At 73.7% G+C, this 114754-nt stretch carries 102 protein-coding genes and 1 pseudogene (2 of these 103 only partly in view); 44 read left to right on the plus strand and 59 right to left on the minus strand.

Annotation, left to right across the window (positions count from 1 at the left end; translation table 11 throughout):
- Window positions 1-440 carry the 3' end of an ATP-dependent Clp protease ATP-binding subunit gene (locus tag KYT88_RS01355; RefSeq protein WP_119374080.1) on the plus strand. It extends 1753 nt beyond the left edge of the window, so the window shows 440 of its 2193 coding nt (coding positions 1754-2193); its start codon lies beyond the left edge, outside the window; it ends in the stop codon at window positions 438-440.
- A gap of 69 nt (window positions 441-509) precedes the next feature.
- On the opposite strand, the gene KYT88_RS01360 is transcribed toward KYT88_RS01355, so the two are convergent.
- Window positions 510-2693 (minus strand): alpha-galactosidase, encoded by a 2184-nt coding sequence (locus tag KYT88_RS01360; protein WP_119374079.1) that lies wholly within the window; start codon window positions 2691-2693, stop codon window positions 510-512.
- Window positions 2694-2778: 85 nt separating this feature from the next.
- Entirely contained in the window at window positions 2779-3129 is a 351-nt protein-coding gene (locus KYT88_RS01365; RefSeq protein WP_043585937.1) for a hypothetical protein, read from the minus strand.
- Between the two features lie 116 nt (window positions 3130-3245).
- On the opposite strand from KYT88_RS01365, the gene KYT88_RS01370 reads away from it, so the two are divergent.
- From KYT88_RS01370 to KYT88_RS01380, 3 genes are read left to right on the plus strand one after another with little or no spacing between them, the layout of a single operon-like run.
- On the plus strand, window positions 3246-4250 hold the full coding sequence (locus KYT88_RS01370) for an aldo/keto reductase (RefSeq protein WP_043585936.1): 1005 nt from the start codon (window positions 3246-3248) through the stop codon (window positions 4248-4250).
- A gap of 7 nt (window positions 4251-4257) precedes the next feature.
- Window positions 4258-5466, plus strand: coding sequence for a dipeptidase (locus KYT88_RS01375; RefSeq protein WP_237583732.1), 1209 nt, complete (start codon window positions 4258-4260; stop codon window positions 5464-5466).
- The gene (locus tag KYT88_RS01380; RefSeq protein WP_237583733.1) at window positions 5463-6320 is read left to right on the plus strand and encodes a GNAT family N-acetyltransferase; all 858 of its coding nucleotides are present in this window, start codon (window positions 5463-5465) and stop codon (window positions 6318-6320) included. Before KYT88_RS01375 ends, KYT88_RS01380 begins: the two co-directional genes overlap by 4 nt.
- On the opposite strand, the gene KYT88_RS01385 is transcribed toward KYT88_RS01380, so the two are convergent.
- Genes KYT88_RS01385 through KYT88_RS01400 form a run of 4 tightly spaced genes read right to left on the minus strand, consistent with a single transcriptional unit; the run spans window position 6254 to window position 11401 of the window.
- The gene (locus KYT88_RS01385; RefSeq protein WP_043586184.1) at window positions 6254-7996 is read right to left on the minus strand and encodes an ABC transporter ATP-binding protein; all 1743 of its coding nucleotides are present in this window, start codon (window positions 7994-7996) and stop codon (window positions 6254-6256) included. The genes KYT88_RS01380 and KYT88_RS01385 overlap by 67 nt on opposite strands.
- Window positions 7996-9792: an ABC transporter ATP-binding protein gene (locus tag KYT88_RS01390; RefSeq protein ID WP_156032210.1), complete on the minus strand. Its 1797-nt coding sequence runs from the start codon at window positions 9790-9792 to the stop codon at window positions 7996-7998. The genes KYT88_RS01385 and KYT88_RS01390 overlap by 1 nt, the downstream gene beginning before the upstream one ends.
- Window positions 9793-9797: 5 nt before the next feature.
- Window positions 9798-10586, minus strand: coding sequence for a class I SAM-dependent methyltransferase (locus KYT88_RS01395; RefSeq protein WP_043586188.1), 789 nt, complete (start codon window positions 10584-10586; stop codon window positions 9798-9800).
- Entirely contained in the window at window positions 10583-11401 is an 819-nt protein-coding gene (locus tag KYT88_RS01400) for a thioesterase II family protein (protein ID WP_237583734.1), read from the minus strand. Before KYT88_RS01400 ends, KYT88_RS01395 begins: the two co-directional genes overlap by 4 nt.
- 139 nt (window positions 11402-11540) lie before the next feature.
- On the opposite strand from KYT88_RS01400, the gene KYT88_RS01405 reads away from it, so the two are divergent.
- Window positions 11541-12737: a cytochrome P450 gene (locus KYT88_RS01405; protein WP_043584897.1), complete on the plus strand. Its 1197-nt coding sequence runs from the start codon at window positions 11541-11543 to the stop codon at window positions 12735-12737.
- Here the strand turns inward: KYT88_RS01405 and KYT88_RS01410 are convergent.
- From KYT88_RS01410 to KYT88_RS01425, 4 genes are read right to left on the minus strand one after another with little or no spacing between them, the layout of a single operon-like run.
- The gene (locus tag KYT88_RS01410; protein WP_043584899.1) at window positions 12727-14646 is read right to left on the minus strand and encodes a Gfo/Idh/MocA family oxidoreductase; all 1920 of its coding nucleotides are present in this window, start codon (window positions 14644-14646) and stop codon (window positions 12727-12729) included. The two genes, KYT88_RS01405 and KYT88_RS01410, sit on opposite strands and share 11 nt — an antisense overlap.
- Complete coding sequence (locus tag KYT88_RS01415) at window positions 14643-15788, minus strand: saccharopine dehydrogenase NADP-binding domain-containing protein (RefSeq protein ID WP_237583735.1); 1146 nt, start codon at window positions 15786-15788, stop codon at window positions 14643-14645. The genes KYT88_RS01410 and KYT88_RS01415 overlap by 4 nt, the downstream gene beginning before the upstream one ends.
- Window positions 15785-21361, minus strand: coding sequence for a non-ribosomal peptide synthetase (locus KYT88_RS01420; protein ID WP_237583736.1), 5577 nt, complete (start codon window positions 21359-21361; stop codon window positions 15785-15787). Before KYT88_RS01420 ends, KYT88_RS01415 begins: the two co-directional genes overlap by 4 nt.
- Window positions 21358-28173: a non-ribosomal peptide synthetase gene (locus tag KYT88_RS01425; protein WP_043585736.1), complete on the minus strand. Its 6816-nt coding sequence runs from the start codon at window positions 28171-28173 to the stop codon at window positions 21358-21360. The genes KYT88_RS01420 and KYT88_RS01425 overlap by 4 nt, the downstream gene beginning before the upstream one ends.
- A gap of 100 nt (window positions 28174-28273) precedes the next feature.
- Between KYT88_RS01425 and KYT88_RS01430 the strand changes: the two genes are divergently transcribed.
- From KYT88_RS01430 to KYT88_RS01440, 3 genes are read left to right on the plus strand one after another with little or no spacing between them, the layout of a single operon-like run.
- Window positions 28274-29974, plus strand: a complete 1701-nt coding sequence (locus KYT88_RS01430; protein WP_043585734.1) for a (2,3-dihydroxybenzoyl)adenylate synthase — start codon at window positions 28274-28276, stop codon at window positions 29972-29974.
- On the plus strand, window positions 29967-30701 hold the full coding sequence (locus tag KYT88_RS01435; protein ID WP_043585731.1) for a 4'-phosphopantetheinyl transferase family protein: 735 nt from the start codon (window positions 29967-29969) through the stop codon (window positions 30699-30701). The genes KYT88_RS01430 and KYT88_RS01435 overlap by 8 nt, the downstream gene beginning before the upstream one ends.
- A gap of 10 nt (window positions 30702-30711) precedes the next feature.
- Window positions 30712-32199, plus strand: a complete 1488-nt coding sequence (locus tag KYT88_RS01440) for a salicylate synthase (protein WP_237583737.1) — start codon at window positions 30712-30714, stop codon at window positions 32197-32199.
- Between the two features lie 12 nt (window positions 32200-32211).
- Here KYT88_RS01440 and KYT88_RS01445 read toward each other — a convergent pair whose 3' ends face one another.
- The 16 genes from KYT88_RS01445 to KYT88_RS01520 all read right to left on the minus strand — a co-directional run bounded on the left by KYT88_RS01445 (window position 32212) and on the right by KYT88_RS01520 (window position 49026).
- Window positions 32212-34026, minus strand: coding sequence for a DUF2207 domain-containing protein (locus KYT88_RS01445; protein ID WP_043585727.1), 1815 nt, complete (start codon window positions 34024-34026; stop codon window positions 32212-32214).
- Window positions 34019-34429 (minus strand): hypothetical protein, encoded by a 411-nt coding sequence (locus tag KYT88_RS01450; RefSeq protein WP_043585726.1) that lies wholly within the window; start codon window positions 34427-34429, stop codon window positions 34019-34021. Before KYT88_RS01450 ends, KYT88_RS01445 begins: the two co-directional genes overlap by 8 nt.
- A gap of 36 nt (window positions 34430-34465) precedes the next feature.
- Window positions 34466-35893 (minus strand): serine hydrolase, encoded by a 1428-nt coding sequence (locus KYT88_RS01455; RefSeq protein ID WP_043585725.1) that lies wholly within the window; start codon window positions 35891-35893, stop codon window positions 34466-34468.
- A 93-nt stretch (window positions 35894-35986) separates the two neighbouring features.
- Window positions 35987-37231 (minus strand): glycoside hydrolase domain-containing protein, encoded by a 1245-nt coding sequence (locus KYT88_RS01460; RefSeq protein ID WP_043585723.1) that lies wholly within the window; start codon window positions 37229-37231, stop codon window positions 35987-35989.
- Window positions 37232-37478: 247 nt separating this feature from the next.
- A complete protein-coding gene (locus KYT88_RS01465) occupies window positions 37479-37940 on the minus strand; it encodes a phage holin family protein (protein ID WP_237583738.1) in 462 nt (153 codons plus the stop codon).
- 88 nt (window positions 37941-38028) lie between these two features.
- A complete protein-coding gene (locus KYT88_RS01470) occupies window positions 38029-38634 on the minus strand; it encodes a hypothetical protein (protein WP_119374249.1) in 606 nt (201 codons plus the stop codon).
- Window positions 38631-39209, minus strand: coding sequence for a hypothetical protein (locus KYT88_RS01475; protein WP_119374248.1), 579 nt, complete (start codon window positions 39207-39209; stop codon window positions 38631-38633). The genes KYT88_RS01470 and KYT88_RS01475 overlap by 4 nt, the downstream gene beginning before the upstream one ends.
- Entirely contained in the window at window positions 39206-39580 is a 375-nt protein-coding gene (locus KYT88_RS01480; RefSeq protein ID WP_011931562.1) for a hypothetical protein, read from the minus strand. Before KYT88_RS01480 ends, KYT88_RS01475 begins: the two co-directional genes overlap by 4 nt.
- Complete coding sequence (locus KYT88_RS01485; protein ID WP_015489105.1) at window positions 39577-39765, minus strand: DUF2273 domain-containing protein; 189 nt, start codon at window positions 39763-39765, stop codon at window positions 39577-39579. Before KYT88_RS01485 ends, KYT88_RS01480 begins: the two co-directional genes overlap by 4 nt.
- Window positions 39762-40199: an Asp23/Gls24 family envelope stress response protein gene (locus tag KYT88_RS01490; protein ID WP_119374153.1), complete on the minus strand. Its 438-nt coding sequence runs from the start codon at window positions 40197-40199 to the stop codon at window positions 39762-39764. The genes KYT88_RS01485 and KYT88_RS01490 overlap by 4 nt, the downstream gene beginning before the upstream one ends.
- A gap of 206 nt (window positions 40200-40405) precedes the next feature.
- Window positions 40406-41599 (minus strand): helix-turn-helix transcriptional regulator, encoded by a 1194-nt coding sequence (locus KYT88_RS01495; protein WP_043585927.1) that lies wholly within the window; start codon window positions 41597-41599, stop codon window positions 40406-40408.
- A 161-nt stretch (window positions 41600-41760) separates the two neighbouring features.
- Window positions 41761-42702, minus strand: coding sequence for a ferritin-like domain-containing protein (locus tag KYT88_RS01500; RefSeq protein ID WP_043585721.1), 942 nt, complete (start codon window positions 42700-42702; stop codon window positions 41761-41763).
- 227 nt (window positions 42703-42929) lie between these two features.
- Window positions 42930-43472: a hypothetical protein gene (locus tag KYT88_RS01505; protein WP_011931566.1), complete on the minus strand. Its 543-nt coding sequence runs from the start codon at window positions 43470-43472 to the stop codon at window positions 42930-42932.
- 220 nt (window positions 43473-43692) lie between these two features.
- Complete coding sequence (locus KYT88_RS01510; RefSeq protein WP_043585719.1) at window positions 43693-46872, minus strand: alpha-mannosidase; 3180 nt, start codon at window positions 46870-46872, stop codon at window positions 43693-43695.
- 67 nt (window positions 46873-46939) lie between these two features.
- Entirely contained in the window at window positions 46940-48283 is a 1344-nt protein-coding gene (locus KYT88_RS01515; RefSeq protein ID WP_043585717.1) for a 6-phospho-beta-glucosidase, read from the minus strand.
- Window positions 48280-49026 (minus strand): DeoR/GlpR family DNA-binding transcription regulator, encoded by a 747-nt coding sequence (locus tag KYT88_RS01520; RefSeq protein ID WP_043585715.1) that lies wholly within the window; start codon window positions 49024-49026, stop codon window positions 48280-48282. Before KYT88_RS01520 ends, KYT88_RS01515 begins: the two co-directional genes overlap by 4 nt.
- Window positions 49027-49232: 206 nt before the next feature.
- Here KYT88_RS01520 and KYT88_RS01525 point away from each other — a divergent pair, with 206 nt between their 5' ends.
- The 20 genes from KYT88_RS01525 to KYT88_RS01620 all read left to right on the plus strand — a co-directional run bounded on the left by KYT88_RS01525 (window position 49233) and on the right by KYT88_RS01620 (window position 73474).
- Window positions 49233-50255 carry a carbohydrate kinase family protein gene (locus tag KYT88_RS01525; RefSeq protein ID WP_051629319.1) on the plus strand — a complete coding sequence of 341 codons (1023 nt, stop codon included), beginning with the start codon at window positions 49233-49235 and terminating at the stop codon, window positions 50253-50255.
- A gap of 76 nt (window positions 50256-50331) precedes the next feature.
- Entirely contained in the window at window positions 50332-51618 is a 1287-nt protein-coding gene (locus tag KYT88_RS01530; RefSeq protein WP_043585713.1) for an ABC transporter substrate-binding protein, read from the plus strand.
- Window positions 51615-52613: a carbohydrate ABC transporter permease gene (locus tag KYT88_RS01535; protein WP_043585711.1), complete on the plus strand. Its 999-nt coding sequence runs from the start codon at window positions 51615-51617 to the stop codon at window positions 52611-52613. Before KYT88_RS01530 ends, KYT88_RS01535 begins: the two co-directional genes overlap by 4 nt.
- Window positions 52610-53533 (plus strand): carbohydrate ABC transporter permease, encoded by a 924-nt coding sequence (locus tag KYT88_RS01540; RefSeq protein ID WP_043585709.1) that lies wholly within the window; start codon window positions 52610-52612, stop codon window positions 53531-53533. Before KYT88_RS01535 ends, KYT88_RS01540 begins: the two co-directional genes overlap by 4 nt.
- A complete protein-coding gene (locus KYT88_RS01545) occupies window positions 53530-54294 on the plus strand; it encodes a glucosamine-6-phosphate deaminase (RefSeq protein ID WP_043585707.1) in 765 nt (254 codons plus the stop codon). The genes KYT88_RS01540 and KYT88_RS01545 overlap by 4 nt, the downstream gene beginning before the upstream one ends.
- Before the next feature lie 87 nt (window positions 54295-54381).
- Window positions 54382-57372 (plus strand): glycoside hydrolase family 2 TIM barrel-domain containing protein, encoded by a 2991-nt coding sequence (locus KYT88_RS01550; protein ID WP_237583740.1) that lies wholly within the window; start codon window positions 54382-54384, stop codon window positions 57370-57372.
- A gap of 112 nt (window positions 57373-57484) precedes the next feature.
- Window positions 57485-58057, plus strand: coding sequence for an NADPH-dependent FMN reductase (locus KYT88_RS01555; protein ID WP_043585703.1), 573 nt, complete (start codon window positions 57485-57487; stop codon window positions 58055-58057).
- A gap of 164 nt (window positions 58058-58221) precedes the next feature.
- On the plus strand, window positions 58222-59271 hold the full coding sequence (locus tag KYT88_RS01560) for a LacI family DNA-binding transcriptional regulator (RefSeq protein ID WP_043585701.1): 1050 nt from the start codon (window positions 58222-58224) through the stop codon (window positions 59269-59271).
- Window positions 59272-59480: 209 nt separating this feature from the next.
- Entirely contained in the window at window positions 59481-60695 is a 1215-nt protein-coding gene (locus KYT88_RS01565; RefSeq protein WP_043585699.1) for a sugar ABC transporter substrate-binding protein, read from the plus strand.
- Window positions 60692-61651, plus strand: a complete 960-nt coding sequence (locus KYT88_RS01570; protein ID WP_181036734.1) for a carbohydrate ABC transporter permease — start codon at window positions 60692-60694, stop codon at window positions 61649-61651. The genes KYT88_RS01565 and KYT88_RS01570 overlap by 4 nt, the downstream gene beginning before the upstream one ends.
- Window positions 61648-62478 carry a carbohydrate ABC transporter permease gene (locus KYT88_RS01575; RefSeq protein WP_043585697.1) on the plus strand — a complete coding sequence of 277 codons (831 nt, stop codon included), beginning with the start codon at window positions 61648-61650 and terminating at the stop codon, window positions 62476-62478. The genes KYT88_RS01570 and KYT88_RS01575 overlap by 4 nt, the downstream gene beginning before the upstream one ends.
- Before the next feature lie 74 nt (window positions 62479-62552).
- Complete coding sequence (locus KYT88_RS01580) at window positions 62553-64601, plus strand: glycoside hydrolase family 31 protein (protein WP_043585695.1); 2049 nt, start codon at window positions 62553-62555, stop codon at window positions 64599-64601.
- A gap of 422 nt (window positions 64602-65023) precedes the next feature.
- Entirely contained in the window at window positions 65024-66073 is a 1050-nt protein-coding gene (locus tag KYT88_RS01585; protein WP_051629318.1) for an ABC transporter substrate-binding protein, read from the plus strand.
- Entirely contained in the window at window positions 66046-67149 is a 1104-nt protein-coding gene (locus KYT88_RS01590) for a FecCD family ABC transporter permease (protein WP_370644797.1), read from the plus strand. Before KYT88_RS01585 ends, KYT88_RS01590 begins: the two co-directional genes overlap by 28 nt.
- The gene (locus KYT88_RS01595) at window positions 67146-67916 is read left to right on the plus strand and encodes an ABC transporter ATP-binding protein (RefSeq protein ID WP_043585690.1); all 771 of its coding nucleotides are present in this window, start codon (window positions 67146-67148) and stop codon (window positions 67914-67916) included. Before KYT88_RS01590 ends, KYT88_RS01595 begins: the two co-directional genes overlap by 4 nt.
- A 74-nt stretch (window positions 67917-67990) precedes the next feature.
- Window positions 67991-68791: an NAD-dependent epimerase/dehydratase family protein gene (locus tag KYT88_RS01600; protein ID WP_043585688.1), complete on the plus strand. Its 801-nt coding sequence runs from the start codon at window positions 67991-67993 to the stop codon at window positions 68789-68791.
- 155 nt (window positions 68792-68946) lie between these two features.
- Window positions 68947-69918, plus strand: coding sequence for a phosphate/phosphite/phosphonate ABC transporter substrate-binding protein (locus KYT88_RS01605; protein ID WP_051629317.1), 972 nt, complete (start codon window positions 68947-68949; stop codon window positions 69916-69918).
- A gap of 21 nt (window positions 69919-69939) precedes the next feature.
- On the plus strand, window positions 69940-70839 hold the full coding sequence (gene phnC / locus KYT88_RS01610) for a phosphonate ABC transporter ATP-binding protein (protein ID WP_043585686.1): 900 nt from the start codon (window positions 69940-69942) through the stop codon (window positions 70837-70839).
- The gene (locus KYT88_RS01615) at window positions 70836-72584 is read left to right on the plus strand and encodes a PhnE/PtxC family ABC transporter permease (RefSeq protein WP_043585684.1); all 1749 of its coding nucleotides are present in this window, start codon (window positions 70836-70838) and stop codon (window positions 72582-72584) included. The genes phnC and KYT88_RS01615 overlap by 4 nt, the downstream gene beginning before the upstream one ends.
- Window positions 72581-73474, plus strand: a complete 894-nt coding sequence (locus KYT88_RS01620) for an oxidoreductase (protein ID WP_043585683.1) — start codon at window positions 72581-72583, stop codon at window positions 73472-73474. The genes KYT88_RS01615 and KYT88_RS01620 overlap by 4 nt, the downstream gene beginning before the upstream one ends.
- Window positions 73475-73495: 21 nt before the next feature.
- Here KYT88_RS01620 and KYT88_RS01625 read toward each other — a convergent pair whose 3' ends face one another.
- The 10 genes from KYT88_RS01625 to phnG are packed head-to-tail and all read right to left on the minus strand — an operon-like array spanning window position 73496 to window position 81517.
- Entirely contained in the window at window positions 73496-74113 is a 618-nt protein-coding gene (locus tag KYT88_RS01625) for a DapH/DapD/GlmU-related protein (protein ID WP_043585681.1), read from the minus strand.
- Window positions 74110-74841, minus strand: coding sequence for a phosphonate metabolism protein/1,5-bisphosphokinase (PRPP-forming) PhnN (gene phnN, locus KYT88_RS01630; protein ID WP_043585679.1), 732 nt, complete (start codon window positions 74839-74841; stop codon window positions 74110-74112). The genes KYT88_RS01625 and phnN overlap by 4 nt, the downstream gene beginning before the upstream one ends.
- Window positions 74838-76019: an alpha-D-ribose 1-methylphosphonate 5-triphosphate diphosphatase gene (locus KYT88_RS01635; RefSeq protein WP_043585677.1), complete on the minus strand. Its 1182-nt coding sequence runs from the start codon at window positions 76017-76019 to the stop codon at window positions 74838-74840. The genes phnN and KYT88_RS01635 overlap by 4 nt, the downstream gene beginning before the upstream one ends.
- Window positions 76016-76831, minus strand: coding sequence for a DUF1045 domain-containing protein (locus tag KYT88_RS01640; RefSeq protein ID WP_081840931.1), 816 nt, complete (start codon window positions 76829-76831; stop codon window positions 76016-76018). The genes KYT88_RS01635 and KYT88_RS01640 overlap by 4 nt, the downstream gene beginning before the upstream one ends.
- On the minus strand, window positions 76828-77574 hold the full coding sequence (gene phnL, locus KYT88_RS01645) for a phosphonate C-P lyase system protein PhnL (RefSeq protein WP_051629316.1): 747 nt from the start codon (window positions 77572-77574) through the stop codon (window positions 76828-76830). The genes KYT88_RS01640 and phnL overlap by 4 nt, the downstream gene beginning before the upstream one ends.
- A gap of 8 nt (window positions 77575-77582) precedes the next feature.
- Window positions 77583-78365, minus strand: coding sequence for a phosphonate C-P lyase system protein PhnK (gene phnK, locus KYT88_RS01650; RefSeq protein ID WP_043585675.1), 783 nt, complete (start codon window positions 78363-78365; stop codon window positions 77583-77585).
- Window positions 78362-79231 carry an alpha-D-ribose 1-methylphosphonate 5-phosphate C-P-lyase PhnJ gene (locus tag KYT88_RS01655; protein ID WP_043585911.1) on the minus strand — a complete coding sequence of 290 codons (870 nt, stop codon included), beginning with the start codon at window positions 79229-79231 and terminating at the stop codon, window positions 78362-78364. Before KYT88_RS01655 ends, phnK begins: the two co-directional genes overlap by 4 nt.
- Entirely contained in the window at window positions 79228-80382 is a 1155-nt protein-coding gene (locus KYT88_RS01660; RefSeq protein WP_043585673.1) for a carbon-phosphorus lyase complex subunit, read from the minus strand. Before KYT88_RS01660 ends, KYT88_RS01655 begins: the two co-directional genes overlap by 4 nt.
- On the minus strand, window positions 80382-81029 hold the full coding sequence (gene phnH, locus KYT88_RS01665) for a phosphonate C-P lyase system protein PhnH (protein WP_043585671.1): 648 nt from the start codon (window positions 81027-81029) through the stop codon (window positions 80382-80384). Before phnH ends, KYT88_RS01660 begins: the two co-directional genes overlap by 1 nt.
- Window positions 81026-81517 (minus strand): phosphonate C-P lyase system protein PhnG, encoded by a 492-nt coding sequence (gene phnG / locus KYT88_RS01670; protein ID WP_043585669.1) that lies wholly within the window; start codon window positions 81515-81517, stop codon window positions 81026-81028. The genes phnH and phnG overlap by 4 nt, the downstream gene beginning before the upstream one ends.
- Window positions 81518-81724: 207 nt before the next feature.
- On the opposite strand from phnG, the gene phnF reads away from it, so the two are divergent.
- From phnF to KYT88_RS01685, 3 genes are all read left to right on the plus strand, one after another.
- The gene (phnF, locus tag KYT88_RS01675; RefSeq protein WP_043585667.1) at window positions 81725-82462 is read left to right on the plus strand and encodes a phosphonate metabolism transcriptional regulator PhnF; all 738 of its coding nucleotides are present in this window, start codon (window positions 81725-81727) and stop codon (window positions 82460-82462) included.
- Between the two features lie 39 nt (window positions 82463-82501).
- Window positions 82502-83776, plus strand: a complete 1275-nt coding sequence (locus KYT88_RS01680; RefSeq protein WP_237583741.1) for an MFS transporter — start codon at window positions 82502-82504, stop codon at window positions 83774-83776.
- 104 nt (window positions 83777-83880) lie between these two features.
- Window positions 83881-86613: a phosphoenolpyruvate carboxylase gene (locus KYT88_RS01685; RefSeq protein WP_043585663.1), complete on the plus strand. Its 2733-nt coding sequence runs from the start codon at window positions 83881-83883 to the stop codon at window positions 86611-86613.
- A 201-nt stretch (window positions 86614-86814) separates the two neighbouring features.
- Here the strand turns inward: KYT88_RS01685 and KYT88_RS01690 are convergent, their stop codons facing one another.
- Window positions 86815-87384, minus strand: coding sequence for a TetR/AcrR family transcriptional regulator (locus tag KYT88_RS01690; protein ID WP_043585661.1), 570 nt, complete (start codon window positions 87382-87384; stop codon window positions 86815-86817).
- Window positions 87385-87502: 118 nt separating this feature from the next.
- Between KYT88_RS01690 and KYT88_RS01695 the strand changes: the two genes are divergently transcribed.
- Window positions 87503-88168: an SDR family NAD(P)-dependent oxidoreductase gene (locus KYT88_RS01695; protein ID WP_043585659.1), complete on the plus strand. Its 666-nt coding sequence runs from the start codon at window positions 87503-87505 to the stop codon at window positions 88166-88168.
- 72 nt (window positions 88169-88240) lie between these two features.
- Here the strand turns inward: KYT88_RS01695 and KYT88_RS01700 are convergent, their stop codons facing one another.
- Window positions 88241-88873 carry a TetR/AcrR family transcriptional regulator gene (locus KYT88_RS01700; protein ID WP_051629315.1) on the minus strand — a complete coding sequence of 211 codons (633 nt, stop codon included), beginning with the start codon at window positions 88871-88873 and terminating at the stop codon, window positions 88241-88243.
- Window positions 88874-88951: 78 nt separating this feature from the next.
- Between KYT88_RS01700 and KYT88_RS01705 the strand changes: the two genes are divergently transcribed.
- On the plus strand, window positions 88952-90142 hold the full coding sequence (locus KYT88_RS01705) for a hypothetical protein (RefSeq protein ID WP_147362313.1): 1191 nt from the start codon (window positions 88952-88954) through the stop codon (window positions 90140-90142).
- Between the two features lie 105 nt (window positions 90143-90247).
- Window positions 90248-91297, plus strand: a complete 1050-nt coding sequence (locus KYT88_RS01710; protein ID WP_081840929.1) for an amidohydrolase family protein — start codon at window positions 90248-90250, stop codon at window positions 91295-91297.
- 235 nt (window positions 91298-91532) lie between these two features.
- Here KYT88_RS01710 and KYT88_RS01715 read toward each other — a convergent pair whose 3' ends face one another.
- Window positions 91533-91757, minus strand: a complete 225-nt coding sequence (locus tag KYT88_RS01715; RefSeq protein WP_043585657.1) for a hypothetical protein — start codon at window positions 91755-91757, stop codon at window positions 91533-91535.
- A gap of 481 nt (window positions 91758-92238) precedes the next feature.
- Between KYT88_RS01715 and KYT88_RS01720 the strand changes: the two genes are divergently transcribed.
- Window positions 92239-92919 (plus strand): TetR/AcrR family transcriptional regulator, encoded by a 681-nt coding sequence (locus tag KYT88_RS01720; RefSeq protein ID WP_162178072.1) that lies wholly within the window; start codon window positions 92239-92241, stop codon window positions 92917-92919.
- Window positions 92920-92979: 60 nt separating this feature from the next.
- Here the strand turns inward: KYT88_RS01720 and KYT88_RS01725 are convergent, their stop codons facing one another.
- Window positions 92980-94215 carry an amidohydrolase family protein gene (locus KYT88_RS01725; protein WP_043585653.1) on the minus strand — a complete coding sequence of 412 codons (1236 nt, stop codon included), beginning with the start codon at window positions 94213-94215 and terminating at the stop codon, window positions 92980-92982.
- A 92-nt stretch (window positions 94216-94307) separates the two neighbouring features.
- Window positions 94308-94910, minus strand: a complete 603-nt coding sequence (locus KYT88_RS01730; RefSeq protein WP_237583742.1) for a helix-turn-helix domain-containing protein — start codon at window positions 94908-94910, stop codon at window positions 94308-94310.
- Between the two features lie 812 nt (window positions 94911-95722).
- On the opposite strand from KYT88_RS01730, the gene KYT88_RS01735 reads away from it, so the two are divergent.
- Window positions 95723-96094, plus strand: coding sequence for a hypothetical protein (locus KYT88_RS01735; RefSeq protein WP_147362311.1), 372 nt, complete (start codon window positions 95723-95725; stop codon window positions 96092-96094).
- A 55-nt stretch (window positions 96095-96149) separates the two neighbouring features.
- Here the strand turns inward: KYT88_RS01735 and KYT88_RS01740 are convergent.
- Window positions 96150-96278 (minus strand): annotated as a pseudogene (locus KYT88_RS01740) (helix-turn-helix domain-containing protein); the annotation flags it as partial.
- A gap of 126 nt (window positions 96279-96404) precedes the next feature.
- Between KYT88_RS01740 and KYT88_RS01745 the strand changes: the two are divergent.
- Window positions 96405-96629, plus strand: a complete 225-nt coding sequence (locus tag KYT88_RS01745) for a hypothetical protein (RefSeq protein WP_147362310.1) — start codon at window positions 96405-96407, stop codon at window positions 96627-96629.
- A 142-nt stretch (window positions 96630-96771) separates the two neighbouring features.
- Here KYT88_RS01745 and KYT88_RS01750 read toward each other — a convergent pair whose 3' ends face one another.
- Window positions 96772-97137 carry a hypothetical protein gene (locus KYT88_RS01750; protein ID WP_147362309.1) on the minus strand — a complete coding sequence of 122 codons (366 nt, stop codon included), beginning with the start codon at window positions 97135-97137 and terminating at the stop codon, window positions 96772-96774.
- 7 nt (window positions 97138-97144) lie between these two features.
- On the opposite strand from KYT88_RS01750, the gene KYT88_RS01755 reads away from it, so the two are divergent.
- On the plus strand, window positions 97145-97306 hold the full coding sequence (locus tag KYT88_RS01755; protein ID WP_156032198.1) for a hypothetical protein: 162 nt from the start codon (window positions 97145-97147) through the stop codon (window positions 97304-97306).
- A gap of 127 nt (window positions 97307-97433) precedes the next feature.
- Here the strand turns inward: KYT88_RS01755 and KYT88_RS01760 are convergent, their stop codons facing one another.
- Window positions 97434-97613, minus strand: a complete 180-nt coding sequence (locus KYT88_RS01760) for a hypothetical protein (protein WP_043585642.1) — start codon at window positions 97611-97613, stop codon at window positions 97434-97436.
- Window positions 97614-97780: 167 nt separating this feature from the next.
- Entirely contained in the window at window positions 97781-98338 is a 558-nt protein-coding gene (locus tag KYT88_RS01765) for a DUF6518 family protein (RefSeq protein WP_043585640.1), read from the minus strand.
- Window positions 98339-98510: 172 nt separating this feature from the next.
- On the opposite strand from KYT88_RS01765, the gene KYT88_RS01770 reads away from it, so the two are divergent.
- Together KYT88_RS01770 and KYT88_RS01775 are read left to right on the plus strand one after the other, a co-directional pair.
- Window positions 98511-98744, plus strand: a complete 234-nt coding sequence (locus tag KYT88_RS01770; protein ID WP_043585638.1) for a hypothetical protein — start codon at window positions 98511-98513, stop codon at window positions 98742-98744.
- Window positions 98745-98933: 189 nt separating this feature from the next.
- Entirely contained in the window at window positions 98934-99161 is a 228-nt protein-coding gene (locus KYT88_RS01775; protein ID WP_043585636.1) for a hypothetical protein, read from the plus strand.
- Window positions 99162-99324: 163 nt separating this feature from the next.
- Here the strand turns inward: KYT88_RS01775 and KYT88_RS01780 are convergent, their stop codons facing one another.
- The 3 genes from KYT88_RS01780 to KYT88_RS01790 form a co-directional block, all read right to left on the minus strand.
- Complete coding sequence (locus tag KYT88_RS01780) at window positions 99325-100434, minus strand: threonine aldolase family protein (protein ID WP_051629313.1); 1110 nt, start codon at window positions 100432-100434, stop codon at window positions 99325-99327.
- A 36-nt stretch (window positions 100435-100470) separates the two neighbouring features.
- A complete protein-coding gene (locus KYT88_RS01785) occupies window positions 100471-101127 on the minus strand; it encodes an NUDIX domain-containing protein (RefSeq protein ID WP_043585631.1) in 657 nt (218 codons plus the stop codon).
- A gap of 100 nt (window positions 101128-101227) precedes the next feature.
- A complete protein-coding gene (locus KYT88_RS01790) occupies window positions 101228-102496 on the minus strand; it encodes an NAD(P)/FAD-dependent oxidoreductase (protein ID WP_043585629.1) in 1269 nt (422 codons plus the stop codon).
- A 315-nt stretch (window positions 102497-102811) separates the two neighbouring features.
- Here KYT88_RS01790 and KYT88_RS01795 point away from each other — a divergent pair, with 315 nt between their 5' ends.
- A complete protein-coding gene (locus tag KYT88_RS01795; RefSeq protein WP_043585625.1) occupies window positions 102812-103258 on the plus strand; it encodes an Asp23/Gls24 family envelope stress response protein in 447 nt (148 codons plus the stop codon).
- 129 nt (window positions 103259-103387) lie between these two features.
- Window positions 103388-104374 (plus strand): Asp23/Gls24 family envelope stress response protein, encoded by a 987-nt coding sequence (locus tag KYT88_RS01800; RefSeq protein ID WP_043585624.1) that lies wholly within the window; start codon window positions 103388-103390, stop codon window positions 104372-104374.
- 24 nt (window positions 104375-104398) lie between these two features.
- On the opposite strand, the gene KYT88_RS01805 is transcribed toward KYT88_RS01800, so the two are convergent.
- The 5 genes from KYT88_RS01805 to KYT88_RS01825 all read right to left on the minus strand — a co-directional run bounded on the left by KYT88_RS01805 (window position 104399) and on the right by KYT88_RS01825 (window position 108084).
- Window positions 104399-104971, minus strand: coding sequence for a septum formation family protein (locus KYT88_RS01805; RefSeq protein ID WP_043585623.1), 573 nt, complete (start codon window positions 104969-104971; stop codon window positions 104399-104401).
- Between the two features lie 102 nt (window positions 104972-105073).
- Window positions 105074-105526, minus strand: a complete 453-nt coding sequence (locus tag KYT88_RS01810) for a DUF805 domain-containing protein (RefSeq protein WP_119374032.1) — start codon at window positions 105524-105526, stop codon at window positions 105074-105076.
- Window positions 105527-105608: 82 nt separating this feature from the next.
- A complete protein-coding gene (locus KYT88_RS01815; protein WP_043585621.1) occupies window positions 105609-106076 on the minus strand; it encodes a hypothetical protein in 468 nt (155 codons plus the stop codon).
- Window positions 106073-107206, minus strand: coding sequence for an ABC transporter permease (locus tag KYT88_RS01820; RefSeq protein WP_043585619.1), 1134 nt, complete (start codon window positions 107204-107206; stop codon window positions 106073-106075). The genes KYT88_RS01815 and KYT88_RS01820 overlap by 4 nt, the downstream gene beginning before the upstream one ends.
- Window positions 107203-108084 carry an ABC transporter ATP-binding protein gene (locus KYT88_RS01825; RefSeq protein ID WP_043585617.1) on the minus strand — a complete coding sequence of 294 codons (882 nt, stop codon included), beginning with the start codon at window positions 108082-108084 and terminating at the stop codon, window positions 107203-107205. Before KYT88_RS01825 ends, KYT88_RS01820 begins: the two co-directional genes overlap by 4 nt.
- A gap of 201 nt (window positions 108085-108285) precedes the next feature.
- Here KYT88_RS01825 and KYT88_RS01830 point away from each other — a divergent pair, with 201 nt between their 5' ends.
- Window positions 108286-108726 carry a hypothetical protein gene (locus KYT88_RS01830; protein WP_043585615.1) on the plus strand — a complete coding sequence of 147 codons (441 nt, stop codon included), beginning with the start codon at window positions 108286-108288 and terminating at the stop codon, window positions 108724-108726.
- Here KYT88_RS01830 and KYT88_RS01835 read toward each other — a convergent pair.
- Window positions 108717-109622, minus strand: a complete 906-nt coding sequence (locus KYT88_RS01835; RefSeq protein ID WP_043585614.1) for an SMP-30/gluconolactonase/LRE family protein — start codon at window positions 109620-109622, stop codon at window positions 108717-108719. The genes KYT88_RS01830 and KYT88_RS01835 overlap by 10 nt on opposite strands.
- Entirely contained in the window at window positions 109619-110413 is a 795-nt protein-coding gene (locus KYT88_RS01840; protein WP_043585612.1) for an SDR family NAD(P)-dependent oxidoreductase, read from the minus strand. The genes KYT88_RS01835 and KYT88_RS01840 overlap by 4 nt, the downstream gene beginning before the upstream one ends.
- Window positions 110414-110465: 52 nt before the next feature.
- Between KYT88_RS01840 and KYT88_RS01845 the strand changes: the two genes are divergently transcribed.
- The gene (locus tag KYT88_RS01845; RefSeq protein WP_043585610.1) at window positions 110466-111248 is read left to right on the plus strand and encodes an SDR family oxidoreductase; all 783 of its coding nucleotides are present in this window, start codon (window positions 110466-110468) and stop codon (window positions 111246-111248) included.
- An 86-nt stretch (window positions 111249-111334) separates the two neighbouring features.
- Here KYT88_RS01845 and KYT88_RS01850 read toward each other — a convergent pair whose 3' ends face one another.
- The 4 genes from KYT88_RS01850 to KYT88_RS01865 form a co-directional block, all read right to left on the minus strand.
- Window positions 111335-112363 carry an RES family NAD+ phosphorylase gene (locus KYT88_RS01850; RefSeq protein WP_081840927.1) on the minus strand — a complete coding sequence of 343 codons (1029 nt, stop codon included), beginning with the start codon at window positions 112361-112363 and terminating at the stop codon, window positions 111335-111337.
- Window positions 112356-113303: a sce7725 family protein gene (locus tag KYT88_RS01855; protein ID WP_081840926.1), complete on the minus strand. Its 948-nt coding sequence runs from the start codon at window positions 113301-113303 to the stop codon at window positions 112356-112358. Before KYT88_RS01855 ends, KYT88_RS01850 begins: the two co-directional genes overlap by 8 nt.
- 4 nt (window positions 113304-113307) lie before the next feature.
- The gene (locus KYT88_RS01860; RefSeq protein ID WP_147362326.1) at window positions 113308-114195 is read right to left on the minus strand and encodes a sce7726 family protein; all 888 of its coding nucleotides are present in this window, start codon (window positions 114193-114195) and stop codon (window positions 113308-113310) included.
- A gap of 415 nt (window positions 114196-114610) precedes the next feature.
- Window positions 114611-114754 carry the 3' end of a response regulator gene (locus tag KYT88_RS01865; protein ID WP_043585608.1) on the minus strand. 588 nt of this gene lie beyond the right edge of the window, so the window shows 144 of its 732 coding nt (coding positions 589-732); its start codon lies beyond the right edge, outside the window — the gene reads right to left on this strand; it ends in the stop codon at window positions 114611-114613.

A 114754-nucleotide genomic window follows, 5' to 3' on the forward strand; every position in this document is an offset into this window, starting at 1 on the left:
TCAGCGACGCCGCGCTGCCGCTCGACCAGCGCGAGCAGGCCGTGCAGCAGCTCGTGCGCCAGACGTTCAAGCCGGAGTTCGTGAACCGGCTCGACGACATCGTCGTGTTCCAGACGCTGTCGATGGACGACCTCGCGCAGATCGTGGAGCTCTACATCGACCGGCTCGGCGTGCGGCTCTCGGACCGCCGGCTCTCGCTCGGCGTCACGCCGGACGCCCGCCGCTGGCTCGCCGAGCGCGGCCACGACCCGCTGTACGGCGCCCGGCCGCTGCGCCGCCTCATGCAGCGTGAGATCGACGACCGGCTCGCGCGCGAGCTGCTCGCGGGCGACATCCGCGACGGCGACGCGGTGCGGGTCGACCTGGCGCCCGACGGCGACAGCCTCACGGTCAGCCGCGCGTGGAGCGACGAGCCGGAGGATGCGGCGCCAGGAGCCTGATCCCCGTGCGGCCCGCCGCGCGCTCCCTGGCGGGTGCTCGCGGCGGGCCGTCGTCGTGTCCGGCCGGGATCAGACCGCCGTCACCCGCAGGATCGCGATCGACTCGGGCAGCATCAACGGCGCGTGCAGGCCCGACGCCGCGAGCGCGCGGCCGGTGAGCTCGACGCCGTCCCACCAGGCCGGCGCCGCGAAGCCGGGCTCGGGGGTGCCGACGCGCACGGGCTCCACGCGGTAGCGGCGCTCGGGATCCAGGCCAGGCAGCAGGAAGCGGCCGCGCGGGGAGACCTCGGAGCGGCCGATCGACGCGAGGAAGAACAGCGCGGAGTCGGCGTCCGACGCCACAGTGCCGTAGACGAGGAGCGTCGGGTCGCTCTCGTCCGCGCGGACGACCGTGCCCGTGTGCATCAGCGCGCGCTCCTCCTTGTAGAGGGCGATCCACGCCGCGAGGTCCGCGTTCTCCTCGTCCGTGGCCTGCGCGAGGTCCCACTCGATGCCGAGGTGGCCGTAGAGCGCCGAGCCCGCGCGGAACGCCAGCCGGTGCGCGCGGCCGGTGGTGTGGCTCACGCCCGACGCGATGTGCGAGCCCATCAGCTCCGGCGGGAGGAGCTGCATGGTCCAGCGCATCATCGTCTGGCGGTCGAGCGGGTCGATGCAGTCGGAGACCCAGACGCGGTCGGTGCGCTCGAGCACGCCGAGGTCGACGCGGGATCCGCCCGACGAGCACGACTCGATCTCGAGCCCGGGGAAGCGCGCCTTCAGCTCGTCCATGAGGCGGTACGCGGCGAGCGTCTGCAGGTGCACGCCCGCCTCGCCGCGCGGGGCGATGCCGGCGTCGACGAGGTCGCGGTTGTGGTCCCACTTGATGTAGGCGATGTCGTTCTCGGTCAGGATCGCGGTCATCCGCTCGAGCACGTGGTCGTACGCCTCGGGGATCGCGAGGTCGAGCACCTGCTGGTCGCGGGCCCGGCGGGGGAGGCGGCCACCGGTGGCCATGATCCACTCGGGGTGGGCGCGCGCCAGATCGGAGTCCTCGTTGACCATCTCGGGCTCGAACCAGAGGCCGAACTCCATGCCGAGGCCCGTGACGTGGTCGATGATCGGGCCGAGGCCGTCCGGCCACACATCCTCGTCGACGTACCAGTCGCCGAGGCCCGCGTGGTCGTCGCGGCGGTGGCGGAACCAGCCGTCGTCGAGCACGTAGCGCTCGACGCCGAGCGCGGCGGCGCGATCGGCGAGGTCCGTCAGGCGCGCGAGGTCGTGGTCGAAGTAGACGGCCTCCCACACGTTGATCGTCATGGGCCGGTCCCGGCGCGGGTGCGTGTCCCGCGCGCGCAGGTGGCGGTGGAAGCGGGCGGCCTGGTCGTCGAGGCCGTCGCCGTACGCGGCGTAGACCCACGGGCTCGCGTAGGCCTCGCCCTGGGCCAGGCGCACCTCGCCGGGCAGCAGCAGCTCGCCGCCGCCGATCACCTGCCGGCCCGTGGAGAGGCGCTCGGCGTAGTGGCGGTGGTTGCCGCTGAAGGCGACGTGCACGCCGCGGACCTCGCCCTGCCGGAAGCCGAAGCCGGGGGTGCCGACCGAGAGGAGCGTCGCGGCGTCGGGTCCGGTGCGGCCCTTGCGGCCCTCCCGCTCGTGGATCCCGACGACGAGCTCCCGGCGCTGGGGAGTGCGCTCGAGGCCCCAGCGTCCGGCGAAGTCGAGGATCTCGCGGGCCTCGGCCGGCAGGGGCAGCGCGAGCGTGACGCCGCCGACGGAGTAGGTCCCCTCGCCCAGGTTCGTGACCTCGGCGCGCGTGCGGACGAGGCCGGACGCCAGCAGCTCGACGTCGAGCGCGAGGCCGAGACCCGCGACCTCGTCTACGGCGTCGACGTGCACGAGGGCGGGGCCGGCGGACGCGGATCCGGGCCGGCCGTCGGTGCCCGCGGGGAGCGGGTCGCCGTCGACGGCGGCGGACGTGACGCGGAACAGCGGCGACCAGTCCGCGCCGTCGCGGTGGCCCTCGAGGCCGGGCTTGCCTGTCCACGACGTGTGCGCCTCGGGGAGGATCGCGAGGCGGATGGGATCGTCGGCCACGCTGCCGGCGATCGGCTCGACGGCCGCGAGCGCCAGGGTCGCGAGGTCGGCCTCGCTGGTGTCGCCGAGATCCGCGCCCCAGTGCACGACGGCCGGCAGGCGGCCCTCCGTGAGGTCGAGCACCAGCGAGACGCCGGACGCCCGGAGGTGGAGGAGGGCGGAGGGGACGGCGGTGTCGGGCATGGTGCTCCTCGCGTCGATGCGGGTGGGGACGGATCCATCCTCCCGTGCCGACGCGGGTGCGCGCGCCGAGGAGGCGCGCGTGCCGTCAGTCCAGGTCCTCGAGCCCCGGGACGGCCGTGCCGTCCTGCCGGTCGGCGGTCACGCTCGTGCTCGACTGCGACTGGCGGGCGCGGACGGTGAGCGCGCGGATCCGGTCGACGGCCTCCGGGTCGCGCAGCTCGTCCTCCGAGGGGCCGGCCGGCTCGACCACGATCTGGCTGGCCGGGCCGATGAGGATCTCGACCTCGCCCACGCCGCCCTCGGGCAGCCAGACGGGCACCGTCACGGTAGCCGCGGCCATGCCCTCGCGCGCGAGCGCCTGCGCGCACTCGACGACGGCCCGGGCGATGTCGTCGCCCGTCAGATAGCGCCCGTCGGCGTAGTGGATGGTGTGCACGCTCTCAGTGAAGGCCCTCCGCCGCCGCCCGCCAAGGGGGTTGCCGCGGGCGGCTAGGGGGTGGAGGGTCCGCCGCGCGCGCCGGGCAGGCGAGCCGCCCTCGGTACGCTCGGCGGATGACCTACGTCGCTCATCCCGATCGCTACTCGTCCATGCCGTACCGCCGTTCCGGCCGCAGCGGCCTCAAGCTCCCCGAGCTGTCGCTCGGCCTCTGGCACAACTTCGGCACCGCCCGCCCGATCGACACCCAGCGCGCCATCGTGCGCCGCGCGTTCGACCTCGGCATCACGCACTTCGACCTCGCGAACAACTACGGCCCGCCTCCCGGCAGCGCCGAGACGGCGTTCGGCCGGATCCTCGCGGAGGACCTCCGCCCGTACCGCGATGAGATCGTCATCTCCTCCAAGGCCGGCTACCTCATGTGGGACGGCCCCTACGGCGAGTGGGGATCCCGCAAGTCGATGCTCGCGTCGCTCGACCAGAGCCTCGGGCGCATGGGCCTCGAGTACGTGGACGTCTTCTACTCGCACCGTCCGGATCCCGAGACGCCCATCGAGGAGACCATGGGCGCGCTCGCGACCGCGGTGCACCAGGGCAAGGCGCTCTACGCCGGGATCAGCAACTACTCGCCCGAGCAGACGGAGCGCGCGGTGGCGGCGCTCGCCGAGCACAAGGTGCCGCTGACCATCCACCAGCCGAGCTACTCGATGTTCAACCGGCACGTCGAGGGCGGGCTGCTGCCCGTGCTCGAGGAGGTGGGATCCGGCTGCATCGTGTTCTCGCCGCTCGCGCAGGGGCTGCTCACCGACCGGTACCTGTCGGGATCCGTCCCCGCGGACTCGCGCGCCGCGACCAGCGGGTTCCTCGACGAGTCGGCGGTCTCTTCCGTCTACCTCGAGCGGGCGCGCGGCCTGCAGGCCGTGGCCGAGGGGCGCGGGCAGACGCTCGCGCAGCTCGCGCTGTCGTGGGTGCTGCGGCACCCGGGGATCACGAGCGCGCTCATCGGCGCGTCGAGCGTGGAGCAGCTGGAGCAGAACGTGGCCGCGGCGGGCGCTCCCGCGCTGACCGACGACGAGCTTGCGGCCATCGAGCCGCTCGCGGTCGACGGCTCCGGGCGCTGATCCGCGGATGACGGACGCACCCGCCCCCTCGCCCGCGCTCGCCGACCGCGTCGCGCGCCTGCTCGACACGCAGGGCATCGTCGACGGCCATGACGACCTCGCCTGGGCGCTGCGCGAGCGCGCGGTGCGGGAGGGCGGGCCCAGCGCGTCCGTCGGCGACGACGTGATCGCGCGCCTGGCCGTGGACGATGCCGTGCCCGGTCTGCACACCGACCTGCCGCGCCTCGCGCGCGGTCGGGTGGCGGCGCAGTTCTGGTCGGTGTGGGTGCCCGACCTGCCCGGGATCGACCCCGTGCGCTCGACCATCGAGCAGATCGACGTGGTCCACCGCCTCGTCGCCGCGCACCCGGACCGGCTCGCGCTCGCCGTGACCGCGGACGACGTCGAGCGCGTCGTCGCGTCCGGACGCATCGCGTCGCTGCTCGGAATGGAGGGCGGCCACTCGATCGGCGGATCCCTCGGCACGCTGCGGACGATGCGGGCGCTCGGCGTGCGGTACATGACCCTCACGCACAACGCGAACGTGGCCTGGGCCGACTCGGCGACCGACGCGCCCGTGCACCACGGGCTGAGCCCGGCGGGCGAGCGCGTGGTGGCCGAGATGGAGCGGATCGGCATGCTCGTCGACCTGTCGCACGTGTCGGCCGACGTCATGCGGCACGCGCTGCGGATCGCCCGGCGGCCCGTGCTGTTCAGCCATTCGGGCGCGCGCGCCGAGTGCGACGTGCCGCGGAACGTGCCCGACGACGTGCTGGCCGCGCTGCCCGCGAACGGCGGCGTCTGCATGGCGACGTTCGTGCCGCAGTTCGTGTCGCCCGCGGTCGCGGCGTGGCACGACGAGACGCTGGCGCTCGCCGTGGCGGAGGGCGTGGACCCGCGCGACCACGAGGGCGTGCAGGCCGTCGCCGCCCGCCGGCCCGGGGAGCGGCCGCGTGCGACGCTCGCCGACGTCGTGCGGCACGTGGAGCGGATCCGCGAGGTCGCCGGCCCCCGGCACGTGGGCCTCGGCGGCGACTACGACGGCGTCGACCGCACGCCGGACGGGCTCGAGGACGTCTCGTGCTACCCGGCCCTGATCGCGGCGCTCGCCGATCGCGGCTGGTCGGACGACGACCTCCGGGCGCTCGCGGGCGGCAACGCGCTGCGCGTGCTGCGGGCGGCGGACGCGGACGACGACGTGTCGCGCGGGGCGGCGGACGCGGGGGCGCTGGCGTGAGCGGAGGATCCGACGCCGGGTCCGGAGCCGCCGCCGTGCGCGCCATGGACCCGCGCGCCGCGGCCGCCCTGCTCGACGACCTCGCCGATCACGGCTGGCCGGCGGAGCACCGCGAGCGGCACGGGGGCTGGATCCTGCGTGCCGCCGGGGGAGTGACCAAGCGCGCGAACTCGGCGCTCCCGGCCGGCCCCGTCGCCGATCCGGACGCCGCGCTCGACGCGGTCGAGGCCTTCGCGCGCGACCACGGCATCGACGCCTGCGTGCAGGTGTCGCCCGCGTCCGAGCCCGCCGACCTCGCGTCCCGCCTGGCCGCCCGCGGCTACGTCGCCGAGGCGCGCACGCTCGTGCAGGTCGCCGACGCCGCCGCGGTGGCGGAGCGGCTGGTGGGTGCGCGGCCCGCGGATCCCGCGCTCGCCGTCACGGTCGCCGACGCGCCCGACGACGCCTGGCTCGACGCGTGGTGGAGCGTCGACGGGCGCGGCGGATCCGCGGAGCTCGCCGTCGCGCGCGGGATCCTCGAGCGCGGCCCCGCCGTGTACGCGTCCGTGCGCGACGGCGACCGCGTGCTCGCCACCGCGCGGCTCGCGCTCGTGGGCGCCTGGGGCGGACTCTTCGCCGTCGCGACGCGCCCCGAGGCCCGCCGCCGCGGGCTGTCGCGGGCGGCCATGGCAGCGGCGGTCCGGGCCGGCGTCGAGCGGGGGATCACGGACCTCTGGCTGCAGGTCGTCGCCGAGAACGACGGGGCCCTGGCCCTGTACGAGGGGCTCGGCTTCGTGCCCGCCTCGCGCTACGAGTACTGGGCGCGCACCCGCCAGCCGTCCGCCGCGACCACGTCGGCGAGGAACCCCGCGTAGACGCCCGGCTGCCCGGCCAGAGCGTCGTGCGTCCCGCGCTGCACGAGGCGCCCGCCGTCGAGCACGAGGATCTCGTCGGCGCTCCGCACGGTGTCGAGCCGGTGGGCGATCACGAGCAGGGTGCGGCGCCCGCGCAGGAGCCGGATCGCCTCGGCCACGGCCGCCTCGCTCTCCGCGTCGAGCGCTGCCGTGGCCTCGTCGAGCACGACCACGGGCGCGTCCTTCAGGAGCACCCTGGCGATCGACACGCGCTGGCGCTGGCCGCCCGACAGCTGTCGGCCGCCCTCGCCCACCGGTGTGTCGAGGTCGAGGCCGTCGCCGAGCGGCAGGCCCGCGCGGCGGAGCGCGTCCGCCACGGCCGCGTCGTCCGCGTCCGGATCCGCGATGCGCACGTTGTCGCCGAGCGTGCCCGCGAGCAGGTGGACGTCCTGGAAGACGGTGGACACGTGCGCGGCCACGTCGGCGAGCGCCATGTCGCGGACGTCGACGCCGCCGATGCGCACGGCCCCGCCCGTCACGTCGGCGGCGCGGGCGATGAGCCGGGCGACCGTCGTCTTCCCGGATCCGGACGGCCCCACGAGCGCGGTCATGCCGCCGGCGGGTAGCGCGGCGTCGAGGCCCGAGACGGCCTCGGCCGCGGATCCCGGGTAGGAGAAGGACACGCCGTCGAGCTCCACGTCGGCGCCGGCCGGCACGCGCGCCGCGCCGGGCTGCGGCTCGGGGAGGGGGGCGGCATCGAGGATCCGGGCCACAACCCCGAGGTCGCGCCGCGCCGCGCGCACGCCGACCGCCAGCTCCGCCGCCTGGCCCACGAGGTCGGCCGCGTGGAAGACGAGCACGAGCGTCGCGACCGTGCGACCCGGGTCGACGGGGCCGCCGAGCACGCGGGTCACCACGATGGCGAGCGCCACCACGAGCACGACGCGCACGGCGGCGCCGAACGCGACCAGCCCCGCGACCGTGCGGCCGATGAGCGCGCGCGACGCGGCGCGGTGCCGCAGGAGGATCGCGTCGACGAGGCCCGCGTCGCGCCCGGTGCGCCCGTGGGCGCGCAGCACGTGCTGCGCCTGGGCGAACTCGACGACGCGCTCGCCGATCCCCGTGTCGGCGGCGGCGCGCTCGGCGTCGGCGCGCGCCACGATCCGGCCGCCGACGCGGAGGGCCAGCACCAGGAGGGGCGCGAGCACGAGGAGGGCGACGCCGAGCGGGGGATCCAGCACCAGGAGGCTCGCCGCGATCACCGCGGGCACGACGGTCGCGGTGATGAGCGGACGCAGCAGGTACGCGGGCACGCCCATCGACGCGAGCACGCTGCCGCCCGCGGCGGCCGTGAGCTCCGCGCGATGGGTGGCGTCGAACCAGGCGAGCGGCAGGCGCACCACGTGGTCGCCGAGGCGGTGGTGCAGCGCGTTCGCCGCCCGGACCCCCGCCCCGAACGCGGCCGACTGTGCCCGGGCCTGCACGGCGAGGTGGGCGGCGGCGAAGAGCAGGAACAGGGCGATCCACGGCCACGCGGACGACGGATCCCGGCCGAAGAGGCGCTCCAGCACCGGCACGAGGGCCACCACCGCCGCGCCGTGCAGGACGGAGGCCGCCGCCATCCGCGCCACGACCGGGCGCAGCTCCCGCACGCCCTCGGGCCCCAGGGTGCGCCGGGCATCGTCGATCGCGCGCATCAGCGCACCTCCTCATGGGTCTCGGTGGGCGCGGGCGTGGTCCCGCCGGCGGCGAGGAGCCGCGCGTACAGGCCGTGCCGTACCAGGAGCTCCGCGTGCGTGCCCTGCTCCACGATGCGTCCGGCCTCCATCACGACGATGCGGTCGGCGTGCTCCACCGTCTCCAGCCGGTGCGCGACGACCAGCACGGTCCGGCCCTGGGTCGCGGAGGCGAGGGCGCGCTGCATGCGCGCGGCCGTGCTCGGGTCGGCGTGCGCCATCGGCTCGTCGAGCACCAGCACCGGGCAGTCGGCGACGAGAGCGCGGGCGAGGGCGATGCGCTGGGCCTCGCCGCCGGAGAGGCCGCCGCGCGGATCCAGCACGGTGCCGTACCCGTCGGGCAGGTCGTCGATGACGTCGTCGACCTGCGCGACCCGCGCGGCGGCGCGCACCTCGTCGAGCGGCGCATCGGGGCGTCCCAGGCGGAGGTTCTCGAGCGCCGTGTCGCGCAGCAGCACCGTGTCCTGAAGCACGCAGCCGACCTGGGCGTGCCAGGCCGACGGGGTCGCGTCGCGCACGTCGACGCCGCCGAGCTCCAGGGTGCCGCGGGTGGGCAGGCGCAGGCGGGCGACGAGGGCCGCGAGCGTGGACTTGCCCGAGCCGGACGGGCCGACGATCGCGGTCACGGATCCCGGGGGCAGGTCGAGGTCGACGTCCCGGAGCGCATCGAGCTGGCCGTCGTAGGAGAAGCAGACGCCGCGCAGCGCGAGGCCGGCGCCCCGGCTGACGTCGGGCAGGCGCGGGTCGGAGACCTCGGGCTCGACGGGCGCGCGGAGCACCTCGTCGACGGAGGCCGCCGCGTCGACGGCGCCGCGGATCGCCTGCACGCGCGGGCCGATGGCGCCCACGGGCGCCGCCATCGCGGGCGCGAGCAGGAGGAAGGGGGCGAGGTCCGCGGCGGGCAGCGCGCCGGATGCGACCATCGCGCCGCCGACGGGCACGACGAGGGCGAGCACGCCGATGGGCGAGACGGTCAGCCAGGACGCGGTCGTGGCCGCCGTGGTGCGCGCGACCCATGCGCCGAAGAACGCGGCGAACGCGTCGACGGCGCGCAGGTAGCGCGCGTGCGCGCGGCCGGGCAGGCCGAAGGAGCGCACCACCTGGATCCCGTCGGCGAACTCCACCACGCTTCCCGCGATCTCGGCCGACGCGCGCCCGTACTCCGCCATGGACGACATCGCGCCCGCCATCGCCCGCGCGAAGAGCACGACGCCGGCGACGAGCGGCAGGAGGCACACGAGCGCGAGCGGCACGTCGAGCGCGAGCAGGTAGACGAGCGACGCGACGGTGACGATGACGAGCCGCGTGACGTCGAGGAGCGTGTGGGCGACGAGCGCGTGCAGCGCGGCCACGTCCTGCTGCACGGACTGGCGCACCTTGCCTGCGTCGTGGTCGTCGAACCAGGCGAGCGGGACCAGGCCGAGCCGCGCGACCACGAGGCGCCGGAGGTCGAGCTGGAGGTCGGCGTCGGCGAGGTGCGTGAGGGTGTCGGCGGCCGCGGCGAGCAGGAGGCCCGCGAGGCCGGCGACGGCGGCGAGGATCACCGCGCCCCACGCCGGGGGACCGCCGGGGTCGGCGACCGCGGTCCGGCCGATCTCGGCGACCGCGACGACGGCGGCGAGCCCGCTCGCGGAGGCGGCGGCCTGCAGCAGCACGGCCGCGACCAGACGGCCGCGGACCGCGCGGACGGCCGCGGCCACCGTCGCGGGCGGGTCCGTCGCGTCGGCTGCGTCCGTCACGTCGGTCGCGCTGGGCACGTCCGTCACCGGCCCAGCACCGCGATCTCGGTCGCCGCGTCCTCGGTCCCGCCGCGGAGCAGGCTCCACGACCGGCCCGCCTCCCGTGCGAGCGTCTCCGCGTCCAGGCTGTGCCATTCGTATCCTCCTCGGACCTCGCGTACCGTCTTCGCGCCGTCGAGCACGAGCCAGCGGGTGGTGAAGCGGGTGGCGCCGTCGCGGCCGGGCTCGGCCGTGGTCCACCACTCGTATGCCTGGGTGCCGATGCGCTCGCGCAGGAGGCGCGTCGGCGGGAGGGAGCGCGCGCTCGTCCCCATCAGGTCGACGACGACCACGCCGCCGCGGACGAGGCGCTCGAGGCAGCGGCGCCAGAGGTCGGCCCGATCGTCGCTCCCGATGTGGCCGGCGACGCCGATGAGGACGACCGCGCGGATCCGCTCGGGCAGCACGAGCTCCTGCGCCGTCTCGGGGCGGATGGTGACCCGGCTGCGGAGGTCGGGATCCTCGTGCACGCGGCTGCGCAGCACGGCGCGCATGACGGGGGAGGGCTCCGCGGCGAGGATCGGCGCGCCGGGCACGAGGTCGGCGAGGAGGCGCGTGACGCGGCCGGTGCCGGCGCCGAGCTCCACGACGGTGCCGGGGTCTGCGGCGTCGTCCGCGTCGGGATCGTCGTCCGCGTAGTTCCTGGAGGCCGCGCCCGCCGGGGCGCCCGCCAGCGCCTCGGCGAGCACGCCCGCGAGCGCCTCCGTGTGGCGCCGGGCGACGAGGTCGTAGAACTCCGCGCCCGGCGAGTAGTCCTGGAGGTCGAGGGTCACGGGAACATCGCCTCCGCCTGGGTGGGGAACGCCAGCGCGGGATCCAGCAGGGACGCGATCGCCTCGACCACCTCGGCCGGCCGCTCGGCCAGGTAGAAGTGGCCGCCGCGGAACACCCGGAGGCCGGTGCCGGAGTCGGCGCCGGAGTCAGGGCCGCCGCCGGCCACGAGCAGGTGCCACGCCTCGGCCTCCGCGGGCCGCAGCTCGGGATCCGCGTCGCCGCTGAACACGCTCACCGGGCAACCGGGCCCGGGCCCGGGTGCGGTGCGGTGCGTCTCCACGAGCCGGTAGTCGTCGCGCAGGCAGGCGAGCACGGTGCGGCGCATGTCGTCGTCGGCGAGGATCTCGGGCGCGGTCCCGCCCTGCCGCTCGAGGTCGGCGACCAGCGCGGCGTCGTCCTGCCGGTGCAGGGTGCCGCCCCACCGCACGGTCGGCGCGCGGCGTCCCGACACGACGAGCCGGGCGGCGGGGCGGCCGCGCGCGGCGAGGACGCGCGCGGTCTCGTAGGCGACCAGGGCGCCCATGCTGTGGCCGAAGAGCACGACGGGCAGGCGCTCGGGCAGCGCGTCGACGGCCTCCGCGACCTCGGCGGCGAGCGTGTCGAGGTCGGGGCTGACCGGGTCGCCGTAGCGGTCGCCGCGGCCCGAGTACTGCACCGCGAGGACCTCGACGCCCCGCGGCGCGAACGGCGCCCAGCCGCGGTAGGCGGTCGCCGCGCCGCCGGCGTGCGGCAGGCAGAGGAGGCGGACGCGGGCATCCGGTGCCGGGGCGATGCGCCGCAGACAGCCGCCCTCGGCGCGCGGGGTCTCGATCATGGCGCGGCTCCTCGCTGCGGTCGTCGGTCGTCGGTCGGCGGTGGGCGGTCGGGGAGGAGCGTAGTCCTTATTGAGAACCATGTGCAATAGTGGCCGCTGCCGTGCGACCGAGCCGGCCCGATCCCCGCAAGGAGAAGCCGTGTCCGCCGTCACTCCCCCCGCATTCCCGTTCCGCCGCGCGTGCCCGTACCACCCGCCGACCGAGTACGACGCGATCCGGGAGCACGGCCCCCTCACCCGCGTGAGCCTGCCCACGGGCGGCGACGCGTGGATCGTCACGCGCTACGACGACGTGCGGCGCCTCCTCGCCTCGCCCGACCTCAGCTCCGACGCGCGCGACGAGCGCTTCCCCGCGATGGGCGTGGGCGAGCGCGAGGCGGCGGCGAAGGCACGGCCGTTCATCCGGATGGACGCCCCCGACCACACGAGGTACCGCACCGCGTTCCTCTCCGAGTTCAGCGCCCGCCGCGTGCGCGAGCTGGAGCCCGCGGTCACCCGCGTCATCGACGACGCGCTCGACCGGCTGCCGGCCGTCGGACCGCCCGTGGACTTCGTGCGCCACGTGGCGAACGCCGTCTCGACGGGCGTGATCTGCGAGCTCGTCGGCGTCGAGGACGCCGACACCGAGTTCTTCCGCGACGTCGTCCGGGTCTCCGGATCCCGGCACAGCACCGCCGAGGAGGTGGGGCGTGCCATCGGATCGCTCTTCCAGCTGCTCGACGCGCTCGTCGAGCGCCGTCTCGCCGAGCCGAGCACCGACCTCCTCGGCCGCTTCGTGCAGAAGCACCTCGTCGGCGGCGGGTTCGCGCGGCAAGAGGTGCTCTCCGCCATCGCGATGGTGGTCATCGCGGCGCGCGAGACAACCACGGCGAGCATCGCGCTCGCGACGCTGCAGCTGCTGGAGCGGCCGGAGCTCGTGGCGGCGGCCCTGGTCGACCCGGAGACTCTGCCCGGGCTGGTCGACGAGCTCCTGCGCCGCACCGCGGTGAGCGACGCGCTGCCGCTGCGGGTCGCGACGGCCGACATCGCGGTCGGCGAGGCGCTCATCCGCGCGGGCGACGGCGTCATCCTCCTGCTCGGCGCGGCGAACCACGATCCGGAGCGGTTCCCCGACCCCTACGCCATCGACCCGTCGCGCCCACCGCGTCACCTCACCTTCGGGCACGGCGCGCACGCGTGCTTCGGGGCGAGCCTCGCGCGGATGGAGATCCGCCTGCTGCTCCAGGCCCTCTTCACGCGCTACCCGGACCTGCGCCTCGCCACCCCGCTCGACCAGGTCGAGCTGAAGCACGAGTCGGCGTCCTTCGGCGTGGAGGAGATGCTCGTCACGTGGTGACGCCGCCCGCCCGCCGCGGTACGAGCGCCCCGAGCGGGAGCGACGCGCCGGCGGCGGCGGGCAGGCGCACGAGGTCCATGCCGGCCTCGCGGGCGAGCTCCTCGAGGCCCACCGGATCCCACGAGTACGCGTCGTGCACCTCGCGCTCCCGGCCGCCGGGCTCGCGGCTGCGCCAGCGGGTGCGCAGGTCGAGCAGGCCGCCGGGTGCGGGATCCGCCCGGAACCACCACTCGACCTCGTCGTCGCCCACGCGCGTGCGGGCCAGCCGCGACTCGGGCACGCGCGCCCCGGGCTCGAGCCCCATGGTCTCGACGACGACGACCCCGCCCGGCAGGAGCCGCTCGGCGATGCGCTCCCAGAGCCGGGCGCGCTGCCCGGCATCGAGGTGGCCGAGGACCCCGCAGAGCAGCACCGCGGAGATGCGATCGGGCAGGTCGAGGTCGGGTGCGGATCCTGCGGTCACGGTGACGCGGTCCTGGAGTCCCGGGGCGTCGAGGATCCGCGCGGTCAGCACCGCCCGCAGCGGCTCGGACGGCTCGGCGGCCACGACGCGCGCCTCGGGATGCGCGCGCGCGACGGCCCGCGCGATGACGCCCGTGCCAGCCCCGATGTCGAGCACGGGCGCCGCGGACAGGTCCCGGCCGTCGAGGAGGCGGCAGACGGCGGCGGCCGTGAGCTCCGCGTGCGCGGCGGCGGCGAGGTCGAAGAGCTCGGCCGCGGGGCCGTAGGGGTCGGCCGGCGCGGGATCCGAGGATCCGCCGGACGCGCGCTCGTCCTCCGCGCTCGCTGGTCCCGGCTCCGCGGCCGGCAGGATCGCCGCCGCCGTCACGCGCGGCGGCTCGCCCGGCCGGATGCTGCGCGGCGGACCGAGCCGCCGCGTGAGGTCGACCCACGCGCGCGCCATCGTGATGTCCGCCTGCGCCGCGCGGAGCGCGTCGCCGTCGCCCGCGCGGATCTCCGCCACGAGCTGCGCGAGCGCGTGCGCCACCGCGTCCGGCCACACCTCGTCGAAGAGGTCGCCCGCGGTAGGGGCGGGCGCGTCCGGCCACGAGGAGAGGCGCGGCAGGGCGCGCCGGGCGGGATCCCCGTCGAGGTCGAGCCGGCCGGCCGCGTCGCGCCGGGTGAACAGGGCGGGGCTCCAGGTGACGGGCCAGTGCACGTCGGCGAGCGTCAGCACGCCGGCCGCCGAGGCGAGGGAGATCCGCGGCCAGAGCAGCGCGTGGTTGTCGCGGTCCGCGGGGTGCAGCTCGTGGTGCACGCGCAGGGAGAGCGGGATCCCGCCGACCACGCCCTCGATCGCCGTGAGCGGGGACGCGCGCGTCTCCAGCGCGGTCAGCTCGCGCGGGCGCTCGACGGGATCCGCGAACGCCCACGGCCGGAGCCCGCCGACCGCCAGGCCGAGGACGTCGACCAGCGGCTGCAGCAGGTGCACCGGCCCCGCGGCATCCACGTGCACGATCGGGCTCCGGGCGCGCAGCCGGGCGGCCGAGTCGAGGAAGCCGCGGGTCGTGCGCACGTGCCGGTAGTGGGTCGAGAGGCGGTAGCGCACGCCGGTCTTCCGGGCCGCGCGGGCGGCGGCGGTGATCTCGTCGGGGTGCGCCGGGTGCTCCTGCAGCACGTGGATCCCGCGGGCGAGGAGCGCGAGCACGAGGTCGGTCCCCGGTCCGCCCTGCACCGCGGAGCCGACGGCGACCGACGCCACGTCGACGTCGGCGGGCAGCTCGGCGACGTCGGTCCAGAGCGGCACGCCGTGCGCGGCGGCGAGGGCGCGGGAGGCGTCGCCGCCGCGGGCGAGGATGCCGGCGAGCCGGAGCCCGGGGACGAGCCCGATCGCGCGGAGGTGGATGCGGCCGAAGCCGGTGCCGCAGACGACGACCCGCAGCGGGCGGGCGGCGGCGTCGTGCGTCACAGGTCCTCCTCCACCATCTCGCCCGCGTCGCCGGCGTCGTCGATGCGCGTGACGGTGCTCGCGCCCGACGCGGCGACGAGGTCGAGGACGCGCTGCGGATCCAGCACGTCGTGCGCGAAGCCGACCCCGGGCTGCACGGCACCCGCCCGGATCTCCTGCACGGTGATGGCCGCGAGCTGACCGGCGAGCAGGTAGCTGTCGTCGCTGTGCAGCACGATGGCGCGCTCGACCGGAGCGCCATCGTCGTCCGTGCCGTCGACGGACACGGCGAGCACGTGGAACGGCCGGTTCCCGAGCAGGTCGAGGTCGCCCGCGCGGATGAGCGCGTCGGCGGCCGCTGCCGCGCCGTCGTCGCCCGCGAGCAGCGCGGGCAGGCGGTTGAGGGCGTCGCGCACGGCGGGCCCCGGGTGCACGTTCCACCACCGGGCATCCGCGAAGCCCGCGCCGCGCGCGATCCGCTCGGTCTCCGCCGAGAGGTACGGCTGCAGCGCGACCCGGCCCGGGAAGAAGGGCGCCGTCGCGTCCTCCTCCGCGCGGAGCGCGCGCTCGACGCGTCGACCGCCCGACCAGGCGGCGAGCGGGGTGCCGTACGCGGTGGATCCGGGACCGCCGGCCGCGAGCGACAGCGGCACGTCGAGCGCGACCCCGGGGGAGCACGCCTCGACCCCGCCCACCCAGCCGCGCAGGCGCAGCGGACCGTGCAGCCCCTCGGCGGCGAGCCGCGGCAGGAGGCCCGAGAGGCCCGGGACCACGCCCGTCGACACGACCGCGCGGCGGCCGTCGCGCACGGCGGCGTCGGCGAGGCCGCGCGCGACGAGGCCCGCGCGCACGGGCTCCTCGCCGCAGACGTCCACGTAGTCGGCGCCCGCCTCCAGCGCCGCGGCCGCGATCCGGTCGCCGAACGCGAAGGCCGGTGCGGCGCAGTGCACGACCACGTCGGCGCCGCGGCAGAAGCGGGCGAGGGCGTCGTCGTCCATCAGGTCGACGGTCACGGTCTCGACCTCGCCGCCCGCCTCCTCGGCGAGCGCGCGGAGCGGCGCCTCGCGCCGCCCGCCGAGCCGCAGCGGCTCGTCGGAGGCGGCGCGGAGGGCGAGCACCGCGGGACGACCGACGGCGCCGGACGCGCCGATGACCGCGATCACGCGATCACCGCCCCGCCCGTGACCCGCGTGAGGATCGACAGCACGCGCGGCGCGTGCTCGACCGACAGGCAGTCGTAGTGGTCGCCCGGGATGTCGACGATGTCGAGCTCGCCGAGCGCGAGCTCCTCCCAGTAGTCGGTCACCGCCTCCCTGCTGCCCGGGAACGGGTACGCGCCGCTGTGCCGGAGGAACGTGATGTCGCCCGCGTACGGATCCGGCCGGTAGCGCGTGATCGCGAACACGCTCTGCCGGAAGGTGCGGAAGAAGCGCGTCATCTGCTCCGGGGTGTAGCTGCCGGACGCCGGCGGCACCACCTCGCACATGCGGGCGATGCGGGCCCGGCGCGGGATGCGCGACAGGTCGAGGAACGCCCGGCCGATGTCGGCGAACTCGCCGTCGAGCGACGCGTAGCCGTCCACCGGCATGACCCCGGGGGTCCTCTCGAGGATGCGCGCGCCCGCCGCGGCGATGCGCCACGGGTCCGCCGGGAAGCCGAGGTCGACGGGGTCGATCCCGATCATCATCGCGAACGAGTACTCGGACACCATCTCGTCGTCGAGCCGGAACGCGGGGCTGTGGCTGCTGATGGCGGTGAACGACGCGACGTCGGCACCCGCCTCCGTGAGCGCGCGCGCCACCTCGGTGGCGACCAGGCCGCCGAGGCAGTAGCCGACGACGTGGAAGGTGCGGATCCCGGTCGCGAGGAGCTCGCGGGCGTACTCGGCGGCGATCCGGTCGATGAGCCCGTGCGGGTCGGCGTCGAGGAAGGCGTCGAGGTCGGGGACCTCCACGCCGTACAGCGAGCCGGTGCCGCGGGACCGGCGGCGGATCTCGGTCATGAGCGCGCGGTACGGCATGATCGTGCCGATCCCGGCGTGGACGAGCACGGTGGCCGGGCCCCGGCCGGATCCGGAGAGCAGGCTCACGGCCGGCGTCGCGGGCGCGTCGCGCTCGCCCGCGGCACCTTGGCCGGCCTGGCGCACGTAGCCCGCGAGTCCCGCGATGGTGGGGCGGCGCAGCATGTGGCGGAGCACCACGTCCCACTCGAGGTCGACGACCTCGGGGAGCTGCTCCCGCATCCGGCCGACGAGGCGCGCCACGAGGAGCGAGTCGCCGCCGAGCGCGAAGAAGTCGTCGTCGCGGCCGATGCCGGGGCGGCCGAGCAGCTCCGCCCACAGCTCCTGGAGGCGGCGCTCGACGTCGTCGCGCGGCGCGTCGGATCCGGCGGCGACCGTCGCCGCGGGCGCCCGGTCCTCCGCGAGACGGGCGAGGGCCGCCCGGTCGACCTTGCCGTTCGCGGTGACCGGCAGCGCGTCGAGCACCTGCCAGCGGCGCGGCACCATGTACTCCGGTAGGCGGTCGGCGGTGTGGCGGCGGAGCGATGCGGCCCGGAGCGGCGCGCGGTCGGCCTTCACCTGCGCGAGCAGCAGGTGCTGGCCGAGGCCGGAGAGCGGATCCTCGTCTGCGGGCACCTGCTGGATCCCCCGGGCGCCGAGGTCGCCGAGCAGCGACCGCCACTCGGCGGCCGCGAAGAGCAGGGCGTCGCCGGCGAGCCGCGCGTCGGCGGGACCGCCCGCGCGCACCTCCATGAAGTCGGTGGCGATCATGAGCGGCGGGTTGTCCTCGCGCGTGCTCTCGATCACGGCGAGGTGGCCGTGCGGGGCGAGGAGGCCCTGCAGACGCTCGAGCGCCGCGGGCACGTCGGGCACGCCGTGCAGGCCGTTGGAGCAGATCACGACGTCGTAGGAGTTCGGGCGCTGGCCCTGCGGCAGCGGGTCGATGGCCGGATCGAAGGCCTGGAACCGCACGCCAGGGCGGTCGGGGTGGCGCTCGCGCGCCTCGCCGACGTGGAACATCGAGGGGTCGGTGAAGACGTACTCGACGGCGCGGCCCGCGAGCGCGGGGATCAGCTGGTCGGCCGCGCCGCCCACGCCGCCGCGCACCTCGAGGATCCGCAGCGGCTCGTCGGGCCCGTGCCCCCGGGCGTCGTGCCGGTCGGCGAGCGCGACGACCGCGGCCGTGAGCGCGGCGGTGAGCAGGCGCACGCCGAGGTTGTCGCGGTAGGCGGCGCCGATCGCGTCGCTCGGGGCGCCCGGGTAGAGCAGCTCCGCGATGTCGAGGTCGCCGCTCACGAGGTCCGCGAGCGCGAGGCTCGACGCCTGCACGTGGCGGAGCAGCTCGGCGCTCCAGCCGATCTCCCGCTCGGCCTCCTCCACGCGGGCCCAGGCGCGGGCGACCCGCTCCGGATCCGCGGACAGCGCGCCCCGGTACGACCCGTCGGCGTCGTGGGCGATGCGCTCGCGGCGGGCGAGCGCGCGCAGCCACCGGCGCACGACGACGCGGTGGGCGTCGCTCGCGCCGAGGAGCCGCGCGACCTCGTCGTCCGTGAGGGGGACGGCCGGGTCGACGAGCGCGCCTGCGGCGGCGAGGGTCCGCTCGATCACCCGGAGCGCGTGCTCGTCGAACTGGGCGAGGAAGGCGCCGAGGGCGTCGGTGTCCACGTCGGCCGCGGCGACCGCGAGCGCGGCGCCTGCGGCTTCGCCGGCTGCCCGGTCCTCCGGCGTCGCGACGGGCGCGATCCGCTCGGGCTGCACGATCCCCACGAGGTGCCGGCCCGCGGCCCCCTCCGCCACCTGCACGGCGCAGTCGGCGACGCCCGGGTGGGCGAGCACCGCGGCCTGGATCTCCGCCAGCTCGATGCGGTAGCCGCGGATCTTCACCTGCGCGTCCTCGCGGCCGAGCAGCTCGATGCTGCCGTCGGGGAGGTAGCGGCCGATGTCGCCCGTGCGGTACTCGCGGTCGCCCGTGGCGGGATCCACGCCGAAGCGCTCGCGCGTGCGCTCGGCATCTCCGAGGTACCCGAGCGCCACGCCCGCGCCGCGGATGAGGATCTCGCCGGGCACGCCCTCGGGCCGGTCGCGACCCAGGTGGTCGACGACCGCCAGGCGCTGGCCGCGCAGGGGGGTGCCGTACGGGATGCTCGGCAGCAGCCGGTCGACCTCGCCGATCACGTGGTGCACCGACCAGATGGCGGCCTCGGTCGCGCCGCCGAGGCTCACGACCGTGAGCTCGGGGTGGCCGGCGCGCATGGCGTCGGGGAGGGTCACGGGGATCCAGTCGCCCGAGAGCAGCGCGAGCCGCAGCGTGCTCGGGGCGTCCCCGTCCGCCGGGCCGCCGGTGGCGACGACCGCGTCGCGGTAGTCCTGCAGCATGCGCGCCTGCGCGGGCACGGAGTTCCAGAGGGTGACGCGGTGGCGGGCGATGAGCGCGGCCCAGTGCGAGGGGTCGTCGCGTCGTCGCGGGTCCGGCAGCACCATGGCGCCGCCCGCCCCGAGCACGCCGAGCACGTCGAAGACCGACAGATCGAAGCCGAGCCCGGCGAGGGCGAGCACGCGGTCGTCGGGGCCCACGCCGAAGCGCTCCCGGATGTCGACGAGCGTGTTGTGCGCGGCGTGGTGGGAGAGGATCGCGCCCTTGGGCGTGCCCGTGGAGCCGGACGTGTAGATGACGTAGGCGGGGTCGGCCGGATCCACGCCGTCCCGCCCGGCGTCGGCGGCCGGCCGGGCGGCGGCGGGCTCGAGCGCATCGACGGCGATCCGCTCGACGCCCGCGGGCCAGTCCGCGGGCGCGCCGACGAGGGCCTGCTGGGTGAGCACCTGCCGAATGCCGGCGTCCGCCAGCACGGTGTCGCGGCGGATCCTCGGCTGGGCCACGTCCACGGGCACGTAGGCGCCGCCCGCGAGGAGAACGCCGACGACGGCGACGACCTGCTCCCAGCCGCGCGCGGCGACGATGGCCACGCGGTCGCCCGGGCGGTGCCCGGTGGAGCGGAGGCGCGCGGCGACGGCGGCGGCGCGGCGCACGAGCTCGTCGTGGGTCAGCGTGCGGTCGGGGGCGATGACCGCGGGCGCGTCGGGCGCGGCCTCGGCCGCCGCGAGGAGCGGCTCGTGCACGAGCGCGGGGGCGACCGGGTCCCCGGTGTCGCCCACCCGGATCCGCCGCGCGTGCTGGTCGGCGGGCAGGTCGACCGCGACCGGCCGGTGCCACGCGGCCGGGTCGTCGGCGAGGGCGCGCACGGCGCCGAGGAAGGCGCCGAACGCGGCGTCGGCCACGCCGTCGGCGAGCACGCCCTCCCGCACGTCCCAGCTGAGCTGGAGGCCGTCGGGCACGCGGAGGGCCTGGCAGTCGATCCACACCTGCGGCGTGCGCGTGACGGCCGCGGTGATCCGCCCGCCGTCGCCCGTGGGCGCGCTCGCGGCGTCGCCGGCGAGCGCGCTCGTGAAGACCACGGGGGCGAGCGCCACGTCGCGCGCGTCGCCGCCGCGTCGCCGGGTGAGCTCGGCGAGGAGCTCGGTGCCGCCGCAGAGCGGGTGGGCGAGGTCCTCGAGCAGGCGGGCGGAGAGCGCCCGCATCCGCTCCACGGCGGGCACGTCCTCGGTGAGGTCGACCTCGAGCAGCTCCACGGACGTGAAGTCGCCCACCACGTGCGCGGCGCCGTCGGGCAGGCCGCCGCGATCCGAGACGGGCACGTTGAGCAGGAAGCGCGGGCTGCGGCTCCAGCGGCCCACGGTCTCGGCGTAGGCGGCGAGCAGGGCGCTCGTGGGGGTCACGCCGGCGTCGGAGGCGGCGCGGTCGAGGCGCGCGGCGGCGGCGGGATCGAGCACGGCCGACAGTCGGCGGAACCGCGCGGGCGCGGCCATCGGATCGTGGTCCGCGAGCGGCAGCTCCGGCGCGGGCGGCAGGTCGTCCAGGCGCCGCCACCAGTAGGAGCGGTCGCGCTCGTACGCGGCCGACGCCGTGAGCGCGCGGCGGGCCAGCACGCAGTCGCGGAAGCCGGGCCCGTCGGACGTGCCGGGCAGCGCGGCGGCCGGATCCTCGACGAGCGCGCGCAGCTGGTCGAGCACGAGCTGCAGGCTGGCGTGGTCGAGCACGAGCAGATCGACCGCCAGGTGCATGCGGACGGCGTCGTCGGCGCGGGTCACGACGGCGCGCACGCGCGGCCAGCCGGGGTCGCGGCCGGTGCCCTGCGCGAGGTCCGCGCGCACGGCGTCGAGCCGGTGCCCGATCGAGGCCGGGCCGAGGCCGCGGAGGTCGTCGACCGGCACCTCGACGGGGCCGGGGTCGGCGAGCACGCGCTGCGAGCCGTCGGGGTGGATCTCGGCGCGCAGCATCCCGTGGTGCCCGACCAGGCGGATCCACGCGTCGACGATGCGCGCGGGGTCGGTGTCCGCCGGCCACGACAGGTCGAGGTCGGCACTGCAGGCGACGCCGCCGTAGGGGTACGCGTCGGTGCGCCCGAGGAGGTACGCGGTCTGCACGGGCGTGAGCGGGAACGGGTCGTGCGCGGCGGCCGGGTCGGCGCGGTGGGCCGTGGCGTCCGGGCCCGCGGCGTCGGCGCCGGTCGTGGCCCGTCCGTCGAGGATCGCGAGCACGTCGTCGCGGTGCCGGCGGATGAGTTCGCGCCGGTCGTCGTCGATCACGCCGCGCGGCCCGCGGAACCGGATCCGCCCGTCCTCCGCCCAGAGCCGGACGCCGCGGGCGTTGAGGTCGTCGATGAGCTGTTCAGCGTTCACAGGTCTCCGCTTTCGAAGAGGTCGGCGCCGGTCGTGGCCGGCGGTCGGGCGGGTGCGTCCGCGGGGGATGCGGGCGCGGGGGTGGTGGTCGCGGGGGCGGCGAGGAGCCGGTCGATGCAGGCGGCGTACGCCCGCACGGTCGGCTCCTCGAGGAAGCGGCGCACGCCCGCGTCGACGCCGAACCGGCGCTGGGCGGCGGTCACGAGCCGGAGCATGGCGAGGCTGTCGCCGCCGGCAGCGAAGAAGCCGGCGTCGGGGGCGGGCGCGGTGCCGAGGATCCCGGCCCACAGCTCGGCGAGGGCGGCCTCGGTCGCGGTGCCGGGCGCGGTCGCGGTGCCGGATGCGGATCCGGACGCGAGATCGGCGGCGGTTGCGGCGGCATCGGGCTCCGCGTCCACGAGCGCGCGGCCGAGCGCCGCCACGTCCACCTTGCCGTTGGCGGTCAGCGGCCACGCGTCGACGAGGTGGGCGCGGTGCGGCACGGCGTACGCGGGGAGCCGGTCGGCGGCGGTCGCGGTGGCCGCGGCCAGCACGGCGGCCCCGTCGTGCCCGTCGTCCGGCTGGATCGCCACGTGCAGGTGCTTTCGTCCGGCCGTCCCATCGACCACGAGCGCGATCGCGCGCCGCACCCCGGGGGAAGCCGCGTGGGCGGCCTCGATCTCACCGAGCTCCATCCGGTGCCCGCCGAGCTTCACCTGCCGGTCGGTCCGGCCGAGGAACTCGAGGATCCCGCCCGGCCGGTACCTGCCCGTGTCGCCCGTGCGGTACCAGCGGCCGCCGTCGAGCTCGACGAACGCGGCGGATGTGCGCGCGGGGTCGCCGCGGTAGCCGCGGGCGAGCCCGCGACCGCCGATGACGAGCTCGCCGGGCACCCAGTCGGGGCAGTCCCTGCCGCTCGCGTCGAGCACGCGGAACGCCTGGTCGGGCAGCGGTCGGCCGTAGGGCGCGGACGCCCAGCCGTCGAGCGGGCCGTCCACCTCCCACGCGTTCGACCAGATGGCCGCCTCGGTCGCGCCGCCCAGCGCGACGAGCCGCGTGCCCGGCTCGGCCGCGCGGATCAGGCGCCCGTGCAGATCCGTGCCCACGCGGTCGCCGGAGACGAGCGCCGCGCGCAGCGTGCCGAGCCTCCCCGGCCGGTCGTCGGTCGCGACGAGGAGCATGTCGAGCAGCATCGGCACCGTGTCCCACAGCGTGACCCCGTGCTCGTGCACCAGGTCGAGCCAGCGCGGGGCGTCGCGCTCCTCGCCCTCCTCGGGGATGACGAGCGCGCCGCCCGCACCGAGGACGCCGAGCACGTCGAACACGGAGAGGTCGAAGTCGAGCGCCGAGAGGGCGAGGATCCGGTCGCCCGGGCCGATCTCGAGCATCCGACCCACCGCGTCGACCGTGGACCACGCGGCGTCGTGAGCGATCTCGACGCCCTTGGGCTCGCCCGTGGAGCCGGAGGTGTGGATGACGTAGGCGAGCGCCTCGACGGGCGGGCGCACCGGCTCGGCGAGCGGCTCCTCCGCGGCCGCGTCAGCCGGGCGGAGGAGGGCGGGTGCGTCGGGCTCGTCGCCGCCGGCCGCGGCCGGGTCGTCGGCGATGACCAGGCGGATCCCGGCCGCCCGGTGGATGGCCCGCCGCCGCACGGGAGGCTGCCCGATCCCGACGGGCGCGTACGCGGCGCCCGCGGAGAGGACGCCGATGACGGCCGCCGCCTGGTCCGCACCGCGCGGCAGCGTGATGCCGACCAGGTCGCCGGGTCCGATCCCGCGCCGACGGAGCGCGCCCGCGATCCGCATGGCCCGGTCGGCGAGCTGGCCGTGCGTCACGACGCGCGTCGACGCGCCCGTGCCGGTGATGAGCGCGGGCGCGTCGGGCGCCCGGAGCGCGGCCTCGTGCACGGCGTGGTGCAGGAGCCGGCCCGGTCGCCGGGTCGCGGTGGCCGCGGGCTCCGCGGCCCGGGCACTCGCCTGGTCGGCGGGGGGACCCACGGGGAGCGGCGCGTCCCAGCCGGCCGTGGCGAGGTGCTCGAGCGTGGCCACGTACGCCGCGAAGAGCGCGTCGACGAGGCCCGGCGGGAACGCGTCCTCGCGGGCGTCGGCGTCGACCCGCAGCCCGCCGTGGTCCTCCAGCACCTGCACGTCGAGGAGGACCTGGGGGGACTGGGACACGCCGTGGATCCGCTCGCCGAAGGAGCCAGACACGTCGGCCGAGACCCCGTGGCCATCGCTGCCGCCGTCGCCGACGCCGATCGCGCTCGTGAACACCACGGGCACCGGCGCCACGGCCGTGCCCTGGAGGCGCGCGCGCTCCCGGAGGATCCACGACGCGGGCGCCTCGCGGTGGTCGAGGTCGCCGGCGAGGCGCTCCTGCAGCCCGCGCGCCGCCTCCACGGCGGAGTCCGCGGCACGGTGGTCGAGCAGGGTCAGCCCGGTGAAGTCGCCGACGAGGCGCGGCATGTCGGGATGCACGTCGCGCCGGTCGAAGAGCGTCAGCGTCATGGTGACGTCGCGCTGCCCGGTCCAGCGGGAGAGCACGTGGCCGTACGCGGTGGCCAGCATGCTCGTGGGCGTGAGCCCGGCCGCCCGGCAGCGGTCGCGGAAGGCGGTCCACCACGCGGCGTCGAAGCGGTGCGCACGGCGGGTGAAGCGCGGCGCCGGGTCGGCGGTCGCGAGCGGCAGCCGCGGGGCGTCGGGCATGTCGGCGAGCCGTGCGCGCCAGTGCTCCTCGTCGGCGCGCTGCCGCCCCGGGTCCGGCCGGGTCTGCAGCACGCAGTCCCGGAACGTCAGCTCGGCGGGCGCGGGCGGGAGCGGCAGGCCGCGCACGAGGAGGTCGAGCTCGGTGTACAGGATCATGATCGAGAGCGCGTCGACGACGGCGTAGTCGATGCCGATCGCGATGCGCGTGCGGATCCCGCCCCGGCCGTCGGGGTAGCGCAGCGCGTCGACGTCGAACAGCGGCCAGACGGCGAGGTCGTGCCGACGGTGCGAGGTGCGCTCGCGGAACGCGGCGAGCTCCCGGGCCACGGCATCCGGATCCGCGTCGGCCGGCACCTCGCGCACGTCGACGCGCACGGGCGGCACGTCCGCGAGCACCCGCTGGGTGCCGTCGGGGTCGATGACCGTCCGCAGCGTCGGGTGCCGCCGCACGAGCTCGTCGAACGCGGCGGCGAGCCGGTCGAGGTCCTGGTCGCGCCCGTCGAACTCCGTGTGGTGGTACGTGCCCACGCCGCCGAGCGGGATGCGGGGATCGCGGCCGACCGCGTACGCGCGCTGCACGTCGGTCAGCGGGAACGGGTCGTGGGCGTGCGCGGGATCCGGCACGATGCGGGGGCGCGCGTCCGCGGGTTCCGGGGCCGTGAGGCGCAAGGTCGCCGCGAAGTCCGCCAGCACCGGGTGCCGGAAGAGCGCGGCGACGCTCGCGTCGGCCGCGCCCGCGGCGCGCAGGGCGGCGACGCTGCGGGTGGCCTGGAGGGAGTCGCCGCCCGCGGCGAAGAAGGAGCGTCCGCGACCGCACGGGGTGCCGAGCAGCTCGCTCCACACGCGCTCGACGAGCCGCTCCGCGGGCGTGCGCGGGGCGTCGTCGTCCGGTCGCAGGGCGGGGGCGGGTGGCTCGGCGAGCTCCGCGCGGATCCTGGCCCGGTCGACCTTGCCGTTGGCCGTGAGCGGCAGCCCGGCCCGCACGACCACGCGCGCGCAGTGCATGGAGGGCGGCAGCAGTGCCCGTGCGTGAGCCGCGACGTCGTCGGGCGCGACGATGCGGCCGGCCTGGGGCACCACCATCGCGGCGAGAGCGCCCGCGACGGCGACGACGACGGCGCGCTGCACGCCCGGGAAGGACGCCAGCGCGGCCTCCACCTCGCCGGGTTCCACGCGGTGCCCGCGGATCTTCAGCTGGTGATCCGCGCGCCCGAGGAACTCCAGCACCGGCCGCCCGGCGTCGTCGCGCCGGTAGCGGGCTCTGTCGCCCGAGCGGTACCAGCGCTCGCCGTCGACCACCGGGAAGCGCTGGGCGGTCAGCTCGGGCTCGCCGCGGTAGCCGCGGGCCAGCGCGTGCCCGCCCACCAGCAGCTCGCCTGGCACGCCGTCGGGGCGGTCGCGGCCGCGCTCGTCGACGACCCGGAGGCGCACGCCGGGCAGCGGGGCGCCCCAGGGGAGGCCGCGCGCGGGAGATGCCGGATCCGCGGGGGCGCCCGCGCCCGCCTCGTGCACGGTCGAGTGGATGGCCGCCTCCGTCATCCCGCCGAGCGCGAGCAGCCGGGCGGCGGGCGCGCACGCGGCCAGGCGCGCCGACAGATCCGGCCCGACGACGTCGCCGCCGAGCAGCACGAGCCGGAGCGGCAGGGATCCGTCGCCGGTCGCGGCGAGCAGCATGTCGAGGAGCGCGGGCACGGTGTTCCAGACCGTCACGCCGTGCGCGCGCACGAGATCCCGCCAGCGGTCGGCGTCGCGGCGCTCGTGCTCGGCGGGCACGACGACCGCGCCGCCCACCGAGAGCACGGCGAACAGGTCGTAGACGGAGAGGTCGAAGTCGAGCGCGGAGAGCGCGATGGCACGGTCGTCCGCGCCGACGGGTGCCACGCTCGCGAGCGACCGGATGGTGGCGACGGCGGCACGGTGGGCGACCTCCACGCCCTTCGGCCGGCCGGTGGATCCCGACGTGAACAGCAGGTAGGCGGGGTCACCGGGGGCGACGGCGACGGGATCCGCCAGCGGCGCGGCATCCCGGACGGTGCCGAGCGCGACCACGGGCGGGCCGCCGGGACCGAGGCCCGCCGCGATCCCGTCGACCAGGCCGTCGTCGGCGAGGACGCAGTCGATCCCCCGCGCGAGGACCATCGCGCGGCGCGCGGGCGGCTGGTCCGGGCCGACGGGGGCGTAGCAGGCGCCGGCGAGCAGCACGCCGAGCACGGCGGCCACGCGGTCCGGCCCGGCCGGCGCGGTGATCGCCACGGTCGCGCCCGGGCCGACGCCGCGAGCACGCAGCAGCCCGGCGACCCGGCGCGCGTGCTCGGCCAGCTCGCCGTACGCGACCACGTGGCCGTCGGATCCGATGACCGCAGGCCGGTCCGGATCCGCGGCCGCCCGCGCGAGGAACGCGGAGTGGAGGAGCCCGTCGCCCGCGCCCGACGCAGCCGTGCCGGGTGCCGGCCGCTCGAGCTCGTGGCGCGCCCGCGCGTCATCCGGGGCGGGGACCGCGAGCGCCTGCAGGTCCCAGGCTCCGGCCCGCTCGTGCACCAGGTCGTCGACGAGCGTGCGGTACGCGGCGAACGCGTCCTCCATCGCCCGTTCCTCGAGGATGTCGACCCGCACGTCCCAGTTGAGCAGCAGTCCGCCCTCGAGCTCGGTGACCTGGGCGTCGAGCCAGACCTGCGGGCCCTGGGAGATGATCCACACCGGTTCCCCGAGCGCGCGCCGGATGGACGCGTCGTACAGCTCGCCCAGGCCGATGGCGCTCGTGTACACGACGGGCGCCAGCACGGGGCTCCCGCCGTCGCGGCGCGCGAGGTCGCGGAGCACATCGACGCCCCCGTAGCCCGCGTGGGCGACCGCCTCGCGCACCCCCTGCTGGATCCGCGCCGCGTCGTCCCGGAACGACCGTTCCTCCCGCAGGTCCACGTCGAGGAGGATCGAGGTGCTGAACTCGCCGACGAGCAGCTCCAGCCCCTCCTCGTCGCCGCGGTCGAGCACGGGGAGGTTGAGGAGGAAGCGGGCGTCGGCCGACCAGGCGGCCACGACCTCGGCGAACGCCGTCGCGAGCACGGCGGCCACCGTCAGCCCGCGGGCGCGCGCGGCGGCCTCGAGCATGCGCAGCCCGTCCTGCCCGATCCGGTGGTGCAGCCGGCGGGAGCGCGGCTCGGCGTCAGCGCGTTCGGCGTCGTCGCGGACGGGCAGCGCCGGGCCCGCGGGGAGGTCGGGCACGCGCTCGCGCCACCAGCGCGCATCCTCCGATGCCCGGGACGCGTCGGCGCGGGCGGCCCGGGCGGCCAGCTCCGCGCGCACGTCGCGGTGGATCGCGGGCAGCGGTCGCCCGGGCCCAGCCACGAGGTCGCGGAGGTCGGCGAGGATCACGCGGAGGCTGATGGCGTCGCCCGCGAGCATGTCGAGGTCGACGTGCAGGCGGCTGCGGCCGAACGGCAGGAGCGTGAGGTCGACGCGGAGCACCTCGCCGCGCTCGACGGCCATGCGGCGGTGCGTGCCCTCGTCGCGCATCTCCGCCAGCCGCTCGTCCACGGCGTCGGCGGGCAGCGCGCGGAGGTCGTGGACGCGCAGCCGGGCGGCGGGCGGCTCCTCGCCGGCGGGCAGCGGCTGCTGCGTGCCGTCGTCCCGGAAGCGGGTCCGCAGGGAGGCGTGCCGGGCGACCAGGGCGGCGAGGGCCGCGCGCAGCCGCTCGGGATCCGGATCCGCCCCGTCGAGCTCGACGTAGAAGTGCGCGGCGACCGACCCGGACGGCTGGCCGGGCTGCCGGCCCAGCCAGTACGCGTGCTGCAGCGGGGTGAGGGGCGAGGGCGACGCGGGGTCGAGGGTGGGAGCGGCGGGGCGCGTGGCGGGATCCGCGGCGTCGCCCGCGCCGTCGCCGTCCGCGGCGGCCTCGCCCAGCATGCGCGCCCACGCCCGGATCGTCGGGTCGGCCGCGAGCCGCGAGAAGTCGGCGGCGAGGCCGTCGCGCCGCCAGCTTCCCGCGAGGCGGATCAGCGCGGTGGACTCGAGGCCGAGGTCCACCAGGTCGTCGTCGAGCCCCACGTCGGCGGGGTCGAGGCGCAGGGCGCGCGCGACCTGCTCGCGGAGCAGCGCGGGGGCGGGGACGGAGGGGATCCGCTCGGTCATGTGCACGCTCCTCGGACTCGCCTTGTTGAGAATGGTTATCATATGGTCGCTGACGCGCCGGCGACGAGATCCGTCCACGGCATGAGGAGGACGCCGACGGATGCACGAGCGCGAGCAGGCGGAGCACCCGGGCCATGGGACCGGTCGCGGATACGACGACTGGGCCGACGGGCTGGCCCGGGACGCCCGGGGCGCGGGGAGGGAGCCGGACGCGCGGCTCGACGGGATCCTCCGCCGGAGCGCCGAGCGCGTGCCCGACCGCACGGCCCTGGTCGGGGTCGGCGGGCGCTGGACCCACGCCGAGCTGGACGCCGAGGTCGACCTCGCCGCGCGCGGCCTCGCCGCATCCGGCGTCCTGCCCGGCGACCGGATCCTCCTGCAGCTCGCCGACGGCGCCGCCTTCCTCATCGCGTGGTGCGCGCTCGTGCGCGCGGGAGCGGTGCCCGTCCACGCCATGCCGGGTCACCGGCTCATGGAGCTCGTGCACCTCGTGGCGGGTAGCGGCGCGCGCGGCCTGGTCGTCGCGGAGCGCGTGGGCCGCGACGACGGCCGTGACCTCGGGGCCGGGGTGCGCGCCGCCTGCCCGGGGCTCGACCTCGTGATCCTGCACGGACCGGGCCGCGTCGACGGCGCGCTGACCTGGGAGGACGTCCGCGAGCGGGGGCGAACGCCGGATCCTGCCGCTGCCGCACCCCGGACGCGGCTCGACGCGGTCGCGCCCGACGGCGCGCCCCGCCTCGGGCTCCTCCTGCACTCCGGCGGCACCACGGGCCTGCCCAAGCTCATCCCGCGCCACCACGCCGAGTACTCCTACAACGCGTGGGCGGCGGCGCGGGCGTCTCGCGTCGGCCCCGACTCGGTGCTGCTGGCCGTGCTCCCCGTGGCCTTCAACTTCACGCTCGCGTGCCCCGGCGCGCTCGGCGTGCTCGACGTGGGCGGCACCGTCGTCATCGCGCCCGACCCGGATCCCGCGACGGCCTTCGCGCTCGTCGCCCGCGAGCGCGTGACCCACGTGGCCCTGACCCCGACGCTGGCGCGGGCGTGGATCGACGAGGCCGCGCACACGACCGCCGACCTCTCGAGCCTCCGCGTCGTCCAGGTCGGCGGCGCCCGGCTCGACGACGTCACGGCGCGCGCCCTGGAGCCCGCGCTCGGCGCGACGCTCCAGCAGGTCTACGGGATGGCCGAGGGGCTCGTCTGCATGACCGCCCTCGACGATCCGCCCGAGCTGCGCTGGAGCACGCAGGGGCGGCCGATCAGCCCCGACGACCTGGTCCGCCTGCGCGCCGCCGACGGCTCCCTCGCGGCCGACGGCGAGGCGGGCGAGCTGGAGACCCGCGGGCCGTGCACCCTCCGCGGCTACCACGCGGCCCCCGATGCGGACGCGACGGCCTTCACGCCCGACGGCTTCTACCGCACCGGCGACGTCGTGCGGCGTCTCGCGTCCGGGCACCTCGTGGTCACGGGCCGCGCGAAGGACCAGGTCAACCGCGGCGGCGAGAAGTACGCCGCCGCGGAGGTGGAGCGCTACCTGCTGGCGTTGCCGTCGGTGCGCGCGGCGGCGATCGTGCCCGTGCCGGATCCCGACCTGGGCGAGCGCGCCGTCGCGGTCATCGCCTGCGCGGGGCCCGCTCCCGATCGCCGCCAGGTCGTCGCGCACCTCCGCGCGCTCGGGGTGGCGGCCTACAAGCACCCGGACCGGGTCGTGGTGCTGCCCGAGCTGCCGCTCACCGCCGTGGGCAAGATCGACAAGGGCCAGGTCCGGGCGCTGCTGGCCACCGACGGGGACACCCGTGCTTGACGCGATCCTCCCCGCCGGGGCCGTCCTGGCGGAGGAGCGCGGTCCCGCCGGCGAGCACGCGATGCACCCGGCCGAGGCGGGCGCCGTGGCCCGCGCGGTGCCGTCGCGTCGGCGCGAGTTCGCCGCCACCCGGGCCTGCGCGCGCACCGCCCTCGCCGCCCTCGTCGCGGAGGCCGCGCGCGGAGGCGGCGCCTCCCGGGCCGCGGCAGACGCCCCCGGCCCCTCTCCCGTCGCGATCCCCAAGGGCCGGGGCGGCGATCCCGTCTGGCCGCGCGGCGTGGTCGGCAGCCTCACGCACTGCGCGGGGTACCGCGCCGCCGTCGTCGCGGGCATCGACGCGCTGCGCACCATCGGGATCGACGCCGAGCCGCACGCGCCCCTGCCCCCGGAGGCCCGGGACATCGTCGGCCTCGCGGGCGAGCTGGATCCGCATCCGCCGCTCGGGCCCGACGTGCACGCGGACTGCGTGCTCTTCAGCGCCAAGGAGTCGGTGGGCAAGGCGCACTTCGCCCGGTACCGCGAGTGGCTCGGCTTCGCGGACCTCCACGTGACGCTCCACCCCGACGGCGCGTTCACGGCGCGCCGGTCCGCGCCCGGCCCCATCCCGTTCCCCGCCTACCGCGGCGGCTGGTGCGTCACCGAGGGCCTCGTCCTCACGTGCGCGTGGCTCGCCGTCCCCCGCATCCCGTCCGCCGTCGCCCGCCCCAGCGTCCCCCGCCCCGCCTGAAGGAGACCCCATGCCCGCAGCCCCCGTGACCCGCGTAGCCGAGCTCCGGATCACCCGCGACCCGCTCGGCGCCGTCGCCGACCTGGCGCGCGCCTTCCGGCACGAGCCGCACGTGATCCTCGAGGAGGCGGGGCGGTTCTCGTGCGGGATCGGCGCGTGGGCGGAGGTCGTGGTCGACCGGCGGGTCGTCCGCCTGCGCGTCCGGGGCGAGGAGGAGGTGGTCGTGTCGTGGCGGGATGAGCCCCTGCGCGTGGTGGGCCGCCTGCTCGCGGGCCTCGGCCCCGACCGCGGGCGCGCCTACGGCACCGCGTGCTTCGAGCTGGCGCGCGCGCACGCGGGCATGCCGGTCGCCGCGGGTGCGGGGGAGCTCCTGCACGTGATCCTGCCGCGCACGGAGGTGATCATCGCGGATGGCCTCGCGACCGTCCGCTCGGGGGACGCACGGGAGGCGGCGGAGGTCGCGCGGATCCTCGGGGCGGCCGAGCCCGCGCCCGCGCCCGCGCCCGCACCCGAGCCCGCCGCCGCACTCGTGCCCGAGCCCGCGCCCGACCGCCCCGGCATCGCCGATCCCGAGGACGGCCGTGCGCGCTACCTCGCCGCGGTCGCGTCGGGCGTCGCCGCCATCCAGGCGGGGGAGCTGCAGAAGGTCGTCGTGTCGCGCCGGGTGCCCGTCACGGGCGAGGTGGACCTGCCCGCCACCTTCGTGCGCGGACGCCGGGCGAACACGCCCGCCCGCTCCTACCTGCTGGGCCTCGGCGGGATCGAGGCGGTGGGCTTCAGCCCCGAGATCGTCGTGGCGGTGGACGCCTCTGGCACCGTGCGCACCCAGCCGCTCGCCGGCACGCGGGCGCTCGTGGCCGACCCCGTCGAGTCCCGGCGGCTGCGCGAGGAGCTCCTGTCGGACGCGAAGGAGATCCACGAGCACGCGATCTCGGTGAAGCTCGCGGTCGAGGAGATGGCGCCCGTGTGCCGCGCGGGCAGCGTGCGCGTCGAGGAGTTCATGGTCGTGGAGGAGCGCGGCACGGTGCAGCACCTGGGCTCCCGGGTGGCGGGCGAGCTCGCGGAAGGCCTCACGTGCTGGGACGCTCTGGCCGCGCTGTTCCCGGCCGTCACCGCGTCGGGCGTGCCCAAGCGCGCCGCGTTCGACCTCATCCGCCGGCTGGAGGGGCACGACCGCGGCCTCTATGCCGGCGCGGTCCTCCGGATCGACGCGGACGGCGCGCTCGACGCGGCCCTGGTGCTGCGCACGCTCTTCCGGCGTGGCGAGGCGACGTGGCTGCAGGTCGGCGCGGGCGTCGTGGGGGCCTCGTCTCCGGCTCGCGAGCTCGAGGAGACGCGCGAGAAGCTGGCGAGCATCGCGGACCACGTGGTGCGCGACCCGGGACCCGGCCGCGCGGCGCAGGCGGCGGCGGCGGATGCGGGCGACCTCGGCGCGGGCGCGGGCGCGAGCGCGAGCGCCCGCGCCCGCGCTCCGCGGGGAGCCGCCGCCGGCCGGTGACGGCTCCGCGGCTCAGACCCCGCCGCCCCCGCCTCCTCCACCGCCGCCGCCGGAGGTCGTGCCTCCCGTGGATCCGCCGCTCGAGCTGGAGCCGGAGTACGTGCCGTGCATGCTCGACGACACCGAGCCGAGGCTCGAGGCGAACACGGCGGGCGCGAACGGCGTCTGCCCCGCGTACCAGCCCGGCCGGTCCCGCGCGTGCTCGTAGCGGCGGCCGAGCTCGTCGGCCCACTCCTCCTCCTGGCCGAACATGGCGGCGTACGGCAGCAGCTCCTCGGTCAGGCGCAGCACGTCGCGGTCGTCGCGCGGGAGGTCTCGCCGCTCGGCGCCCTCGGGCGACTGCAGCATGCGGATCCGGTCGGCCTCGGCCAGCCGGATGAACTCGCGGAGCCCCGCGAGGTGGTCGCGCAGCACCACGCCGCGCTCGGTGAGCGGGTGCTTCACGAGCGCCGCGATCGTCACGCCGAGCGCGAGCACGGCAGCGACGAGGAACGCGATCACGACCGGCCCGCCGTACGCGTCCACCAGCGACAGCACCGCGAAGACGATCGCGGCGACCATGCCGAGCGTGGCCGCGACGATCAGCAGGACGATGGACCCCACAGGCAGCGGCTTCCGCAGGCCGTCCGCGACCGTGCGCTTCGTGACGGCGGCCATCAGCTTCTGGATCCGCGCGGTCGCCTTCGCGTCGGTGCGCGCCAGGTCCTTCACCGCGCCGGGCCCCGCGCCGTCGCCGAAGACGGCCGCCACGAAGCGCCGCTCGTCGGGGTCGGTGACGCGCGACGGATCCACGAGCTCCAGCGAGAACGTCGGCTTCTTCCGGCCGCCATCCCGCTCCAGGATCCGCACCGCCCCGCGCACCGCGAGGTCGAGCAGGAGCGCGGTGGTCGCGCGCGCGGAGTTCCCCGAGATGACGGATGCGACCAGCACGCCGACGCCCTCGGGCGGGTCGTACTGGGCGACGATCGTGCCGCGGCCGGGCGCGTCGGACAGGCGGCGGCGTCGCAGCACGAGGGCGCCCGCGGCGGCGGCCAGCGCGAGCAGCGCGCCCGCCAGCGACAGGCTCGGCCAGGGCGCGGCGAGGAACGACGAGTCCCGCGGCGTGAACGTGCCGGACTCGAACCCGATGCTGAAGCTGAGGTTCTCGCGCGGGCCGAGATCATCAGCGACGGCCGTGAAGCCGGTCTCCGTGCGCTGCATGTCCGCCGGGCCGTCCGCGCCCGCGGGTCCGGCCGCCGCGTCCGCCCCGCCGGTCGACCGCGGGAGGAGCTCAGGCGCGATCTCGACGGTCGCCGTCACCCGCCCGAACGGCTGCGCCCAGCCGAGCCCGTTGACGTCCCAGTAGAACTCGTCGGCCGCCGTGTCCGCGTAGGCGCGGGTCACGTCGTGCTGCTCGTACTCGATGACGTAGGTCTGCTCGCCGCGCACGTACGCGTCGTCGTCGGCGATGGTGAGCACGAGCGCGCCGTCGTCCGTCTCGGACTCGTAGGCGCGCGGATCCCCGGCGCCGTCGGTCACGGAGAGCACGCGGAGCCCGGTCGGGTGGCCGTCGTAGTCGCGCACGAGCTCGCGGCGGATCCCGCGGTTCTGGTCCCGGTCGGGGAACTCCGCCACGAGCGTCTCGGTGGTGCGGAGCACCGAGCGGCCGTCCGCGTCGGCCGACAGCCGGTAGACGGCGTCGAACGAGCGGAAGGAGAAGTCGTCCACGTCGGCGTGCGCCGGGGCGGCGAGCCCGAGCGGGATCGCGAGCGCGGTGAGCAGCGCGGCGACGACCGCCAGGCGGATCCGGGCGGCGCGGCCGGCGCGGATCCCCGCGCGCTCACGCACCGGTCGGTCCCGTGCTCGTGCCCGGCGTGGATCCGGGCCCCGCGTCGACAAGCCGCCACTCGGCGACGAAGTCGCGGACGCCCATGGTCTCGAGGTCGAGCCGCACGCGCTGCAGCAGCCGGTCCGCCTCGTCGAGGTCGCCGGCGTCCGTGCGCATGACCTCGCGGCCCGTGTCGATCCGGCGGACGACGAGCTGCGCCTCCCGGCCGAAGCGGCCGAGCTCGCCGCCCAGGCCCACGACCGTGAGCGCGACCGCGCCGAGCGCGCGCACCGTCCGCCGCACGGGTCGGCGCGGGCCGGCGTCCAGCAGCGCCTCGAGGACCTCGGCGGCAGCGGCCTCGTCTCCGCCACCCTCGGCCGGGCCGCCCTCGTCCCCCGTGCCGGATGCGTCAGCGCTCGTCATCGTGCTCCCCTCGCGCGGCCCCCGCCGCACTCGGAGTCAACCACGGGATCCGCCCGCCAGCAGGGCCGCGGCGTCGGCGGCCAGGCCCGCGTAGGCCGACTGCCGCTCGAGCCCCGACGCCTCGCGCGCCGCGGCCTGCACCACCACGGTCCATGCGTCGTCCCCGTCCTCGACGAGGTACGAGAGCGCGAGCGTGCCCACCGAGCTGCCGCCCTTGAACGCCACGTGGTCGAAGCGCTCCGGCTCGGGCAGGCCAGGGTTCGCCCCGAGGATCCCGCGCACGGGCTCCCCGGCGGGCGTCGCCGCCAGCTCGGCGAGGCGCACGTGCGCGCGGGCGATGTCGTCGGGCGTCGCGAACCAGTCGGCGCCCTCGGTCCAGACGACGTCCGTGAGCGCGGTGACGGGCACGTCGACGACACCGCCCGGCATCGCGTCGAGGAGCGCGCGCCGCTCGGCCGCGTCCCCGTCGGCCCAGTCGTCGCGGAGCGCGCCGCCGTCCTGCCAGCCGATGCGGAAGAGGTCGCGCGTGCTCAGGAGCGGGACGTTCCGCGGCGGATCCGAGTGGCCGAGGTCCGCGAGCGCCGCCTCCACGCGCTCCCGCCCGACGGCCTGGATGAGCATGTCGGTGGCCGTGTTGTCGCTGATCGCGATCATCTTCTCGGCGGTGTCGCGGACGCTGACGACGGTGCCGGTCGGGGCGTCCTGCAGCTCGCCGGAGGGGAGGCTGCGCACGTCGTCGGTCACGGTGAGCGGGTCGTCCCAGCCGATGCGGCCCTCCTCGACCGCCTGCACGAGCGCGCCCAGCACGTAGAGCTTGACGATGGATCCGATGGGCCGCGCGTCGGTCGCGGCGACGCCGTCGGGCAGCACCTCGAGGACCCGCTCGCCCAGCTCCCCGTCGGATGCGCGCGTGACCGTGAGCGACACGTCGCCGCCGAGAGCCGCGGCCTGCTCCTCGAGCTCGGCCCAGCTGGTCGCGGGCTCCCGGTCGCCCTCCGGCTCGCCGAAGAACAGGCCCTCGATGAGCCCGGCATCGTCGACCGCGACCTCCATGTCGAAGGTGCCCGCGGCCTCGCTCGCGATGGTGGTGACGGACTGCCCGCCCTGCTCCTCGTGCGCGGTCGCGGTCCACGGGCGGCCGGCGCGCACCTGCTCGAGCACGGCGGCGAGCTCCTCCGCAGACGCTGCGTCGAGCATCACCTGCGCCAGGCGCTCGCCGGTCTCCTGCACGGGAACCGCGTCATCGGCGTTGACGGTGTCGAGCAGCCACTGCGCCTGTTGGCCGACGGGCGATCCCGGAAGGACGACGGGCTGGGCGACGGGCGTCGACGCCGCGGGATCCGCGGGGGACGCCGAGCACGCGGCCGTGAGGGCGGTGACGGCGGCGATCGCGAGGGCGAGCGCGGCGCGCGCGGGACGGCGCGGACGGGATGGACGGGTCGGTCGGAGCGGTGACGAGGCCATGCGTCCATCAGACGGGAACGGGGCCGCCCGGGCGTCCCCCAGGAGGGGGAATCGTCCGGACGGCCCCGTGGGTCGCCTGCTGGCGGGGGCGGATCAGCCGCGCGGCTCGACCCGGACCTGGCCCGCGTCGCGACCGGAGACGACGTTCGTGTCGATGTCGAACTCCTGGTCGCCCGTGCCGATGGTGTGCTCGAGGATCTGGTCGAACGCCCAGTTCTCCGGGATCTTGACGCCGAGGTTCGCGCCCCAGCCGGTGGACATGTCGGCCACGTAGCTGAGCTCGGTGAGGTGCGCGGCCGCGAGGGTGCAGCAGATGCGGCGGCCGGCGTACACGCCCACGCGGTAGGCGCTGCCACGGCGCTTCAGCTCCGCGTGGATCCCGCGGAAGTACGGCTCGAGGTACGTCTCGACCTCGTCGCCCGTGGCGTCGAAGTCGACCGCGTAGTAGATGGGCGTGCCCGGCAGGAAGCCGAGGCGGCGGGCCGCGTCGTCGGCGCGGCCGGCCGCGCGCACCCCGAGGTCGTACGAGAAGTACGTGGTGTCGGTGCCGCCTTCCTGGAAGATCGGGAACACCTTGAGGCCGCCCGCGAAGATCGCGTCGAGCTCGCCGTCCACGATGCGCTTCGCCAGCGCGTCCGGGCGGTCGGAGTCGGTGAGGTAGCGGCCGACGATCGTGTAGCCGGCGTCCTTCATGGTCTTGGCGCGCTCGGCGGTGATGACGGTGATGCCGTCGGCCGCGTTGCCCGGTCGCGTCGGGTCGCCGTTGCTGGCGAGGAGCGCGGACCACGTGCGGTAGTCGCCGCGACCGGTCTCGGGGAGCGCCACCGTGCGCTGGAACTGGGAGATGCGCACGCCCTGCTCGGCGGAGAACGTGCCGTCGACCGGCCCGTCCCACGTGCTCATGACCACGAGCGACGCCTGGAGCAGGTGCACGAGGTAGCCGGTGGTGTCGGCGGATCCCACGGTGAGGGTCGCCTGCTTCTGCAGCGTCGTGCGGGTGAGCGGGCCCATCACGCCGTTGGCGGTGGCCTCGTCGATGCCCATCTCCAGCTGGAGCGCGTGGATGAGGGCCTTGTGCGAGTCGCCCGTCCAGACGCCGTCGGTGGTGACGGCGGGGAAGCCGGTGCGGGCGCCGTAGCGCGCGACGAGCTGCTTCTGGATGTCGCGGACGACCGGGCGGCCGTTCGACGCGAGCGGGACCTCGGGGATCGGGGCTGCGGGGGTGGTGGCCTCGTCGGCGTGCGCGGGACCCGCGGCGACCAGGGCGACGGGGACGGCGGCGAGTGCGCCGCCCAGGACGGAGCGTCGGGACAGGACGGAGCGTCGGGACTGGTTCATTCGTGTGCCTCCCATGCCGGACCACCGAGCAGACCGCCCGCGAGGCGGGCGATGGATCCGGTGGATGGCGGTCTGCGATTGTCCGACGGCCTGATGGCGACGCGTGGTGCCGCCGGGCCGAGCGGGCGTGAACGGCCACCGTACGTGAGGCCGATGCGCGAGGCCTCCCGGCGTTCACAGGGGAAGCCGGGGGGGGGGGGGCGGCGCGGGCGGGCGGCGCGGGCGGTGCCGCGCGGTGCGGCGTGCGTCAGCCGGCGGAGGGCGCCGATGCCGCGGGGCCGGCCGGCCCGTCGGGTGCGCCGTCGCCCGTGCCCCGGTCGCCCGGGCGCATGCGGTCGCGCGCGTGGTGCAGCGTGTCCGACGGCACGGGCGGCACGCCGCGGGACAGCCGCGCGATGCCGACCCGCACGACGACCGCGGTCGCGATCCCGAACAGCGCCAGCGTGATCAGCGTCGCCGCCCACAGCGGCAGCGCGAGCAGCAGGAGCGCCACGATCACCGCGGCGAGGAGCCCCAGCGAGACGAGCGCGAGCGCGACGCCCGCGCCGAGCATGATGGCGCCCGAGCGGGCGGACCTGGCGCGCTCGCCGATCTCGCGCTTGGCGGAGTCGATCTCGGCGCGCACCGCGCGGAGCAGGGGGTCGATGGCCTTCTGGGCGAAGGATCCGCCCAGCCAGCTGCCGCGGGAGGAGCTGTCGTCGTCGGTCATGGTGCGTCTCTTCTCTCGTGCAGGCGTAGCAGACGACCGCCCCGGTGCGAATCGCGGAGGATCCGTGCCGGGGCGGCCGCGGGATGGATCAGGCCAGGCGGGTCTCGCTCGACATGCTCGAGCGGAGGCCGCCGGTGATCTGGATGACGACCGGCACCTCGGTGCCGAGCACCGCGTCGAGCCGGGTCACGGCCTCGTCGACCGTGCGGCGGACCGCGACGGGCGAGACGCCGCGGCGGGCGACCGCGGTGACGCGCAGCGTGGTGGCGTGCGCCACCTCGAACGCGGTGACGTCGACGGACACGATCGCGGAGTCGTCGCGCAGGGCGTCCCCGAGCAGCTGCTCGGCGACCTTCGCGTCGATGACGACGGATCCGCCTGTGGGGGTGGACGCGTCGCGCCCGCCCTCGAGCCGCACGAGCGTGCCGGTGCGGCCGTGCCCCTGGCGGAGCGCGAACCAGGCGAGGACCACGATGAGGACGAGCGCCACGAGGGCGACGACCCAGAGGATCCACGGCTGCCCGCCGGAGATCGCGTCGGCGACGGGCTGCTTCGCGTCGGACGCCGCCCCGGAGACCGTCGACTGCACGTCGGGCAGCAGGCTGCCGGCGCCGAGCGCGACGCCCGCGGCGATCAGGACGAGCCCGACCACGATGACGAGGAGGCGGTTCAGCGCCCTGTTCGTGCTGGTCATGAGCCCACCTTCCCGTCCTTCGCGAGCGTCACCTTGGCGGTGAGCTTCGGCGTGTAGTCGTAGCCGTCGAGCTCGGCGCGCACGGCCTGCTCGATGGCGGCCCTGTCCGGCGTGTATCCCGATGAGGGGGTGAGTCGGACGAGCACCTGGCGCTTGGAGACGGAGACGTCGACCTGGTCGGGCGACACCTCGCCCGCGTAGCTCGCCGTGAGGGCGACCGAGCGGGCGATCACGCGGTCGTCGACGACGGCGGCCGTGCGTCCGAGGCTCGCGCCGCGGCGTCCGCGGCTGCCGGGCGAGATCCCCACCATGACGAGGATCAGGCCGACGATCGCGACCACGACGCCGATCGCGACGAGCGCGCCGGCCGGGGCCGATGCGGCGTCGAGGGTCGCCGACGCGAGGTCGGCGGGCGCGAGCAGCAGCGGCGCGGTGCCGATGGCCGCGAGGACCGACTCGGTGCCGAGCCAGGCCAGCACGAGGATCAGCAGCACGGCGAGCGTGATGGCGATCCCGGCGCGCGACGAGTGCGTCTCCCGCCGCACGAGGCGGCGGTAGGTGCTGTCGGTGCTCATGAGACCCTCCTGCGTTCCTGGATGCGCGCGCCCGTGATCCGGAGGTCGACCCGGCCCACGGTGGATCCCGTGAGGCCGAGCACGCGCTCGCGGACCTCGGTCTGCGCTGCGGTGAGGCGCTCCACCAGCGACCCCTCGCGGACCGGGCGGTCCGAGAGCGCGGGGACGCGGATGGGGGTGCGCGCCTCGACGGTGAGCTTGCCGCCGGCGTCCGTCAGCGTGACGGAGACGTCGCCGGCCGGCACCTCGAGGGCGTCCGCCGTGACGGCGGACACCACCCGGCGCACCGCGCGGGACGTGATCGTGGTGCGGCCGCGGGTCGCCTGCGACGCGGTGCCGGGCGTCCCGGGGGCCGCGATCGCGGAGCTCACGACGACCGGCGCCCGCGGAGGGCGTCGGCGAGGCCGCGGACGTCCAGCTTGCCCTCGAGGACGCGGCCGACGCCGAAGCCGACGGCCATGAAGATCAGGACGAGGAGGAAGCCCCCGAAGCCGAATGCGAGCCCGGAGAGCGCGAGGACCGCGCCGACGAGGAGGCCCGTGACGGTGGGGGTCACTGGACGCGCTTCTCGGCCGCGTCGTCGTCGGACGACTTGTCGTTGGGCAGGTTCACGTCGGTGATCGTGACGTTGACCTCGGTGACCTCCATGCCGACGACCTGGTCGATGGCGTCGGTGATGGCGGAGCGCACGTCGTCGGCGACCTGCTGCAGGTCGACCGGGTACTCGGCGATGAGCGTGACGTCGACGGCGACCTGGGTCTCGCCGACCTCGACGGAGATGCCCTGGCCGCGGTCCTGCTGGCCGATGACGTTGCGGATCGCGCCGACGGCACGGGCCGCGCCGTTGCCGAGGTCGTGGACGCCGGCCACCTGGCGCGCCGCGATGCCGGCGACCTTCTCGATGACGCCGTCGGCGATGGTGTTCTTGCCGCCGGTGGTCCCGGTGCCCGTGACGCCGGTGGACGGGGACGTGGGGGTGATGCTCGACATGGTGTCTCTCTCTCGTGGTGGTCGGACGGTGATGGTGCTGCTGCTCCATGGCGCGGATCCGAGGGTGCCCCGCGATCCCGCCTCGTCATTCAGACGCATGCGCCGGGTGGTTCGGCACGCGGTTCAGGTGACTCCCAGGGAGCGCGATCACCGCTTCGCCTCCCGGACACCGATCGGGGCGGGAGCGGACACCGCGCCGACACCCGTCAGCCGCGCAGCGTCGCGCTCGGCAGCTCGCCGAAGCGCTCCGCGTAGGACGCGGCGAACCGGCCGAGGTGGCCGAAGCCCCACTGCTCGGCGACCGCCCGCACGGTGGTCGCGGTGGGCGACGCGTCGCGCAGCTCGGCGTGCACGCGGTCGAGCCGGATCCCGCGGAGCAGCGCGCTCGGGGTCGTGTCCTCGTGGCGGCGCACGGCGAGCTGGAGCACGCGCGTGCTGATCCCCGCGGCCCGGGCCGCGTCCGCCGGCGTGATGGGCCGGTCGGCGTGGTGGTGCAGGTACTCGATGGCGGCGCGGACGGCGCTCATGCGTGGCGCCCGCATCTCCGCGCTGAACGGCACGTCGTGCCACGGGAACAGCTGGAGGGTGGCGCGCGCGACGAGGAGGCCGGCCTGCATCCTCAGCAGCGGGCTCGACGTGGCGTCCTGCAGCACGGGGCTGGCCTCGCCGACCGCGCCACGCCATGCGGCGGTCTGCTCGGGCGACGGCGGACGGGTGTGGTCGAAGACGAGGGGGCGCGAGCGGCCCTCGTGCAGCTCCGCGGCTGTCTCCTCGAGGAAGGTCGCGTCGATGTGCACGAGGTTCTGCACGGCCGGCTCCGAGCGGAAGCTGAACGACCGGCCGGAGGGCAGGAGGAAGGGACGGGATCCGCTCGAGCGCACCTCGTGCGAGCCGACGTCGACCGCGCCCGACCCCTCGCGCCACCAGGCGACGACGTAGTCGGGCAGCACGGGGATCCGACCCCAGTGCTCGGCCGGGAACACCGACGAGCGGAGGGTCACGTTCTCGTCGCCGACGAACGAGTACCGGTACGAGAAGTCGCCGGGTCCCTTCGCGGCGCGGAAGTCGGTGCCGGGGAAGAGGGCGCCGTAGCGCGCGACGGCCTCGTCGATGTCCGTGCCGGCCATGTGGCCCCGGCGGAGCGCGGGCGCGGGGGCCTCGGCGGCCCAGTCGGAGAGGTCGGCGGTCCGCTCGTCGGAGCGCGCGCCGCCCTCGTGGGGCGCGATGGTGTCGACGGTCGCGTGGCCGTCCTGCGGGCGAGCCTGGCGTCCGGGGCGTCCCGGCGTCGCCTGACCGGCGTCGTCGCCGGCCCGCTCGTCGTCCGATGCGGGCAGCGCGTGCAGGGCGTGCAGGGGGGACGCGGTGCGGTGACGCCCGTCGGGCGCGGTGGCGGTGCTCATGGATCCTCCGTCCTGCGCGACCGGGATCCGATCGCGTGTCATGGAGTGGACGTTCCCGGCGGCGCGTTCGTCACGCTTCTCGGTGTGGTCCCGCGTCCACCGGTCGGGCCGGACGCGGCCGGTCGGGACGCCCAGACGGCGTCCCGACCGGCGCGCTGCCGCTAGTTCGCGGCGCTGGTGGTGATGCTGCCGTTGATGCCGGCCGGGTAGAACCCGCCGCGGTTCACGGCCTTGCTGTTCAGGTACACGATGTTGAGCACCTGGCCGGTCGTGCGGCTGAACGCGATGCTGTTCGCGTCCGTGGGCACGAGGTTCGCGCCGCCCGAGACCGTGATGCCCTGGTCGAGGTCGGTGCGCCCGTCGAGCGAGTCGCGCGCGTTCGAGATCGCGTTGGCGGGTGCCGCAAGGCCGCGGGCGAACAGCTGCGAGCGGATGATGCCCGCGTGGTAGGCCTCGACCGCGAGGATGCCGGCGGCCGCCTCGAGGTAGGTCTTGTTCGTGATGAGCGGCGCGGCGCCCTTGTACGCGGTCACTCCGACGTCCTCGAAGATGAAGGAGGCCAGCAGGAAGTTCTCCTGGTTGGCGAACGCGTCGAAGGTCTGGGTGCCGCTGATGAGGCCGGCGGCGCGGGCCGCGGCCGTGAACGCGGCATCCAGGTTGATCGCGGGACGCGCGACCCGCGCGGAGCCGAGGGCGGCGCGCAGGAACTTGACGTGCGCCTTCTCGTCCTGCGCGATCTCGTACGCGTACTGGCGGATCGCGTAGTCCTGGAACTGGACCGCGCGGCCGCCGGTCACGGCGCCAAGGGTGCCGACGCCCGTGGTGTCGTTCGGGACGAGGCCGTTGCCGGTCACGGCGCGGAGGTAGAACTCGGCCTCGAGGTACTCGAGGTTGAGCGCGAAGTTGAGGACGGCGGCGTCCGTCACCGCTCCCGCGTCGGCCTCGGCCTGGGCGTCGGCCGCCTGGGCTCCGGTGGCGGGGATCAGGGCCGCGGCGCCGACGCCGAGTCCCGCGATGCCCGCGGCGCTGAAGAAGCGACGGCGATCCAGGGGCGACTGCGCGCTCCGGTCGATGGCCTGGGTGATGAACTGCTTGTCGAACATGGGCACGCTCCGAGGAGGTCGGCGGTGCGCCTGGCTAGTCCAAGGGCATCCGCGGTGCTCACGATCCGCCCGAATCTTCTTGTGCGCAATGGCTTAGCCCCCGCCTTCTGCTGGGATCCGATCCCGGGCTACCGGTATGCGGGGCCAGGCCCCGCGTCCGGGGGTGGCGCCCCGGCAGCACGACGGCGAGGCGCCCGTGGGCACCCCGCCGCCGTCCGGTGTCGCGACTAGCTGCGGAAGCGGTCGACCCAGCCGGCGATCGGGCGCTGCTGCTCGCCCTGCTGAGCAGCGAGGATCACGAGCACCGCCGTGAGCGCGGGGATCGCCCACTGCAGCGCCTTCTGCTGCTTCTGCGCGCTGGCCAGCTCGTCCGAGGTGCCGGCGCCGGGCTCGGTCGTGCCCGCGGCGCCCTCGTCGGCGTGCTTCGCCATGCGCGCGCCGACGAGCGCGGAGTACAGCGTCACGCCCGCTGCGCCGAGCGTCAGCACGGTCTTGGCCTTCGTGTTGGTGCGGGCCTCGCCCTGGAACTTCAGGCGGTCCTTGTTGGCGGCGATGAGGCCGAGCCCGCCGATGGCGTGCGCGCCGAGGGCGGCGAGCTGCACGGGCGCCCAGCGGGCCCAGCCGATGGACGCCAGGCGCACGCGCTCCTGCGGCTGCTTCGCCTTCGCGGCCGCGCCGTTGAGGCCGACGGCGCCCATGAGGGATCCGCCGAACCAGGCCGCGAGGCCGAGGTCGTGCATGCTCCTGATGACGGTGTTGCGTTCTGACATGGTGCTTCTCCCGGTCGTCGTCGTGGCCGCCCGCCGGGCGACCGCTGTCTGTGAGCTGGACGCTACGCCCGGGATCGCGCAGTGTGTCGGCGGGCGGCGGATGCTCAGCCGGAGGGGGCGCGATGCTTCGCCAGGAGGACCTCGAGCCGCCCCTGACGACGACGAGGGCGCGACCCGGCACCTGCCGGATCGCGCCCTCGTCGCATGAGCGGATCGCGCGTCAGGCCCGGTGGATCCGCACCGTGATCACCTGGAACGCCCGCAGCACGAGCCGCACGCCGCGGCCGTCGGCCTCGGGCTCGAATGCGATGGAACGCGGGAAGCCCTCGCCGAGCGGGCGCTCCAGCACGTCGACCTCGGTGAAGCGGTCGGCGGCGAGGTGCGCCTCGAGCCGCGTGGCGGCGCGCGCGCCCGTGGACTCGTAGAGCCGCACGATCACGTCGCCCGAGCCGTCGTCGGCGAGCTTGAGCGCCTCGATCCGCACCGTGCCGCCGTGCACCGAGACGAGGCCCGCGGCTGTGGGCAGCGAGGTCGGGACGACGCCGGCGGCCGGGGCGGCCGCGACGGCGGGCGCCGCCTCGGTCGCGTCGCCAGGCCGCACCACGCGCACGGGCAGGTTCTGCTCGAGCCCCGCGTCCACCGCGCCCTCGATGCCGACGCCGGGCACGAGCGCGTACTCGAACCGGTGGTGGCCGATGTCCTGCACGGGGTCGGGGGAGCGCGCGGCCCGGACCAGGCTGATCCGCAGCTCCGTCTCGACCTCGCCCGTCGCGCCGACCGAGCGCGTGATGTCGTGGCCGTAGCTGCCCGCGTTGGTGAGCGCGACGCCGTAGCCGGGCTCCTCCACGTGCACGAAGCGGTGCGCCATGACCTCGAAGCGCGCCTCGTCCCACGACGTGTTCGTGTGCGTGGGCCGGCGGACGTGCCCGAACTGGATCTCCGCGCTGTGGTGCTGCGCGTGGATCGTGAGCGGGAAGGTCACCTTGAGGAGCTTCTCGTCCTCGAGCCAGTCGAGGTCGGCCGTGGCGTGGATCCGGGCGTCGTCGGCGTGCAGCGACACCCGCTGCACGACGCGCGAGCGCCCGAACTGGCGGACCACCTCGACGGTCGCGCGCAGCGGCGAGTCCTCGACGAGCTCGACCGACGCCGCCTCGACGAGGTCGGTGCGGCTCGCGCGGTAGTGCGCGTCGACGTCCCACGCGTCCCACGCGGTGGGGATGTCCTCGTGCAGCTGGAGCAGGTTCGCGGCGCGGCCCTCGGGCACGAGCTCGCGGTCGGCGTGCCGCAGGTCGACGATCGAGGTGATGAGGCCGTGCGCGTCGAGCGTGACGCGCAGCAGGCCGTTGTCGAGCACCGTGCCGCCGTCGGCGCGCGTGGTGACGACCGGCGAGACGGGCTCCACCGCGACGAGCGGCGCGATCCCGCTGCCCGGCACCGCGACGAGCGCGGACGCGGATCCGTCCGCCGCCTCCACGAGCGCCGTGCGCGCGTGGCCGGTCGAGTTCACCGCGAACGCGCCGGATCCGTCGCCCTCGCCGTCCGCGACCGCCTGCGCCGTGACGCGCGCGATGGCGTCGGCCACGAGCGCGTCGAGCTCGGCGAGGCTGCGGGCGTAGTCCTCCTCGTTCTCCCGGTGCACCCACGTGATGGATGAGCCGGGGAGGATGTCGTGGAACTGCTGCAGCAGCGTCTGCTTCCAGAGCCGGTCGAGCGCCGCGTACGGGTACTCGGCGCCCGTGCGGACGGCCGCGATGGTCCACCACAGCTCGGCCTCGCGCAGGCGGTGCTCGGCCTGGCGGTTGCCGCGCTTCTCGCGCGCGTGCGACGTGAACGTGCCGCGGTGCAGCTCGAGGTACAGCTCGCCGACCCACACGGGCGCGTCCGGGTACTCGGCCTCGGCCTTGCGGAAGAACTCGTCCGGGTGCTCGACGATGACCTTCGGCGACCCCTCGAGGTCGGCCGTGCGGCGCTGGCGCTCCATCATGTCGCGCGTGGGCCCGCCGCCGCCGTCGCCGTAGCCGAAGGGCGCGAGCGACATCGTCGCCTTCCCCTTCTCCCGGAACTGCCGCACGGCGTGGTGCGTCTCCTCGGCCTCGAGCGTGGAGTTGTAGGTGTCGATGGGCGGGAAGTGCGTGAAGATCCGCGACCCGTCGATGCCCTCCCAGAAGAAGGTGTGGTGCGGGAACGTGTTCGTCTGGTTCCAGGACAGCTTCTGCGTGAGGAACCAGTCGAGCCCCGCGAGCTTCGCGATCTGCGGGAACGACGCCGTGTAGCCGAACGAGTCCGGCAGCCACACGCCGTGGGTCTCGACGCCGAGCTCCTCCTGGAAGAAGCGCATGCCGTGGGTGAGCTGGCGGATCATCGCCTCGCCGCCCGGGAGGTTGCCGTCGGGCTCGATCCACATGGATCCGACCGGGTACCAGGTGCCGTCGGCGATGGCCTGCTTGATCCCCTCGAACACCGTCGGGTAGTTCTCCTTCACCCACACGTACTGCTGCGCCTGCGAGCACGCGAAGCGGAAGTCGGGGTACTGCTCGGCGAGCCGGAGCACGTTGGAGAAGGTGCGCGCGGTCTTGCGCTTCGTCTCGCGGATGGGCCAGAGCCACGCGCTGTCGATGTGGGCGTGGCCGACGCCGCTCAGCGTGTGGGCGCTCGGGACGGCGGGGCGGGAGAGCACGTCGGCGAGCTCGGCGCGGGCGGCCGCGGCGGTGCCGACGATGTCGTCCATCGCGAGCACGTCGAGCGCGCGCTCGATGGCGCGCAGCACCTCGTGGCGGCGGGGCTCGGTCTCGGGCAGCTCCATCAGCAGCTGGTAGAGCACCTCGACGTCGAAGCGCAGCGCCCACACCTCGGGCTCGAACACGGCGAGCTCGGCCTGCCGGAAGCGGTAGATGGGCTCGGCGGGCGCGGTCGCCTTGTCGCCGTAGGGCGTGGGCACGAACTCGTTGACGAGGATGTCCGGGTTGCCCGCGGCCTCGACGAGGAAGCGCACCTGCTCGCCGCCCGCGGCCTCGTCGGCGAGGCGCACGTAGGTGTTGCGCGGGTGGATCCCCTTGACCGGCACGCCGTCCATGGTGTGCACGAGGCACTCGGCCTGGTTGCCCGGCCAGTCGCCGATGAAGCCGGGGTCGATGAGCAGCTCGACCGTGCGGCCGGCCCACTCCGCGGGGATCTCGCCGGTCACCTCGAACCACCACGTGGACCACGCGCGGCCCCACGGCTCGCCGAGCGCGAAGGGCGCGTACTCCTGCTGCATGGCCTCGGCGACGGGCACGGGCTCGTCGGGTGCCATCCAGGCGCGGAGGGTCACGGGCGTCTTCGACGAGTAGACGGCGGGTGTGATCCGCTCGTCCAGCGCGCGGAGGATGCGCTCCTGGACGAGCTTCTGGTTCTGGTGCATGGGGTGTCCTTCGGGAGGTCGGGATGCAGGCAGTCGGGTGGGCGCGGCGGGCCGGGAGGGCCGGGCGTCAGCGCAGGTAGGAGAGCGCCGGGAACGCGTGCATCGCGTCCTCCAGCAGGGAGCGCGCGACCGTGACGGAGTCGACGAGCGGGTGGTGCGCGAGCGCGCGGACGGCGGCGGCGCGGGATCCGCCGAGGCCGGCCTCGATGGTCTGCCGCTCCACGTACTTGGCGTTTGTCACGAGGCCCACGCCGAAGTCGGGCAGCTCCGTGCCGGCGACCGGATGCGCGCCCGAGGCGTCGACCACGCACGGCACCTCGACCACGGCGTCGGCATCGAGGGCCGCGAGCGTGCCGCGGTTCCGCACGTTGAGGATCAGCCGGGCGCTCTGGTCGTACGCGATGCCGCGCATGAGCGCGATCGCGACGTCCTCGTAGCCGCCGGAGACGAGGTCGTCCTCGTCGCGGTCGCCCATGCCGGCCGACTGCCGGTTCGTGGCCATGTAGGTGGTCTCGCGGTCGAGCCGGGTGCGCTCCCACAGCGCGAGCGCGGACACGTCGTGCCGGTGCTCGAGCTGCTCGTAGAACCGGCCCTGCTGCTCCACGAGGAACGCGCCCCGGGTCTGCGCGGCGAGCTGATCCGCGTGCCGCACCTCGCGCTTGAAGTAGTAGTAGTGCAGGTACTCGTTCGGCACGGCGCCGAGCTCGGTGACCCACTCGGCGCCGAAGAGCCGGCCCTCCTCGAACGTGCCGATGAGGTCGGGCCGGGCCATGAGGTCCGGCAGCACGTCGCGGCCGTCGACGCGGAGGCCGCGCAGCCAGCCGAGGTGGTTGAGGCCCGCGTAGTCGATGACCACGTCGTCGCCCGCGACGCCGAGCGCCCCGAGCACGCGGCGGGCGAGGCCGATGGGGGAGTCGCAGATGCCGATGACGCGGTCGCCGAGCACGCGCGACATGGCCTCGGTGACGACGCCCGCCGGGTTCGTGAAGTTGATGACCCAGGCGTCGGGGGCCTGCACGCGGATCCGCTCGGCCAGGTCCATGACGACCGGCAGCGTCCGCAGCGCGTACGAGATGCCGCCGTATCCGACGGTCTCCTGCCCGATGACGCCGTGCGCCATGCCGAGCCGCTCGTCGCACGAGCGCCCGGCCATGCCGCCCACGCGGATCGCCGAGAACACGAACGCGGCGCCCGCGAGCGCCTCGTCGAGGTCGGTGTGCAGCGTGATCACGGGGGCGTCCGCGTAGGCCGCCGCCTGCTCGGCGAGCACGCGCGCGACGGCCGTCAGGCGCACCTCGTCGGTGTCGTAGAGGGCCACGTGGTCGACGCGACCGGCCTCGTGGTCGCGCAGCAGCGCCGAGTAGACGAGCGGGACGCGGAAGCCGCCCCCGCCCAGGATCGTGAGCCTCATGCGACGGTCACCGACACTCCCTTGTCCGCGAGGCCCTGCGACACCCGCTCGTGCGGGGCGGCCTCGGTGATCAGCTGCGTCAACGACGCGGTGGGGGCGACACGGCCGGCGCCGGTGCCCGGGAACTTGGAGGAGTCGGCGAGCACCGTGACCCGGTCGCTCATCTCGGCCATCGCGCGCTTGATGGGCACCTGGGCCATCGTCGTGTCGCGCAGGTCGCCGTTGTCGGCGATGCCGCTCACGCCCACGAACGCGTGGTCGGCGTGCAGCATCCGCAGGCTCTCGGCCGTGAGCGGTCCGGACACCGAGCGGTAGACCGGATCCCAATCGCCCGGCAGCAGGATGAGCCGGACGCTCCGGTCGTCGCGCAGCACGTCGAACGCGGCGACGTTGGCGGTGATCACCGTGAGGGCCCGGCCGCGCAGCTGCTCGGCGAGGTGCAGCGTGGTGGTGCCGATGTCGAGCACGACCGACTGGCCGTCCTGGATCTGCGCCGCGGCGGTCCGCGCGATGCGCTCCTTGGCCTCGCGGTTGACCTGCTCGACCTCGGCGAAGGGCGCGTCGACCTCCACGAGCACGGCGCCGCCGTGGGTGCGCCGGAGCGCGCCCTGCTCGTCGAGGCGGGCCAGGTCGCGGCGGATGGTCGCGTCGCTCGTGCCGGCGGCCTCGGCGAGCTCGGCGACCGTGGCGCTGCGGGTGGCGCGCAACCGGTCGAGGATCACGAACTCTCGGGCGTCTCTCATGAAGTGAACATTAGCGCGCAGGATCAGTCAGAAACAATCTCGTAATGAACAAGGTCTTCCATCCATGTGCTCACATGGGCTAGAAACGTCACTACCGGTCGGCGGGCACCCGTCGACCTCGTCCCGCTGGCAGCGTCGCCGTCGGCGGACCCGCACCGCTCGCCGCCGAGGCAGCGTCGCGGCCCACCCGAAGGAATGAGGTCCTCGTGCCCGCAGCCACGCGTACCGAGCAGGCTCCCGCCGACCGGACCCCCGCCGGGCTGCTCGTCGTCGGACAGCTCTTCGCGGACGTCGTGTTCGGCGAGCTGCCGGGCGGACCGCGGCCGGGCCACGAGATCTGGACATCGTCCTTCGGGCACGGCCCCGGCGGCATCGCGAACTTCGCGGTCGCCGGCGCGCGCCTCGGGGTGCCGACCGCCATCGCGGCCGCCGTGGGCAGGGATCCCTTCTCCCTCCTCGTGCGCGCCGCGCTCGCCGCCGAGGGCGTGACGCTCGACCACCTGGTGACACTCGAGGACTGGGCGCTGCCCGTCACCGCGTCGCTGAGCTACGACGACGACCGCGCGCTCGTCACGGGCGGAGTGCCCTGCCCGCTCGACTCCGACGAGCTGGTGCCGGGGGAGGTGCCGGCCGCCGCCGCGGCGCTCGTGCACCTGGATCCGCACCGCAGCTCCTGGATCGGCCGTGCCGCCGCCGCGGGCACCGACGTCTACGCCGACGTCGGCTGGGACCCGTCCGAGCGCTGGGACCCCGCCATCCTCGACCAGCTCGACGACTGCCACGCCTTCATCCCCAACGAGCTCGAGGCCGCCGCGTACACGGGCACCGGCTCTGCCGTGCAGGCCGCCCGGGCGCTCGCCGCCCGCGTGCCGCTCAGCGTCGTGACGTCCGGATCCCGCGGCGTCGTCGCCGTCGACGCGGCCCGCGGCGAGGAGGTCGTGCGGCCGCCGCTCGCCGTCCGCGCGATCGACGCGACCGGCGCGGGCGACGTGTTCGGAGCCGCGCTCGCCGCCTCGGCCCGTGCGCCGTGGACGCTGACCCAGCGCATCGACTTCGCGTGCCTCGTGGCGGGGATCACGGTCACGCGCCCCGGCGGCGCGTCCGGAGCCCCGCGGCTCGACGAGCTCGTGCCCTGGCTGCGCGCGCATCCCGAGGCCGCCGAGCCCGGCCGCTACGACTACCTCGCCGACGCCCTCGAGCATCCCGACGGCGCCCGCCTCCTCGCCTGACGCGGGCCGCCCCGCGCGGCCCACCCCTCCGACACCCGCTCCCGACACCCTCATCCCCACCGAATCGAGAACCACCATGTCCCTGCCCCCCACTCGCCGCTCCCGCGCCCGGCGCATCGTCGTCGGCGTCGCGACCCTCGCGCTCCTCGCGCCGGTCCTCGCCTCCTGCTCGTCCACGTCGGGGTCCTCGGCGGGCGGCCAGCTCGACCTGTGGATCTGGCCGGACGGCCTCAGCCAGACGGTGCTCGACAAGGTCCCCGCCGAGGTGCCCGGCACGACGCTCAACGTGTCCACCATCGGCGGGGACTTCAAGCAGAAGCTCGTCACCACGTTCACGGGCCGCTCGGGCCTCCCGTCCGTCACGGGCGTCAAGGGCGAGGACATGCCGTACTTCCTCAGCGAGGACGGCCTCTTCGAGGACCTCGACCAGCTCGGCGCGAAGGACGTGACCGACCAGTACCCCGCGTGGAAGCTCAAGGAGGCGACCACGAAGGACGGCCAGCTCATCGGCCTCCCCATCGACATCGGCCCCACCGCCCTCTACTACCGCGCGGACGTGTTCAAGAAGGCCGGCCTGCCGAGCGAGCCCGCCGACGTCGCCGCGGCCACCGCCACCTGGGACGACTACTTCGCGTTCGGCAAGAAGCTCAAGGCGGCCACCGGCGGCGCGATCTTCGTGGACGCGTCCGACGTGTTCACCAAGTCGCTCGGCCAGGGCACCACCCGCTTCGTCGACGAGGACGGGGACTTCACGGGCGACAGCGACACCGTCAAGACCGCCTGGGACCGCGCCGTGCTCGCCTGGAAGGACGGCCTCACCGCGAACGTCACCGACGGCAGCCCGGACTGGGCCTCGGCCATCAGCAACGGATCCCTCCCCGCGCTCCTCGGCGCCTCCTGGTACCAGGCCGACCTCAAGAGCGCGACCGCGGACACCTCGGGCGACTGGCGCGTGGCGCCCATGCCCGGCGGCCCGGCCAACATCGGCGGCTCCTTCCTCTCCATCCCGTCCGGCACCAAGGACCCGCAGGCGGCCTTCGCCGTGATCAAGGACGTGCTGAGCGAGGACAACCAGGTCACCGCGTACGCCGACAAGGGCATCTTCCCGTCGGCCACCGCCGCCTACGACTCCCCGGAGCTGCAGAAGGGCGACGACTTCTTCGGCGGCCAGTCGACCGTCGGGATCTTCGCCGACGCCGCCGCCAAGATGCCCACCGCCTACACGAGCCCCTACGACAACCAGGTGCAGGCCGCGTTCGTCACCGAGCTGCAGAACGTGACGTCGCTCGGCAAGGACCCCGACCAGGCCTGGACCGACGCCGTCGCCGCCGGCGAGGCCGCCCTGAAGACCGCGAAGCAGTGATCCCCGTCGCCGTCCGCCCGGGAGGGCGTCCACCCGCGCCCTCCCGGGCGGGCGCGGGCACCCGCGGGCTCCGCCGCACGTGGCCGTACTACGTCGCCATCGCGCCGTTCTTCGTGCTGTTCGCGATCTTCGGCCTGTTCCCGGCGCTCTACTCGCTCGTGCTCTCGTTCCAGGACTGGAACGGGCTCGGCACGGCCAAGTGGGTGGGCCTCGCGAACTTCCAGGCCCTCGCGGCCGACGCCACGTTCTGGCTGTCGATCAAGAACACGCTCATCATCTTCGCGCTGTCGACGTTCCCGATGATGGCGATCGCCGTGGTCGTCGCGGCCATGCTCAACTCGGCGAAGCGGCTCAGCACCTTCTACAAGATCAGCTACTTCGTGCCGAACGTCACGAGCGTGGTCGCGATGGCGGTGCTCTTCGGATCCATCTTCGGCGACAGCTTCGGGCTCGTGAATGCGGGGCTCCGCGCGATCGGCCTCGATGGGGTGGCGTGGCTCTCGACGCCGTGGGCGATCCAGGTGACCATCGCGATCCTCATCACGTACCAGTGGACCGGCTACAACGCGATCATCTTCCTCGCGGGCATGCAGGCCATCGGCACCGAGGTCTACGAGGCCGCCAAGCTCGACGGCGCGGGCGCCATCCGCACCTTCTGGTCGGTGACGCTGCCGCTGCTGCGCCCCACGATCCTCTTCGTGCTCGTGGTCTCGACCATCACGGGCCTGCAGAGCTTCACCGAGGCGCAGGTGCTCACGGCCTCGTCCAGCACGACGAACCCGAACTCGGGCGGCGCGGGCCAGGCCGGCCTCACGACCGTCCTGTACTTCTACCAGCAGGCCTTCAACTACAACCGCTTCGGCTACGGCGCCGCCATCGCGTGGGGCGTCTTCCTGCTCGTGGTGATCTTCTCCATCATCAGCTTCCGGCTCGGGTCGGAGAAGAAGGAGAAGGTCGTGCGCGCGCCCGGCACGAGGAAGGGGCACCGCGCATGAGCGCCACCGTCCACGCCGCGGGATCCGCCGCGGCCCGGGTCGCCGACCAGGCATCCGGGCGTCCGCGCGCCGAGCGCACCGGCCGGCCCGCGGGTCGGCGCCAGCTGCCGCCCGGCCGGGTGATCCTGCACGGGATCCTCTTCGCCGGATCCATCGTCAGCCTCTTCCCGCTGTACTGGCTCGTCGTGATGGCGAGCAACACCACGAGCGACATCTACAAGTCGCCTCCGGTGCTCGTGCCGGGGCCGTACCTGTGGGACAACATCCAGGCCGTGTTCCGCACGATCGACTTCGGCGGATCGCTCATGAACACCGTGATCGTCGCGGTCTCCGTCACGGTGCTCGTGCTGTTCTTCGACTCGATCGCCGCGTTCACGTTCGCGAAGTACGAGTTCCCCGGCCGGCGCGCGCTGTTCGCGCTGCTGCTCGTGACCTTCATGCTGCCCGCGCAGCTGTCGGTGATCCCGCAGTTCGTCACGATGATCAACCTCGGCTGGGTCGGCCAGCTGCAGGCGCTCATCGTGCCGGCGGCGGCGAACGCGTTCGGCATCTTCTGGCTGCGGCAGTTCATCATCTCGAGCGTGCCGGACGAGCTCATCGACGCGGCCCGCATCGACGGCGCCGGGTTCTTCCGGCAGTACCTCACGGTGTGCCTGCCGCTCATCCGGCCGGGCCTCGGGTTCCTCGGGATCTTCACCTTCATCGCCGCGTGGAACGACTACCTCTGGCCGCTCATCGTGCTGAACGACCCGGGCACGCTGACGCTGCAGGTGGCGATGAGCCAGCTGAACAGCGCCCACGGCAAGGACTACGGCATGGTCATGGCGGGCGCCCTGCTCGCGGTGATCCCGCTCATCGTCGTGTTCCTCATCGGCGCGAAGCAGTTCATCGGCGACATCGCGAAGGGCGCGCTGAAGTGACGGCGGCGTCGGCACGGCCGCCGCGGATCGTGACCGTGGAGGACCAGGCGGCCCTCGGCGACGCGGCGGCCGACGTGGTCCAGGCGTTCCTCGGCGAGGACCCGGCCGGCGTGCTGGGGGTGGCGACCGGATCCAGCCCCGAGCCGCTCTACGCCGAGCTCGCCCGGCGGCACCGGGAGCGCGGCCTCGTCACCGACGGCCTCTCGCTCGTGGCGCTCGACGAGTACGTGGGGCTCCCGGCCAGGCACCCGCAGTCGTACCTCGCGTTCGTGCTCGCGCGCATCGCCGGGCCGCTCGGCGTGCCGAGCGCCCGCGTGATCGTGCCCGACGGCACGGCGGCCGACCCGCGCGAGGCGGCGCACGAGCACGAGCGGCGGATCCTGCGGCTCGGCGGCGCGGGCCTGCAGATCGTGGGCATCGGCGCCAACGGGCACCTCGGCTTCAACGAGCCGGGGTCGCCGTTCGACGGGGTCAGCCGCGTGGTCCGCCTCGCGGAGGGCACGCGGCGCGACAACGCGCGGTACTTCGGCGGGGATCCCCGCCGCGTGCCGACGCACGCCATCACGCAGGGGATCGCGACGATCATGTCGGCCGGGCGGATCCTGCTGGTCGCCTCGGGCGCGCGGAAGGCCGACGCGCTCGCGGCGGCGCTCGCCGGGCCGGTCACGGAGGACGTGCCCGCCTCGATCCTGCAGCGGCACCCGCGCGTGACCGTCGTCGCCGACCGGGCCGCGCTCGCGGGCCTCGTGGCGCTCGCCTGACCCTCACCGCACTGCAAGGCACAGCACCGGCCGATCCGCACCCGCCGCCCCTCGCGCCTCGGCGCACCGACCTGCACGGGAGACCGCATGTCCCACCTCGACGACGTCGCCCCCGGATCCGCCTCGAGGCTCGAGCCGCGCGCCCGGTTCGCGACAGATGCGCCCGTCCACTCCCTCGACGGCGACTGGCGGTTCCGCCTGCTGCCCGAGGCTCCGGTCGACGCCGCCGACCGCGCGCCCGAGGTCGCGGATCCGGCGCTCGACGACGCCGCGCTCGACGCGGCCGGCTGGACCACGCTGCCCGTCCCGTCGCACTGGGTGCTGCACGGCCACGGATCTCCCGCGTACACGAACCTGCAGTACCCGTTCCCCATCGACCCGCCGCACGTGCCCGACGCGAACCCGACCGGCGAGCACCGGCGGACCTTCGAGCTGCCGGCGTCGTTCGCGGACGCCGAGCGCGTGCTGCTGCGCACCGACGGGATCGAGGGGCTCGCCACGTTCTGGGTCAACGGCGTCGAGGCGGGCTGGACCACCGGCAGCCGCCTCGCGACCGAGCTCGACGTGACGGAGCTGCTCGTGCCCGGCGAGAACGTGCTCGGGATCCGCGTGCACCAGTGGTCCGCCGCCTCCTACCTGGAGGACCAGGACCAGTGGTGGCTGCCCGGCGTCTTCCGCCCGGTCGAGCTGCTCGCGCGGCCCGCCGGCGCGCTCGACGACGTGCGCGTGCGGGCCGACCGCGACCCGGCCGACGGATCCGGCCGCCTCGACGTGCAGGTGGACGGCGCTTTCCCCGTCATGGTGCGCGTGCCGGAGCTCGGGATCCACGTGACGTGGGAGACCGCGGCCGACGTCGGGCCCGTCGCGATCCCCGCGGTCGACGCGTGGAGCGCCGAGCGGCCGCGCCTCTACGACGCGACCGTGTCGTCGCCCGGGGAGACGGCGAGCCTGCGGATCGGCTTCCGCACGGTGCGCATCGACGGCGACGCGCTCCTCGTCGACGGCCGGCTCCTCACCTTCCGCGGCGTCAACCGGCACGAGTCGCACCCCGAGCGCGGTCGCGTGTTCGACGAGGCCGAGGCGCGCGCCGACCTCGAGCTGATGAAGCGGAACGGCGTGAACGCGATCCGCACCTCCCACTACCCGCCGCACCCGCGCCTCCTCGACATCGCCGACGAGCTCGGCTTCTGGGTCGTGCTCGAGTGCGACCTCGAGACGCACGGCTTCTGGGACGTCGAGTGGCGGGACAACCCCTCCGACGACCCGCGCTGGCGCGACGCCTACCTCGACCGCATCGCGCGCACGGTGGGCCGCGACCGCAACCACCCGTCGATCGTGATGTGGTCGCTCGGCAACGAGTCCGGCACAGGGCGCAACATCGCCGCCATGTCGGCGTGGGTCAGGCGCGCGGATCCCACCCGGCCCGTGCACTACGAGGGCGACCTCACGGGCGAGCACACCGACGTCTACTCGCGCATGTACCCGACGCTCGAGGAGATCGACTCGGTGTGCGGCACGCCCGTCGCGAGCATCCACGAGACCACGGGCGCGACCGGCGCGAAGCAGCGCGCGAAGCCGTTCATCCTGTGCGAGTACGGGCACGCGATGGGCAACGGCCCCGGATCCCTCGCCGACTACGAGGACGCGATCGACCGCTGGCCGCGCCTGCACGGCGGCTTCGTGTGGGAGTGGCGCGACCACGGGCTGCTCGCGCGCACGGCCGACGGGCGCCCCTTCCACGCGTACGGCGGCGACTTCGGCGAGCCCGTGCACGACGGGCCCTTCGTGATGGACGGACTGCTGCTCTCCGACGGGACGCCCACGCCGGGCCTCACCGAGCTCGCGGCGGTCATCGCGCCCGTGCGCGTGCGGGTCGCGGCCGACGGCTCCGGCGTGCGCGTCGAGAACCGGCGGCACAGCGCATCCACCGACGACGTCGACCTGGTCTGGATCCTCGCCCACGACGGCAGGCCCGTCGCCCGCGGGATCCTCGAGCACGCGCCGCTCGACGCCGGTGATGCGGCGACGATCCCGCTGCCCGTCGAGGCGCGCGCCGCCGGCCACGCCGAGGAGGCGCACGTTACCGTGCAGGTCGTCACGCGCCACGACGCGCCCTGGGCCGAGGCGGGGCACGTCGTGTCGTCGCACCAGGCGCTCGTGCGCGACCGGCCCGCGCCCCGGCCGCGTCCCGCCGGGCGCTGGCGCGGGGACGCCCTCGGCGCCGGGACCTTCGACGCGCGCGGCGACCTCGTCGCGTGGAACGGCGTGCCCGTGCGCGGCCCGCGGCTGGAGCTGTGGCGCGCGCCCACCGAGAACGACCGCGGAGCCGGCCAGGGATCCTACGAGCTGGCCGAGCCCGAGCTCACCCGCGGCCGCGGCGCCGAGGAGACTCCGCCGTCGGCGGACCGCTGGCGGGAGCGCGGGCTGCACCGCCTCACCCACCGGCTCCTCGGCACGAGCCGCACCGACGTCGGCCTGGAGACGCGCATGCGCGTGCAGGCCGCGCACTCGGGCGCGGGCGTCGACGTCGCCTTCCGCTGGACCGCGACCGACCGCGGCCTGCTGCTCGCCACCGAGGTCGTGCCCTTCGGCACCTGGGACTGCACGTGGCCGCGGGTCGGCGTGCGCATCGATCTGCCGGCCGCGCTCGCCGAGCATCCGGTCGCCTGGCACGGCACCGGACCGGGGGAGTCCTACGCCGACAGCAGCACGGCCTCGCGCGTCGGCCGCTTCGCGTCGAGCGTCGACGGCCTCGCGGTCGCCTACGCCCGTCCGCAGGAGAATGGCCACCGGCCGGAGCTGCGGTCGCTCGCGATCGGCGACGGATCCGCGACGCCGCTGACCGTGACGACGGTGCCCGACGCATCAGGACACCGCGCGGGCTTCCAGCTCTCCCGCTGGACGCCGCAGCAGATGACCGGCGTCGGCCACCCGCACGAGCTGCCCGCCTCCGACGGCCTGCACCTGTTCCTCGACGACGCCCAGCACGGCCTCGGATCCCGCGCGTGCGGCCCCGACGTGCTGCCGCGCCACGCGCTCTGGCCGTCGCTGCGCACGTGGGAGGTGCTGCTGGGGTGAGCCCGCGCTGTCCGCGGACCGCGGGCGCCGTGAGCGTCGTGGCGACGCCCATCCGCCGGCGCTAAGCTCCATGCGCGCGCATGGAAGTGATCCGTGCGAGAAGGAGCACCCCATGAGCACCACCTACCGCGTCGGCTACCTCGTCGGCAGCCTGTCGTCCACCTCCATCAACCGGGCCCTGTCGCTCGCGCTCAAGCGCCTCGGCGCCCAGGCCGACCTCGAGCTCACCGAGATCCCGATCCAGCCGCTCCCCTTCTACAGCGCGGACATGGACGGCGACTACCCCGAGGTCGCGAACGCGTTCAAGGCGCAGATCGCCGACGTCGACGCCGTCATGATCGTCACGCCCGAGTACAACCGCTCGGTGCCCGGCGTGCTGAAGAACGCGCTCGACTTCGCGAGCCGCCCCTACGGCGAGAACGCGTTCCAGGGCAAGCCCAGCGCGGTCATCGGCACGTCCATCGGGGCGGTCGGCACGGCCGTCGCGCAGCAGCACCTGCGCAGCATCCTGTCGTTCCTCGCGTCGCCCGAGCTCTCGCAGCCCGAGGCGTACATCCAGACCACCGAGGGCCTCATCTCGCCCGAGGGCGAGATCTCGAACGCCGGCACCGAGGAGTTCCTCGTCGGCTGGCTGCAGGCGTTCCACGCGCACATCGAGAAGAACCTGCAGGCCGTCTCCGCGTAGCGGACGCGACGCACGACGCGAGGGGCCCGGGCGGATCGTCCGGGCCCCTCGTCGTGCGCGGCCCTCGGCGGCGGGCGCGCGCCCCGGCGAGGTCGGCCGAGCGGATCGAGGCGCTCGTCGTCCGCTGGCCGAGCGCGCCCGCGCATGCTGGGTACCCTGAGCGCATGGTGACCATCCGCGACGTCGCTGCCGACGCGGGCGTCGCGCGCAGCACGGTCTCCTACGTCCTCTCGGGCAAGAAGAAGCTGCCCGACGCCACCCGCGAGCGCGTGCTCGCGAGCGTCAGCAAGCTCGGCTACCGGCCGGATCCCGCCGCCCGCGCGCTCGCGCTCCGGCGCACCAACATCCTCGGGTTCCTCGCCTCCATCGACCCGGCGTCGCGCGAGTCCGACATCGAGGTCTTCATGCGCTTCGTGCGGGCCGGGATGTACGAGGCCAACACGCGCGGGTTCGACCTGCTCATCATGGGCAAGGGCGAGGACGAGCTGCGCGGGGACGTGCTGGCGGACGCGCTCGTGGTGATGGACATCCGCGACGACGACCCCCGGATCCCCGTGCTCCAGGCCATCGGCCTCCCCACCGTCCTCGTCGGGCATCCGGGCCGCTCGTCCGCGTTCAGCGCGGTGGACCTCGACTTCGAGGAGGCCGGCCGCGTCGCCGTCGACCACCTGGTCGCGCTCGGGCACCGGGGGATCGCCCTGCTCGGATCGGGCGCGCCCGCCGCCCGGACGGAGATGGGCTTCGCCGTGCGCTTCCGCCGCGGCTTCACCGAGCGATGCGCGCACCACGGCATCCGGGGCGCGGTCGTCCCCGCCGCGGGCGGCGGCGACGACGCGGCCGAGCGCTGGCTCGACGCGGCCCGCGCGGCCCTGCCCGACGCGAGCGCGATCGTCGCCCACACGCCCGGCGAGCTCGAGCCGATCGCGGCGGCGCTCCGAGCGCGCGGCATCCGGATCCCCCGGGACTGCTCCCTCATCACGGTCGCGCCCGAGGCGGTCATGCGCCAGGCCGCGCTGCCGCTCACCGTGATCGACCTGCCCGGCGACGAGATGGTGCGCCGCGCCACCGGCCTCGCGGTCGACGAGCTCGCGGGCACGGCCGAGCCCGGCGTCCTCGAGCTGCTGCCCGCGGTGCTCGTCGAGCTCGGATCAACCGGGCCGCACGTGCCCGGCGCGAGCGGATCCGCGTTCCGCCCCGCTGGCGCCTCCGCCTGAGCCGCGGCCCGGCACCCGCGCGCCCGGCGCACCGATTCCCGACTCACGATCATCACGATCGGAGAACCGGTTCGCCGAAAGTGTTGAACCGGTTCTCCAAACCGCCTAGGCTCGCCGCGAAGCCGCCGTGACGGGCCGCTCCTCCCGGCACCGCCGCCGTGGGCGGAGACGGCTCCCGGCGCACCGGTACGTATTCAGAGAGGAATACCGTGATCAACACGCGCACCCGCGCCGCCCTGGCGGCCACCGTCGTCGTCACCGCAGGCCTGGCCCTCACCGGCTGCTCAACGGGGGGAGGCGGCTCGTCGGATGCGAACTCGCTCACCCTCTGGGACAGCTTCACCCAGTACGACGCGTCGTCGCCGTACGGGAAGCTCATCAGCGGCTGCGAGACCAGCACCGGCATCACCATCGACCGCACGCAGAACCCGGACAACGAGACCAAGTTCCTGCAGGCCGCCTCGTCGAAGACCACGCCGAACCTCATCGTGCTCGACAACCCGGCCATCGCCCGCTTCGCCGACACGGGCCTCCTCGTCGCCAACGACGAGTCGGGCCTCGACACCTCGAAGGTGCTGCCGAACGTGCTGGCCGCCGGTCAGCTGGACGGGAAGACCTACGGATCCTCGATCGGCGCGAACACGCTCGCGCTGTTCTACGACAAGGCCAAGCTCGCGGCCGCCGGCGTGCAGCCGCCCACCGACTGGGCGAGCCTCCAGGACGCCGCCGCGAAGACCACGCAGGGCGACGTGAAGGGCCTCGGCTTCTCCGCGATCGGCACCGAGGAGGGCACCTTCCAGTTCCTGCCCTTCTTCTGGGGAGCCGGCGCCGACCTGTCCGACATCTCCTCGCCCGCCGCCGTGCGCGCGCTCACCCTCTGGACCGACATGGTGAAGGACGGGCAGGCGTCGAGCGCCAACGTCAACGCCAACCAGCAGGACATCCGCGACCAGTTCCTCGCCGGGAAGCTCGCCATGATGGTCAACGGCACGTGGCAGCTCTCCGCCCTCGACCAGGCGGGCGTCGACTACGGCGTCGTGCCGCTCCCCGCGGAGGACGGCGGCGCCGCGCCCAGCCCCCTCGGCGGCGAGTTCGTCGAGGTCGTCGTGAGCGACAAGGCGAAGCAGGACGCCGCGGCGAAGTTCGCGCAGTGCATGATCGACCCCGCCAACCTGGCCGACTGGACCGCCGGGCAGTCGTACATCTCCCCGTATGCCGACGCGGCCGCCCAGCAGGCGTCCACGGATCCGGAGCTCGTGCCGTGGGTCGACGCCGTCTCGGTCGCGCAGGGCCGCACCGCCGACCTCGGCATCGCCTACCCGGACACCTCGAAGGCGCTGTACCAGGCCATCCAGGAGGCGTTGACCGGCAGCAAGACGCCGCAGGCCGCGCTCGACGACGCCGCGGCGAGCCTCAAGAAGTGAGCGGCCGCGTGATCGACCGCCCCCTCGCCCCCACCCGGGGCGCGGGGGCGGCGGGCCCGGCCGAGGAGCGGCCCCCGCGCCGCCGGCCGTACCGGACGGTGAGCATCGTCGCCGCGATCGGGTTCATGGCCCCGGTCGTCGCGTTCCTCGCGATCTTCTTCGTCTACCCGATCATCCGCGGCTTCCTGCTGAGCCTCCAGGAGTACGGGCCGCGCGCGTTCGTGACGGGCGAGGCGCCCTACGTGGGCTTCCAGAACTACGTGACGATCCTCAGCGACAGCCTCTTCGCCACCATCGCGTGGCACACGGTCGTCTTCACGGTGGTCTCGCTCGCCGGGCAGTTCGCCATCGGCCTCGCGCTCGCCGTGTTCTTCACGCGCCGGTTCCCGCTGTCGACGACGTTCCGGTCGCTCATCCTGCTGCCGTGGCTGCTGCCGCTCATCGTCTCGGCGACGGCCTGGCGGTGGATGTTCGACCAGCAGTTCGGCATCATCAACTCGGTGCTCGGCACGCCGATCGGCTGGCTGAGCGACCCGTCGGTGTCGCTGTGGTCGGTCATCATCGCCAACATCTGGCTCGGGATCCCGTTCAACATGATCCTGCTCTACGGCGGCCTGCAGGGCATCCCCGAGAACCTCTACGAGGCCGCCGCGCTCGACGGCGCCGGCCGCTGGCGCACCTTCCGCAGCATCACCTGGCCGCTGCTGCGCCCCGTCACCGCGGTGACGCTGCTGCTCGGCCTCGTCTACACGATCAAGGTCTTCGACGTGATCTGGATCCTCACCAAGGGCGGCCCCGCCAACAGCTCCCACACCCTCAGCACGTGGGCCTACGAGAAGTCGTTCACCGACCTCGACTTCGGCGTCGGCGCCGCGGCCGGGGAGATCCTCGTGGTCGTCGCCCTCGTCTTCGGCCTCATCTACGTCCGGGCCCAGCGCAAGGAGGCGCAGTCGTGAACACCGTCGACACCCCCGTCCGCCGGTGGACGAACGCCGCCATCGGCCTCGTCATCTGCGCGGTCCTGCTGTTCCCCCTCTACTGGATGCTCAACGTCTCGCTGACGAAGCCCCAGGACCTCATCTCGAGCACGCCGAGCCTGTTCCCCGCGGATCCCACGCTCGACGGGTACGCGCAGGCCATCTCGACGCAGCTGCCGAACCTGGTCACGAGCCTGGTCATCTCGATCGGCTGCGTGATCCTCACCCTCCTCATCTCGCTCCCCGCGGCCTACGCCATGGCGAAGTTCCGGGTGCGGGGCACGGGCGCGGTGATGTTCGTGTTCCTGCTCGCGCAGATGATCCCGGGCATCGTGCTCGTGACCGCCCTGTTCGCGATCTACAACGCGCTCGGGCTGCTCAACACGTACCCCGGGCTGATCCTCGCCGACGCCACGGCGTCCGTCCCGTTCGCGGTCATCGTGCTGCGCGCCTTCATGCTCGGGATCCCCGACGAGCTGCTCGAGGCCGCCCGCATCGACGGCGCCTCGAGCTGGCGCGCGTTCGTCTCGATCGTCGTGCCGCTCAGCCGGAACGCCATCGTCACGGCCGCGCTGTTCTCGTTCCTGTTCGCCTGGGCGGACTTCCTCAACGCGAACTCGCTCACCTCGGGCAACAGCATCGTGCCGTTCACGCTCGGGCTCTACCGCTACATCGGGTCCACGACGACGAACTGGAACGGGATCATGGCGACCGCCGTCATCGCGTCCATCCCCGCCGCCGTCCTGCTGGTCGTCGCGCAGCGGTTCGTCGCCGCGGGCGTCACCGCCGGGGCCGTGAAGGACTGAGCGGGGCGCGCCCGGCGCCGCATCCGGGCACGACGACACGACACGACGCACGACGACACCGAGGACGAGCACGCATGATCGACGACGACCAGCACTTCACGACCGACGGGACGCGCCTCGTCTGGCGCGGCGACGGGGAGACCCTCGTCGTGGAGCCGTGGGGGCCCGACAGCCTCCGCGTGCGCTCCCGGATCATGGCGCCCGTGGCCGACGCCGACTGGGCGCTGCTGCCGCAGCCCGCGGCCGACCCGCGCATCGAGGTCGACGGCCCGACGGCCCGGATCACGAACGGCGGCATCACGGCCGTGCTCGTCTCCGAGTCCTCCTACGGCTACCAGACGGGGTACGAGGAGAACCGCTGCCACGTGACGTTCCTCGACCGGCACGGCGAGGTGCTGCTCGAGGAGATCGGCACGGGCGGCGCCCTGCACCTCCGGGCGCGCGAGCAGCGGCCGCACCTCGGCGGCGACTTCCGCATCACGGCCTCGTTCGCGACCGGGCCGGACGAGCGGCTGTACGGCATGGGCCTGTACCAGCAGGACATCCTCGACCTCGCCGGATCCACCTTCGAGCTCGCGCACCGCAACTCGCAGGCGAGCGTTCCGTTCGTGATGTCGAGCCGCGGCTACGGGTTCCTCTGGCACGACCCGGCGATCGGCCGCGCGACCTTCGCGGCGAACCGCATCGAGTGGACGGCGGAGACGAGCGAGCAGCTCGACTACTGGATCACCGCGGGCGACACCCCGGCCGACATCAGCCGCGCGTACGCCCGGGCCACCGGATCCGCGCCCATGATGCCCGAGCACGGCCTCGGCTTCTGGCAGTGCCGGCTGCGCTACTGGAACCAGGAGCAGCTGCTCGAGGTGGCGCGCGAGCACACCAGGCGCGGGCTGCCGATGGACGTGATCGTCGCCGACTTCTTCCACTGGCCGAAGATGGGCGACCTCCGCTTCGAGGAGGAGTTCTGGCCGGATCCGACCGCCATGGTCGAGGAGCTGCGCGGCATGGGCATCGAGCTGATGGTCTCCATCTGGCCGCAGGTGTCGCTCGAGTCGGAGAACTACGCGCGCATGAAGAAGGAGAACCTCCTCGTGCGCAGCGAGCGGGGCATCGACGTGCAGATGCAGTTCGAGGGGCCGAGCGCCTTCGTCGACGTGACCAACCCGGACGCGCGCCGGTACCTCTGGGAGACGGCGCAGCGGGGCTACGGCGCGCACGGGATCCGGCTGTTCTGGCTCGACGAGGCGGAGCCCGAGTACGGCGTCTACGACTACGACAACTACCGGTACCACGCGGGCCCCAACGTGCGGGTCGGCAACGTGTACCCGCAGATGTTCTCCCGCGCGATGCACGAGGGTCGGATCCAGGCGGGGCAGGAGCCGGGCGTCGACCTGGTCCGCGCGGCGTGGGCGGGCAGCCAGCGCTACGGCGCGCTCGTGTGGTCGGGCGACATCCACTCCACGTTCGAGGCGCTCGCCCGGCAGGTGACCGCGGGGATCCACATGGGCGTCGCCGGCATCCCCTGGTTCACGACCGACATCGGCGGGTTCGCGGGCGCCCGCACCGACGACCCGGCGTTCCACGAGCTGCTCGTGCGCTGGTTCCAGTTCGGCGCCTTCTCGCCCGTGATGCGGCTGCACGGCGACCGCGGGCCGAGCGTCGAGGTGCGCGCGGCGGACGGGTCGCGTCGGGCTCCGAGCGGATCCGGCAACGAGCTCTGGAGCTTCGGCGAGGAGGTCTACGGGATCCTCGCCGGCTACGTGCACCTGCGCGAGCGGATGCGGCCGTACCTCCGCGACGTGATGCGCGAGGCTCACGAGGACGGCCAGCCGGTGATGCGCGGCATGTTCCACGTCTTCCCGGACGACGCGGAGAGCTGGTCGCTCGGCGACCAGTACATGCTCGGCGCCGACGTGCTCGTCGCGCCCGTGCTCGAGGCGGGCGCGCGGTCGCGGAGCGTGCACCTGCCGGAGGGGACGTCGTGGATCGAGGCGTCGACGGGCGCGCGGCACGCGGGCGGCCAGCGGGTGGTCGCGGACGCGCCGCTGCACGTGATCCCCGTGTTCGTGCGCGAGGGCGCGGCGGTGGAGGTGCGGCTGCCGGAGGGCGGCGCGGTCGCCTGACGCGCGGCCGTCCGCGGGGTCGGCGACGGCCTTCCGCCGGGCGACGGGGCCGGATAGGGTGCCGGTGGTCGCCGGGCGGGCGCCAACGAGCAGCCGCCGGTGCGAACCGTCGCCCGGATCGTGTCGCAGATCAGGAGGAGCACGGACATGGACCGCAAGCCCGTCCCGACCTGGATCGCCGTCCTCGTCCTCGGCGTCTGCGAGGTCATCTGCTTCGCGCTCGTCAGATCCGAGTGGTCGCTCGTGCTCTTCGCCGTCCTCACCTGGGCATCGCCGTGGTCTACCGCGTCGTGTCCCGGCGACCGCGGCGGTAGGCCCACTCGGCGTGGAGACAGGTCGAGGCGGCCGGTGAGGTAAGGCTATGCTTACCCGCGGCCCGGGCTCCCCGCCGGGCCGACGCCGGCCTCGACCCCAGGAGACCCATGCCCCGCGCCCTCGCCCGCCTCACCGCCACCGCCGTGACGGGCCTCGTGCTCGTCGCCCTCACCGGGTGCGGCGCCTCCGAGGAGGTGCCGGCCGCATCCGTCGCCGACGCAGGCGAGGGGACGACGGCCTACCCGCTGACGCTCTCGAACTGCGGCCACGACGTGACGATCGACCGGGCGCCGCAGCGCGTGGTGTCGCTCGACCAGGACTCCACGGAGATCCTGCTGTCGCTCGGCCTGCAGGACCGCATGGTCGGCACGGCCTCGTGGACCGATCCCGTGCTCGACTCCCTCACCGACGCGAACGCGCAGGTGCCGCGCCTCGCCGACAACGCGCCCACCTACGAGGTGCTCCTGGACGCGGATCCGGACTTCGTCACCGCCTCCTTCGGCCGCCACTACGGCACCGGCGGCGTCGTCACGCGCGACCGGCTCGCCGAGACGGGGATCCCCTCGTACCTCTCTCCCACCGACTGCGACTCCGACATCAGCATCAACGGCGGCGGCCAGCGCACGACCGCGCTCACGGTCGACGCGCTGTACCAGGAGATCCGCGAGATGGCCGAGGTCTTCGACGTGCAGGACCGCGGCGAGGCGCTCGTCTCCTCCCTCCAGCAGCGCGCGGCCGCGGCGACCGACGGCATGGACCTCGGCGGGGCGAAGATCATGTACTGGTTCGCCGACACGAAGACGCCGTACATGGGCGGCGGATTCGGCGCCACGTCGCTCCTGTCGCGCCAGATCGGCGCCACGGACTCCTTCCCCGAGGTCCGCGACGACTTCATCGCGACCGGGTGGGAGACCGTGGTCGACCGCGACCCGGACATCCTCGTGCTCGGCGACCTGCAGCGCGACCGGTTCCCGGGCGACCGGCTGCAGGACAAGATCGACTTCCTCACGAGCGACCCGCTGACGCGCGACCTCACGGCCGTGAAGGAGGACCGCATGGTGGCGCTGCACGGAGCCGAGCTCAACCCGTCGATCCGGTTCGTGGACGGGCTCGAGAAGATCCGCGCCTGGTGGGACGCGCGCGGGGGGAAGCTCTGAGCGCGGCGGCCCAGCGGGTGCCGTTCGCGTCCGCCGCCGCCGCACGGGTGCGCGCCCTCCCGCACGCGCTCCGCGTCGTGCTGCTGGTCGTGCTCGGGATCGTCGCGCTCGCGCTCTCCGTGGGCGTCGCCGTCACCCTCGGACCGGCCGACGTGTCACTCGTGAACGTGCGCGACATCCTGCTCAACCACGCCGGGCTCGCGAGCATCCCGGTGCGGGTCTCCGAGGACGCGATCGTCTGGCAGGAGCGCCTCCCGCGCGCGCTCGTCGCGGCGGCGTGCGGCGCGGGACTCGGCCTCTGCGGGGTCGTGCTGCAGTCGCTGCTGCGGAACCCGCTCGCGGATCCGTTCGTGCTCGGCGTCTCGTCCGGCGCCTCCACGGGCGCGGTGCTCATCGGCGTGCTCGGCTTCGGCGGCGGCGCGATCGGCATGTCCGGCGGCGCCTTCATCGGCGCGCTCGTGGCGTTCGGCTTCGTGCTCCTGCTCGCGCGGTTCTCGTCCGCGGGCACGGCCGGCGTGATCCTCGCTGGCGTCGCGAGCACGCAGCTGTTCTCCGCGCTCACCTCGCTCGTCGTGTTCGCGTTCGCCGACTCCGACGAGACGCGCGGCATCACGTTCTGGCTCCTCGGATCGCTCGAGGGCATGCGCTGGGACGAGGTCGGGCTCAGCGTCTCCGTGGTCGCGATCGGCGCGGTCGTCTGCCTCGCGTACGCCCGCTCGCTCGACGCCTTCGCGTTCGGGGAGGAGGTGGCGTCGTCGCTCGGGATCCACGTGGGCCGCACCCGCACGATCCTCCTGGTGGTCACCGCCCTCCTCACGGCGACGCTCGTGAGCATCGCGGGCGCCATCGGATTCGTCGGCCTGGTGCTCCCGCACGCGGCGCGCCTGCTCCTCGGCCAGCGGCACGCGCGCGTCGTGCCCGCCACGATCGTGCTCGGCGCCGTCTTCATGGTGTGGGTCGACGCGTTCTCGCGCCTCGCCTTCGCGCCGACGCCGCTGCCCGTGGGCGTCGGCACCGCGCTCGTCGGCGTGCCCGTCTTCATGCTGCTGCTGATGCGCAACCGGGGGCGCGCATGACGCTCGAGGCGCACGGCGTCAGCTGGTCGCGGGGCGGGCGGATCGTGGTGGACGACGTCACGGTGGAGCCGGCGCCCGGATCCACCGTGGGGCTGCTCGGGCCGAACGGGTCGGGCAAGTCGTCGCTGCTCAAGCTGCTGCAGGGTGCCGCCGCCCCGGACTCCGGCCGCGTGACGCTCGACGGCGACGACCTCGCGGGGCTCCGGCGCCGCGACGTCGCCCGCCGGGTCGCGACCGTCACCCAGCACGGCGAGACCGAGGTCGACATCGTGGTGCGCGACGTCGTGCGGCTCGGCCGCACGCCGTACCGCACGCTGCTCGGCGGCGACACGGCGGAGGATGCGGCGGCCATCGACCGCGCCATCGCGCACGTGGGGCTCGAGGCGAAGGCCGACCGCGCGTGGCGCACGCTCTCCGGAGGCGAGCGCCAGCGGGCGCACATCGCACGCGCCCTGGCGCAGGAGCCGCGCGAGCTGCTGCTCGACGAGCCGACCAACCACCTCGACATCCGCCACCAGCTGGAGCTGCTCGCGCTCGTGCGCGACCTGCCCGTGACCACGGTGATCGCGCTGCACGACCTCAACCTCGCGGCGATGTTCTGCGACGCCGTGCTGGTGCTGCGCGAGGGGCGCGTGGTGGCGGCCGGGCCGCCGCGGGAGGTGCTCACGCCGGAGCTCATCGCCGACGTCTACGGGGTGCGCGCGGTCGTGACGCACGACGCGGCGGCCGGCTGCTCGCGCGTGCTGTTCGACGCGGCGCCGCTCTAGGCGGGGCCCCGCCCGTCGCCCAGGATGGGAGGACGGCCGCGGGAGCGCGGCGCGTCGACGACGAGGGAGTCCGCATGGCCACGATCACGATCACGGGAGGATCCGGGCGCATCGCCACGAGCATCCGCCCCCTCCTCGTCGCAGCCGGGCACGAGCTGCGGCTGCTCGACGTGGTGGCGCCGCCGACGCCGCTCGCGTCGGGGGAGACCTCGGCCATCGTCGACACGACCGACGTCGACGCGTGCACGGAGGCGTTCCGCGGATCCGACCTCGTGGTGCACCTCGCGGCGCACGCGGCCGAGCGGCCGTGGGAGGCGATCCAGGCCGTGAACAACGACGGCGCCCATGCGGTGCACGAGGCGGTCGTGCGTGCGGGGGTGCCCCGGATCCTCGCGGCCAGCTCCATCCACGCCGTCGGCTTCCTCCCCGCGACCGAGGCCGCGCGCGAGGACGTGCCCGCGCCGCGCCCCGACACCTTCTACGGCCTGAGCAAGGTGCTGCTCGAGGGGCTCGGCAGCCTCTACGCCGACCGGCACGGGCACGTCGTGGTGAGCGTCCGGATCATGACGGCCGAGCCCGAGCCGTCGCAGGCCCGCAGCGTCTCGACCTGGCTCTCGGCGGGCGACGCGGCGCGGCTGGTGGAGGCCGTGCTGCGGTGGGACGAGCCCGGCCACCGCATCGTGTGGGGCGTCTCGCGGAACACCCGGCGCTGGGTGTCGCTCGCCGCGGGCGAGGCGATCGGCTACCACCCCGAGGACGACGCGGAGGTCTTCGCGCACCGCTTCCCGGAGCTCGGCGCGGACACGTCGCCGCCGGCGGGCGTGCTGCTCGGGTCGATCTTCACGGAGGTCGAGCTGGGATCCGACATGGGCTGAGGGCGGCTGCCGAGGACGGAGATGTCTGCTCTTCCGGACAAGTTCACGGATCCGCCACCTGACCACCACGGCGGTTCCATCCCGCGTTCCTAGCTTCGAGATCGACCCGCGCATCCCCCTCACCGCTCGCGGGTACCGACTCGAGAGGCACGTCCATGTCCCTGTCCCCCCGCACCCGCATCGGAGCCCTCGCGGCGTCCGCGCTCGTCGCCGCCCTCGCGCTGTCCGGCTGCTCCGCCGGCGGCTCCGACGCGTCGGCCGCATCCGCCGACACCTCGGGAACCTGGGCCAAGACCGAGGGCACCCTCGTCTTCGGCGCCACGCCCGACCAGGCCGGCTCCGACTCGAACAACAAGCCGCTCGAGGACTACATCGCCAAGGAGACCGGGCTCAAGGTCGAGTACTACCCCACGGCCGACTACACCGCGCTCATCGCGGCCGCCGTCGCCGGCAAGATCGACCTGATGAGCTCGGGTGCCCTGCAGTACGTCATGGCCTCGAACAAGGGCGCCGAGATCGAGCCCGTCGCCGCGGCCCTCACCTCGAAGGACGTCACCGACCCCGGCTACTACTCCGAGGCGATCGTGCCGAAGGGCTCCTCGATCACCGACCTCGCGGGCGCCAAGGGCAAGACCGTCTGCTTCGTTGACCCGAACTCGACCTCCGGCTTCCTCTTCGGCCTGTACCAGCTGCAGAAGGCGGGCCTCGACGTCACGAGCACGGGCTCCGACGCCAACGGCAACCCGCAGTTCGCGGACTTCACGCCCTACTTCGCGGGCGCGCACGACAAGTCGGCGCAGGCCGTCGCATCGGGCCAGTGCGACGTCGGGTTCGCCGAGGACTCGATCGTCGAGCCCGATGCGGCCGCCGGCAAGCTGACCGTCATCGGCAAGGAGTACGTGCCCGGCGGGCCGCTCTCGATCTCGTCGGCTCTGCCGGCCGACGTCAAGGCGAAGCTCACCACGGCGCTCCAGGGCGCGACGCTCGACGCGATCACGGCCTCAGGCGTGCCGCTGACCGACGGCTTCACGAAGGGCTACTTCGGCGCCCAGCCGGAGGACGTCTCCTACTACAAGGGCATCGCGGACCTCTGCGACTCCATCGCCGCCGCCAAGTGCGCGAAGTGACCCGGACGGACTGATCCGACCATGACCGGCACCACGACCTCCCCGCTCGTCTCCGTCTCCGGCGTCACCAAGGACTTCGGCGGCACGCGGGCGCTCCACGACGTCGACCTGACAGTCGAGCGCGGGGAGGTCGTGGTGCTCCTCGGCCTGTCCGGCTCGGGCAAGTCGACCCTCCTCCGGCACCTGGACGGCCTCGAGCTGCCGACCGCGGGCAGCGTCCGCGTCTTCGACCAGGACGTCGCATCCCTCGGCCAGCAGGACCTCCGCGCCCTGCGCGGCCGGGTGGCGATGATCTTCCAGCAGTTCGAGCTCGTGCCCTCGCTGACCGTGCTCGAGAACGTGCTCACGGGCGCGCTCGGCCGCCTCAGTGGCCCGCGCCTCGGCATCTGGACCTACCCCCGAGCCGCGCGCACCGAGGCGCTCGGCCACCTCGACCGCGTGGGCCTGCTCGAGAAGGCCTACGAGCGGGCCGACCAGCTCTCCGGCGGCCAGCAGCAGCGCGTCGCGATCGCGCGGGCGCTCATGCAGCGGCCCGAGATCCTGCTCGCGGACGAGCCCGTCGCGAGCCTCGACCCCGAGTCCAGCGAGCAGGTGATGCGCCTCATCCGCGAGATCGCCGCCGACGACGGCCTCACGGTCGTGTGCAGCCTGCACCAGGTGGACCTCGCGCTCGGCTGGGGCGACCGCATCGTCGGGCTCCGGCACGGCGAGGTCGTGCTCGACACCCCCACGCGCGGCATCGGCAAGGCCGAGGTGATGGAGATCTACGGCCGCGTGGCGTCGACGACGTCCGCGCTCGCCGCCATCGCGACCGAGCTCGGCGACGTGCTGCCGCTCGACGAGCCCGTCGGGGTGCGCTCCGTCGGCGCGGTCGGCGACCAGGGCCTCGCCCGCGGCCGGCGCGCGGACGGCACCCGGTGACCGCTGTCGCCGAGCGCCCGGGCGAGGCCCCGCCCGGCGTCCGACCCGGCGTCGACGAGCGCGCGCCGCGCCGGCGGCCCGACCGGCAGAAGGCGCTCGCGCTGGTCGTGGTCCTCGCCATGGTCGCCTTCGCGATCCACGCGCTGACGACGCTCGACTTCACCTGGTCGAACGTCCTCCGCAGCGTCGGCAACGCCGCGAAGGTGTTCTCGCGCATGGACCCGATCAGCTTCCCGGCGCCCGGCGACCTCGCGTACCTCATCGGGCTGACCCTCGGGATCGTCGTGCTCGGCACGCTCGCGGCCGCGCTCGTCTCCGTGCCCGTCGCGTACGCGTCCGCGCGCAACACGACGCCGGCGCCGTGGCTGCGCGGCCTCGGCCGCACGATCGGCGTGGTGACGCGCGCGGTCCCCGACGTGCTGCTCGCCCTCGCGTTCGCGCTCGCCTTCGCCCTCGGGAGCCCGCTGCCCGGCATCCTCGCCATCGGGATCCACTCGATCGGCATGATCTCGAAGCTCTTCGCCGACGCCATCGAGCAGGTCGACGAGGGGCCGCAGCGCGCGATCCGCACCACGGGCGGCACGCGCGCGCAGGAGTTCTGGGCGGGCGTCTTCCCGCAGGTGCTGCCGTCGTGGATCGCCACGGTGCTGCACCGCTTCGACATCAACCTCCGCGGCTCCGCGATCCTCGGCTACGCCGGCGTGGGCGGGCTCGGCTACGCGATGAAGGTCGCGTTCGGGCAGTTCCCGGAGGGCTACGGCCGCGGGATCGGCATCGCGATCGTCATCTTCGCGCTGTGCGTGCTGCTGGAGGTCGTGTCGTCGTCCATCCGCCGCAGCGCCCTCGGGGTGCGGCCGGCCGGACGCGGGCTGGGCGACCGGATCGTGCGGCGCCTCACGCGGGACCGCGCCCTGCCCGAGCGGGCCGGGAGCGCCGGGACCGCGCGCGCCGTGACCGTCGAGTCGATGCAGCGGCGGCCGTGGACGCCCGACCGGGTGCGCACCGTCGCGTGGTCGGCGCTCGCCGTGGTGGTCATCGTGGGCGGCTACCTCATGGCCGACATCGACCTCGGCCAGATCACGTGGGAGTACGTCTTCCCCACCTTCCAGAGCTTCTGGCCGCCGAGCACCGGGTCGCACACGTTCGGCGAGTTCGCCGAGGCGCTGCTGGTGACGATCCAGGTGGCGTTCGCCGCGGCGCTGCTGTCGGTCGTGCTCGCGCTCGTCGTCGGATCCCTCGCCGCGCGCAACGTCGCGCCGAGCCCCGCCGTGCGGAACGCCGCGCGCACCGTGCTCGTCGTGTTCCGCGGGGTGCCCGAGCTGGTGCTCGCGATCCTGCTGATCATGATCACCGGGCTCGGCAACCAGGCGGGCGTCGTGGCGCTCGCGTTCGGCGGCGTCGGGCTCCTCGGCAAGCTCATCGCCGACTCCTTCGAGGAGGTGGGCGCCGGACCCGAGCGCGCCCTCACCGCGGTCGGCGCGACCCGCGGGCAGCGCTTCCTCGCGGCGACGTGGCCGCAGGGGCTGCCGTCGCTCGTCGGCAACTCGCTCTACCTCGTGGACACGAACATCCGGGCGGCCACGATCCTCGGCATCGTCGGCGGCAGCGGGATCGGGTTCCACCTGACGAACGCCTCCTCCGTGATGACGCTGCACGGGCAGGTGACGACGCTCGTGGCGATGGTCTTCGTGAGCGTGCTCGCGGTCGAGGCGCTCGCCGCCTGGCTGCGCCGCGTGTTCCGGTGACGGCGGACCGACCCGCCGTCGCCGTCGTCGGGCCGGGCGCGATCGGCACGTCCGTCGCCGCGGCGCTGCACGAGGCGGGGGTGCCCGTCGTCCTCTGCGGGCGCAATGCGCGCGATCGGCTCGTGCTGGTCGCCGACGACGCGACCGTCGTGGTCCCGGGGCCCGTGCGGACGGATCCGGCGGGGATCAGCGCGCCCGTCGACCTGGTGCTCCTCGCCGTGAAGGCGACGCAGGTCGAGGCGGCGGCACCGTGGCTCGCCGCCCTGTGCCACGCGGGCACGGTGGTCGTGGTGCTGCAGAACGGGATCGAGCAGGTCGGGGACGTCGCGCCGCACGTCCCGGGCTGTCCCGTCGTGCCCGCGGTGGTGTGGTTCCCCGCGGAGGCGCGGGGCGATGGATCCGTGCTCCTCCGCGGCGACCCGCGCCTCACGCTGCCGGACGTGCCGGCCTCGCGCGTGGCCGTGGACGCGCTCGCCGGCGGGCGGTGCCGGGTCGAGCTCGCGGGCGACTTCCGGACCGTCGCCTGGCGGAAGCTCGTGCAGAACGCGGTCGCGGGGATCATGGCCGCCACCGGCAGGCGGGCCGGCGTGTTCCTGCGGGACGACGTGGCGACGCTCGCCCGGGCCTACGCGCGCGAGTGCCTCGATGTCGCTCGCGCCGAGGGCGCCGTGCTCGACGATGACGTGGCCGACCGGATCGTGGACGACTTCGCCGCGGCCCCCGCCGACCAGGGCACCTCGATCCTCGCCGACCGGGAGGCGGGCCGGCCGCTCGAGTGGGAGGCGCGCAACGGCGTGATCCTGCGCCGGGCCAGGGCGCACGGCCTGCCCACGCCGATCGGCGACGTCCTCGTGCCGCTGCTGGCGGCGGCGGGCGACGGACCCGGCTGAGCCCGAGCCCGTCGCGACGCCTCAGCCCTCGTACCGCTCCAGGAACGCCTCCGTCGGCAGCGCGCGGAAGTCGTCCAGGCGCGCGCGGAGGGTCGCGTGGTCCCAGTCCCACCAGGCGAGCAGGCGCAGGCGCGCGGCGATCTCCGGCGGCTGGCGGAAGCGGATCACGGTGGCGGGGACGCCCGCGACGATCGCGTAGTCCGGCACGTCGCGCGTGACGACGGCGCCCGACGCGACGACGGCGCCGTCCCCGACGCGCACGCCCGGCTTGATCATGGCGCCGTGCCCGATCCAGGTGTCGTGCCCGATGGAGGTGCGGCGCGAGCGGCGGTGCTCGAAGAACTCCGCGTCGTCCTCGACGTCGTCCCAGTACATGGTGCTGCGGTACATGAAGTGGTGCAGCGTCGCGCGGTCGAGCGGGTGGTCGGTGGCGCCGACGCGCACGGCGCTCGCGATGTTCGAGAAGCGGCCCACGTCGGTGTGCGCGAAGTCGCAGAGGCGGTCGCAGTAGCTGTAGTCGCCGATCACGGTGTCGAGCAGGCGCGTGCTCGCGCCGATCTGGGTCCAGCGGCCGAGCTCGCTGCCGGACATCACGACGTCGGGGCCGATCAGGGGCTCCTCGGTGAGCTTCGCGGTCATGGGTTCTCCGTCCGTCCGCGGCGCGCGGGGTCGATGGGGTGGGGGAGCGGCGAGGCGGTCGGTGCGGAGGCGGCCGGCGCGGATCCGGCCTGTGCCGATCCGGCCAGGGCGGACGCGCGGGCCGCCCGGATGGCGCGGAGCAGGGCCACGCCGCCCTCGGCGACCGTGCCGTGGTTCCGCACCTCGTGGTCGGCCAGCCTGTCGGGCGCCGGATCCGCGCGGGCGAGCCGCCGGGCGATGTCGTCGGCGGCCTCTCGTCCGCGCTCCCGGAGCCGGGCGGCGCGAACGTCCTCGGACACCGTGATCCGCACCACGACCAGCCGGGCATAGCGCGCCTGGAGCACCTCGAGCATGCTGCGGGAGACGTTCGCGACCACGGCCGCGCCCGCGCGGACGGCGTCGTCGGCCGTGGCGGGGATCCCGTAGGAGAGGCCGTGCGCGCGCCAGGTCACGGCGTAGTCGCCTCGCGCGGCCGCCGCGGCGAACTCCTCGTCGCCGACGGCGTCGAAGTCCTCGCCGGGCCCGGGCGGGCGGGTGATGGCGCGGCGGGGGAAGTGCGCGTCCGGTCCGCTGCGCGCACGGGCGGCGCCGAGCAGCGCGTCCTTGCCGACCCCGCTCGCGCCGACGACGGCGACGAACGGGCCGGGGCCCAGGGGAGCGGGAGCGGGAGCGGGAGCGGCCGGAGAGGCAGCGGCTGGAGCGGAGCCCGCGGGGACGGCGTCGCTCACGACACCCGCGCTCCCCGGAGGTGCACGCCGCGGACGACGGGCACGGTGCGGCCGCCGGGGTGCCGCTCGCTCGCGGGCACGACGTGGCGGTGCACGCGCACGAGGTCGGCGCGCGCGCCCACGCGGATCGCGCCACGGTCGTCGAGCCCGACCGCCCGGGCCGGGTCGCCGCTGACGAGCCGCACGCCGCGTGTGAGGGGCAGGATCCCGTCGGCGTCGAGCTGCACGATCGCCTGCAGCGGGCTCGCGGGGACGTAGTCGGAGGAGAGCACGTCGAGCAGGCCGAGCGCGAGCAGCTCGGCGGCCGCGACGTTGCCGGACTGGCTGCCGCCGCGCACGATGTTCGGCGCGCCCATGACGATCAGCTGCCCGTGCTCGCGGGCGGCGCGCGCGGCGACCTCGGTGGTCGGGAACTCGGAGATGCGCACCCCGAGCGCCGCGGACTCCTCGACGTGCGCGACCGTGGCGTCGTCGTGGGCCGCGAGCGTCACGCCGCGCGCGGTGGCGAGCTCGGCGATGGCGATGCGGTTGGGCGTCGAGTGCTCCGCGGCGACGGCCTGCAGCTCCTCCATGAGGGCGCCGATCCCGGCCTGGGACACGCGTCCGCGGCCCACCATGTAGCGCGAGAAGGCCTCGACGTCCGCGTACTGGCGCTGCCCGGGCGTGTGGTCCATGAGGGAGGCCAGGCGCACCGACGCGATGCGGTCGAACTCGCGGAACTCGGCGGCCGTGTCCGGCGCCGCGACCTCGCAGCGCAGGTGGATGAGGTGCTCCGCGCGCAGCAGCCCGGCGGCCACGGCGTGCTCGATGGCCTCCGCGAGCGAGAGGGACAGCGTGGTGGCGTCGTCGCGGCCCTCGAGGGTGCCGATGCGGATCGCGTCGAAGACCGTGGTGACGCCGGCGCCGCTCAGCTGGGCGTCGTGCGCGAGGACGGCGGGGATCGGGTCCCAGCGCGTGCCCGGGCGGGGCTGCGCGTGCGACTCGAGGTGGTCGGTGTGCAGCTCGACGAGGCCGGGGATCAGCAGGTCGCCGTCGAGGTCGTCGCCGATGCCGCCGACCTCGCCGACGGTGCCGGGGGAGATGTCGGCGACGAGGCCGTCGCGGATCAGGACGGATCCGTGCAGCACCTCGTCGTCGAGGACGATGCGGGCGTTGCGGAGGACGGTCTCGCGGCTCATCGGGGTCCTTCGGGTTCGGGCGCCGGGGTGGCGCGGGGGTGGGGCGGGGTGCGGGGGTCGTGCGAGGTGTCATCGAGCGTGGCGCGGGGGTGGGGCGGGGTGTCGGGGTGGAGCGGGTGGACGGAGCGCAGGCGGAACGGGGCGCCGGGGGCGTCCTCGATCAGGAGGGCGAGGGCGTCGACGGCGACCGGCCGGTCCGTCCCGTCGGCGAACCAGGCGGCCAGTGCGGCCTCGGCGCGGGGGCGGTCGGCGGTCGGGATCCGGTCGGTGAGGGTCAGGTGGAAGCGGAACCGGTCGAGCACGTGCGGGTAGCCCCAGGTCTCGAGGAGCTCGCGCTGCCGCGGGCTGAGGGAGGCGGGATCCCGGCGGGCGGTCTCCGCGTCGGTCGGGGGCGCGCGGAACCCGTCGAGCCGCATGACGACGTCGGCGGCGAGCGCGTCCAGCGCGGGGACCGGCCCCGTCGGCACGAGCGCGAGGAAGCCGCCGAGCGAGGCGACCCGGAGGCCGGGCAGCACGACGGGGTCGCGGGAGCCCGCGAGCTCGGCGACCGCGGCCTCGAGCTCGTCGACGTCGCGCCCGTCGGCGAGGCGGAAGGGCGCCTTGAGCGTCCCGTGGAAGCCGTAGCGCCGGGCGTCGATCGTGATCGCGTCGACCTCGGCGCGCGTCCAGCCGGCGGGCGCTCTTGGCTCGGGTGCCGCGGATCCGCCGACCACGGACCGCCCGAGCCACGACTCGGCGCGCTCCCGCAGCAGCATCCCGACGGGGTCGTCCGAGCCGATCCCGGGGATGGCGTAGACCGCGACGCGGGTCATCGGGCGGCCACCGCGACGGCCGGCACGAACGCCTCCACGTCCACGGCCCGGTCGGCGACCGCGGCCCGCACCTCGGCGTCGTGGAAGATCCCGAGCATGCCGACGCCGGCGGCGCGCTTCTCGGCGATCAGCTCGACCACGACGTCGCGGTTGCGGGCGTCGAGCGACGCGGTCGGCTCGTCGAGGAGGAGCAGGGGCAGCTCCGGCAGGAACCCGCGCGCCACGTTCACGCGCTGCTGCTCGCCGCCCGAGAAGGTCGCGGGCGGCAGCGACCACAGCCGCTCCGGGATCGACAGCCGCGTGAGGATGCGCGCGGCCCGGTCGCGCGCGTCCACCGCGTCGACGCCGCGCTCGACGAGCGGCTCGGCCACCACGTCGAGCGTGCCGACGCGCGGGACGCAGCGGAGGAACTGGCTCACGTAGCCGACCGCGTCGCGGCGGGCGGCGAGGACGGCGCGCGGCGGGGCGGTCGCCATGTCGACGTCGCCGCCCGGAGCGTGCACCACGATGCGGCCGCGGTCGGCGAGGTAGTTGCCGTAGACGAGCTTCAGGACCGTGGACTTCCCGGCCCCGGAGGCGCCGCCGAGGACGACGGCCTCGGCGCGGCCGACGACGAAGGAGAGGCCGTCCAGCACGGCGAGCCGCTGGCCGCCCTGCAGGTGCATCGTGAAGGTCTTGCCCACCCCGTCGACGGTGAGGATCGGGGCGGTCGCGGGCACGGGTCCGGGGGTGCTTCCGGTCATGGGGCGGATCATCCTTGCAGGATCGAGGAGACGAGCAGCTGGGTGTAGGCGGCCTGCGGGTCGTCGAGGACCCGGTCGGTGAGGCCGGACTCGATGACGCGGCCGTCCTTCATCACGAGCGTGCGATGCGAGATGAGGCGGGCGACGGCGAGGTCGTGGGTGACGATGACGACCGCGAGGCCGAGCTCCGCGACGAGGCCGCGGATGAGGTCGAGCAGGCGCGCCTGCACGGAGACGTCGAGGCCGCTCGTGGGCTCGTCCATGAAGACGAGCCGCGGCGAGACGACGAGGTTCCTGGCGATCTGCAGCCGCTGCCGCATGCCGCCGGAGAACGTCGTCGGGTGGTCGTCGATGCGGTCGACGGGGATCTCCACGTGCCGCAGCCACTCGGCCGCCGTCTCGCGGATCCGCCCGTAGTGCCGCCACCCGTTCGTCATGAGCGGCTCGCCGACGTTGCCGCCCGCGCTCACGTGCATGCGCAGGCCGTCGGCCGGATCCTGGTGCACGAAGCCCCACTCGCTCCGCCACAGCCGGCGCACGGCGCTCTCGGACAGCTCGGCGAGCTCCACGACCTCGCCGTCGGCCAGCCGGTAGCGGATGCTGCCCTCGCTGAGCGCGAGCCGCTGGGACAGGGTGCCGAGCAGGGTCGACTTCCCGGATCCCGACTCGCCCACCACCGCGAGCACCTCGCCCGGGTGGAGGTCGAGGTCGACGTCGCGGCAGCCGTAGCGGTCGCCGTAGCGGTGGGCGGCCCCGCGGACCTCGAGCAGCGGTCGGTCGTCGTCGCTCATGCGCGCGCCTCCTCGTCGTGGGCGCGGGCGGCCTCGACCGTGCGCTCGCAGTGGTCGGTGTCGGAGCAGACGTGCATCGACGCGCCCCGGTCGTCGGTGATGACCTCGTCGAGGTACACGCCCGTGGATCCGCAGATCGCGCACGGGTCCTCGAAGGACTGCGGCTCGAACGGGTGGTCCTCGAAGCCGAGGCTCTCGACGCTCGTGTACGGCGGCACCGCGTAGATGCGCTTCTCGCGGCCGGCGCCGAACAGCTGCAGCGCCGGGCTCATGTGCATCTTCGGGTTGTCGAAGCTCGGGACGGGGGACGGCGCCATCAGGTACCGGCCGGCGACCATCACGGGGTAGTCGTACGTCTTGGCGACGTGCCCGTAGCGCGCGATGTCCTCGTAGAGCTTCACGTACATCAGCCCGTACTCCTCGAGCGCGTGCAGGCGCCGGGTCTCCGTCTCGCGGGGCTCGAGGAAGCGCAGCGGCTCCGGCATGGGCACCTGGTAGACGACGACCTGGCCCTCGGCGAGCGGGGTCTCGGGGATCCGGTGCCGGGTCTGGATCACGGTGGCCTCGTCGGTGCGCGTGGTGGTCGCGACGCCGGCGACGGAGGCGAAGAACTGCCGGATGGAGACGGCGTTCGTGGTGTCGTCCGCGCCCTGGTCGATGACCTTCAGCACGTCGTCCTCGCCGATCACGGCCGCCGTGACCTGCACGCCGCCCGTGCCCCAGCCGCGCGGCATGGGCACCTCGCGGCTCGCGAACGGCACCTGGAAGCCGGGGATCGCGACGGCCTTGAGGAGCGCGCGGCGGATCATGCGCTTGGTCTGCTCGTCGAGGTAGCCGAGGTTGTAGCCGATGAGGGAGGCGCTCATGCGCGGGCCCCCGCTCCGGCCGGGACGGCGGTGGGCGCGGCGTCGGTCGCGGCGTCGGTCGCGTCGGCCGGCGACGCCTCCGGCGCCTCCTGCCGCTCGCGCCACTCGCGGGCCAGCCGACGCACGAGCACGAGCTCGGCCTGGAAGTCCACGTAGTGCGGGAGCTTGAGGTGCTCGACGAACCCGGTCGCCTGCACGTTGTCGCAGTGGCTGATCACGAACTCCTCGTCCTGCGCGGGGGCGGTCACGCGCTCGCCGAGCTCGTCGGCGCGGAGGGCCCGGTCGACGAGCGCCATCGACATCGCCTTGCGCTCGCTGCGCCCGAAGGCGAGCCCGTAGCCGCGGGTGAACTGGGCCGGCCGGTCGGCGCTGCCCGTGAACTGGTTGACCATCTGGCACTCGGTGACCTCGATCCGGCCGAGCGGCACCGCGAAGCCGAGCTCGGGGGCGTCGATCTCCACCTCGACCTCGCCGACGCGGATCTCGCCCGCGAACGGGTGCGTCGTGCCGAAGCCGCGCTGCGTGGAGTAGCCGAGGCCGAGCAGGAAGCCCTCGTCGCCGCGGGCCAGGGCCTGCAGGCGCTCGGCGCGCGTCATCGGGTGGACGGTGGGCTCGCGCGTGATGTCGGCGGGCTCCTCGTCGTCCTGTCCGGGGTGCGAGTCGGGCTCGATGAGCGCGCTCTGGCCGAGGAGGTCGGCCACGCGCGGCATGGTGGCGCCCGCGTCGGCCGCGCGCGACGTCACCGCGGCCGGCTCGGCGTCGGTGAAGAGGCGGTGCGTGTAGTCGAAGGTCGCGCCGAGCTGCTGGCCGCCCGGCAGGTCCTTGAACGTCGCGGAGACGCGGCGCTGGGGCGGGAGCCCGGCGGTGTCGACCGGCAGCGTGTACCCGAAGCGCGGGAGCGTCGTGCGGTACGAGCGCAGCAGGGTGACGGCCTCGAGCACGTCGCCCTGCGCCTGGATGAGGGCGCGTGCGGCGAGCTCCGGGTCGTGCAGCGAGCCCTCGGTCATCACGCGGGAGACGAGGACGCCCAGCTGGCCGGTGACCTGGCCGGCCTCGATGCGAGCGGATCCGGGGGCGCCCCGGCCCTCGGCGGCGAGCAGGGCGTGCGCGGCGGCGATCGCCTTCTCCCCGCCCTTGACGGCGACGTACATCAGGACTCCGATCGGGGGTCGGCCGCCCGGAGGCGGGTGGTGCGGGGGAGGGCGGCGACGGATACCGCGTCGACGAGCAGGAGGTCGACGCCGCGCGGGAAGCGCTCGCCGTTGGCCCGCCAGGCGTCGAGGAACGCGTCGTCGGCCCAGGGGGCGTCGGCGATCGCGTGGCCGTCGATGCCGGGGCCCTCGGCCAGGATCCGCACGGTGCCGGCGGCGTCGCGGACGTCGAGGAGCGCGGTCGCGGAGCGGTGCGGCTCCTCGTCGGTGCCGGCGGCGAGCTCCGCGAGCGGGGGCAGGGACGCCGGGTCGGCGAGCACGAAGTCCGCGTCCGAGGCCGCGGTGACGAGGCGCACGCCCGTGTGGAAGGTGAGCCAGGAGGTCACCTCGGCGTCGGCCGCGCGACGCGGGTCGAGCCACAGCGCCGACTCCTCGTCGAGCACGGTGAGCGCGACGGCGCCGAGCCCCGGGCCGAGACCGGCGGGCGCCTCGGCGGGGCCCGTGAGCGGGTGGATCCGCGTCGGGTGCGCGAGCGCGTCGAGGAGCGCGCGGAACGCGGCCTGCGCGCCGCGGGTCGCGTCGCCGAACCCCGGAGCGGGGATGCCGGGCGCGGGGACGCCGGGCGCGCGGCCCGTCGCCGCGGTCACCCGTTCTCCCGGGCGACCGTGAAGAAGTCCACGAGCGTGCTGCGGGCCTCGGCGGCGCGGACGTCGTCCGCCTCGGCGCGTGCGCGCTCCAGCGGCGAGACGACCTCGGCGAGCACGCGGTCGTGCAGGCCCGCGTCGAGGAGCATCCCGTCGAACAGGGCGGCGAGGCGGGCGTGCTCGAGGTCGGATCCGAGGACGTAGGAGCTGCCGAGGGCGTCCGCCGCCATGGCCGGCCCGTGCAGGCGGAGCGTGGCGCGCGTGACGGTGGCCTCGCCGAGGTTGAAGCGCGCGCCGCCGGCGTCGACGCGGCCGCGCACCATGACGAGCCCGGCCTCGGGGCCGCGGATGTGCTGCACCTCGGGCTTGGGCTCCCAGGCGGTCCACGCGGCGTCGAGCGCGCCGACGTCGGCGGCGGAGAGGACGCGCATCCAGCGCTGCCGGGCGGCGACGTCCCCCCGTCCGGTGCTGCTGGTCGTGGTCGTCGTCATGGCCGCGATCCCTCCAAGTTGTCTGCTGATCTAGATAAGTCGAACCTAGCGGCCGACGGCAGGCCGGAACCCGCCCGCGCGCGACGAGTCGGACGCGAGCAGGTGAACAGGTGGGGAACGCGGGCGGGGGCCGGGCGGGCGGTGGGCCGGGGATCCGCGACCGCGACCGCATCCGTCGCCGCGACCGCCCGGTAGGGTCGAAGGGACATGGCGACGCAGAGCAGATCCACGAGCGGGTACTCCGCCTGGCGGCTCATCGCGGAGGAGCTGCGCGCCGAGATCCTGCAGGGCACCGTGCCGGCCGGGGCGAAGCTCTCGTCGGAGAGCGAGCTCGCCGAGCGCTTCGAGGTCCACCGGCACACCGTGCGCCAGGCCGTCGCGGCCCTCGCGACGGACGGGCTCGTCGTCTCGCGGCGCGGCAGCGGCACGTTCGTGACCGCGCACGACGTCATCGTCCACCGCATCGGCCTGCGCACGCGGCTCGGCGACAGCCTCGCCGGCCGCGGATCCGCGTCCACGGGCGAGCTGCTCGAGTGGGCCGTCGAGGATCCGCCCGCCGACGTCGCCGAGCGCCTCGCCCTCGCCGGCCGCCCCGCCCTGCGGCTCGAGACGCTGCGGCTCGTCGACGGCCGGCCCGTGGTGCGCGGCACGTCGTGGCTCGTGGAGGAGCTCGTGCCCGGGATCGTCGAGCGCTACGGACCCGACGGGTCGATGACGAACGCCCTGCGCGCGGTAGGCGTCGACGACTACCTGCGCTCCGCGACCACCGTCACCGGCCGCCTCGCGACGGCCGCCGAGTCCGCGGAGCTGCAGCTGCCGTCGGGCGCGGTCGTGCTGGTGGTCCGCGCCCTCAACACCCTGCCCGACGGCACGCCGCTGCTCATCAATGTCACGCGCTTCGCGGCCGACCGCGTCGAGCTCGACGTGGAGCACAGCAGGGCCTAGGCGGCGGGACGGGTCCCGCGCAGCGCGTAATCTGAACGCATGCGCGGTTTCCGACGTGGGGGATCCGCGAGCACCCCCGGGCCGGGCGACGGCTCGATGCCCGACACCCGCGGCCCCGCCCGGGCACCGCGCGCGAAGCTCCCGCGCGACGTGCTCGTCCTCGGCGTCATCGCCTTCTTCGTGATGGTCGGCTTCGGCGTGGTCGTGCCCGTGCTGCCCGTCTACGCCGAGAGCTTCGGGGTCGGCAGCTTCGAGGTCGGTGCGGTGATCTCCGCGTTCGCGCTCATGCGCTTCGTGATGAGCCCGTTCGTCGCGCGCCTCATCGACTGGAGCGGGGAGCGCACGGTGCTCGCGGTCGGCATCGGCATCGTCGCCGTCTCCTCTGGCCTCGCCGGCCTCGCGCAGGACTACGTGCAGCTGCTCCTCCTCCGCGGCGCGGGCGGCATCGGGTCGGCGATGTTCTCGGTGGCCGCGATGACGCTGCTGCTCGGCTCCACGGATCCCACCCGCCGCGCCCGCGCGATCGGCTTCTACCAGGGCGGCTTCCTCATCGGCGGCATGGCGGGGCCCGCGCTCGGCGCCCTGCTCGCGCGGATCTCGCTCACCGCTCCCTTCTTCTTCTACGCGGCCACGCTCGCGGTCGCCAGCGTCATCGGCCTGCTGCTCCTCCGGCCCCGGACGCGCGAGGTCCAGGCGACCGGCGCCGACGAGGTCGTGATCCCGTTCGGCCGCGTGCTGCGCGACCCGCGCTACCGGGCCGCGCTCCTCGCGAACCTCGGCAACGGGTGGGCGTCGATGGGCGTCCGCAGCGCGCTGATCCCGCTGCTCGTCGTCGCCGTGATCGGCGCGGATCCGTCGGCGACCGGCATCGCGTTCGCGTGCGCCGCCGTGGTGCAGGCGCTCGCGCTCGCGCTCGCCGCGCGCTTCGTGGACACGGTCGGTCGCCGGCCCGCGATCATCGGGGCGTACGGGGTCGCCGGGCTGCTGATGATCGCGATCCCGTTCGCGCCCGACATGGTCGTGCTCACGGTGCTGCTCTGCGTCTACGGAGCGGCGGCCTCGTTCATGGGCACGGCGCCGGCGGCCGCGGTGGGCGACGCCGCGGGCGCCCGCAGCGGCCGGCCCGTCGCGGTGTTCTCGATGGTGTCGGACCTCGGCGCCATCGTCGGCCCGCTCGTCGCCGGATTCCTCGCGGACGCGTTCTCGTACCCGGTCGCCTTCGCGACGGGCGCCGTGCTGCTGCTCGCCGCCTCCGCGTACGCGCTGCTGCGGATGCCGCGGGACGAGCGCGCGGTGGCAGCCGCCGCGAGCTGATCCGGTCGCCCCGCCCACCCTCCACAGCCGGATCCGCGGTCGGAGCATCCGTCCTCGGACGTCATGCGCAGGATCCGCCGCACGGCTTCCGTATCCTCGACACCGTGACGACTCCCCCGAAGAAGCCGCTTCCCCTCGAGCACGACTCCACCCGCGACGGCACCCGCGACGCCGTCGAGCCGGCGCTCCGGTCCGACGTCAGCCATCTCGGCGGCCTCCTCGGGCAGGTGCTCCGCGAGTCCGGCGGGGATGACCTGCTGCGCGACGTCGAGCGGCTCCGCGAGCTCGTGATCGACGCGTACGAGAGCGCGCGCGACGCCTCCATCGACGACGCCGAGCGCCTCGTCGCCACGTTCACGCCCGAGCGCGCCGAGCAGGTCGCCCGCGCGTTCACCTGCTACTTCCACCTCGCCAACCTCGCCGAGGAGCACCACCGCGTGCGCGTGCTCCGCGAGCGCGAGGCGGCCGCGGGCTTCGTGCCCGACTCCATCCCGGACGCCGTCGGCAAGCTCACCGAGGAGCTCGGCCGCGATGAGGCCATGCGCCGCCTCGGCGAGATGCGGTTCCACCCAGTGCTCACGGCGCACCCCACCGAGGCGCGTCGGCGGGCGGTGGCCACGGGGATCCGCCGCATCGGCGACCTGCTCACGGAGCGCGACGGCGCCATGGCCGGCACGCTCACGGGAGCGGACGTCGACCGCCGGCTGCTCGAGGAGATCGACGGCCTGTGGCGCACGTCGCCGCTGCGCACCACGCGGCCGACGCCGCTCGACGAGGTGCGCACCGCGATGGGCGTCTTCGACCAGACGCTGTTCGAGGTCGTGCCGCGCGTCTACCGCCTGCTCGACGACTGGCTGCTCGGCGACGAGGCCGGCGTGCGCGACGCCGTGGCGCCCGCCTTCTTCCGGCTCGGCAACTGGATCGCCGCGGATCGCGACGGCAACCCGTACGTCACCGCGGCGGTCACCGAGGAGGCCGCCGGGATCGCGAGCGAGCACATCCTGCTCGGCCTCGAGCGCGTCGCCCTCCGCGTCGGACGCTCGCTCACGCTCGGCGACGCCGACACGCCGCCGAGCGCGGAGCTCCGCGAGCTGGCCGCCGCGCAGGACGCGCTGGCGCCGCACCTCACCGCCCGCATCGGCACGCGCGCGCCGGCCGAGCTGCACCGCCGCGTGCTGCTCGTGATCGCCGGCCGTCTCGCCGCCACGCGCGAGCGCCACGACGACCCCATCGCCTACCCGTCCGCCGCCGAGCTGCTCGCCGACCTCCGCGTGCTGCAGGCCTCGCTCCGGAGCGCCGGTGCGCACCGCATCGCGGGCGGCGAGCTGCAGGGCCTCGTCTGGCAGGCGGAGACCTTCGGCTTCCACCTCGCCGAGATGGAGGTGCGGCAGCACTCGCAGGTGCACCGCGAGGCGCTCCGCGAGGTCCTCGCCGTCGCTGCGGCGGATGCGTCCGGCGACCAGGCGCCCGAGCTCGCGCCCATGACGGTCGAGGTGCTCGACGTGTTCCGCACGCTCGCCCGCCTGCAGGAGCGGCACGGCGTCGCGCCGTTCTCCCGCTTCATCGTCTCGTTCACGCAGTCGGCCGACGACATCCGCACGGTGCACGAGCTGGCCGCGCTGGCCCTCGGCTCGGCGGAGGAGGCGCCCGTCCTCGACGTCATCCCGCTCTTCGAGACGTTCGCGGATCTCCATGCGAGCACCGAGATCCTCGACGGGATGATCCGTCTGCCCCAGGTCGCCGCCCGCCTCGCGCAGACGGGCCGGAAGCTCGAGGTCATGCTCGGCTACTCCGACTCCTCGAAGGACGTCGGGCCCGTCTCCGCGACGTTCGCGCTGTTCGACGCGCAGGCCCGCATCGCCGCGTGGGCGCGTGAGAACGACATCGAGCTCACGCTCTTCCACGGCCGCGGCGGGGCTCTGGGTCGGGGCGGCGGACCGGCCGACCGCGCCGTGCGGGCCCAGCCGCCGGGATCCGTCGACGGCCGCTTCAAGCTCACCGAGCAGGGCGAGGTGATCTTCGCCCACTACGGCGACAAGCGCATCGCCGCCCGCCACATCGAGCAGATGGCCGCCGCGACCCTGCTGGCCTCCGCGCCCTCGAACGAGGAGCGCAACGCGGTGGCCGCGGAGGGATCCGCCGAGATGGTGCGCACGATGGACGAGGCCTCGCGCGCCCGCTTCTTCGAGCTCGTGAAGGCGCCCGGCTTCGCGCCGTGGTTCGCGCAGGTCACGCCCATGGAGGAGATCGGGCTGCTGGCGCTCGGCTCGCGTCCTGCCCGCCGCGGCCTGTCGGTCGAGTCGCTCGAGGACCTGCGGGCGATCCCGTGGGTGTTCGCGTGGACGCAGGCCCGCATCAACCTCACGGGCTGGTTCGGCCTCGGTTCCGCGCTGGCCGCCGTCGGCGACGAGGCGGTGCTCCGCAAGGCATACGACGAGTGGCCGCTGTTCACCTCGATGATCGACAACGTCGAGATGTCTCTCGCCAAGACCGACGGCCGCCTCGCGGAGCGCTACCTCGCCCTCGGGGACCGCCCGGATCTCGCGGCGCTCGTCACCGAGGAGATGGAGCTCACCCGCGAGTGGGTGCGGAAGGCCACCGGCCGCGACGAGATCCTCGAGGGCCGGCCGGTGCTGCGCCGCGCGGTGCGCCTCCGCAGCCCGTACGTCGACGCGCTGTCGCTCCTGCAGCTGCGGGCCCTCCGGGCGCTGCGCACGTCGGCGTCCGACGCGGCGGGCCAGGGCGCTCCCGGCCAGGCCGACCCGACGGATCCGGACCACCGGCTCCTGCTCCTCACGGTCAACGGCATCGCGGCAGGGCTGCAGAACACGGGCTGATCGCTGCCCGTGCGACGAACGGCGGCGGCCGGCTCCCGAGGGGGCCGGCCGCCGCCGTTCCGCGCGAGGGGATGACGAGCTCAGAGGGGCGGTGCAGGCCAGAAATCGGTGGGAGCCGAGGAGCGCAACGCCGCAGCGGGCGGTGAGCTCGTCGCTGTGGTCCTCTCCGGGTCGACGGGCGGGTGCTCGCGGAGGCCGGCGTCAGCCCCCGGCGGTCCAGGCCGCGGCGATGCTGCGGTCGACGACCCGACGCCATCCGTCCGGCGCGGTGGGGTCGTGGCTGGCCATCCCGGCCATCCACAGCACGCTCATGAGGTCATCCGGTGTGAAGTCCGGCGAGAGCACGCCGGCGTCGTGGGCGTTGTCGATGAGCTCCGCCCCGAGCGCCACGGATCGTTCGCACGCGTTGATGAGGAGCACCGCGTCGGGATAGCGGCGGAGCATCGCGTCGTTCATGGCGGGATCGCTGCGCTGCAGATCGATCATCTCGGCGATGAAGGTCTCCAGCTGCGCGCGCGGGGAGCCCTCGGCCAAGGTCCGGTCCCGGAGCGTCGCGAGCTTCGCGCCGGCGATGTCCGGCACGACGGCGTCGATGAGCTGGTCCCGTGAGCCGATGCGGTTGTAGAGCGTCCCGATGCTCACGCCGGCTTCTCGGGCGATGTCCTCCAGCGGAGCGGACAGCCCTCGTGCGGTGAACACCGCCACGGCGGCAGCGCGCAGCTTCTCGACGTTCGCCTGAGCGTCTCGGCGCAGGCCGGGTGCAGGACTCATGGGGGCTCCACTTGATCTTGAGGGCATCCTCAACATAGGCTCGGGCGCACTTGAGGACCTACTCAACTTATCGCATCAGGACACGTGGCTCGGCAGCGCGCCACGGGAAGGACGCATCATGCCCCTCATCACCATCATCGGAGCGGGGCCGGGACTCGGCCTCGAGATCGCGCGGGCCTTCGGGCGGAAGGGCTTCGACGTCGCCCTCGTGGCGCGTGACCGGTCGAAGCTGGACGGCTTGGAGCGCACGCTCGGTGCCGATGGCATCACCGCTCGGGGCTTCACTGCCGACGTCACCCGGCCCGACACGATCAGGGACGCGCTCCGCTCGATCCGCGACGAGCTCGGTCCGATCGACGTGCTCGAGTTCTCCCCGGCGGATCGCGCTCTGGAGTCGGTCGACGCGCTGGATGTGACGATGGAGAACCTGCAGCCGCAGATCGACTTCTACCTGGGCGGTGCCGTGGCGGCGATCGGCGCCGTGCTGCCGGACATGATCGCCGCGGGTTCCGGGACGGTCATCGTGACCACGGGTGGTGGCTCGCTCGCGCCCACGCCGGCCCGCGGCAACATCAACATCGCCGCGGCGGGACTGCGGAACTGGACGCTGAACCTCCATGCCGCCCTCGCGGAGCGCGGGGTCTACGTGGCGTTCGTCGCCATCACCGCGCTGATCGGCAGTGGCCGCCCGGATGCCGAGCCCGACGTCATCGCGCAGGCGTACGTCACGCTCCACGACGAGCGACGGGACGCCGAGCTGCACTACGTCGCCTACGACGCCTGACGCGCCTCCCGCCCGGGCTCCGCGGCTCGGGCGGGTCGGCGTGCGGCTCCCGGGCCCTGGTGACCGCGCCGTCTAGTCGGACGAGGCCGCGGTCGCGGTCGCGGTGGTGGTCGCGGCGGCGAACGCGCGGAGCGTCGCGACCTGCTGGGCTGTGCTCGGCGGCGCGTCGGCCATCTGCCAGGTCGACACGAGCGCGACCATCCCGCCGATCGCGAAGGTCCGTGCGTCGTCGCTGAGGGCGATCCCCGGTCGGGCGTCGTCGTGATGCGACTCCATCAACCAGGTGCTCACCACCGCCGCGATGACCTCGGCGACCCGCTCCCCGCGCGGGATGGCCCGGAGCTTGTCGAAGAACTCGCGATCCGCTCGCCCGGCGGCCAGCAGCGGTTCGACCCCGTGCTCCCGGACGGCGTCGGTGAGCGCCAGTGCGAGGTTCGCCGCGCCGTCGGCGGCGGGTGGGCAGTCCTGGAGGAGCCGGCTGATCCAGGCATCCGTCGCGAGGTCGCCGACGTTGTCGTAGTGGTTGTGCAGTGCCTGCCTGCTGAAGCCCGCCCGCTGCGCCACCGCGCTCATCGAGATCGCCTCGCCCTTCGGCGCCTCGGACACCAGCGCTGTGAGCGCCTGGATCAGGGCGGAGCGGGTGCGGACGACCCGCGGGTCGACACGGGACGCGCCGTCCGGTACCGCGCCACTCCGATCCGTCATGCATCCATCTTGCCAGAGGCCGAGGCCTTGTGTACAGTCGTCATCTATTGGACAACTGTAAAGGACATGATGACCCACGTGACCGAGACGGCACATCACCGCGGAGACTCCCCGCAGCACCCCGACTTCGAGGCGGCGGTCGCGGGGGGCGCGCTCACGTCGGAGGGGCCGGGCTCCATCCATCGCTACCGGAACCTGATCCTCGGCGGGGTCGCGATCCTGCTCCTCGCCATGGCGATGCTGGTCAGCTACTCGACCGCGTTCGGCGACCCGACGCCGAACCACATCCACCTCGCGGTGACCGGCGACGCCGACACGATCGTCGCGCTCGAACAGCAGGGGTCGCTGGAGCTCACCGTGGTGTCGTCCGCCGAGGAGGCCCGGGCCGCCGTGCTCGACCGTGACGTGGACGGCGCTGTCGTCCTGCCCGCACCGGGTACCGGCGGCACGGTCTCCACCTACACCGCCAGCGGCGGAGGCCGCGCCGTCGCCCAGGCGGTCTCCGGCATCGGCGCCTCGATCGCGGCGAAGGCGCAGTCCACGAACCAGACCACCGACCTCGCCCCTCTGCCGGAGGAGGACCCGGTCGGATCGATCGAGTTCTACGCGATCCTCTTCGCGGGGTTGGGCGCGGCTCTCGGCGCGACGGTGTTCGGGCGCATCCTCGGCACGGTCGACACGGCGCCGAAGTTCGTCGAGCGCAGTGTCGTCCTCGTCATCTACTCCGGCCTGCTCGCCGGCCTGATCACGCTCTGGATCGACTCCGCGCTGGATGCCGTGACCGTCGGCCCATGGGGCGTGTTCGGGGTCCTCTGGCTGACGGGAGTCGCGATCGGAGGAGCGGTGACGGGAGTCGCGGCCCTCGGCGGCACCATCGCCGCGCTGGCCATGACGCTGGCCCTGGTGATCTTGGGCAACACGTCCTCCGGTGGGCCGCTCGGGATCCACGTCCTCAACGACTTCTTCCAGACCCTCTACTACGTCTTCCCCCAGGGGGACGCGCTCGACCTCCTGCGGTCGGTCCAGTACTTCGACGGCGCGGCCGTGACCGCTCCGATCATCCGGCTGGGGATCTGGGCGGTCGCGGGCATCTTGCTGACCCTGACGGCCATGCTCATCCGCACCCGTCGGGAAGCCGCGGCCCGCGCGATGGAGGCGCGGCGTCCCGAGTCGGGGACACGCGCGGCGGCCGCGCCCTCGCCCGCCCACGCCCCGCACGCCGCCGTCACCACCAGCTCGGAATACCTTCCGCTCACGCCGTCACCCTGACCGCGACGCGATCAGCAGCACGGCTCCACCTGACCGGCGGCCATCACGACGATGACCCGCACCACTCGCACGTGACATCCACCAACGCAATCGGAGGTTCTTGACATGCCAGGAAAGATCGACGTCCACCAGCACCTGCTCCCGCCCCTCTACTTCGAGGCGCTGAAGGCGGCAGGAGAACGGGCCATGGGGAGCGGGGCCGGGTCGGCCGGGGGCGCCCCAGCCGTGTCGGGCGGGTCCGCGCAGTGGAATCCGTGGGCGCCGAACGGCGACACGGGACCGCGACAGGGTCCGCGCACGATCGGCGGCTGGCAGATGCCGGAATGGGACCCCGACGCGGCCATCGCGATGATGGACGAGGCCGGCATCCAGACCGGGATCCTGTCGATGAGCGCACCCGGCGTCCACTTCGGTGACGATGCCGCAGCCCGCGCGCTCGCGCGCGAGCTGAACGACTACCAGGCCGAGCTGGTCCGGTCGCGGCCGGACCGGTTCGGGCACTTCGCCGTGCTGCCGCTGCCGGACTTCGACGGCGCGGTCGCCGAGGCCGTCCGGGCGCTCGACGAGCTCCACGCCGACGGTGTGCTCCTGCTGTCGAACGCGAACGGGCGCTACCTCGGTGATCCCGCCTACGAGCCGCTGTGGGTGGAGCTCGCGGCGCGCTCGGCCGTGGTCTTCGTGCACCCCACGTCGCCCCCGATCGCGCAGCTGCCGGGGATGCCGACGGCGCTGCTGGACTTCCCGTTCGACACCACGCGCACCGCCGTGGACCTCGTCGCCCACGGCGTGTTCGACCGGCACCCGGACCTGCGCGTGATCCTCTCGCACGCGGGCGGGTTCCTGCCCTACGCCGCCAGCCGCTTCAGCGCGGCCGCGATGTTCAACCCCGGCACCACGCCGGAGAGCATCCAGGCGGGACTGCGCAAGTTCTACTTCGACACCGCGTTGTCCGCGTCGCCCACGTCCCTGCCGTCGCTCCTCGCGTTCGCGGAGCCGGGTCACATCCTCTACGGGAGCGACTTCCCGTACGCCGACCCGGAATGGAGCGCGCGCTTCGACCACGAGCTGGACATCTATGACGGCCCCGGGGCGGAGCGGCTCGGCGAGGTCGACCGCTCCGCCGCCGAAGCGCTGTTCCCGCGCCTCGCGGGATAGCGCAGCGGCCGCTCCGGATCGCAGGCGCAGCGATGGTCGTGCGATAGGTGGCACGGGTCCATGTGACGGTCGGATGAGCTCCTGACGCGCCTCAGTCGGACTGGATGCGTCGCGGGATCCACCGCGCGAGACGTGACGCGGGTCCGACCCGCGCTGCTCTCCGGGAGCGGCGCATTCGTCGCCGACGCGCTACGGCGCCGCCTCCACGTGGGTGAAGACGGCGCCGTGGGGGTGCCTAGTCGTCGGATCCGCAGTGGACGCGCGGGGGCCAATCGAAGGTCGGGGTCCCGGAGTAGCACGGGTCGGGACGGACCTCGGGGTAGTGGTGCCGGACGCCGTCGGTCTCGAGTCCGTGGGTCGAGGCCTGCGCCGACATGGGCGTGAGGACCATGGCCGCGCTCATGGCGCCGAGGAGGAGGAGGGCTCGTGTCGTCGTGACGCGGGATGTGCGGTTCATCATGTGTGTCCCGTTCTGTTCTGTGCGCTGCATGCTCTGAGGGGAGTCGCGCGTTCCTCGCCGAGAGCGCCGGAGCCGGCGCCGCACACGGTAGGACTCGGCGCAGAGGACACGGGTGGGCTGTCCTCATCACGGGTAGTCGGCGCGCCATCCGATGCCGGACGACTCTGCGAGACCACGGCACTCGCGCTGGAGCAGCCCTCACGCGCGGAGGCGCGGCCGGGGAGGGATCGCCTGTCGGACACCTGTCGGGCTGATCCGCGCCCGCACGGAACACGGCGGCGGCTGGTCCTCGAGTGGGCCGGCCGCCGCCGCTCGCGGGGGACGACACCGCGGTCCCGCGTTCCCTCCCGTCTTCGACGAGGCGACCCTCTTCCGGGTCGGGCAGCCGGTCGAGCACCTCTGACGCACCCGAGCCGGTGAGATCATGGACGCGAGCCGCGATCCCGCCGGCTCACCTGCCCCCTGCCACGAGAGGCGAGCGTTGACCCGTTCGGAGGAGATGCGCGTCCGCATCCTCGACACCGCGCACGATCTCCTGAACGCCGAGGGCCGCGACGCGGTCACGACGCGCGCGCTCACCTCGGCCCTGCACATCCAGGCGCCGACGATCTACCGCATCTTCGGCGACAAGCAGGGGCTCCTCGACCAGGTCGCGCTCCACGGCTTCTCCGCCCACCTCGCGACCTGGACGGGATGGACGCCCGGCGCCGATCCCATCGACTCGCTCCGTCAGGGCTGGGACATGCACATCGACTGGGGGCTGCAGCACCCGCAGGTGTACTCGATCGCCTACGGCGGACCGCGCACGGGCTCCTCGTCGCCGGCGGCGGATGCGATCGACGCGATCCTCCGCACCCAGTTCGAGGTCGCGGCGAAGGACGGCCTGCTGGCGGTCCCCGTCGCGGACGCCGTCCACCTGATCCGCGCCACCGGTGTGGGCGTCGTGTTCACGCTCCTCGCGATGCCGGAGGGCTCTCGCGACATGACCCTGTCCACCCGGGCTCGCGAGGCGATGCTCATCGCGATCCTCGCCGAACCGGTGGACGGCGACGATCGGGATGGCGCCGCCATGCGACTCCGGCATCGGCTCGAGGACACGACGGCGTTGACGGCGAACGAGCGCGCCCTCTTCGGCGACTGGCTCGACCGCCTCGTCAGATAGGCCGTCCCATCAGGCGACCGCGGCGAGCTCGTCGCCGGGGCGCGCCTGGCCCACGCCTCGCTACGCCCCGACCCGGGAGCCGCGGCGCCAGATCGCCGCGATGTTCAACGTGTCCGAGATCGTCGACGTCGGGTCCCCGTCGACCAGCAGCAGATCCGCGCGGAGGCCCTCCGCGATCCGGCCCCGGTCGGTGAGGGCGAAGTGGCGAGCGGGCACCGACGTCGCGGCGGCCAGCGCTTCGGCCGGGCTGAGGCCGGCGCGCACGAGCATCTGGAGCTCGTGGTGCACGCTGGCGCCGTGCGCGAGGCCGCCGAGCGACGGATCCGGTGCGGATGCGTCCGTGCCGACGAGGATCGGGACGCCGGCCTCGTGCAGCGCGCGGACCGTCGCCAGGACGTCGTCGACGCTGCCGTCCGGGTAGTGGTCGAACGAGCTCCGCAGCGTCAGGAGCCAGTGCGGATCCAGCCGCGAGCTCACGCGGGTGTCGGTGGCGAACTCGGCACCGGTGATGCCGATGATCGAGGAGTTCAGGACGACGCACGGGATGACGAACACGCCGGCGGACGCGATGAGGTCGATGATCTCGGGCGTCGGCGCCTCGTCCACGAACAGGTGCGCGAGGCCGTCGATCCCCGCGGCGAGGGCCATCCGCGTCGCCCCGACCGTGAGCGTGTGCGCCAGCGTCAGCATGCCGAGACGCCGCGCCTCGGCGACGCCGGCATCCAGCGTCGCCTGGTCGAGCATGGGGAGCCCGGGGGCGTTCGCCGTGGACCCGTCCTCGATTAGGAACTTGATGTAGTCCGATCCCGACGCGATCAGCTCCGGGATGAAGGACGCGGCCTGCGCGGGCGTCGTGGAGAGCGGCATCACGATGTCGCCGAAGCCCGGTTCGCCCTCGCCGGGGAAGGCGCCCTCCGGGATGATCTCGAACGGGTGCCCGTCGGGAGGGGTGAGCCCGAATCCGGAGGACCGCACGTCCGCGAGGGCGTCGTCCGACTCGAGCTCGGCTCGCCGAGGAGCGGTGAGGACCCCGCCCATCTCCAACTCCGTCGTGACCCCGAACCGCAGCGCGAGGCGGAGCGCCTCGGGGGACGAGTGAGTGTGGGAGTCGATGAGCCCCGGCAGCAGGGTCCGGCCGGCCCCGTCGATCACCTCATCGCCCTTGTTCCGGGGAGCGTCGTCCGATGCCGTGGGGCGTACCGAGACGATGTCGGTCCCCTCGATCCGCACCGTCTGGTGCAGGTGGGTGCGTTCGCCGTCGAACACGCGGACGTTCGAGATCGTCGTGGAAGCCATGTCGGTCCTGTCTCTGGGTGAGCAGCGACCATGCGGCCGCTAACAAAAGAATGTTAGCAGGCGTGCCTTGTCGACGTTCCGACGTGTTCGGATCAGGTCCGGCCGTTGGGTCTCGGCTCCGTGCGGTCGCGTGAGAGCGGGAACCGGCGATCCAGGCGCGGGCTGAGGACCACGAGGAACAGGAACATCGCGAGCAGCCATCCGGCGATCCAGTAGGCGGGGATGAGGAAGATCGCGTGGTTCGCGAACGCGTCCGTCGTGATGCCGACGATCACGGCGATCGTGAGCAGCGCGCCGACGCCGTAGTAGAGGGCTTCGAGTCCGTCGGTGATCGTGTCGCGACGTTCCTGCTGTCGTGCGGCGCGGGTGTCGAGGGCTGTGACGGCGCGTCCATGGCCGCTCTCATCCACGGTGGTGAAGAGGTCGCGCACCTGGACCTCGAGCGCCGTGGCCACGCGGGTGAGCGTGTCGAGGCTGGCGTCGTTGCCGGCTTCGAGGCGTTGCACTGTCCGGACGGTGATGCTGCTGGCCTCCGCCAGTCGTTCCTGGGTCCAGCCGCGCTGCGTGCGGAGGTCGACGATGCGTGTCTCGTTCATGCTCTCCACGGTACGGACGGGCGTCCGGGCCGGCCACGACATCCAGCCGACATCGACCCGACATCGACCCGACAGGGCGCGATAGGCGATCGCGGCCACCCCACGAGGGAGGGGCGGGAGCTCCGGGAGCGGCATCCGGGGAGGGATCGGCGAGCGAGCCGGCTGGACCGGTGCGGCTGCGGTCCCGGTGACCGTCCGGGGAAGTGCGCGAAGCCGGCGGCACAGGGGAGAACAGGTGGGTGACGTTCGAAGCGCTCGTGGTGCGAGGAGCAGTGCGTCGTGCTTCACTGACCCGCATGAGGCGGGCGCGGACACCAGGTCCGATGTCAGTCCTCGTCGCGGCCGCCATCGTGTTCAGCGTGAGTGGCTGCGCTGCCGGAGGGTCGGGTTCGGGCGGATCCTGGGCTGCCAAGACGCTCGAGCTCCACGACTCGTCCTTTCACCCCGGAGGGTCCGTGCGAGTCAGCGCGGCCTTCGTATGGGAGACGTGCGAGGACACGGGAGGCGCCAGCCGAGCCGCGTCGGATGTCACCATCCTCATCACTCACTCCGGGAGCGGCGAGGAGGTGCTACTCGGCCGCCCGACGCCGAGACGAGAGCAGTCCACGGTCGACGAGTCCTTCGACCTCCCCGCGGACCTGCCCATCGGCCCCGCTGTCGTCGCTCTGCGCTCGCACAGTGGAGATGCGATCGACGTCGAAGTCCCCCTGACGGTCACGACAGCGCCAGCTCCCTGAGGTCGGCGGGCGCATCCGCGTCGCCCCGAGGACCGTCCGGGAGGGGATCGGCGAACGGGACGGCTGAGCCGGTGCGGATGCGATTCCGGTGACCGTCCGGGGGAAGTGCGCGAAGCTGGCGGTATGAGGTGGGGTGGATACGGGGGACCCCGAGCGGCATGGGTGCCCGGGGTCGTGGGACTCGCCGCTGTCGCGTTCTGGGCGGTTTTCACCATCGCCGTCTTCGCGCACGCGGCTCCGGTGCACGACGCGTACCAGGCATCGTCGAACGCGATGCAGGACCCTGATCCGCTGGCTGATCCCCCTCGAGACGTCGCGATCGTCGACCTGCAGATCGCGATCATGCTCGTCCTGGCACTGCCGGTCGCCATCACCGCGCTGCTGCTCGGCCTGAGCGCCATCTTGGCGCGTCGAGGCCGTGGGTGGGCGCTCACGCCGTCGTGGATCGCCGCAGTCCTCGGTGGGCTCGGAGTGCTCCCTGCGCTCGCGGCGTTCTTCGCGGGGTTGGCTGGCGGCGTGTTCAACTGGTTCATCCTCTTCGGATGACCTGACGTCGATGCCGTCCGGCAGACGATCCCTCACCGGGCATCGAACGCTGCATCTAGGTTCGCCTTGCGGGAATCCAGTCGTCTTCCCAGGGGAGGATGTCGCCTGGCTGGCAATGCAGAACGCGGCACATGGCGTCGAGGATCGAGAAGGGGATGGCTCGTGCCCGACCGTTCTCGAGGACGGCCGCGTTCGCGTATCAGACACCCATGGAATTCGGTGACCGGTCCCTCATCGGATGCCAGGGCGGCGCAGCAGTCGAGGTTTCGTGGATGCCCCGCGCCGTGAAGCCGTCGACTAGCCTGGCCGCATGAGCGACGGAGCGAATCAGCCCTCGAAGAAGAGCTCGAATCAGGCTCATCGGGCCGCGGGACTCATTCCCGCAGTGGGCGCGGTGCTCGGCGGGGCCGTCGCGACGTTTCGGGGCGCGACGGGCGAACTCGGATCGATCTTCCTCATCATCGGCCCGGCTCTCATGGTCCTCGGTGTCATCGCGTTCTTCGTGTACCGATGGATGGCCAAGCGCGGCCTGTAGCCCTCGAAGGGGCTGTCTCTCCTGAGAGGTCTCGACATGGGCGCGCCGGCATCGCAGGCGTCCGGGCAGGGTCCCCTGCTGAACACCTTGGAGCAAGCGCCAGCGCGGCTGACCGCTGCGGTTGCAGATCAGCAGTCGCTGCTCACCGTCCGTCTGCGAGGGGCTCGACTCCGCTGGCGAAGAACGTCTCACCGGGGCAGTCGTCGGGCTGTCCGGGCTGGCGGTACTGCGCGTATCCGCCGACCATCTCGAGCTCGTCGCCGAGGGCGAAGCTCTGTTCTCCGACGGTGAGCGTCTTCCCGTCCCAGCTCGCGGGGCGTGGCACGACGACGGTGTATCCGCCGACGCGGATGCATCCGTCCTCGAACGACAGGGGGCCGGCGAGCCGGGCGGTGGCTGAGTTGTAGCTGCCGTCGGCGGCCCGGTACTGCTGGACGGTCAGGAGGCCGTCGTCGAAGCTCATGCGCGGCGTGGCCGTCGGAGCGGGTGCGCTCGTGCTGGGGCTCATGCGGGCTGTGGCCGTCGAAGCGGATGTGCTCGCGCCGGACGGAGAGCAGCTGGACAAAGCGAGGAGCACGGCACCTGCGGTAGCGGCCGCATACAGCTTCGTCATGGTCATCGACATTCCATCCTGGATCGGCGTGCGGGGCGATCCGACGTCGGAGCCGCCGGTGTGACGGGCCGCCACCGTCCCGGTGCTCGGCAACATATCCAAAAGACCGCGTGACGCGAACCCCCCAGTGACGGGGACCGCTTTCCGCTGCACGCAGGCATGCGCCTCTACGAGACGCCACGAAGAATTGCCTACTTCGGCCAGGTGTTGGCGCCGGTCTTCCTGCTGGCGGACAGCTTGTCGCCATCCAGCAAGAGCACGGCTGCCCCTACGGGCAAGAAGAGGAGTGCGGGTAGCCATTGGAATACGACCAGGGCAGCCAATGCGATGACCAGCACCGTCATCGCGCTGATGCTGATGATCTTGGCCATCTCCGGGCCTCCCGTTTCGCTTGCCGCAGTCTAGGGGCGGAAGGGCGACCGCCACCAGGGCGACGAAGCGACCCGTTCATCGGGTCATGTCCGCTTCGCTGTAGGCGTCGCCGCCGAGCGGTGCTCGATCTCCCCGTGGTCCTCGCCCCGAACTGCCCCATGCCGCGCTAGACAGGTGCGATGCGTGGCGTCGCACGCAGCCGTCGCACGCCGATCCCGACTCCTGCCGCGGTCAGGATCCACGCGACGATGTGCAGCAGCACGTAGCCGGGCTCGTCTCCCACGAGCACCTGCTGACCGGTCTCCATGACGATGAGCAGTGGGCCGCCGACCCAGGCGATCAGGGACCACCCGTCACGACGACGCCCGAGAGCACCGACCGCGCCGAGGAACGGGCCTCCCGCGACTGCCGCCAGAGACCAGTAGGCGACCGAGTCCAGGAGCCACCGCGACCCCGGCGTCGAGAGCCAGGCCGTGCCGTAGTAGCACCACACCGCAGCGAGCAACGACAGCGCTCCGGCCACGATCGAGCCCCTCAGCCGCAGCATGATCCCACCCGCCGCAATGCCGACCACCGCCCAGGCGGAACCGAAGTTCACGAACGCGAACACGTGGAAGAGCACCACCGACAGCATCTGACCTGATGCCTGCGCCGCCGCGAACACCCCGATCTGCAGGAGCGCGAACACGACTCCCAGACCGATGGCACTCAGGAGTCGCTTCACCCGTTCAGTATGACCGGGCGCACGGACGGGCGGCTGCCTGCTGGACTCCGATCCGCGTCCGGTGGGGATTCCATGACGGACACGCGGCGAGTGGGTCGAACGAAGCTGGCGCCTCCGCGCCGACTGCGACGATCCCCTAGATTCGGGGTAAGCGCATCGGAAGGCGGAACTCATGAAGTGGCTGTTCACGACCGACCATTGGAAATCGGCACGGCATGCCATCGTCTTCTTCTCCGTCCTGCTGGTCGCCGGCATCGTGGGCATTTTCCTTCCGGGTTCCGACGAGCCTGCGAGGCGAAGTCTCGGGTTGCCGATCTGGGGAGTCGCCGTATTCCTGGTCGTCCTCGCATCCTTCGCGCTCGTGCTCGCCTTCCTCCAGCGCCGCCGCGAGAAGCGCGGAGAGTAGCTCCGCATTGCATCGACGGCGGGGCGAGTCGGTAGTGCAGCAGCCGACATTCTCGATGATCCGGGTAGGGATCTCGTCTTGAGACGCGCATTCGGGCGACCCAGCATGCATGGGCACGGCCGCGTCGTACGTCGAACAGGAACGTACCCGTCCTGGATCGCCGGGCAGCCGGCGTGCAAGGCTGGCGGCATGAGCAAGTCCGAGGACGCCGATGCGTCTGGATCCTTCATGCGCACCCAGCACTTCTACTTCCTCGTCACTGGGATCGTGGCGATCATCTACGGAGCCATGCACCCGGAGCAACGGGTCCTGGGGTTCGTCGCGGGCGGAGCCTTCGTCGTCATCGGCGGGTTTCTTCTCACGCGCTCGCTTCGCAGGAAGAACTCGGGCAAGAAGGGCTCGGCCTCACGCTCCTAGTCACGGACCGACATCGGTCAGCGGTCCGGGTAGCCATCCCCTTCCGGATGCAGCGATGAGCCTCGGTGCCCATCTGCCGGAGTCCTTGCATGGATGACGAGTCGGACATCGACGACGGGACCTCCTTACCGGGAGGCCCCGTCCCAGACGATGCCGAGCGGCGCTACCCCGCCCCGACCTCCCGGCGGATCGCCGCCGCGAAGCGGTCGATGTCGTCCTCGGTGGTGTCGAAGGAGCACATCCAGCGCACCTCGCGGCGGGCCGGGTCCCAGTCGTAGAAGCGGAACTCGCTGCGGAGGCGGTCGGCGACGCCCTCGGGGAGGATCGCGAACAGGCCGTTCGCCTGCGTCTCCTGCGTGAACTCGACGCCGTCCACGCCGTCGAGCGCGGAGCGGAGGCGCGCGGCCATGCCGTTCGCGTGGCGCGCGGAGCGGAGGTAGAGCGGCACGCCGTCGACCTCGGATCCGAGCAGCGCCAGCAGCTGCGCGCTCACGAACCGCATCTTCGAGGCGAGCTGCATGTTGAGCTTGCGCAGGTAGGTGAGGCCTTCGCTCGCCTCGGGATCGAGGACCACGATCGCCTCGCCGTAGAGCAGGCCGTTCTTCGTGCCGCCGAAGCTGACGACGTCGACGCCCGCGTCCGACGTGAAGGCGCGGAACGGCGCGTCGAGCGTGGCGGCCGCGTTGGAGAGGCGGGCGCCGTCCATGTGGAGGCGCATGCCGCGCTCGTGCGCGTGGTCGGCGATCGCCCGGACCTCGGCCGGCGTGTAGACGGTGCCGAGCTCGGTGGTCTGCGTGATGCTCACGGCGAGCGGCTGCGCGCGGTGCTCGTCGCCCCAGCCCCACGCCTCGCGGTCGATGAGCTCGGGCGTGAGCTTGCCGTCCTCCGTGGGCACCTGCAGCAGCTTGATGCCGGCGACGCGCTCGGGGGCGCCGCCCTCGTCGGTGTTGATGTGGGCGGTGGTCGCGCAGATCACGGCGCCCCAGCGCGGCAGCATCGAGAGGAGGCCCGTGACGTTCGCGCCCGTGCCGTTGAAGACGGGGAACGCCTCGGCGCCGCGGCCGAAGTGCTCGCCCACGACCTCCTGGAGCCGTGCCGTGTAGGCGTCGCCGCCGTACGCGACCTGGTGCCCGCCGTTCGCGGCGGCGATGGCCTCGAGCACCTCGGGGTGGATCCCGGAGTAGTTGTCGGAGGCGAACCCGCGGGCGGCGGTGTCGTGGAGCTGGAGCGGGGAGACGGGGGAGGCGGCGGTGGCGTCGGTCACGGGATCCATCCTCGCCTACCGGCCGTGCCGCCCGTGCGCGTCCGCCTATGCGGGGAACCCGTGCAGCGCCACGTGCTGCAGCAGGATCACCGTCTTGCCGTCGGCGATGCGGCCGTCGGCGACCATCGCGAGCGCCTCGTCCAGCGTCACCTCGATGCGCTCGATGTCCTCGCCCTCCTCGGCCACGCCGCCGCCCGCGCCCACGACGTCGGCCGGCGTGTACGACGCGAGGTAGTGGTGCACGCGCTCGGTGACGGATCCGGGGCTCATGAAGAGGTCGAACAGGTGCGTGAGCGCGACGATCTCGACGCCGAGCTCCTCGCGGGCCTCGCGGCGGATCGCGGCATCCGGGGAGTCCTCGTCGAGGAGGCCGGCCGCGGCCTCGATCAGCATGCCGTCGGGGTGGCCGTTGACGTAGGCGGGATAGCGGAACTGGCGGGTGAGGAGGATCCGGTGGGTGTCGGCCGCGTACAGGAGCACGGTCGCGCCGTCGCCCCGGTCGTAGGTCTCGCGCTGCTGCTCCTGCCAGGATCCGTCGCGCAGGCGCAGGTCGAGCGTGGTCCGGCGGAGCACGTGCCAGCCGTCGGAGGTGACCTCGACGCGCTTGACGACCACGTCGGGATTGCGATCGAGGTCCGTCCCGCGGAGGTGGAGGCCGGTGCGGCCGCGGGAGTCGGGGGCGGTCTCACCGGGGCGCGTCATGGACCCATCGTGGCGGCCCGGGCAGCGGCGGCGCGTCCGTCGGATGGCGGAATCCCGTCGCCGGGCGCCCCGGATCCAGGCGCGGGGCGGGCTCGGAGGATCAGGCGCGGCCCTGCAGGATCAGGTTCCAGTACACCCACGGCAGCACGTGGCGGTCGGCGAGGAACGTGATGCGGCGCTCCTTGGCGAGGCCCTTCCAGCCCGGGATCGTGGGCTTCGGGCGGTAGCGGTCGTCGAACTCGGCGAACACCACGGTCGAGCGGGAGACGACGAACGGGCACACCGAGTAGCCGTCGTACGTCTGCGGCAGCGGCTTGCCCTTCCGCGCCGCGACGAGGTTCTTGGCGACCGCGGTGGTCTGGTTGCGGAGCGCGCCGCCGGACTTCGAGTTCGTGGTGGCGGCCGCGTCGCCGAGCGCCCAGACGTCGGGGAAGCGCGGGTGGCGGAGGGTGAGCGGATCCACCTCGACGAAGCCGCCCGCGTCGCCGGGCGCCGCGAGGCCCGTGCCGGCCAGCCAGTCGGGCGCCGATTGCGGCGGCACCGCGTGCAGGACGTCGTAGGCGATGGTCTCGCGCTCCGCGTCCTCGAGGCCCTGCTGTGCGGCGTGGTCGGGCCCGAGGAGCGCGCGGGCGCGATCGACGCCGGCGATATCGACGGTGCGGGCGACGGGATCCACCGCAACGAGCTCGCGCCCATACCGCACCTCGATGCCGTACTCGGCGACCTTGCGCTCGAGCTCGGCGTCGACGAGCGGCATGCCGAACATCGTGGGCGTCGGCACCACGAGCACGACGCGGATGTCGTCGAGCACGCCGATGGCGCGCCAGTGGTCGCACGCGAGGTACATGGGCTTCTGCGACGCCCCCGAGCACGTCCCGGGGCCGTCGGGTTGCGTGAAGACGACCGTGCCGGAGCGCACGTCGCGCAGCACCTTCGAGGCCTTGGCGGCGTAGTTGTGCTCGTAGTTGGAGATGCCGACGGGCGAGTCCATCGCCTCGGCGAGGCCGGGCACGCGGTCCCAGTCCTTCTGGATGCCCGGGCACACGATGAGCTGGCCGTAGGAGAGGCGCGTGCCGGACTCGAGCGACACCGTCTTCGCGACCGGGTCGATGCCGGCGACGCGGTCCCGGATCCACGTGACGCCCTTAGGAGTGACGGATCCCTGCGGCCGGGTGGCCTGCGACGCCCGCGCGGTGCCGCCCGCCACGTGCGAGAACATCGGCTGGTAGTAGTGCGTGTCGCGCGGCTCGATGACCGCGACGTCGTCGACGCCGTACCGCCGGAGCCGACCCGCGACCGACAGGCCGGCGTTCCCCCCGCCGATGACGAGGACGTCGTGGTGCGGGGTCGTGCCGGGGGCATCGGTCATGGGCTCAACCTAGGCCGGGTGCACGGCATCCGTCCGGCCGTCGTCCGGCCGACCGGCGACGCGCGCCGCGGGATCCGTGCCCTGGCCGGTCCCGTGCCCTGGCCGGTCCCTGGGCCGGGCTCGTGCCCTGGCCGGAATGCGCACGCCGGACGCCGCCAGGTGGCCGCCCAGCGAACCCCGGCCGCTCCCGCCTGGAGGAACGCTGGACGTCCGGGACGAGCCGGGCGCCTCCGCCGTCTCCTTGACGTGCCGGTCGACCAGCCGGCACCGCGGACCCGCATCCGGGATCGCGCCACCGAGCATCAGGAGCACCACATGACCGACGTCACCCCCGCCACCGCATCCAGCCGCGCCGCCGCGAAGCACACGCCCGCCGACTCCGCCGCCGGCAAGAACACGATCGCCGACGGCGTCGTGGAGAAGGTCGCCGGCATCGCGGCCCGCCAGGTCCCCGGCGTCCACGACCTCGGCAACGGCGCTGCCCGTGCCGTCGGCGCGATCCGCAACGTCATCGGCCAGCAGGACCGCGGCCAGGGCATCTCCGTCGAGGTCGGCGAGACCCAGGTCGCCGCGGACATCGTCGTCGTCGCCGAGTACCCCGTCGCGCTGCAGGACCTCGCCGACCGGATCCGCGAGTCCGTCACCGACGCCATCTCGCAGGTCGTCGGCATGGACGTCACCGAGGTCAACGTCACCGTCTCCGACGTGCACATCCCGTCGGACGACAAGGACGACGACGACTCGAAGAGCCGCGTCCAGTAGCACCGCCCGCTGACGGGACCGGGCACGCCCGGTCCCGTCGCCGCGTGCGGACCCGTAGGCCCGCGCCCGGGGCGCCCGGCCGCACCTACCCGCACCCATCCCGCACCGCACCACCGAAGGAGCACCGCCGTGAACGACGCCGCACCCGCCATCCGTCCCATCGACCTGACCGGCATCGACGCCGCGCACCCGGAGGGGGAGACGACCGCGCACCGCGTCGGCGTCGCCGCGGCCGAGACGGCCGCGGCCATCACCGGCGTCCACCACCTCGGCGGCACGGCCGCGCGGGCGCTCGACGCGGCGTCCCGGGCGATCCGCGGCACGAGCACCGGCCCCGGCGTCACGGTCTCCGAGGAGGCCGGCGGCACCGTGATCGACATCGACCTCGTGGTCGAGTACCCGACGCCCGTGCAGGACGTCGTGGACGAGACGCGCGAGCAGGTCGCCCGTGCGGCCCGGCAGATCGCGCCCGGAGCGGTGCGCGTGAACATCCGCGTGACCGACGTGCACGGCCCCTTCGACGACGAGCAGTCGCCCGCCGCTGCCGCGCTGGAGAGGGCGAAGGACGCCGGATCCGACGCGCTCGAGAAGGCCAAGGATGCCGGATCGGACGCGCTGGACACGGCCGAGGCGGCCGGATCCGAAGGGCTCGAGAAGGCGAAGGCGGCCGGATCCGACGCCGCCGATCGCGCCCGCGAGGCCGGCGACCGGATCCAGGACGCGTCCGCCGCCGCCGCCGCCCGCGCGCAGGACGCTGGATCGCGCGTCGCCGACGCCGCGAAGGAGATCGGCTCCGAGGCCGCCGACCGCGCGAAGGCCGCGGGCGCCGTGCTCGCCGACTCCGCGAAGGCGGACGTCGAGGAGACCCGGGACGCGGCCGAGGAGCGCGACGAGCGCGCCGCCGCTGGCGCCGTCGACGACGCGGCCGACTTCGACACGTACGCGACGGAGGCCGCATCCGCGCCCGAGGTCACCGTGGTCGTCGACGGGCACGGCGACGGCACCACCCGCGTGGAGGTCGACGGCCCCGCCACGGTGGAGGTCCAGGGCGAGCGCGTCGAGGTCGACGGCGAGGCCGCGTCCCGGGACGACGACGAGGACGCCGACCGCTCCTAGCGGTCGGCGGGCCGGGCCGCGCCGCTACCGCCCGATGCCCGCGAGCGAGCCGACGGTCTTGCCCGCGGGATCGCCGATGATGCAGTCCACGGTGCGGTCGCCCGTGCTCCAGCTGTCGCCGGTCGGCTTGTACCCCTGATAGTCGTAGATCGAGTCCTGGTAGTCGAAGCCCACGAAGGGCCCGAACGCCGAGCCGCACAGGTCGTCGGCCTGCGCGTCCACGGCGTCGTCGCCGGGGAAGCCATCGCCCGTCAACGTAGGGGCCGCGTAGACCTCGAAGTCGTGCGGCTCGGAGCATGGCACCGTGCTCACGTCGCCCACCTGGTGCGAGTGCGCGGAGTCGTCGTCGCTCGCGGGGTGCGCGTCGGCCGCGTCCTGCTCGATCACGGCGGCTGACGCCGCGTCGTCGAGGCAGTCGCCCTGGCGCAGCGTGAAGACGTCCGTCGTGCCGCCGGCCGTGATGGATCCGTCGTCATCGCGCGTCTCGGCGTGCGGGACGAGGTCGGCCAGCTGCTGCAGCGAGCACCCGCTGAGCGCGGCGGCGAGGAGGACGGCCGCGAACGCGGAGGGCAGGATGCGGCGGGCGGCGACGGCCATGGGGGTCCTCGGGTTCGGGGAGCGGATCGGCTCACCGTAGCGTCGCCGCTCGCCCGCGCGCGCGAGTTCCGCGCGGGGGACCCGCGCCGGGGATCCGCTGCGTCAGTCGAACCGCGCGCCGCCCGGCCGCGACCGCCCCGCGGTCATGACCACGTAGACGATCGTCCCGAGGACCGGGATGAAGTTGATGAAGATCCACGTGCCGCTGCGGTCGACGTCGTGCAGCCGACGCCACGAGACGGCCAGCGCCGGGACGAACACGGCCAGCTGGAGCACGGCGAGCACGGCGCTCCAGGAGTCGACGATGGTCAGCTCGTCGAGGAGCCCGAGGCCCCCGAGCGGCTCCCGGCGGTCGGCGTTCAAGCTGCTCAGGGTCTGGAGGGCGGACGTGCCGACGACGCTCGTGAGGATCCACCACCAGAACTCGCTCCGGCTGGCGCGCCCGCGGAAGGTCGCGTACTTGAGGAAGAACCTCCGCATCGCCTCCTGCCAGGACGCGCCGTACAGCGGCAGCTCGAGGGTCGGGCGGGTTCCGGGCGGCGTCGCGTCGGTCATGCGTCGACCGTACGCGGGCCCGGCCGCATCCGCGGGGGAGCGGATGCGGCCGGGCGGTCGGCGGCGCGGGGTCGACGCCGGATCACACCACGGTGAGCCCCAGCACCGCGAGCGCCCCGAAGGCGACGCCCCAGACGGCGATCGCGATCGTCTCCCAGATCAGCACCGCGCGCGGGCGGGCGCCGAAGGAGACCATCGCCGCCGATGTGAAGTGCGTCGGCACCAGGAGCGGGCCGAGGAGGCTGACGCCCGGCACGCCGTAGCGGTCGAACGTGCGGCGGATCTTGGCACGCCTCGGCGTCTCCTCCCTCGTGCTGTCGCGCGTGATCCGGTTGCGCGTGCGCGACGCGACCAGCACGATCAGCGCGACGATCGCGACGTTGCCCACGACGGCCGCGAGCACCGCGACCGCCACGTGCTGGCCGCTGATCACGCCGACCACGGCCGCGAACTCGACCTCGAGGAACGGGATCATCGCGGTGACCATGACCCCGAACCAGCGGAGCAGCTCCGGCAGCCCGTTCGTGAAGTCCTGCAGCGCGTCGATCATCCCTTCAGCGCCTCTCGCAGCTTCACGCGGGATCCGGTGCGGAGCAGCGAGTTGCTGTAGATCCGCGATCCGAGGGCCACCACCACCGCGGTCGTCGCGATGAGCACGGCGAGCGAGACGAGCGGCTCCCACCACTGGGCCTCGCCGAGGAACAGCCGCATCGGCATCCCGACCGGGGCGGAGAACGGGATGTACGACATGACCGTCATCACCACGGGGTTGTCGTTGAAGAAGATGACGGCGAAGTACGGGATCATCACGAGGTACGTGACCGGGGCCGTGACGGCTCCCACGTCCTCCTGGCGGGAGACGAGCGAGGCCGCCGTCGCGAAGAGCGACGCGAGCAGCACGAACCCGAACAGGAAGAACACGACGAACCAGATCACGGCCGGGCCGACGATCGCGAGGAGCGCGGTCTGCTCGGTCACGAGGAGGCCGATCCCGGACATCAGGGCGATGAGCGCGATCTGCGTGAACGCCAGGATGCTGTTGCCGAGCACCTTGCCGGCGAGCAGCGCCCGCACGGGGATGGTCGACATGAGCAGCTCGACCACGCGGGTCTGCTTCTCCTCGACGACGCTCTGGGCGATGATCTGCCCGAACGTCAGCGCCGAGATGAAGAACACGACGCCGAACGCGAGCGCCACGATGTAGGCGATGGCGGGATTCGTGGTCGGCTCGTCGAGGAGCTCGACGCGCGGGGTGTCGGTGAGGGCGCTCACGACGCCGTCGGGGGCGGAGGTGTCGCCGATCACGAGCACGGCTCCGTCGGAGTCGGCCTGCGTGTCGGGGACGACCGCGGCCTCTACGTCGCCGTCGCGGACCATCGCCTGCGCGTCCTCGACGCTGTCGGCCGGCACGCCCTCGAGCGACTCGGCGCCGGACACCGCCTGCTGGGCGGAGCCGACGACGGCCACCCGCGTCGTCTCGCTGCCGCCGCCGGGGCCGCCGTTCGCGGTGAGGAAGCCGCTGACGATGATGGAGGCGAGGATCCCGACGAGCAGGATCCCCGTGCTGATGAGGAACGACTTGCTGCGCAGGCGCATGCGCACCTCGCGGCCCGTCACGAGCATCGTGGACTGGGCGAACGTCGGGGCCGTGCCCCGTCGGGTGGTGCTGGTGGTGCTCACTGGACGACCTCCTGGAAGATCTCGCTGAGGGTGGGGCGGCGACGGGTGAAGCCCGCGACGGATCCGCGGGAGACGGCCTCGGCGAGCACGCGCTGGCGCGCCTCCTCGTCGGCCTCGAAGAGCACGTAGCCGCCGTCGAACTCGACGACCTCGACGCCGGGCACGTCGCGCACCCAGCCGCCGTCGCCGTCGATCTGCAGCTCCGTGAGGGGGCGGCTGTGTTGGTCGCGCAGCTCCTCGCGGTCGCCCGATGCGCGGATCCGGCCCTCGGCGATGACGACCACGTCGTCGCAGAGGCGCTCCACGATGTCGAGCTGGTGCGAGGAGAAGAGCACGGGCACGCCCTGCGCGGCCCGCTCGGTGAGGACGCCGAGCACGGTCTCGACGGCGATCGGGTCGAGGCCCGAGAACGGCTCGTCGAGCACGAGCACCTCGGGGTCGTGCACGAGGCTCGCGGCGATCTGCGCCCGCTGCTGGTTGCCGAGCGACAGCGACTCGATGGGGTCGTTCCGCCGCTCGCCGAGGCTGAGCCGCTCGAGCAGTCGTTCCGTGTTGGTGGTCGCGTCGGCCGCGCTCATGCCGTGCAGGCGGCCGAGGTAGACGATCTGCTCCTGCAGCTTCATCTTCGGGTAGAGGCCGCGCTCCTCGGGCATGTAGCCGAAGGTGCGGCGGCTGGAGGTGCCGAGGTCGCTCCCGTTCAGCGAGACCGTGCCGGAGTCGGCGGTGAGCACGCCGAGCATGATCCGCATGGTCGTGGTCTTGCCGGCGCCGTTGCCGCCGACGAAGCCGGTCAGCCTCCCCGGCCGCACGGTGAAGGACACGTCGTCGAGGACCTTGCGGTCCCCGAACGATCGCGTGACGTTCTGGACTTCGAGCACGAATGGCCTCCTCGGTGGGCGTGGGTGATCCGTGCTGCTCACGCTAGGTGCGGGGGTGCGCGGGGGAGTCCGCCATGAGGGGGAACCGGGTGGGGGATGGGTCGTGCGTCGCGGTGATGGGGCGCGGACGGGGGCGCGGTCGCCGCGGACGGGGGCGCGGCAGGCGGTGATCCGCGGCCCGGTTCCTCCTAGGGTCGGGGCATGCGCTTCCCCACCCTCGTCCAGGCCGTCGCCGACGGAGCCTCCGCGGCGGGGTGCGTGCTCTTCGCGCTGATCGCCACGGGCATCGGCACCGCGCCGCTCGCGATCGCCGGACTCGCGCTGCTGGGGCTGTCCGCGATCGTGCGGGTCGTCGCGATCGTGTGGGCGCGGCGCCGGCTCGCGCTCGTCGGGCGCGGCCGCGGTGCGTGGACCCGCTGGATCCACGCCCTCTGGCTCGTGCAGTGCCTCGCCTTCGTCGCGGGGCTGGTGCTCGCGCACTCGTCCGTCGGGGCGGTCGCGACCGCGGCGATCGTCGGCGTCGTCGTGGGCGTCACCTCGGTCGCGCTCGCGGGAGGTGCCGCCCGTCGCGCCGGACGCGGATCGGGTGTCGGCAGCGGCACGGGCTTCGTCGACTCCGCCGCCATCACCGCCTACGCGTAGGCGCTCGCCGCCGGACCGGTGACGCCCGGCCGCACCGCGAACAGCATCCCCGCGCGCGGATGGCGGGCCGAGTCCTCCGGCGAGTAGCCCTCCTGCGAGGTCGTGATCACGAGGACGTCGCGGCCGGGGCCGACGAACGCGCAACTGGAGACCTGCGGCGCGTCGACCCGCACGGATCCCACGTGCTCGCCGGTCGGCGAGTAGCGGCGCACCTCGCTGCCGCCCCAGAGCGCGACCCAGAGGAAGCCCTCGTCGTCGACGCACATGCCGTCGGGGTGGCCGTCGGCGGGGTCGATCTCGACCACCACCTCGGGATCCGCCAGCCCCGGCCTGCCGCTGCCGTCGTCGTCCGTGACCCGGAAGCGCCGGACCTGCTGCGTGGTCGTGTCGATGTACAGCATCTCGGAGCCGTCGGCCGAGAACGCGGTGCCGTTGGAGATGGTGACGCCCTCGAGCACGGTCGTCGCGCGGCCGCGGTCGAGGAGGTAGAGCGCGCCCGCGCCGGGCGTCTTGTCGAAGGCCATGGACCCCGCCCAGAGCCGGCCGCGCGGATCCACCTCGCCGTCGTTCATGCGGCGCCGGATGCCGTCGGCCGGGAGCACGTCGACCATCGGGATCAGCTCGCCGTCGGCCGTGAGACGGACGAAGCCGTCGCGCGCGGCGAGCACGTGGCCGCCGTCCGCGTGCCGGACGACCGCGCCGACCGGGCCGCCCACGCGCGTCTCGTGGACCGGCCCGACCGCGAGCGTGACCGGATCCAGCGTGGCCTCGCGGACGATGCCGACGTACTGGTCGGCCCAGAGCAGGGTGCCGCGCGACTCATCCCACAGCGGCGCCTCGGCGTGCTCGGCGCGGACGGTGTCGAGCGGCACGGCGTCCCAGACGGCGACGCTCATCGCGCGCCGTCCCGCGGCCCGCGCTCCGGCGCGCCCTCGCCCTCGTAGGCGCGCTGCGGCATCTGCGTCGCGAGCTTGCCGCCGCTGACGTCGACGAGCGTGCCCGTGATGTAGCCGGCGCGGTCGCTCGCGAGGAACACGAGGAGGTCGGCGACGTCGTCGGGCCGCTCCCACCGGCGGATGCTGAGGGTGTCGAGCAGGCGGTCCTGCGCGGGCTCCGGCATCTCGGCGAAGCCGTTCATGGCGGTGGGGATCATGCCGGGCGCGTAGGCGTTGACGGTGATGCCCCACGGCCCGAGCTCGCTCGCGAGCACGCGCGTGAACTGCACGACCGCGGCCTTCGACGCCCCGTAGGCGGCCGCGCCCACGCTCGGGACGACGGCCGCGAACGACGCCGCGTTGATGATCCTCCCGCCTCCCGCCGCCTTCATGGCCGGGATGACCGCCTGCGAGAGCAGGAACACCCCGCCCACGTTCACGTCGAACGCGGCCTGGAAGCGCGCCGGCTCGAGCGTCTCGACGGACCCCTCGACGTTGATCCCGGCGTTGTTCACGAGCACGTCGACCCGGCCGGCAGCCTCGACCACCTGGGCGATCGCGGCCTGCACGGACGCCTGGTCGGTGACGTCGGCGACGATCGCGGTGATCCCCTCCGGCAGCGCATCGCGGAAGCGGAGGTCGAGCCCGAAGACCCGGCACCCCTCCTCCAGGAAGCGCTCGGCGATGGCGCGGCCGATGCCCTGGGCGGCACCGGAGACGACGACGACCCTGTCGTTGAGGTCGATGAGCATGCGTGTTCCCCACAGTCCTAATAGCGTTTCCCTCAACGTAGGGGAGACCGCCATGTCCGGAGCACGGACGCACGACCAGCACCACGACCACGACGGCGACGCGCCTGGGGAGGGATCGGCGAGCCCGCGGACGCTGTGGATCAGCGGCGCAGGATCCGGCGTCGGGCGCGCGACCGCGGTGGCCGCCGCCCGCGACGGCTGGCGCCTCGTGCTGTCGGGCCGCCGCCGGGAGGCGCTCGAGGAGACGCGCGCGCTGGTGGACGACCTCGGATCCACCGCGCTCGTCGCCCCGCTCGACGTGACCGACGACGCCGCGCTCGCCGCGGTGGTCGCGGATCTCGACCGCCTCGACGGGATCGTCGTCGCGGCCGGCCTCAACGCCCCGCGGCGCTCGTGGGCCGAGCAGGAGATCGCCGACTTCGACCGCATCGTCGCGACCAACCTCACCGGACCCGCGCACCAGGTCGCCGCCGCGCTCCCGCTGCTGCGCGCGACAGGCGGCACGGTCGTGCTCGTCTCCTCGTACGCGGCCTGGACCCACTCCCCGGGCGCGGGCGTCGCATACAGCGCCTCGAAGACCGCGCTCGGGGCGCTCGTCCGCGACCTCAACGCGCAGGAGGCGGGCGCCGGGATCCGCGCCACGCACCTCTGCCCCGGCACCATCGACAGCGACTTCCTCGCGCTCCGCCCCACCGTCCCCGACGCCGAGGAGCGCGCCGCGATGCTCACGCCGGACGACGTGGCCCGCGCCGCGATGTTCGTGCTCGCCTCGCCGCCGCACGTCCGGATCGACGAGCTGGTGCTGTCGCCGATGTCGCAGCGCGGGGGGTTCTGATCACGGCACTTCTAGCCAGGTGACCGGACATCACGGGCAATTACTGTGAGCCAATCGCTGCGGGTTGAGGCTATGTGACTGGTCGCCTAGTCAACTGCAATGCTTACGCTAACTCGATTGACGTTGTAGGAATTCACTGCCAGAATTTGCGCTGATTCAGGCTTGAAAAGCGCAAGATTCACACCTGCGCTTACGGAGCTTCGGTAGAGAACGCCATCAAATCCGCTGACTTTGATAAATTCGCATAAGTACTGGCTTGGAATGTATTCGTAAGGGGCGCTTTGCGGTAGTACTGGCCGGGTCAACTCGCTTCCAAGCCGTTCTAGCAAGGGCAGGTCTGCTAAAAGCTGCCCAATCTGATTCGCTTCTTCAAGAATGAATGGCGATACACGTTCTCTTGGGTTCCGAAGATCGACTACTCGTTCCGCATCTATTGAAAATAGAGCCACCGATGCGTGCTCCCCTGTATGTGGCCGGATTTCGGCAACCGCCGTCTCGGGCGTCGAGCCAATGTAGAGATAAGGTATGCCGGCGGGGTTAGCGCGTCCGTGGGCCGCCAGGCGCCGAGGTGGGGCCCCCATCTTGTCAGGTGGGAATGGCGTGTCTTCGGTATTAAGTCGGGCCCTAAACCAATCGCGGCCGAGCGACCTCGGGTCCGTGATTAAGAGGTCGAGAAGTTCGCCTAAGCGGTCGAAGTCGATTTTATGATCCAAAAACCACCGATTGTTGTGCATCATTTCGTCGCGCAGGTCGTCCCACAGGGTCAGTGACTGTGTTTGGTAGGCAGGCGAGGGTATGAATGTGCGGCGGACAATGTCGCCGTCATTAAGTATTTCGGCAAGCAGTTCTTTGACCCGTGGGTCATCCATTCGCGTGTGCGAGAAGAGGCCCCAATCCTGCCGAAGTAGGGTCGGCAAAAACTGACCATCTTCACTTACGTCGTATATCTCCACAAGCGTCTCAAAGTACTCCCGGAGCTGTTCCGGCTCGACGAGTTGAGACGAAATTTCGCCACAGAACGAACATGTACCAACGTTACGATCGAGGTCCGGAAAGATATTATCTCTAAGGCCTGCATCTCCAAAGCACGTTGGGCAGCATCGGCGTTCAGGCATACGTGCTGTGATGATAGTGGGAAAGTGTCTCTATATGATGGTTAATCGACAATTTCTTTATATATCCCAGACCGGGGAAGTGCTCCTCCCTGTGCAGGCGTCGCAATTCGGTTACCGCAGTGGTCTCGAGGAGTTGGGACTGACCGGAGTCTAGCGCAAAAATAAGTTTGGAAAGTGCTTGAGCAAACTTACCCGCGGGGTCTGTGGGGGTGTCGTTGGTATCGGATATAAAGTGATACACAAACATTGCATTGTCCTGACGGCTATTAATAAAGGTAAGGTGTATGGCCACGGCGTATGCCGGTCCTCCACCCTCGCTAAATCGATCGCCAACCGTCAGAAAGTCGCCGTAACCCTGCATGCCCAAATCGCCATACGTGGCATGAAGGTCCGAAAAGAACTCAACAGGTGCATAATCTGCGTTCTTCTTCTGCTCGAATCCATCGCGAACTAAAATGCGTGGCGGGCGAGGAAAATGCCGTCGATAGAGCATGCTGGCCTGGTCTTCAATGAAAATGTTACTGACGTTGGTAAGGTCATCTTGAAGTCGGTGGGCAATTGGTGCGGCGTCAAGAAAACCCGCGTGTATGACGGCTTCCGAATGCCCTCGGTGAGCCTCTAGAAGTGAGATTGCGTCTGAGGCCGTGTGGTCACTCCTTAGAAGGGCGCCTGCAATGATGGCATCATTGCCCCGATACTCATTATTTAGAAACTCAGTGATAATCGAGCCGTCCACGCGGTGGTCTCCATGGCGCGGGTTCACAATAACAATTGCTCGCCCGCCGGCATTGGTAACCGCCTCTAATGCGCGCTGAAGGCCTGTTAAAGTAGAACGGACCGGTTCAATGATAGGAATGAACTGTGATTCCGCTAAAACAGAAGCCGATTCGCGCAGGGCGAGTAATTCAAACTGTTTGCCTCTGAAATATGGATGATACATTGTTTTATCTCCAATGTACTGCGTGTTGAAGCGGCGTCGCCATCGCGTCGCGCATATTGCCCAGCGCCTCCCGATTGAAGGACATCTTCAGAACTGCTGCGTGGAGAGACCGCGGAATCTCATTCAAAGTGGCTTGCAGCGCTGATTGAGAGCGCGATGACTTCAGGGTGCCGAGCATCGCCGCGTGAACTGAATGCGGATCGAACTGCTTGACCAGGCGTTGGAGTGTCGATCGCATTTGCGTATTAGGAACATTCGGTATTTCGAGTCCTAGGCGCGCAATCAGTTCAAGTGCTTCCCTGAGGCGCATTGTGTCGAGCATCAATGCAGGGTCGAGTCGCGACGTATCATTTACGGCTGCCCGCTCGGTCGCAAGGGTGAAGTGCGGGGTAAGAATTAAGACGCCCACGTTCTCTGCGGTGGTTGCAAGTACTTCTGGAGCCTGTGCCGGGCTGGTGACTACGTACGTACTCGCATACACGCGCGAATAATCTGCAAGCTGTCCAGCTAGTCGACTCAGGGTATCACGTTCAGATTTTAACTCGTAGGCGGTTGACGTTCCATTGAGTACGACCATATCCACCTTGCTTGACGCTACGCGTACCTCATTAAGTAGGGTTGCGGTCCTTAAGGAATGGCGACCCATCACCAGTTTCTGGCTGATCGCTGATCGATAGATGTATTCGTCTCTTCGCCCCAGGATCTTCAAGTATGCAAAAGCTGAGTCATACACGTCACCCAACGTCGAGCGAGGGTCTAGTTGCTCTAGAAAAGCGGACTGTTCAAGAATGCGAACGAGCCTTACTGATTTACGAGTTCGCACCAGCTCGCGTAGTAGTGTCGACGAGAAGATACTTGGAAGGTCGGCCGCTATGGCGGTTTGACGTCCCATTGTCGCCCTCCTAGCCACGCGCGGTGATCGTAGTGTACCCCAAGATTGGTCTCCCGTCACGGCGCTTTCGGGCCGTTCGTTAATCCCTGGGTCGAACCTTCGGGTGTTGGCGGGCGTGGTCTCTCGAGAAACCTGACAACGTTACTCCTCAATCGCTGCAATGAGCGGCGGATATTCTGGAACTTGTTGAGGGCGCAACTGGTTCGTTACTTCTACTGCAGGATTTGCCGATTAGCCGGTCCGGGAGGCTGAGTAATAACCGCCTGCGTCTATTAAGAGGGAAAGAGGTGCGCGACTTTCTGATTTATCTGTCCGCGGCTCTTTGTAGAAAGGGTAGAACTGCGAGTAAGTCGACTATGTGCACATGTGCATCTAGCCGACGTGTATCGGACTTTCTTTGACCGCCCTTACAGCATCAGCTCGCGCCCGGCACCACGATCCCGCGCTCGTACGCGAACACCACGGCCTGCACGCGGTCGCGCACGCCGAGCTTGAGCAGCAGGCGCGAGACGTGCGTCTTCACGGTGGCCTCGCCGAGGTAGAGGCGCTCGGCGATCTC

It is taken from the genome of Clavibacter sp. A6099 (assembly GCF_021919125.1).
In the GTDB taxonomy this organism is placed as follows: Bacteria; Actinomycetota; Actinomycetes; order Actinomycetales; family Microbacteriaceae; genus Clavibacter; species Clavibacter seminis.

Coding starts and splice junctions, on each gene's coding strand:
- KYT88_RS01360 (WP_119374079.1), bottom strand. CDS start 2,693: ATGCCCGACACCGCCGTCCCCTCCGCCCTCCTCCACCTCCGGGCGTCC.
- KYT88_RS01370 (WP_043585936.1), top strand. CDS start 3,246: ATGACCTACGTCGCTCATCCCGATCGCTACTCGTCCATGCCGTACCGC.
- KYT88_RS01375 (WP_237583732.1), top strand. CDS start 4,258: ATGACGGACGCACCCGCCCCCTCGCCCGCGCTCGCCGACCGCGTCGCG.
- KYT88_RS01385 (WP_043586184.1), bottom strand. CDS start 7,996: ATGCGCGCGATCGACGATGCCCGGCGCACCCTGGGGCCCGAGGGCGTG.
- KYT88_RS01400 (WP_237583734.1), bottom strand. CDS start 11,401: ATGATCGAGACCCCGCGCGCCGAGGGCGGCTGTCTGCGGCGCATCGCC.
- KYT88_RS01425 (WP_043585736.1), bottom strand. CDS start 28,173: ATGACCGAGCGGATCCCCTCCGTCCCCGCCCCCGCGCTGCTCCGCGAG.
- KYT88_RS01430 (WP_043585734.1), top strand. CDS start 28,274: ATGCACGAGCGCGAGCAGGCGGAGCACCCGGGCCATGGGACCGGTCGC.
- KYT88_RS01440 (WP_237583737.1), top strand. CDS start 30,712: ATGCCCGCAGCCCCCGTGACCCGCGTAGCCGAGCTCCGGATCACCCGC.
- KYT88_RS01450 (WP_043585726.1), bottom strand. CDS start 34,429: ATGACGAGCGCTGACGCATCCGGCACGGGGGACGAGGGCGGCCCGGCC.
- KYT88_RS01455 (WP_043585725.1), bottom strand. CDS start 35,893: ATGGCCTCGTCACCGCTCCGACCGACCCGTCCATCCCGTCCGCGCCGT.
- KYT88_RS01460 (WP_043585723.1), bottom strand. CDS start 37,231: ATGAACCAGTCCCGACGCTCCGTCCTGTCCCGACGCTCCGTCCTGGGC.
- KYT88_RS01465 (WP_237583738.1), bottom strand. CDS start 37,940: ATGACCGACGACGACAGCTCCTCCCGCGGCAGCTGGCTGGGCGGATCC.
- KYT88_RS01470 (WP_119374249.1), bottom strand. CDS start 38,634: ATGACCAGCACGAACAGGGCGCTGAACCGCCTCCTCGTCATCGTGGTC.
- KYT88_RS01475 (WP_119374248.1), bottom strand. CDS start 39,209: ATGAGCACCGACAGCACCTACCGCCGCCTCGTGCGGCGGGAGACGCAC.
- KYT88_RS01490 (WP_119374153.1), bottom strand. CDS start 40,199: ATGTCGAGCATCACCCCCACGTCCCCGTCCACCGGCGTCACGGGCACC.
- KYT88_RS01495 (WP_043585927.1), bottom strand. CDS start 41,599: ATGAGCACCGCCACCGCGCCCGACGGGCGTCACCGCACCGCGTCCCCC.
- KYT88_RS01500 (WP_043585721.1), bottom strand. CDS start 42,702: ATGTTCGACAAGCAGTTCATCACCCAGGCCATCGACCGGAGCGCGCAG.
- KYT88_RS01505 (WP_011931566.1), bottom strand. CDS start 43,472: ATGTCAGAACGCAACACCGTCATCAGGAGCATGCACGACCTCGGCCTC.
- KYT88_RS01510 (WP_043585719.1), bottom strand. CDS start 46,872: ATGCACCAGAACCAGAAGCTCGTCCAGGAGCGCATCCTCCGCGCGCTG.
- KYT88_RS01515 (WP_043585717.1), bottom strand. CDS start 48,283: ATGAGGCTCACGATCCTGGGCGGGGGCGGCTTCCGCGTCCCGCTCGTC.
- KYT88_RS01520 (WP_043585715.1), bottom strand. CDS start 49,026: ATGAGAGACGCCCGAGAGTTCGTGATCCTCGACCGGTTGCGCGCCACC.
- KYT88_RS01530 (WP_043585713.1), top strand. CDS start 50,332: ATGTCCCTGCCCCCCACTCGCCGCTCCCGCGCCCGGCGCATCGTCGTC.
- KYT88_RS01540 (WP_043585709.1), top strand. CDS start 52,610: ATGAGCGCCACCGTCCACGCCGCGGGATCCGCCGCGGCCCGGGTCGCC.
- KYT88_RS01550 (WP_237583740.1), top strand. CDS start 54,382: ATGTCCCACCTCGACGACGTCGCCCCCGGATCCGCCTCGAGGCTCGAG.
- KYT88_RS01555 (WP_043585703.1), top strand. CDS start 57,485: ATGAGCACCACCTACCGCGTCGGCTACCTCGTCGGCAGCCTGTCGTCC.
- KYT88_RS01560 (WP_043585701.1), top strand. CDS start 58,222: ATGGTGACCATCCGCGACGTCGCTGCCGACGCGGGCGTCGCGCGCAGC.
- KYT88_RS01580 (WP_043585695.1), top strand. CDS start 62,553: ATGATCGACGACGACCAGCACTTCACGACCGACGGGACGCGCCTCGTC.
- KYT88_RS01585 (WP_051629318.1), top strand. CDS start 65,024: ATGCCCCGCGCCCTCGCCCGCCTCACCGCCACCGCCGTGACGGGCCTC.
- KYT88_RS01595 (WP_043585690.1), top strand. CDS start 67,146: ATGACGCTCGAGGCGCACGGCGTCAGCTGGTCGCGGGGCGGGCGGATC.
- KYT88_RS01600 (WP_043585688.1), top strand. CDS start 67,991: ATGGCCACGATCACGATCACGGGAGGATCCGGGCGCATCGCCACGAGC.
- KYT88_RS01605 (WP_051629317.1), top strand. CDS start 68,947: ATGTCCCTGTCCCCCCGCACCCGCATCGGAGCCCTCGCGGCGTCCGCG.
- phnC (WP_043585686.1), top strand. CDS start 69,940: ATGACCGGCACCACGACCTCCCCGCTCGTCTCCGTCTCCGGCGTCACC.
- KYT88_RS01625 (WP_043585681.1), bottom strand. CDS start 74,113: ATGACCGCGAAGCTCACCGAGGAGCCCCTGATCGGCCCCGACGTCGTG.
- KYT88_RS01635 (WP_043585677.1), bottom strand. CDS start 76,019: ATGAGCCGCGAGACCGTCCTCCGCAACGCCCGCATCGTCCTCGACGAC.
- KYT88_RS01640 (WP_081840931.1), bottom strand. CDS start 76,831: ATGACCCGCGTCGCGGTCTACGCCATCCCCGGGATCGGCTCGGACGAC.
- phnL (WP_051629316.1), bottom strand. CDS start 77,574: ATGACCGGAAGCACCCCCGGACCCGTGCCCGCGACCGCCCCGATCCTC.
- phnK (WP_043585675.1), bottom strand. CDS start 78,365: ATGAGCGACGACGACCGACCGCTGCTCGAGGTCCGCGGGGCCGCCCAC.
- KYT88_RS01655 (WP_043585911.1), bottom strand. CDS start 79,231: ATGAGCGCCTCCCTCATCGGCTACAACCTCGGCTACCTCGACGAGCAG.
- KYT88_RS01660 (WP_043585673.1), bottom strand. CDS start 80,382: ATGTACGTCGCCGTCAAGGGCGGGGAGAAGGCGATCGCCGCCGCGCAC.
- phnG (WP_043585669.1), bottom strand. CDS start 81,517: ATGACGACGACCACGACCAGCAGCACCGGACGGGGGGACGTCGCCGCC.
- phnF (WP_043585667.1), top strand. CDS start 81,725: ATGGCGACGCAGAGCAGATCCACGAGCGGGTACTCCGCCTGGCGGCTC.
- KYT88_RS01680 (WP_237583741.1), top strand. CDS start 82,502: ATGCGCGGTTTCCGACGTGGGGGATCCGCGAGCACCCCCGGGCCGGGC.
- KYT88_RS01690 (WP_043585661.1), bottom strand. CDS start 87,384: ATGAGTCCTGCACCCGGCCTGCGCCGAGACGCTCAGGCGAACGTCGAG.
- KYT88_RS01695 (WP_043585659.1), top strand. CDS start 87,503: ATGCCCCTCATCACCATCATCGGAGCGGGGCCGGGACTCGGCCTCGAG.
- KYT88_RS01700 (WP_051629315.1), bottom strand. CDS start 88,873: ATGACGGATCGGAGTGGCGCGGTACCGGACGGCGCGTCCCGTGTCGAC.
- KYT88_RS01710 (WP_081840929.1), top strand. CDS start 90,248: ATGCCAGGAAAGATCGACGTCCACCAGCACCTGCTCCCGCCCCTCTAC.
- KYT88_RS01715 (WP_043585657.1), bottom strand. CDS start 91,757: ATGATGAACCGCACATCCCGCGTCACGACGACACGAGCCCTCCTCCTC.
- KYT88_RS01725 (WP_043585653.1), bottom strand. CDS start 94,215: ATGGCTTCCACGACGATCTCGAACGTCCGCGTGTTCGACGGCGAACGC.
- KYT88_RS01745 (WP_147362310.1), top strand. CDS start 96,405: ATGAGCGACGGAGCGAATCAGCCCTCGAAGAAGAGCTCGAATCAGGCT.
- KYT88_RS01750 (WP_147362309.1), bottom strand. CDS start 97,137: ATGAGCCCCAGCACGAGCGCACCCGCTCCGACGGCCACGCCGCGCATG.
- KYT88_RS01760 (WP_043585642.1), bottom strand. CDS start 97,613: ATGGCCAAGATCATCAGCATCAGCGCGATGACGGTGCTGGTCATCGCA.
- KYT88_RS01770 (WP_043585638.1), top strand. CDS start 98,511: ATGAAGTGGCTGTTCACGACCGACCATTGGAAATCGGCACGGCATGCC.
- KYT88_RS01775 (WP_043585636.1), top strand. CDS start 98,934: ATGAGCAAGTCCGAGGACGCCGATGCGTCTGGATCCTTCATGCGCACC.
- KYT88_RS01780 (WP_051629313.1), bottom strand. CDS start 100,434: ATGGATCCCGTGACCGACGCCACCGCCGCCTCCCCCGTCTCCCCGCTC.
- KYT88_RS01785 (WP_043585631.1), bottom strand. CDS start 101,127: ATGACGCGCCCCGGTGAGACCGCCCCCGACTCCCGCGGCCGCACCGGC.
- KYT88_RS01790 (WP_043585629.1), bottom strand. CDS start 102,496: ATGACCGATGCCCCCGGCACGACCCCGCACCACGACGTCCTCGTCATC.
- KYT88_RS01795 (WP_043585625.1), top strand. CDS start 102,812: ATGACCGACGTCACCCCCGCCACCGCATCCAGCCGCGCCGCCGCGAAG.
- KYT88_RS01805 (WP_043585623.1), bottom strand. CDS start 104,971: ATGGCCGTCGCCGCCCGCCGCATCCTGCCCTCCGCGTTCGCGGCCGTC.
- KYT88_RS01810 (WP_119374032.1), bottom strand. CDS start 105,526: ATGACCGACGCGACGCCGCCCGGAACCCGCCCGACCCTCGAGCTGCCG.
- KYT88_RS01815 (WP_043585621.1), bottom strand. CDS start 106,076: ATGATCGACGCGCTGCAGGACTTCACGAACGGGCTGCCGGAGCTGCTC.
- KYT88_RS01830 (WP_043585615.1), top strand. CDS start 108,286: ATGCGCTTCCCCACCCTCGTCCAGGCCGTCGCCGACGGAGCCTCCGCG.
- KYT88_RS01835 (WP_043585614.1), bottom strand. CDS start 109,622: ATGAGCGTCGCCGTCTGGGACGCCGTGCCGCTCGACACCGTCCGCGCC.
- KYT88_RS01840 (WP_043585612.1), bottom strand. CDS start 110,413: ATGCTCATCGACCTCAACGACAGGGTCGTCGTCGTCTCCGGTGCCGCC.
- KYT88_RS01845 (WP_043585610.1), top strand. CDS start 110,466: ATGTCCGGAGCACGGACGCACGACCAGCACCACGACCACGACGGCGAC.
- KYT88_RS01850 (WP_081840927.1), bottom strand. CDS start 112,363: ATGCCTGAACGCCGATGCTGCCCAACGTGCTTTGGAGATGCAGGCCTT.
- KYT88_RS01855 (WP_081840926.1), bottom strand. CDS start 113,303: ATGTATCATCCATATTTCAGAGGCAAACAGTTTGAATTACTCGCCCTG.
- KYT88_RS01860 (WP_147362326.1), bottom strand. CDS start 114,195: ATGGGACGTCAAACCGCCATAGCGGCCGACCTTCCAAGTATCTTCTCG.